Source organism: Streptomyces abyssalis (genome assembly GCF_001751365.1).
Classification (GTDB): domain Bacteria; phylum Actinomycetota; class Actinomycetes; order Streptomycetales; family Streptomycetaceae; genus Streptomyces; species Streptomyces abyssalis.
This window is the reverse complement of the sequence record NZ_LJGT01000040.1, coordinates 287040-402382: the sequence shown is the minus strand read 5'-3', so window position 1 is coordinate 402382 and position 115343 is coordinate 287040. Positions and strand designations below refer to the sequence as shown.

Here is a 115343-nt window from a genome sequence, read left to right as displayed (position 1 = left end):
CTTGTACGCCGCGTCGAGGCTGTCCTTGAGCTCCTCGAAGGGCACCTCGACTGTGAGCCGAACCCGGGTGGGGTTCAGGGTCTCCACGGCGCTCTTCACGGTCGGTCTCCTTGGGGCTGACTGCTTGGGGATATAACGCTCTGCCGGGTGCCCCGCAAACGGCTCGGAATCCGGACACGACACAGGCTCGCGCGTCTTGCATAGTACGTGGTCGGGGTGGCCGGATTCGAACCGACGACCTTCCGCTCCCAAAGCGGACGCGCTACCAAGCTGCGCCACACCCCGTCGGTGCGACACGTAGAGTACATGCACTAAGATGCACTCCGTGCCGCTCCGAGCGTCCTCCCGGCCGAGGCCGTGACGACGCCGGGTTCACGGCCTGGAATCCCGTCACCGACGTATGGGGCGGGGCACTTGCGGGCGTAGCTCAATGGTAGAGCCCTGGTCTTCCAAACCAGCTACGCGGGTTCGATTCCCGTCGCCCGCTCGGAAAGCGCGAAGGGCCGGCCCCGGTGGGGCCGGCCCTTCGGCGTGCACCGCGTCGCCGGTGCCCTGTGTGCACTTGTGAGCGCTCGGTGCGGGCGATCGGCGCGCGCAGGGCGCTGACGCCGGGCGGCTCAGAAGCTGATCTGGTTGACCATGTCCGCAAGCGAGTTCATGAACCGGTTGACGGACGGCGCTATGTCTGTCGAGGCCAGGAAGAAGCCGAAGAGCACCGCCACGATGGCGGGCCCGGCCTTGATCGACCCGCCCCGGATCATCACCACCAGGATGACTGCCAACAGCAGCACCACAGACAGTGAAATGGCCACAACTGATCACACCCTCGCGGTCGGAACGCCTCACGGCCGAGGGGCCCGTCGCCACCACTGCCCCCGCCGCGGACCATCGTGCCACCAAGTCGCGGGCGCGTGGAGCTGGGTGACGATTCATCGGCCATGGAGCTTCCCCGGTCGTTGCGGTTCTCCCCCGCGCGCACACCCCCTACACGCTCCGGGCACACTCGTGACGCATCTTCCACCGCGTGCCGGGGCGTATTACGTACGGAAATTCGGGACCCCCCACACCGATCAATGCGCTGCGCAGCGGTAATGCAACATGTGCAAGAGGGTCCATGACTCCGGGGCGCCGCCGGCGCGAATTGGCCCCGCATGGCGGGGTGTTGTGGAGTCGATCACAACGGGTTCCGGAAACGGTCCGGGCGGGAAGCAATCAAGCCCCGATGGGGCCGGGGACCGGCCGATGGCCCAGCGTCCGTATGTCCGGTCATAACGGACATGTCGCAACAGAACGGCTCGCCCGCCGGGCATCGGCGCAGGAAATCCTGGCTGGTGGGCGTATGTCGAAAACTGTTCCGGGTAGGCGTGTTGGAATCTCGCCAAGAATTTACGCCTCACAGGTTTGACCGCTAAGGTGCGACAGATGTTGCACGCTGGTTATGAGCGGGCACCGCTCCCCCCGGTCCGCCAGGAGTCCCCCTCCGCGACGAGTGACGCGTCCGCGGAGCCGCCGGCCAAGGTCAAGAAAAAGCCCGCGGACCAGCGGGACCCCTTTCTCGACAACGCGAAGTACCTCACGATCGTGCTCGTCGCGATCGGACACGTGTGGGATCCCCTGCGCGACGACAGCCGCATGGCCGGCGCGCTCTACTTCGTGCTCTACGCCTTCCACATGCCGGCGTTCATCATCGTCTCCGGCTACCTCTCGCGCAGCTTCGAGGGCAAGCCCCGGCAGATCAAGCGGCTCGTCACCGGCGTGCTGGTGCCGTACGTGGTCTTCCAGACGATCTACACCTTCTTCATGCGGTGGGCCAGCGACAACCCCGACCGGGAGTTCCACTACCAGGAGCCGGGCTTCGCGCTGTGGTTCCTCGTCGCCCTCTTCCTGTGGCGGCTGACCACGCCGCTGTGGAAGAGCCTGCGCTGGCCGCTGCCCGTCGCGCTGGCCATCGCCGTCGCCGCCGGAGTCACCCCCAGCATCAACAGCGACCTGAACCTGATGCGGGTGGCCACCTTCCTGCCGTACTTCGTGCTCGGCCTCCAACTGCGGCCCGAGCACTTCCAGATCATCAAGCGGCGCAGGTTCCGGCTGGCGGCGCTGCCCGTCTTCGCCGGTGCGCTGCTGGTCGCCTACTGGGCCGTGCCGCGGATGTCCAAGGGCTGGTTCCTGCACGACAAGGCCTCGCAGGAGCTCGGGGCGCCCGCGTGGGTGGGCGGTGTGATGACGCTCGCCACCTTCGGCTGCGGGCTCGTGCTGACCGCCGCTTTCCTCGCGCTGGTGCCGCGACGGCACATGTGGTTCACGAGCCTCGGCGCCGGCACGCTGTACGCGTATCTGATCCACGTCTACCCGATCAAGATCTCGCGTGAGTTCGAGTGGTACGACATGGAGTGGGTCGACCACCCCGTCAGCCGCGTGGTGATCACGGTGATGGCGGCGGTCATGATGACCATCCTGTGCACCTGGCCCGTACGCCGCGTCTTCCGCTTCGCCATGGAGCCGAAGATGGAGTGGTTCTTCAAGCGGGACGCGGGCGAGCAGGCACGCGCCCGCGAGAAGGGTTCCGCGGCCGCGCACCAGCCCGGTCATGCGGCTCCCGCACAGCCCGTCACACCAGCCGCTCCGGAGGGGCCGGTGCAGCCGGGCTCGAAGGAGTTCGCCCGGTCCGGTTCTGCCGCGTCCTCGTCGTACGGGACGTCCGGCACGGGATCGCGTGGCGGGAGCGGCGGCAAGCACGCCAGGTAGGCGGACGCCGCGCGGACGTACGCACCGTGCGCACAGCCGAGGGGAACGACGAGAACACCCGCAGTCAGGGCCGGGCCTCCGGGACCGGCCCTGACTGCTGCGCGCTGCCCGCCCCTGGCCCGGCCTCCGCGCCGGGAGGTGGGCGGCAGGTGTCGGCGGCGGGCGTCTCCGGCGGGCGTCTCCGGGGCTCAGCCCCAGCAGTCAGCCCCGGCAGAGCAGGAGCAGCGCACGGTCGTCGTTGACGTCCCGCGCCACCGTCTCTATCAGGTGCCAGGCGGCGCCCTGGAAGCCCGAAGCCACGTGGCGGTCGGCCTCGCCGGTGAGCCGGTCGAGGCCGTCCGCCAGATCCCGCTCGGAGGTCTCGACGAGGCCGTCGGTGAAGAGCATCAGTACGTCGCCGTGGTGCAGCGTCCCCTTCACGGGGTCGAACTGGGCGCCCTCGTAGACGCCGAGCAGAGGGCCCTCGCCCGACTTCTCCTCCCACTTGCCGGTGCCCGCGCCCCGCTGGAGGGCGGGCACGTGCCCCGCCGAGAAGAGTTCGTAGTCACCGCTGTCGAGGTCGAGGACGAGGTGCACGGAGGTGGCGAAGCCCTCGTCCCAGTCCTGCCGGAGCAGATAGCCGTTGGCGGCGGGCAGGAAGGCGTGCGGGGGCAGGGACCCCAGCAGGCCGCCGAAGGCTCCGGAGAGCAGCAGCGCCCGCGAGCCCGCGTCCATGCCCTTCCCCGAGACGTCCGTCAGCACGACCTCGAGGGTGCGCTCCCCCGTGCCGGTGCGCGCGGCGACCACGAAGTCGCCCGAGAAGGACTGCCCGCCCGCGGGCCGCAGCGCCATCTCTCGGTGCCAGCCGCGCGGAAGCCTGGGCAGCTTGCTCTGTACGCGGATGCGTTCGCGGAGGTCGAAGAGCATGGTGCCGCCGCGCCGCCACGGCACCCCGACGCGGCTGCGGAACTGGGCGATCAGCAGGCCCGACAGCCCGGCCGTGGCCACGACCAGGATGGTGCCGGGCGTGACCCGCCCGGCACCATCCTGGTAGGGGCCCAGCATCGCGGACTCGACGATGAGCGCCACGGCGGCCGACGCGTAGAGCGCGAGGAGACTGGCGGGACGCAGCAGCAGCCCGCCGGCGATGAGCGGCATCACGAGCGCTTCCGGTGCGGCCCACAGCGGCATCATCACCGTGAGTACGGTCAGAGCCGGAATCGTGAGAAGCAGCGCGCTGAAGGCGAGCCAGTCCGAGACGCCGCCCCGGAAATAGTCGACGGCGGAGCGGCGCAGCCCTGTGCGAGCCCGGTGCCACGCTCTTCGCGTGTTGTGCAACCGGGCCCTGGGGGGTGTGAGGCTCGGACGACGTACCGCCATGCAGATGGACCTTATCGAGCCTTTGACCAGTGCGTCGATTCCGTTCACGAGGTGCACGAACGACGGAACGTGCATACGCACGTGCACAGGGCTGCCGGGGCACGGAAATGTGTTCGCTCTTTCTCAAAACCCCTGCTAGAGAAGGCACATGACCACCGAGTTGCGCCCTCTGCGCCGGTCCGAATGGGACCTCTGGTACGACGGAATTCTTCGCGCTTTCGGAGCCGCCGGAGACCTCGACAGGGAGCTGTACCGGGAGTTGACCGAAATCGACCGGTCGGTCGCTGCGTGGGACGACGGTGAAATCGTCGGCTCGTCGAGCCTGATCTCCTTCCGGATGACCGTGCCCGGCGGGGCGGCCGTACCGGCGGCGGGCCTGTCGATGGTTCATGTCGCGACCACGCACCGGCGTCGCGGAATCCTCCGCTCCATGATGCGGCGGCAGTTGGACGAGACCCGGGCGGCCGGAGTGGAGCCACTCTCGGTTCTCACCGCTTCCGAGCCGCGCATCTACGGACGCTTCGGCTACGGCATGGCGACGCGGGAGCTCGACGCCGACATCGACACCCACCGGGTCACTCTGGACGTGCCGCCGGAGTCGGACCGTCTGCGGCTGCGGATCGTGAACGACCCGGAGTCCGTCCTCGACGTGTGCGAAGCCGTCTACGCCCGCCGGGTCCCCCAGCGGGCGGGGATGCTGGAGCGCCGGCCGGGCTGGGAGCGCCGGCCGCTGACCCACCCGCAGCCGGGCCGCGAGGGCACCACCGCGCCTGCCTGCCTCCTGGCGGAGGACGAGAAGGGCGAGGTGCGCGGCTATGCGCGGTACGCCCTCAAGTCCGCCGACGACGACCACGGCACCCCGGACGGCCAGGTTGTGCTGCGCGATCTGGAGGCGCTGGACACCGCCGCGTACGGGGCCCTTTGGCGCTGCCTGTTCGACATGGACCTGATGCGGGTGCTGCGCGTGCGCGGCCGCCCCGTCGACGACGCCTGGCTGCACATGGTGGGGGACAGCATCGGGCTGTGCCGGCCGCGTTGGGGGGACGCGCTGTTCGCGCGCCCGGTGGAGGTGGGGGCGGCCCTGGCGGCCCGTACGTACACCGTGCCCGTCGATGTGGTCCTCGATGTGGAGGACGCCTTCTGCCCCTGGAACGAGGGCCGCTGGCGGCTCTGCGGCGACAGCGCGGGCGCGACGTGCGAGCGTACGGACGATCCGGCTGAACTGGCTTTGTCCGTACGGGAGTTGGGTGCCGCCTATCTGGGCGGCACCTCGCTGCGGGCGCTCGCCTCGGCGGGCCGGGTGCGCGAGTTGCGGGAGGGCGCGCTGGGCGCGGCGTCGGTCGCCTTCGCGACGGACGCGGCGCCGTGGCTGCCGCACGGCTTCTGAGAACGGAGCCCCGGAAGGGGTCCTCCAGAAGGGCCGGAGGGGGTGGGGCGCGGCCGGGGGGATCAGGCCGGCTGGCAGGCCGGGCACCAGAAGAGGTTGCGCGCCGCCAGCCCGGCCGTGCGGACCGGCTCACCGCAGACGTGGCACGCCATCCCGGCCCGCCGGTAGACGTACACCTCGCCGCCGTGGTCGTCGACGCGCGGGGCGCGTCCCATGGCTTCCGGAGTGTGATGGGGGCGCACGGTGTCGATGCGGTTGTTGCGCACGCCTTCGTGCATCAACTCGACGAGGTCGGCCCATATCGCGTCCCACTCCGTACGGCTCAGACCGCGCCCCGGACGGTACGGGTCGATGCCGTGCCGGAAGAGCACCTCGGCGCGGTAGACGTTGCCGACGCCCGCGACGATCTTCTGGTCCATCAGCAGCGCCGCAACGGTCGTGCGGCTGCGGGAGACGCGTGACCAGGCGTCCTCCGGGTCGGCGTCGGGGCGCAACGGGTCGGGGCCGAGCCTGTCCTCGACCGCCAGCTTCTCAGCCTCCGTGATCAGCTCGCAGCGGGTCGGGCCGCGCAGATCGGCGTGCACGCCTCCGCCGTCGCCACCTTCGCCTTCGCCTTCGCCTTCGACCCTCAGCCGTACCTGTCCGACAGGGGCGGGCGCCGGACCCGTGCCGAAGGTGAACTTGCCGTACAGGCCGAGGTGTACGTGCACCCAGCCCGCCCCGTCGAAGCCGAGGAAGAGATGCTTGCCGTGGGCCTCGGCCTCCGAGAGGACCTGCCCGTCGACCAGGGCGGCTCCGTCCGAGAACTTCCCCTGCGGGCTGGAGGCCCGCACCTTGCGTCCGCCGAAGCGCTCCCGGAAGTCCCGGGCGAGCCGGTGGATGGTGTGCCCTTCGGGCATGCGGTCAGGACTCCGGGTGGTGTGCCGGCACGGGCGGCAGCTGCCCCGTGATCTCGTACGTGGAGAGCATGTCGATGCGGCGCTCGTGCCGTTCCCCCTGTGAGAAGGGCGTGTTGAGGAACGTCTCCACGAACTTCAGCGCCTCGTCCGTCGTGTGCATCCGCGCGCCGATGCTGACGACGTTGGCGTTGTTGTGCTCGCGAGCCAGCGACGCCGTCTCCTCGCTCCAGGCCAGCGCGCAGCGCACGCCCCTGACCTTGTTCGCGGCCATCTGCTCGCCGTTGCCGGAGCCGCCGACGACGATGCCCAGGGCCTCGCTGTCCTGCGCGGTGTGCTCGGCGGCGCGCAGGCAGAAGGGCGGGTAGTCGTCGGCGGCGTCGTAGATGTGAGGGCCGCAGTCGACGGGCTCGTGCCCGGCCGACCGCAGCCACTCGACGAGGCGGTTCTTGAGTTCGTAGCCGGCATGATCGGAGCCGAGGTACACGCGCATGGCGCCGAGTCTATGACGCACGGGCGGCTCGCCCGGCACCGGGCGTGACCTCGGACGACGGCTTGCCGTCAGCCGCGTCGGCCCGCCAGCTTCCAGGCGCCGGGCAGCGCGATCATCGCCAGCCCCGCCTTGAGCAGGTCCCCGATGAGGAAGGGCACCAGACCGGCCGCGACCGCCTCGGACGGCGACATGCCGGCGGCGACGGCGAGGTAGGGCACGCCCACCGCGTACGTCAGGGCCATGCCCACGGCCATCGTCCCGGCGGTGCGCAGCGGCCCCCGGTCACCGCCGCGCCGTGCCAGGGCGCCGACGACGGTGGCGGCGAGCAGCATCCCGAGCACATAGCCGAACGAGGGCATGGCGACGCCCGAGTCCGCGTCGGCGAACCACGGCATCCCGGCCGCGCCCGCGAGCGTGTAGAGCGCCATGGCCAGGAAGCCGCGGCGTGCCCCGAGCCCCGCGCCGACGAGGAGCGCCGCGCAGGTCTGCCCGGTGACGGGGACCGGCGACCCCGGTACGGGGACGGAGAGTTGGGCCGCCAGGCCGGTCAGCGCGGCCCCGCCGAGCACCAGGACCGCGTCGCGTATGTGCGCGCGGGGCCCGGCGACGGAGGCGGAGGCCGGTGTGAGCACATCGGCGAGAACGGTGCCGGGGCGGGGGTCGGCGGTGGGTGTGAGGGCGCTCATCGGGCGGCTCCGGGTCCTTGTCGGTACGGATATCGGTAAGGGTCTGTTCGGAGTGCGAACCGTTCGACGCTAGCCGAATCCGCGCCGGAGCGATGTGAGCAGGCAGACAGGGCCCGGCGCCCCGCGAGGCCGCGGCAGGAGTGCCCAGGACGTGCGCCCGCCCGTGCCGACCTGGGCCGCCGCACGGTCCGTTGGAGCCCTCCGGTGCTGTTCTCGGCCCGCTTGATCGGCCCTGCGGCCCCGCTGCCAGACTGGTTTGCCGATACATCGACCATCCGCAGTCTTTTCTCAGGAACGGCCTTTCATGACGCGCACCGAGCTGCCCGACGCGCCACCTCCCAGCCCTGGAGGATCCAGAACCGACCGGGGGCAGTCCGCTCTGTCCCACGGCCTCAAGCAGCGCCATCTGTCCATGATCGCCCTCGGCGGGGTGATCGGGGCCGGGCTCTTCGTGGGCTCCGGCGCGGGGATCGCCGCCGCCGGTCCGTCGATCGTCCTCGCCTACGCGGCGTCAGGTCTGCTCGTCATGCTCGTGATGCGCATGCTCGGCGAGATGTCGGCGGCGAACCCGGCGTCAGGGTCCTTCTCCGTGCACGCGGAGCGCGCGCTGGGACCGTGGGCCGGATTCACGGCGGGCTGGATCTACTGGGTGCTGCTGTGCGTCGCGATCGCCACCGAGGCGACCGCGGCCGCGGACATCGTCACGCAGTGGATGCCGGGCACCGAACCGTGGATGTGGGTCGCCCTGTTCATGGCGCTGTTCTGCCTGACGAACCTCGTCGCCGTACGCAACTTCGGTGAGACCGAGTTCTGGTTCGCGGCGCTGAAGGTCTTCGCGATCACGGCCTTCCTGCTGCTGGGCGCGATCGCCGTCGCCGGTCTTCTGCCGGGCGTCGACGCTCCCGGCACGGCCAACCTCACCGGCGAGGGCGGCTTCCTGCCCGCCGGTACGAACGGCCTCGTCGTCGGCCTGCTCGCCTCCGTCTTCGCCTACGGCGGCCTGGAGACGGTGACCATCGCCGCCGCCGAGTCCGAGGACCCGGTCAAGGGCGTCGCCAAGGCGGTGCGCACCGCGGTGTGGCGGATCGCCGTCTTCTACGTGGGCTCGATGCTGGTGATCGTCACGCTGATCCCGTGGGACGACAAGTCGGTGGTCGCAGGTCCGTACGCAGCCGTGCTCGACCACCTCGGCATCCCGGCCGCGGCCCAGGTCATGAACATCGTGGTGCTGGTCGCGCTGCTCTCCGCGATGAACGCCAACATCTACGGCGCCTCCCGCATGGCCTTCTCCCTCATCGCGCGCGGACAGGGCCCGGGATTCCTCGGGAAGGTCAGCGCGAGCGGAGTGCCGCGGCGGGCCGTCGTCGCCTCGTCCGTCTTCGGCTTCGTCGCGGTGCTGCTGAACTTCTGGTGGCCGGACACGGTCTTCCAGTGGCTGCTGAACACGGTCGGCGCCGCGACGCTCGTGGTGTGGGGATTCATCGCTGTCTCCCAACTGGTCGGCAGGCGCCGCCTGGAGCGCGAGGCACCGGAGAAGCTCGTGGTGAAGATGTGGGGCTTCCCCGTGCTGACGGTGATCGCGCTGCTCGGCATCCTCACCGTGCTCGTACTGATGCTGCGCGAGGGCGACACCCGTACGCAGCTGGCCTTCACCGGCTGCCTGACCGTCGTGCTGATCGCCACGGGCCTGGCCCGGCAGAAGTCCCGGCCGCACGGCGGCGACAGCGCGGACGACGCAGCCGGCGCGGGCCCCGGGGACGGCTCCGCCGGCGCGAAGGCGGGTGGCGGCGCGAGCTGACCGCCTGGCGCCGGCCGGGGGAACCGGCGCAAGAGGCTTCACGGAGCGGTCCCGCACTGCGGGGCCGCTCCGTCTCTCTGCCGCTGTTGCTGGTAGCGTCCTCTTGCAACTAAATTGCAATAAGTCCCGAGGAGAGAACGCCCATGGCCTTGTATTCGCTGCCTGAGCTGCCGTACGACTACTCCTCACTGGAGCCGGTCATCAGCGGCGAGATCATCGAGCTGCACCACGACAAGCACCATGCCGGTTACGTGAAGGGCGCCAACGACACGTTGGAGCAGCTCGCCGAAGCCCGCGAACAGGACCAGTGGGGCGCGGTGAACGGCCTGGAGAAGAACCTGGCGTTCCATCTCTCGGGGCACATCCTGCACAGCATCTACTGGCAGAACATGACCGGTGACGGCGGCGGCGAGCCCCTGGAGAAGGACGGCACGGGCGAGCTCGCGGACGCGATCGCCGAGTCCTTCGGCTCCTTCGCCAGGTTCAAGTCCCACCTGTCCAAGGCGGCGGCCACCACTCAGGGCTCCGGCTGGGGTGTTCTGGCGTACGAGCCGGTGACCGGGCGCCTCATCGTGGAACAGGTCTACGACCACCAGGGCAACGTCGGCCAGGGCAGCGTGCCCATCCTGGTCTTCGACGCCTGGGAGCACGCCTTCTACCTGCAGTACCGCAACCAGAAGGTCGACTTCGTCGAGGCCATGTGGCGCGTGGTGAACTGGCAGGACGTCAGCAGGCGCTACACGGCCGCGAAGCAGAAGGGCAACACCCTGCTCACGCCGCTGTAGAGCACCCGAGGGCCCTGGCGCCCCGGCACGAAGACCTCCTGCCCTCGTGATCGTCTTCTCACCTTTCACCGGGCAGGTGGAGAGAAAGGGAGGGCCCCCGTACGGACGTGACGTACGGGGGCCCTCCTGACTGCGGGGCCTGCGCCCCGCGCCCGCGGGCGGGTGGCGTCAGTCGTCGAAGACGGGGCCGACGTCCCGGGTGCGCTTGATCTCGAAGAAGCCGGGCGTGGACGCCACCATCAGCGTGCCGTCCCACAGCTTCGCCGCCGCGTCGCCCTTGGGTGCCGGGGTGACCACGGGCCCGAAGAACGCTATCGGTGATCCGTCGGCGCCGGGCACGGCGATCACGGGGGTGCCGACGTCCTGGCCGACGAGGTCGATGCCCTCCTTGTGCGAGGCGCGCAGCACCTCGTCGTACTCCGTGGAGTCCGCGGCGTCCGCCAGGCCGGCGGGCAGACCGGCCTCTTCGAGGGCCTCCTCCAGCAGCTGCCGCGACATCTCCTGGCCCTGGTTGTGCCGGCGGGTGCCGAGAGCGGTGTAGAGAGGGCCGAGCGCCTCGCTTCCGTGCTTCTGTTCCGCCGCGATGCACACACGCACAGGGCCCCAGGCGGAGGCGAGCAGCTCCCGGTACCCCTCGGGCAGCTCGTCCAGCTTGTTCTCGTTGAGGACGGCGAGGCTCATCACGTGCCAGCGCACCTCGACGGGCCGGACCTTCTCCACCTCCAGCATCCAGCGGGAGGTCAGCCACGCCCACGGGCAGGCGGGGTCGAACCAGAAGTCGGCGACGGTCTTCTCTGGCATTGCACGTTCTCCTCGGCTCTCCTGGACAGGGGCTCTGCTGGACGGGCAAACGGTGGTCCGGCTGCTGCGGCAACGCACGAACCCGCGCCGCAATTCCCGCGTGTGCGGTACGTGTGCCGCGTGAAATGCTGAGGCGTCGTCGCCGGAGCCGGTTTCCGGGGGAGCAGGAGAAGCCGAGAAGCCCGGGAAATCCGAGAAGAACCGAAAAAGAACCCAGAAGAGGAGCCGCGCCGTGCCCGGAGAGAACCTGACCCAGCAGGAGGCACAGCGACGGGCCGGGCTGCTGACCGTGGACGGCTACGAGGTGGCGCTGGATCTGCGCTCGGCCACCTCTCCCCCGCCGGCGAAGGGGCCCCGGACCTTCCGTTCGACGACGACGATCCGCTTCCGCTGCTCGGAGCCCGGCGCTTCCAGCTTCGCCGACCTCGTGGCCCCCAGGGTGCATTCGGTGACCCTCAACGGGCGCTCGCTGAACGCCGACACCGTCTTCGACGGCTCCCGCATCGCCCTGGACGGGCTGGAGGCGCAGAACGAGCTCGTCGTCGACGCGGCCTGCGCCTACAGCCGTACGGGCGAGGGCCTGCACCACTTCCTCGACCCGGAGGACGGCGAGGTCTACCTCTACACGCAGTACGAACCGGCCGACGCCCGCAGGGTTTTCGCCAACTTCGAGCAGCCCGACCTCAAGGCCCGCTTCACCTTCACCGTCACCGCGCCCGCCCGCTGGACGGTGCTGAGCAACGGCGAGCGGCGCGGTGAGCCGGAGCGCCTCGGCGAAGGCGGGGCGGCCTGCTGGCGGTTCGCGCCGACCGAGCCCATCTCGACGTACATCACGGCGGTGGTCGCGGGCCCGTACCACTACGTCACCGACACCTACCGGCGCACGTTCGAAGGAGAGGGCGGCGAGCTGGAGATCCCCCTCGGCGCGCTGTGCCGCAAGGGGCTGGCCAAGCACTTCGACGCCGACGACGTCTTCACCGTCACCAAGCAGGGCCTGGACTTCTTCCACGACCACTTCGGCTTCCCCTACCCCTTCGGCAAGTACGACCAGGCCTTCGTTCCCGAGTACAACCTCGGCGCGATGGAGAACCCGGGGCTGGTCACCTTCCGCGAGGAGTTCGTCTTCCGGGGGAAGGTCACCGAGGCGTCGTACGAGCACAGGGCGAACGTCATCCTGCACGAGATGGCGCACATGTGGTTCGGCGATCTGGTCACCATGCGCTGGTGGGACGACCTGTGGCTGAAGGAGTCCTTCGCGGACTACATGGGCGCGCTGGCGCTGGTGGAGGCGACGCGGTTCAAGGACGGCTGGATCACGTTCGCCAACCGCCGCAAGTCCTGGGCCTACCGGGCCGACCAGCTCCCCTCCACGCATCCCGTCACGGCGGACATCCGGGACCTGGAGGACGCCAAGCTCAACTTCGACGGGATCACCTACGCCAAGGGCGCGTCGGTGCTCAAGCAGCTCGTCGCGTACGTGGGCCGGGAGACCTTCCTGGAAGGGGCGCGGCGCTACTTCCAGCGGCACGCGTGGGGCAACACCACGCTGGCCGACCTGCTCGCGGTCCTGGCGGAGACCTCGGGCCGCGACATGGACGAGTGGGCGCGGGCGTGGCTTCAGACCGCCGGAGTCAACTCGCTGTCGCCGCGGGTCACTTGCGATGCCGACGGGCGGATCACCGAGCTCGCCGTGGTCCAGGAGGCACCGGAGGAACATCCCGTCCTGCGGCCGCACCGCGTCGCCGTCGGGCTCTACCGGCACGAGGGCCTGGAGCGCGGGCTCGTCCGCTACGCGCGGGCGGAGGCGGACGTGCGGGGCGCCCGTACGGTCGTCGGAGAGCTGGCCGGTGCGGAGCGGCCGGATCTGGTGCTCGTGAACGACGACGACCTCACGTACTGCAAGATCCGCTTCGACCGGGACTCGCTGGCGTCGCTGCGTACGCACCTCGGCGAGCTCGCGCCGCCGGGACCGGCGACCGGGCGGGGCACGGTGCCGGAGGCGGACGGGGGCCACAACCCGTCGCTGTCCAGGGCACTTTGCTGGTCCGCGATGTGGAATCTGACGCGTGACGCTCTGATGCCCGCGCGGGACTTCATCTCGCTGGTGCTCTCCTTCGCGGGCACCGAGTCGGACGTCGGCGTGCTGCAGACGCTGCACGCCTGGAGCCGCTCCGCCGTGGTCCACTACTCCGCGCCGGAACGGCGTGCGGAGTTGCGGCGTGCCCTGGCGGAGGGCGCGCTCAGCGGGCTGCGGCTGGCGGAGCCCGGCAGCGGTCACCAGCTGGCGTGGGCGCGCTTCTTCGCCGCGGTCGCCACCGACGAGAAGGATCTGCGCCTGCTGCGGGGGCTGCTCGGCGCTCCGGGCCCGGACGGCTCGAAGGGCGACGGCGCCGCCCGTATCGACGGGCTGGTCGTCGACCAGGAGCTGCGCTGGACGTTCCTGGAGACCCTCGCCGCGCGCGGCGAGGCCGACGCGGACCTGCTCGACGCCGAACTCGCCCGCGACGACACGGCGTCCGGAAAGCGGCACCATGTGCGCTGTCTCGCGGCACGCCCCTCGGCGGAGGTCAAGGCACAGGCGTGGGATGCCGTGATGACCTCCGACCGGCTCTCCAACGCCCTTGTCGAGGCCACGATCGCCGGGTTCGCCCAGCCCGGGCAGCAGGAGCTGACGGCGCCGTACACGCAGCCTTACTTCGACGCCCTGGAGGAGATCTGGCGTACGCGCTCGATCGAGATCGCCATGGCCGTCGTAAGGGGTCTCTACCCCGATCTGCAGGGGGATCAGGTCACGCTGGACGCGACGGACGCGTGGCTCGCCGCACACGAGGACGCGGCTCCCGCGCTTCGCCGGCTCGTGCTGGAGGCACGCGACGACCTGGCACGGGCACTGCTGGCGCAGCGCTGCGACGCGGCGGACGGACGGACGGGCGCGCAGGGCGGCCCGGCGCTGGCACGGGGCTGACACGAAGCTGACCATCGTGCTCGCGCGGACACCGACTGACTTGTCGCGGCCCGCAGTTGCCCTGTCGGGCCTGCACCACGGACTCCTGCTGCCAGGGAGGTCTGCCGTAGGATCCGGCGGGTGAGCGAACAGCAGCCCGAACCGGTGTCGAAGCGCCTTGCGCAACGGGCGTCGGATGACGATCGTGAGCAGGTCGTGGAGCGGCTGAGGGACGCCGCGAGCGAGGGGCGCATCGACCTCGCCGAGTTCGAGGAGCGGATGACCCTCGCCTATCAGGCGCGGACCTACGGCGAGCTGGAGCCGATCACGGCCGATCTGCCCGAGATCGCATCGCCTGCTCCGCAGCAGGAGCTGGTGCTGCGGGCACACGGGTCGACCGTGCGCCGCGAGGGCCGCTGGCCGGTGCCGAGGCGGATCGACGTCGAGGCCAAGCACGGCGCGGTGCGGCTGGACATGACCGAGGCGGTCGTCCTCGCCGGTGAGGTCGCCGTCGAAGTCGACCTGCAGCACTCCTCGGTGCGGGTGCTCGTCCCGGAGGGCACCGAGGTGGTGGACGACGGGCTCGTCCTCAAGTGGGGGTCGGTCAAGTACGGAAGCGACGACCGGGAAGGTGCTCCGCAGCGGGCCCGGTTCCGGGTCCGGCTCTCGGGTGAGGGCAGCCATTCGTCCGTCGCCGTCACCACGCCGAACGTCTTCGACGCACTGGTGAGGCGGCTGAAGCTCCGGTGGCGCCGGTTCGCCCGCCCCTGAGCCACGTCTCCCGGCTCCAGGGCCCGTCCGACAGGCCTAAGCCACGACCGTGAACGGCAACGACGAGCTGTCGTCGTGCCGTTGATACCAGTGACGGTAGGCGTCACTCGCCCACGCCACCTCGCGGTATGCCGCTTCGAGGTCGGCCAGGAGCGCGGCCGGTTCGATCACGGGCGCCGTGTCGGGAACCGCACCCGCGGTCGTCTCGCGGGTCGCCAGCAGCAGCCGCACCGCCAGCGGATCGCCGAGCAGCGGACGTACGACCCTGCCGGGGCGCGCGGGCGCGGTGGGCTGGCATGGCGCGACCACCTCGCCGGCTGCCACGAGGTCGGCGGCTGCCAGATTGTCGCCGTGCACCACTCGCGGGCTGATGCCCGCCTCGGTGAAGACCCTGCGCAGCCCGGTCCATTCACCGTCCGCCGTCGGGTCCACCATCCATCTCTCGTGTGCGAGTTCCGCGAGGCTCAGCACCGGGCGGGACGCGGCCGGGTGCGTCGCGGAGAGGGCGACGAACTGCGGCTCGCGCTCGACGAGTACGTGCAGCTCCACGCCGTCCGGTATCCGCAGCGGCGAGCCCTCGACCTCGTGCACGAAGACGGCGTCGAGCTGGTTCGACGCGATCATGCGCAGCAGGGTGTGGGCCGAGGCGTCCATGTGGAAGGTGGTGTCCGCCTCGGGGAACCGCGCGCGCAGTCTGCGCAACCAGCCCGGCACCGCCGGAGAGCCGGTGCTTCCGATGCGCAGATACTCGCCGCCGGCGCGGCTCGCGGCGGCTTGCGCCTCGCTCACCAGCGCGGTCATCTCGGCCACGAGGGGCCGTGCCCGGCACAGGACGAACTTGCCCAGCGGGGTGGGGATGCTGCCCGTACGCTCCCGGGAGAAGAGCTGACCGCCGACGGCCTGCTCGATCCGGCGGAGCTGCGTGGTCAATGAGGGCTGAGTCATGCCGAGTTGACGGGCGGCCTTGTGCACACTGCCCGTGTCGGCGATCGCGCAGAGCGCGCGAAGATGCCTCACTTCCAGCTCCACACGGCGGAGCATAGCCAAGCGGGCGTTCGTCACACCAGACGCCGAAGGGTCCCGGAACGCCCTGCGTATCGGGTGATGCGACGGGCCTATCACTACTTGCCATCATCCCGCGCGGCCCGGTCTCCAACAGACTCTTCGTCGGCAGGAGTTCTTCCGGAAGCACGGGGCCGCACCCCACCTTGCAGCGGTCACGGCGCTACGGACCACAAGGAGACCCCCCATGAGACACCGCACCACGGCAATCTCAGCGGCACTCGGCCTCGGACTGGCCTTGGGTCTGGGTGCGATGCCCGCCTCGGCTGCCACGCCGGACGACAGTGGCAGCACCTCGAAGAGCAGCGCAACCCGCGCCGGATACATCGGCGAATCGGACAAGGCAACCGAGGCGTTCTTCAAGGCCGTCGTGAAGGACGCGCTCAAGAAGCAGGCCGCCAAGCCCGGCACTCAGGCCGTCACCGTCAACTACGACGCGAGCGGCGCCCCCACCTTCGCAAGCGAGATAGCGAACAGCACGGCCGTCTGGAACGCGGCCGTCAACAACGTGACGCTCGCTGAGGGCGGCAACGCCAGCTTCGACTACCGCGAGGGCAACGACCCGCGTGGTTCGTACGCCTCGACCGACGGTCACGGCAACGGCTACATCTTCCTGGACTACGCCCAGAACCAGGAGTACGACTCCAACCGCGTCGCCTCCCACGAGACCGGGCACGTGCTCGGCCTGCCGGACCACTACGAGGGACCGTGCAGCGAGCTGATGTCCGGTGGCGGCCCCGGCCCCTCCTGCACCAACGACAAGCCGGACGCCAACGAAGCCGCACAGGTCGAGTCCCTGTGGGCGAACGGCGTGGCGAGTGCCGCATTCGACCAGGCGGCATTCGGCAAGTAGCCGAGCAGCACAACAGCCCAGCAGCAGTGCCGGCCCGCGGGCCGGAAAGAACAGAAGATCCAACAGAAGAATCAGCCCAGCACCACGCCGGAACAGCGCGTAGCAACACAACGCACCACGCCTGAACAGCGCAGTTGTACGCACCACGCCTGAGAGATGCACCGCCCGCATCCCCCCACACGGAGGCCCCCGGCGCAGACCGGGGGCCTTCGGGCGCCTCCGGGGCAGCCGGGCCGGAGTGACGGATCTGCCGTCCGCGCGGGGGGCCGCCGGATGTCCGCCAACCCGGCCCGGTCACGCCCCGGCCGTTCCAGTGCCCCTCCCGGCAGACTCTGTCCGGTGACGGCACCAGGTACGGGGCGCGCAGCCTCACCGCGCGCCCCGCACACCTGCCTCAGCCCGCAGCAGCCGCGTCCGCCTGCTGCGCGCGCAGCGCACGCTCCACGCCCGCCCGCGACTCGGTCACCAGGCGCCGCAGCGCCGCCCCGGGCCGGGCCTTCTCCAGCCACGCGTCCGTGGCGTCGAGGATCTCCTGCGAGACCTGGAGCGTCGGGTAGAGACCGACCGCGATCTGCTGTGCCATCTCGTGACTGCGCTGCTCCCAGATGTCCTTGACCACCTCGAAGTACTTCTCGGCGTACGGCGCGAGCAGTTCCCTCTGGTCGGTCTGCAGGAACCCGCCGATGACCGCTTCCTGCACCGCGTTGGGAAGCCCCGTCTCCTCCGCGGCACCGCTGCCGACCACCGAGGCCCACGCCTCGGCCTTGGCCTCGGCCGTGGGCCGTGCGGCCCGTGCCATCGCCGCGTACCGCTCGCCGGCCGAGGTGGCGTCGCGCTCCAGCTCGGCCGCGATCTCCTTCTCCCCTGCCCGTCCGGTGGCGGCGAGCCGCTGGAGCAGCGCCCAGCGCAGCTCCGTGTCGACGGCGAGGCCCTCCACCGACGTGCTTCCGTCCAACAGGCCTTCCAGCAGCGTCAGTTGGCCGTCCGTACGGGCGGCGGACGCGAAGGCGCGGGCCCACGCGAGCTGGTGGTCGCTGCCGGGGGCTGCCGCGCGGAGCTGCTCCAGGGCCGCCTCCGACCACTGCAGCAGGCCGGTCTCCCGCCACCGCGGATCGGCGTACAGGTCGAGGGCGAGCTTGACCTGCCGCTGCAGCGACTGGACGAGGCCGATGTCCGACTCCTCGGTGATGCCGGAGAGTACGAGGGCGAGATAACCGCGGGCGGGCAGTTCGCCGTCGCGGGTCATGTCCCACGCGGAGGCCCAGCACAGTGCGCGGGGCAGGGAGTCCGTGAAGTCCCCGATGTGCTGCTTGACCGTCTCCAGCGAGTGTGCGTCGAGCCGGACCTTCGCGTACGAGAGGTCCCCGTCGTTGAGGAGGACGACGTCGGGACGCTTCTGGCCCACCCAGTTGTCCACCTCGGTGAGGTCGCCGGTCACGTCCGTCTCGATGCGCCGGGAGGCCCGCAGCCGCCCGTCCTCCAGGTCGTATCCGCCGATGCTGATGCGGTGCGGGCGCAGCGTCGGCTCACCGGTGGCTCCCGGGGGCAGCGCCGGCGCCTCCTGCCGTACGGCGAAGGAGGTGATGGTGCCCGAGGCGTCGGTCTCGATCTCGGGCCGCAGCACGTTGATGCCGGCGGTCTCGAGCCACGCCTTCGACCACTCCGACAGGTCGGACCGCCACGTGGTCTCCTCCAGGGCGCCGAGCAGGTCGCTCAGCCGGGTGTTGCCCCACTCGTGCCGCTTGAAGTAGCGCTGCACGCCGCTGAAGAAGGCCTCCTCGCCGACGTAGGCGACGAGCTGCTTCAGCACGGACGCGCCCTTGGCGTAGGTGATGCCGTCGAAGTTGACCAGGACGTCGTCCAGGTCGCGGATCTCCGCCATGATCGGGTGGGTGGAGGGGAGTTGGTCCTGCCTGTACGCCCAGGTCTTCATCTGGTTGGCGAACGTCGTCCAGGAGTGCGGCCAGCGGGAGCCGGGAGCCGCCGCCATGCACGCCACGGAGGTGTAGGTGGCGAACGACTCGTTCAGCCAGAGGTCGTTCCACCACTCCATCGTCACGAGGTCGCCGAACCACATGTGGGCCAGCTCGTGGAGGATCGTCTCCGCTCGTGCCTCGTACGCGGCGTCCGTCACCTTTGAGCGGAAGACGTACTGGTCGCGGATGGTGACCGCGCCCGCGTTCTCCATGGCGCCCGCGTTGAACTCGGGCACGAACAGCTGGTCGTACTTGGCGAAGGGGTAGGGGTAGTCGAACTTCTCCTGGAACCAGTCGAATCCCTGCCGCGTCACCTCGAAGATCGCCTCGGCGTCGAGGTGTTCGGCCAGCGAAGGGCGGCAGTAGATGCCCAGGCCGACGGTGCGTCCGCCGCCCTCCCAGGTGCTGTGCACCGAGTGGTACGGGCCGACGATGAGCGCCGTGATGTAGGAGGAGATGCGGGGAGTCGGCTCGAAACGCCACAGTCCGCCCTCCGGCTCCGGCGTCGGCGAGTTCGAGATCACCGTCCAGCCTTCGGGAGCACGCACGGTGAACTGGAAGGTGGCCTTCAGATCCGGCTGTTCGAAGCTGGCGAAGACGCGCCGCGCGTCGGGCACCTCGAACTGGGTGTAGAGATAGGCCTGCTGATCCACCGGGTCGACGAACCGGTGCAGGCCCTCACCGGTGTTGGTGTACGAGCAGTCGGCCACGACGACCAGCTCGTTGGGGCCCTGGGCGAGGCCGGGCAGCGCGATGCGGGAGTCCGCGAAGGCCTCTCCGGGGTCGAGGGACCGTCCGTTCAGGGTGATCTCGTGCACCTCGGGGGCCACCAGGTCGATGAAGCTGGAGGCGGGCTCGGCAGCCTCGAAGCGGACGAGCGTACGGGAGCGGAAGGTCCCCCCGTCCTGCGCGCCGCTCAGATCCAGCTCGATCTCGTAGGAGTCCACGCGGAGGAGCTGCGCGCGCTCGCGGGCCTCCTCGCGTGTCAGATTCGTGCCAGGCACCTGGTGCTCTCCCATGCTCTCGCGGTCTCACGATGTCGTAGTTCGGCCATCCTTCCACGTGGTGACCGCACGCGGTTCCCACCCGCGCACCCGGTCGGCCGGAGCGGTCCGGCGAGGCGGCAGGTGAACGGCGGGTGAGCGGCAGAACGACGGCCGGGCGGAGCCGGGCGACGAGGAAGAGGATCAGGTTCCGGTCAGTGATCCATGAGTGTGGATGGGCGTGCGGCGTTCTGCCGTCGTTCAGACGCAGGTCACTCCCGATGCCAAACATCCCTGGTGAGCAGGTCGTTCCGGCCGTTCGACACGAGCGGCCCGGCGCGGCACCCGTTCCGCTTCGCGTCCCTCACCCGGAGAGGCAGCCCGCATGGACCGCAGCAGCCGGAAGCAGACACGTCTGCCCGACCGCCGCACCCTACTCGCACTCGGCGCCGGAGCGGCCACCGCTCTGGGGGCCGGATCGGTGTTCGGCGCAGCCAACGCCGGTCAGCCGCCGCCGAAGGCGGCGCCCTCACCCGCAGCCATGGCACGTTCACGCGCCGCCCGTGCACGCTCGCAGGCGCCCGTCACCCGTGACGAGCCGGTGGAGCCGTCGCCCGAGGGCACCACACTCGTCGGCGTGGCCTCGCCGCGGGGAGACGCCGACGGCTACCGCCGGCTCGAAGACGGCCCGGGCTGGAAACGGCTCGTGCGTACGGATCTCGCGGAGGCGCGCTCCGGACGTGCGGAGAAGCGACGGCCCCTGACCGCGTTCGTCCAGTTCACGGATCTGCACATGGTCGACGTGCAGCACCCGTTGCGCTACGAGTTCCTGCGGCCGGGGGCGGAGACCGGCGCAGCGTGGCGGCCGCAGGAGGCGCTCTCCGTCCCGGCCGCCGTCTCCCTGATCGAACGCGTCAACTCGCTGCGAGGCGGCCCGGCGACCGGCGAGCCCCTGTCGTTCGTGGTGACCACCGGCGACAACACCGACAACAACTGCCGGTCCGAACTCGACTGGTTCCTGACGGCGATGACCGGCGGGCGCCTCACCCCCAACACCGGCGACGTCGACCGGTACGAGGGCGTGCACGACAGCGGGCTGAAGCTCTACTGGCATCCCGACGACGATCTCCGCGACAACGACAAGGCGTTGGGCTTCCCCCGCATCCCCGGCTATCTGCGGGCGGCGATACGCCAGGTCAACAGCCCCGGCCTGGCGCTTCCCTGGTACTCCACGTCCGGCAACCACGACGCCCTCCCGGGCGGCTGTTACGCCGGCAGCTCCTTCTTCGCGGACTTCGCCGTCGGAGGAAGGAAGCTGATGGAGCTGGAGTCCGAGGCGGAGGCCGCCAGGCTGTGGAAGGCGCTGGACAGCGGCGACGACCCGAAGGGTGAGCTGTACCAGGAGGTGCTGCGCTCCCGGACGGACTCCCGGAAGATGCGGCGCGTCACCGCGGACCTGGAGCGGGCGCCGTTCACCAGGAAGGACTGGGTTCGTGCGCACATGCGCCGCCGGTACAAGGGCGCGGGTCCCGTCGGGCACGGCTACACCGAAGCCAATCTCGCCGAGGACCGCCTCTACTACACCTTCCGGGTCGCGGAGGGCGTTACGGGCATCAGCCTGGACACGACGCGGCTTGACGGGGGCTACAAGGGCAGCGTGAGCGACGCCCAACTCGACTGGCTGGAACGCCGGTTGAGGGAGGAGCGCGACAAGGGCACGTATGTGCTGATCTTCAGCCACCACACCAGCACGACCATCCCGGACGGCGGCGACAGGCTCCTGTCCCTGCTGCACCGCAATCCGCACGTCCTGGCCTGGATCAACGGCCACAGTCACAAGAACCGCATCAGACCGCGCCGTACGTTCTGGGAGATATCCACGGCCTCCCACGTCGACTTCCCTCAACTGGCACGGACGCTGGAACTGGCCGACAACGGGGACGGCACGCTCTCGCTGTTCACCACCCTGATCGAGTCCTCGGCACCGGCGCGCACCGACTTCGACGATCTCTCACAGACCGGACTGGCCTCCCTCTACCGCGAACTGGCCCTCAACGCGCCCGGTGCCCGCACCGGGCTGGAGGGCGACCCCGACGACCGCAACGTGGAGCTGCTGCTGCGCAAGCCGTGACGGGGGACGGGAAGGGGTGCGCGGAGCCTGGGGGTGCCGGGCCACGGCACGAGGGCTCACGTCTTTCCTTTCCAGGTCCGGCACGGCGCCCCGCCGCCGTCCCTGTGGCGGCACTGCTGGACAGCGGCGGGAGAACGTCGTTGTTGCTTCCGCGCCGGGTGGAGCAGAGTGGCCCGCATGGCGAGTACGGAGAGGGCCGGAGCGGCGGGAGCACCGGCACCCGGGGGAAGCGGCGGTCGGCACCCCTGGCGCGGTCGCGGCCTGGGACAGCGCTGGGGAAGGGGCATGGGCAGCGGCCGCGCCCCGGGTGCCGGTCAGGGCGGCCCCGCGCTGATGGTGGTCGCGGGAGCGGCCTGTACGTCGTCCTCCGGGATGTTCATCAAGCTCTCCGAGGTGAACGCGGGCACCGCCGCCTTCATGCGGTGCGCGCTCGCCCTCGTGGTGCTGGCACCCATGGCCTTCGTCGAGTACCGCCGGAGGGGGCCGCGCCCGCTGCGTCTGGTGGCGCTCGATCTCGCGGCGGGTGCGCTGCTCGGGCTCGACTACGTGTGCTGGGTACAGAGCATCCACGACCTGGGGGCGTCCATCGCCACGCTGCTGCTCAACGTCCAGCTGATCGTCTTCCCGCTGCTGGCGCGCTTCCTCACCGGTGTACGGCTCGCGCGGCGTTTCTGGCTGACCGCGCCGGTGCTGCTGACCGGGATCGCCCTGGCCGGGGGCGCGATCGGGGATGCGGAGCCGGGCAGCGACCCGGCGTCCGGTGTGCTGTTCGGCACCATCGCGGGCGTCGCCTTCGCGGGTTACCTCTTTCTGATCAGGCTCGGCGGCGCGGGCGGCAGGGGCGCCGGCGCCCAACAGCCGTCGGCTGCCTGCCCGGAGGAGACCGGCCCCGGCACCGTCCCGGCCGCGGCCCCGCACACCGTGCTCCCCGTCTGCACCGCCACCTTCGCGGCGGGCGTCGCCGCCGGCGGGCTGGGTTCCCTGTGGACGGGCGTCGACCTCGACCCGGGCTGGCCCGCCTGGGGCTGGCTGATACCCATGGCGTTCCTCGGGCAGGTGCTGGCCTGGCTGCTCATCAACCCCGCGCTGGCGCGCCTCGCCCCCGACAAGGGCGCCACGCTGCTGCTTCTGCAGCCAGTGCTCGCACTCCTCTTCGGCGTGGGTTTCCTCGCAGAACGCCCGACTCCCACCCAGTACGCGGGCTGCGTCCTGGTCGTCCTCGCCGTATGGCGCACCACCCGTACGGATCACTAGTGTTGGCGCATGTCCGTGCGCTCCACCGTCGTCGCCCTGGTGGTCGCCGCCGCGGCGGCGTTCTCCGTGAGTGCCTCCGCGGCAGCCGACGGGGGCCACGACGCCGCGCAGGACGCGATGGACGCTCAGGTCGAACAGGCGGGCGTGCCGGGCGCTCTGGGCCAGGCGCAGGACGGCGGTGGCGTCTGGCACGGCACGTCCGGCGTCGCGGACCGGACGACGCGGCGCCCGCCGATGCCGCAGGACAGATTCCGCATCGGCAGCCTGACCAAGCCCTTCATAGCCGCGGTGATGCTCCAGCTGGAGGCGGAAGGCACGGTGGATCTCGACGCGCCCGTCGAGCGCTGGCTTCCGGGGGCGGTGCGGGGCGGCGGGCAGGACGGCCGCCTCATCACCCTCCGCCAACTCCTCGGCCACACCAGCGGCTTGTACGACTTCACCGCTGATCCCGGCATGCAGCGCGACCACTTCGGCCCGCGCTTCGCCGACCACCGCTACGACTCGCACGACCCGGAGTCCCTCGTACGTACGGCGATGGCGCACTCCCGCTCCTTCCGGCCGGGCAGCGGCTGGGGCTACTCGAACACCAACTACGTACTCGCCGGAATGGTCATATCGAAGGCCACGGGCCACTCCTACGCGCAGGAGATCGAAAGCAGGATCATCCGGCCGCTGAAGCTGCGCGACACCTCACTGCCGGGCACCTCCGCCGGCATCCCGGCTCCGCACGGCCGCGCGTATTCCACGCTCTCCGAGAAGGGCGCGCAGGCGCGCGTCCACGACGTCACCGCTCTCGACCCCTCAGTCGCGGGCGCGTCCGGCGAGATGATCTCCTCCACCGGCGATCTGATCCGCTTCATGCGGGCACTGCTCCGCGGCGACGTACTGCCGCCGCGGCAGCTCGCGGAGATGAAGTCCACGGTCCCCGCCGACGGGCAGGACCGCTACGGTCTCGGCCTCACCCGGCACCGGCTCTCCTGCGGGACCACCGTGTGGGGCCACGAGGGCACCATCCAGGGTTCGCGCTCCACCGCCGTCACCACGGCCGACGGCTCGCACACCGCCGCGTTCAACCTCAACGGCGACTGGTCGGGCGGGACTTCCGATCTTGTCGAGGCGGAGTACTGCGGCTGACCGTCCACGCGGCGCACTCCGTGAGGCCGGGCGAAGTCACTAGCGCGCCGTCACGATCAAGTATTCGGCGGGCTCCCGTTCGACTGCGGTCATCAGTGCCGTACGTACGATCGCTGCCTGCTGTTCCAGCGATTCGCGGAGCTTGGCAGGCGTGAGATGGACGACGGTGACGCCGAGCCCTTCCAGCGCCTCCCGCTTGCGGGCGTACTCCGACCACTGCGCGTCCTGGTCGATGTGCGGACGGGGCGTGCGGGTGTCCAGTTCCAGGGCCACGGCCTGATCGGGCCAGTAGGCGTCGACGCCGCCCAGGTGGGGACCGCCGGGGAGGCGGAGGTCGACGTTCCAGCAGGGGTCGGGGAGCCGGTGCCGGAAGACCATCTCGTAGAGCATTCCCTCCGCCAACGCGCGGCTCTCCGCCACCAGTTCGTCGACGGCATCCCTGACGTGCGGCCTCCCGAGGAGCCTCGCCCTCAGCAACTCCCCCACCACGGTGCCCGCTTCGCAGTGTCCGCCGCGCAGTGACTCCACGAGCAGCCGCCGCACCACACCGGCGTCGGTGAGTTGCGCGACGGTGTCGGCGAGGGCCCGTGCCGCCGGGGCGACGGGCAGGCCGGTGACCTCTTCGGGGTCGGGCAGGCTCTGACCGCGGACGATGTGGACGCACCCCGTGGAGCGCAGCCGCTTCGTCCGCGGTACGAGTACGTCGATCCGGTCGAGGGCGCGCAGGGAGGGTGCGCCCGTGAAGCCGTGCAGGGTGAGCGCAGCGAGGCCGGTGATCATCGCCTCCGGGGGGTGCGGAGGCGGGCAGTGCCGTACGGCGGGCGCGCCGACCAGCATCGCGGGCGGCAGGACCGCGGGGGCGGGCGCGGCCGTGGTTGCGGGTGCGGCCTGTGCCGCGGTCGTGGAGCGGCCGGCACGGGTGGCGGGCCCCTGCTGGGCGGGGATCGGGGGGCACTCGCCGCCCGCGTAGAGCAGTGCGGCGTGCAGCCGCTCGTCGCTGGTCGGCGGGCCGGAGTGCAGCAGGTAGACACCGGGGAGCAGCAACTGCCAGGGGCCGCCCGGGCCGCAGCGCTCGTTGGCGGCGCCCAGGGAGACACCGTGCTCGCGCAGCGCGGTCGCGGTCAGCACACGGCGCTGTGCCGCTTCGGTGAGGTGGCTGAGGGGGCGAGGGGAAAGCGGGGTGTTGTGCGTCATGTCCGCCCGATTCCCTGCCTCGTACCGCCTTCCAACCTCTGTTACGAGCTCGTCGACAAAGCCGGACAACTCTGCCCTAAAGTACGCACGTTCGACTGCCGATCAGGCTCGCGCGCGGGTACGTGTTCAGCGCATGCGGGAACAGTGCCCGTACGGCGCGGGCCGGTTGCGGCATGGAGAGTTCTCCGGCCGAGGGAGACGACCGGAGAAGGGGAAAGGAAGGAGAGGGGGAGCCCCGGAGAAGGGGAACGGCTCCGACCTGTGGCTCCGGCCCGGCGCGCGGCTCCGGCCCGGGCCTGTGGCTCAGTGCTGCTGCTTGCCGTTGCCCGACCTGCCGCCCAGCATCACGAGGGCGGAGATCAGGAGGAAGATGGCGATCGGCGCCGCGACGAACAGCCCGAGGGTCTCGACGACGCTGATCCCGGGGCCGGGGTCGTCGCCGTCGTCGGGGGCGACCGCGAAGGCCGGGCTCGACGCCAGCAGCGTCAGCGCCGAGGCGGCGGTGACCGTGCCGGCTCGCAGAACGTTCTTCTTGACCTTCGAATTGACCTTGTCGCTCACACCGTCAACATAGCGGACCGCTCATGGCGCCGCTCTTCCGGGTCTCCCCGGACGGCCGCCCGCCCCGCCTGAGCGGGGCGCGGGGCTCGGCGACAGGTCCTGTGCGGGGCGCCGGGTCCGGGATCAGATCTCGGTGCTGTCGGCACCGAAGCCGTTGCCGGTGGGCTCACTGGTGAGCGGCAGCTCCGCGAGGGGCGGCTCGCTGGTGAGCGGGGCGACGTCGGCGAGGGGCGGTTCGGAGGTGAGCGGCGCCTCGAAGCAGCCGCATGAGCACGAGCCGTCAAGTCCGGAGTCGGGGTCGGACACACCGGACAGGTCTACCGGCTCGTGCCCCTGTTTGGAGAGCACCTGCTGTTTTGAGAGCACCTGTCGGGGGAGCGGGGTCAGTACGGCGAGAAGTTCAGCGGACGCGGCCACGGCGGGCCTCCGTTCGTTGACGTCGGATGGTCAGGAGTTTGGCCCTACCCAGTCGAGCCGCACGCAGACGTTTTCGGGGGCGGAACGTGTCCGAGGTCACGTTTCCTTCTGCAGGCGATTTGCCTGTCCGCCGCGGCGAGCGGCGAACGGACGGTGGGTTTCCGGGCCATCTCGCACGAAATTTTACAGCCCACTCACCCAAGGTCACCACCGGGCGCCCCGATTGCGGTACTTCGCCCGTTCCCCGCCACGCCTGACGGCCGCAAAGACCCGCCCTTCGTCACCGTGTGTACGCGGTCATGAGGGCACCGTGCCCGCCGAGTTGCGACTCACCGTCACGACCGGCAGCGGAGCGTGCCGAGGGCTTCGCGGGCCGGACGGAGGCGGGACGGCGTCAGGGCGCCGTCAGGTCACCGCCACGGCCCCGCCGGGAACCGTTGCCGCACCGGCCCGCGTCCAGCGACGGTGGAATCCCCGGCCGTGAACTGCCGCCGCTCCACCCCGCGTTGACACGCTCGACGCGACGGTGATGGGCTCGCCCTTCGAAGTGTGTCCCGCGGACCGGGTGTTCAGCTCTGGTGAACAATGTGACCGATGTGAGCGATCTGAACGGTGAGGCCGGCAAGGGCCCTTCGACGGTGACTTCGTGAAGCGGCACGGACGCGGAACCCGGTGGCGGCACGGCCGTGGAACCGGGGGCCGCCGGCCGGCCGGGCGGCTACCGGCACGGGGAGGACTGGAGGACGTCGTGGGCGCAGCGGCCCAGGGGGACAGAGCACGGCGGCGGGCGGGAGCGACCGCGCTCACCGCGGCCGTCATCGGCGGGCTTCTCGGCGGCATGCCGACGGCACGGGCCGCCCCCGCACCGGACCCCGGCGGTCACTCCGCGGGAGCCCCGGACCGTGCAGCGGACGGCGAGGCGGCCAAGGCCCGCGGCTCCTCCGTACCGAAGGTGTGGCCGCGTCCGCAGTCGCTGGACCGGCGGGGCTCGTTCGTGCCGGTGGGCCGTGAAGTGACTCTCGTCGCGGACGAGGACACGGACGAAGCGGCCCTCGACGCGCTGAGAGCCGCGCTGCGCGACGCGGGCGCCCGCGACATCGGCGAGGTGCGTCCCGGGCAGCCCCTGCCCGGCGGAGACGACCTGGTCGTACGTGCGGACGCCGCCTCGGCACCCGGAGCACTCCGTGCGCTGAAGGCTCCGCCGCGCGGCGACCTGCCCCGGAGCGGCTACCGGCTCGCCGTCGGCCGGACCGGCTCGCGGCCCACCGTCGCCCTCGAAGGGGCGGACGCCGACGGCCTGTTCCACGCCGCGCAGACGCTGCGCCAGCTCGTCACCGAGGGGGACGGCGACCGTGGCTTCGCCGGCGTGACCGTACGGGACTGGCCGACCGCTCCCGTGCGCGGCATCACCGAAGGCTTCTACGGCAGCTCCTGGACACAGCAGGAGCGCCTGGAGCAGCTGGACTTCCTCGGCCGCACGAAGCAGAACCGCTATCTGTACGCCTCCACCGACGACCCGTACCGGCAGTCCTCCCGCTGGCGCGACCCCTACCCGGCAGCGCAACGCGAAGAGTTCCGCGCGCTGGCCGAACGGGCCCGCCGCAACCATGTGAAGCTCGGCTGGGCCGTCGCGCCCGGTCAGGGGATGTGTTTCTCCTCCCCCGCGGACCGCCGTGCGCTGCTGCGGAAGCTGGACGCGATGCGGGCGCTGGGTTTCGAGGCGTTCCAGCTCCGCTTCGAGGACGTCAGCTACAGCGAATGGCACTGCGACGAGGACGCACAGAAGTACGGGTCCGGCCCGAAGGCCGCGGCGCGTGCCCATGCCGAACTGGCCGGTGACGTCGCCCGTCATCTCGCCGCGCGTCACCCGGACTCCGAGCCGCTGTCCGTCATGCCGACCGAGTTCTACCAGGAGGGCGACACCGACTACCGCACCGAACTGGCGCAGAACCTCACCACGGGCGTGGAGATCGCCTGGACGGGCGTCGGCGTGGTGCCGCGCACCATCACCGGGAGCGAACTGACCGCCGCACGCTCGGCGTTCCACCAGCACCCTCTGGTGACGATGGACAACTACCCGGTCAACGACTACGCGCAGGACCGGATCTTCCTCGGCCCCTACCGCGGACGGGAACCCGCCGTCGCGGCCCGCTCCGCGGCCGTGCTGGCCAACGCCATGAAGCAGCCGACCGCTTCGCGCATCCCGCTCTTCACCGCCGCCGACTACGCCTGGAACCCCAAGAGTTACCGCCCCGAGGAGTCCTGGCAGGCGGCCGTCGACGCGGTCGCCGGCAGCTCGGCGCGGGCCCGCGAGGCCGTGCACGCGCTCGCAGGCAACGACGCCTCCTCGCTCCTCGGCGGAGAGGAGTCGGCCTATCTGCGGCCGGTACTGAAGGACTTCTGGGACGCCTACGACGCCGCCGACCCGGAGGAAGAGGCGTCCGTGAAGCGGCTGCGGCGCGCCGCGGACCGGCTGGGCGACGCCTTCCGCACGATGAGTACCGCGCCCGAGCACGTCCCCGAAGGTCTCGCACGCGAAGTACGCCCGTGGCTTGAGGAGTTGGCCCGTCACGGCGAAGCGGGCGAGCAGGCCGTGAAGATGCTCACGGCACAGGGACGCGGCGACGGCGGCGGCGCCTGGGACGCACGGCTGGCACTGGAGCGGCTGCACGAGGAGAGCGAGGAGCGCGGCGGGCCGTCCGCGACCGTCGGGAAGGGCGTGCTGGCGGACTTCGTGAAGCGGGCCCTGAAGACCTCCGACAGCTGGACGGGCACCGGCTCCAAGGGCTCGGGACGCCACCGGGCCACCGCGCAGGGCGGTCCCGCGGCACGCCCCGACTCCCCGGCCGAAGCGGCCGTCGACGGCGACCCGGACACCGCCTACCGTGCCGAAGCCGCCCCGGCCGCCGGGTACTTCGCACCGCGCGCAGCCGTGCCCGGCGCCTCGCTGCCGGGCGGCCTCGGCCTGTACGGCGATCCCTCCGGCGACCCGCACGCCCCCGGGGACGGCGCCTCGGGCAGCCCCGGCGAGGGCCCTGACGGCACCGCACCGGGCACTCCCGCCCTCACCGTCCAGCTGCCCGAGCGGCGGCCGCTGGAGGCGGTCACCGTGCAGACCGGCCCGGGCTCCGGCACCCGCGCACGCGTCGAGGCCCACGTCGCGGGTGAGGGCTGGCAGCGTCTCGGGCCGCTCTCCGAAAGCGGCTGGACGCAGCACGAGGGCCGCGGGCTGCGGGCCGACGCGCTCCGACTCGCCTGGTCACCCGGCTCCGACGAACCGGTCGTGCACGAGATCACGCCCTGGTACGCGGACCGGCCCGACGCCTCCCTCTCCCTGTCGAGGGACGACATCTACGCCCCCGTCGGCGGCGGCAAGGGAGAGGTCACCGCCGAACTCGAGGGCCACCGCCCGTCCGACGTACGGGGCAGGGTCACCGCCGAAGCGCCCGGCGGCTTCACCGTGCGCACCCCCGAGCGGACCGTCGTACCGCGCGGCGGGTCGGCGCGGGTTCCCGTCGAGGTCGAGGCCGACGCGTCGGTGAAGCCAGGCACCTACCGCATCCCGCTGTCCTTCGGGGACGAGAAGCGGACACTGACCGTGCGCGCCTTCCCCCGTACCGGCGGGCCGGACCTGGCGCGGGAGGCTGAGGCGTCCTCGTCCGGCGACGAGACGGGTGAGTTCCCGGCGTCGGCCGTCAACGACGGCCGCGGGGACACCCGTTGGTCCTCCCCGGCCGGGGACGGCGAATGGGTGCAGCTGAAGCTTCAACGCCCGGCCCGGCTGGGCGAGTTGGTGCTGCATTGGCAGGACGCGTACGCGAAGCGCTACCGCGTGCAGGTCTCCCCCGACGGCAAACGCTGGCGCGACGCCGCGAGGGTGCGGGACGGAAGGGGCGGCCGGGAGACGGTGCGCATGGACGCGCCCGGGGACACCCGCTACGTACGGGTGCAGGGTGACGAGCGTGCCACGCGCTTCGGGTACTCGCTGTGGTCGCTGGAGGCCTACGCCGTGCGCGAGGAGACGGCGCGGGGCCGCTGAGGGAGACGCGGCTGCCGGGGCGCGACGGCGCACCCACGGCCGCGCCCCCGGCATGCCCGGTGTTTCCGGCCGTGAGAACAACGAAGCCCGGTCTCAGGCAGTCGCTCTGCCTTCGATCCGGGCGAGGGCGTCGTCCGCGCCGTATGGCTGTAGGTACGGCATCCAGCGCGGGTCTCGGTGCCCCGTGCCGATGATCCGCCAGGCGAGGCCCGACGGCGGCGCGGGTTGATGGCGCAGCCGCCAGCCGATCTCGGCGACGTGACGGTCGGCTTTCACATGGTTGCAGCGGCGGCAGGCGGCCACCACGTTCTCCCAGGTGTGCTGTCCGCCGCGGCTGCGCGGAATGACGTGGTCGACGCTGGTTGCGATACCACCGCAGTACGCGCACCGGCCGCCGTCGCGGGCGAACAGCGCCCGGCGGGTCAGCGGAACAGTGCCCCGAAAGGGCACCCGCACAAAGCGCTTCAGCCGGACGACGCTGGGGGCGGGTATCACGCGGGTCGCGCTGTGCATCAGGGCGCCGGACTCCTCAAGGCTGACGGCCTTGTCGTTGAGCACGAGGATGAGGGCGCGTCGCAGCGGTACGACACCGAGCGGCTCGTACGACGCGTTGAGGACCAGGACATGCGGCACGGTGCCTCCTTGTACGTCTGCGGCGCGTGGCTCGCGCCGGGACGATCTGTACTCAGTGTGTCCCGCGCCCTGGTCATTCCGCCACCACGACCGCGTAACGCCCTGAGCGTGTTTTCAACCACACCCTCTGCCTCCCCCTTGAACTTCTGCCCCGCTTCCGAGCAGTCAAGACGTCACGAACCGTGACGCGAAGCGGCCCACGGAACGGCCGGAAACCGCCCGTTCGAGCCGCTCCCGCCGCTTGTGAAGGCCGTGCGCCGTTAGTGTGGTTGCCGCGTTCGAGGCCCGCACCGGCGGGCTCACGGCGCTGGGTTGACCCTGGTTCTCCCGCTCGGAAGGTTCTGCTGTGTTCAGGCTGATCGGCGCTGCTTCTCCGTCCACGCCCGCGGGCCCGTACGGTGCGGGAGCCGGAGCGGCGGACGGCGCGGGGCAGGACCCCGCGGCCTCTCTCGAGGACGCGCACGAGTCCGCCGCCGACGCGGCCGGGTGGATCGGGCAGAACTGGTCGGAGTGGGTCTCCGCCGGGCTGCGCATCCTGCTCATCGCGGTCATCGCCGTCCTGCTGCGGTGGATCATCCGGCGCTCGATCAGCAAGCTGATCAAGCGTGTGAACCGCAGGGCGGAGGCCGCCGACAGCGCCAACGCGCTGCGGGGTCTGCTGGTCAGCGGCGAGCGTCGGCGGCAGCGTTCCGAGGCGATCGGATCCGTGCTGCGCAACATCGCTTCCTTCGTCATCATCGGCACCGCGCTGCTGATGGTCCTCTCCGACCTCGGCATCAACCTGGCGCCGCTGCTGGCCAGCGCCGGTGTCGCCGGTGTCGCGCTGGGCTTCGGCGCGCGGGACGTCGTCACGGACCTGCTGGCCGGCATCTTCATGCTCCTGGAGGACCAGTACGGGGTCGGGGACCGCGTCGACGTCGGCGAGGTCTCCGGCACGGTCCTGGAGATCGGTCTGCGGGTGACACAGCTGCGCGGCGACAGCGGCGAGATCTGGTACATCCGCAACGGCGAGATCAAGCGGGTCGGCAACCTCAGCCAGGGCTGGGCGACCGCTGCCGTGGACGTCCTGGTGTCCCCGCACGAGGACCTCGACGAGGTGCGGGCCGCGATCGTCGCCGCCGGCGAGGAGCTCGGCGGGACGCAGCCCTGGGACGAGCTGCTGTGGGAGCCCGTCGAGGTGCTGGGCCTGGACTCGGTGACGCTCGAAGAGATGGTCGTGCGGGTCTCGGCGAAGACCATGCCGGGCAAGTCGCTGAGCGTGGAGCGCGAGCTGCGCTGGCGGATCAAGCAGGAGCTGGACAGCAGGGGCATTGTGAGCACGCCCCAGGAGCCGCTCGCCCTCGGCGCGGCGGGCGCAGCGGGTGCAGCCGGTACGGCCGCCCGTGCCGGGGACGCACGTAACCGGGCGAACAGCTCGGAAGTGCCCCTGCAGAAGGCTCCCAAGTAGCGCGGGCGCCATCGGCCCGGCGCTGGTCCATTGACGCAGCCGAGGCCGGGGCTCTACCGTCCGACGACTGGAAGGCTTCCTAACAGTGGTGGCCGAGCGTCGGAGGCAGAGGGCAGATGACCGGTACGGCACCGGGGACGCCGCGTGTGCTGCGCGCGATGAACGATCGCGCCGCCCTCGACCTGCTGCTCGCCAGGGGCCCTCTCTCCCGTGGCCGCATCGGCGAGCTGACGGGCCTGTCCAAGCCGACGGCCTCACAGCTGCTGGCCCGTCTGGAGGCGGCAGGCCTGGTCGTCGCCACGGGCCGGAGCGCAGGCCGTCCGGGGCCCAATGCCCAGCTGTACGCCGTGAACGGCGCGGCGGCACACGTCGCCGGGGTGGACGTCACCACGGCCCGCATCCACGCCGCCGTCGCCGACATCACCGGCAGCGTCGCGGGCACCTTCGAACTGCCCACTCCCGCCCGGCCGCCTGGCGGCCGGAAGCCGGGTACGCCGGAGCTCGTCGCACGGGCCGTCGAGGGAGCGGCCGAGGCGGCCGGCATCCGCCCCTCGGAGCTGCACCGCGCGGTCATCGGCACCCCCGGCGCGTTCGATCCCAGCACGGGCCGCCTCCGTTACGCCTCGCATCTGCCGGGCTGGCACTCCCCCACGCTGCTGGAGGAGATGGCCGCCGCGCTCCCGATGCCCCTCGCGTACGACAACGACGTGAACCTCGTCGCCGTCGCCGAGCAGCGGCTGGGGGCCGCGGGGGGTCACGACGACTTCGTCCTGCTGTGGAACGAGGAGGGCATCGGTGCGGCGCTCGTGATCGGCGGTCGGCTGCACCGCGGCCGTACGGGCGGCGCCGGCGAGGTCGGCTTCCTTCCCGTGCCCGGCACGCGCCTCGTCCGCGACCCCGCTCAGCTGGGCAGCGGAGGCTTCCAGGAGCTTGCCGGTGCCGGTGCCGTACTGCGCTGGGCGCACGAGCTGGGCCTGCCGTACGACCAGGACGCCTCGCCGCACAGGATTGCCACGGATCTGGTGGGCCGCGCCGCCGGTGCCGGTGCCGGTGCCGGTGGCGGGGAGGGGGCGCGGGAGGAACCGGCCGACGAGGGCGGTGCGGGCGACGAGGACGATCCGTACACCGGACTGCTGCGGCGGCTGGCCACCGGGACCGCCGTCGGGCTGGCGTCCATGGTGGCCGTTCTCGACCCGCAGCTGATCGTGCTGTCCGGGGGCGTGCTCACGGCGGGCGGCGAGCGGCTGCGGCGGCTCGTACAGACGGAACTGAGTGAACTGGCCGTGCCGAGGCCCGAGTTGAGGCTGGGTTCGGTCACGGCCGACCCGGTGCTGCACGGGGCTCTGCAGAGCGCGCTGGCCATGACCCGTGACGAAGTCTTCGACACCTCACGCTGAAGCGGAAGGAACTGCACGTACGCCATGAGAATCGCAGTAGTGGGCGGCGGCTCCACCTACACGCCCGAGCTCATCGACGGCTTCGCGCGGTTGCGCGACACGCTCCCCGTCAGCGAGCTGGTGCTGATCGACCCGGCGGCGGAACGGCTGGAGCCGGTCGCCGGGCTCGCACGCCGCATCCTGGCCAAGCAGGGTCACGGCGCGACCGTCACCGCCACGCAGGATCTCGACGCCGGGGTCGCGGGTGCCGACGCGGTGCTGCTGCAACTGCGGGTCGGGGGCCAGGCGGCACGGCAGCAGGACGAGACGTGGCCTCTGGAGTGCGGATGCGTCGGGCAGGAGACGACGGGCGCGGGCGGGCTCGCCAAGGCGCTGCGGACCGTTCCCGTCGTGCTCGGCATCGCCGACCGGGTGCGCCGCACCAACCCCGACGCCTGGATCATCGACTTCACCAACCCCGTGGGCATCGTGACCCGCGCGCTGCTCCAGGCCGGGCACAAGGCGGTCGGGCTGTGCAACATGGCGGTCAACCTCCAGCGCAAGTTCGCGAAGCTGCTGGACGTGGCGCCCGGTGAGATCCACCTCGACCACTACGGGCTCAACCACCTCACGTGGGAACTGGGCGTACGGCTGGGCGGCCCGGGCGGCGCGGACGTACTACCGCGCCTCCTCGACGAGCACGCCGACGGCTTCGCGCTGGAACTGCGGATGCCGCGCCGGGTGCTGGAGGCGCTCGGTGTCTTCCCGTCGTACTACCTGCGCTACTACTACGCGCACGACGAGGCCGTTCAGGAGCTGCGCACGAAGCCCTCACGGGCGGAGGAAGTCGCGGCCATGGAGCGGGAGTTGCTGAGGATGTACCGGGACCCCGCGCTGGCGGAGAAGCCCGCGCTGCTGGGCAGCCGCGGCGGCGCCTTCTACTCGGAGGCGGCGGTGGCGCTGGCCGCCTCCCTGCTGGGAACCGCGAGCCTGCCGGGAACCGCGAGCCTGCCGGGGACCGCGGGCGAGGACGGCGGCGGGCGCCCGAGCGTGCAGGTCGTCAACGTACGGAACGACGGCACCCTGCCCTTCCTCCCCGACGACGCGGTGGTCGAGGTCCCGGCCGAGATCGGCCGCGACGGCGCCGTGCCGCTGCCCGCGCCGGCCGTCGGCCCCGTCCAGGCCGGCCTGATCACACACGTCACCGCGTACGAGGAACTGGCGCTCGACGCCGCCCTGAACGGCGGCCGCGACCGGGTCTTCAAGGCACTCCTGGCGCATCCGCTGATCGGCCAGTACGACCGCGCCGAGGCGCTGACCGACCGGCTCCTCGCCCACAACCGGGAGCATCTGGCGTGGGCCTGACGACCTCGGGATGCCTGGCTCTCGACGCGGGCAACACGAAGACCGACGTCGCGGTGGTCGACGTCGGCGGAGCGGTGCTGGGCAGAGCCCGCGGCGGCGGTTTCCAGCCGCAGGCGGTGGGCGTGAACGCCGCGGTGAACGCGCTCGCGGAACCGGTCGGCAGAGCCCTCGCGCAGGCCGGAGCGGAGGCCCGACAGCCGGTCGCGCACGTCTCGGCGTGCCTCGCCAACGCCGATCTGCCGCGTGAGGAGCGGGAGTTGACCGCCGCGGTCGGCGCACGCGGCTGGGGCCGCACCACGTACGTCGCGAACGACACCTTCGCCATCCTGCGCGCCGGGCTGCCGGACGACGGCCCCGTGGGTCACGGCGTGGCCGTCGTCTGCGGCGCCGGCGTCAACTGCGCGGGCCAGGACGGCGAGGGCCGCACCCACCGGTTTCCCGCGCTGGGCCGGCTCTCCGGCGATTTCGGCGGTGGCGGCGGCCTGGCGGCGGAGGCCGTCTGGCACGCCGCGCGGGCGGAGGACGGCCGCGGCGAGGACACGCAGCTCGCAAGGGAACTGCCCTGGCACTACGGACTGACCTCGATGTACGCGCTGATCGAGGCCCTGCACCTGGGAGATCTGCCGCGTACGCGCATGCACGAGATCACGCCGGTCCTCTTCGAGGTTGCCTCGGCCGGCGACGCGGTCGCCCAAGTCCTGGTTCGCCGGCAGGCCGAGGAACTCGTGACGATGGCCACGGTCAGCATGCGCAGCCTCGGTCTGCTGGAGACCGAGACGCCGGTGTTCCTCGGGGGCAGTGTCGTCGCGGCCCGCCATCCGCTGCTGCACGACCACCTCACGGAGCAACTCGCCGTACGCGCCCCCAAGGCCACACCCCAGGTGGTCACGGCACCGCCGGTCCTGGGCTCGGCGCTCCTCGGACTCGACGCCGTCGGCGCACCGTCGCAGGCGCACGCCCGCCTTCGGGCCCACTTCGCCTGAACGCACCCGTTGCGCCTGAACGCGCCCTGCCCCGCCTCCACTTGACGTGCCGGGTGGAGGCGGGGCAGGGCGGGGCTCGCTACGTGAGGTGGAGGGTGATCGTCGTCCAGGCGCCGACGTGGACCTGGTCGCCGCTCTTGAGGGGGACCGGGACGAAGGGCTGGATCGGGTCCTCGGCTCCGTTGATGGTGGTGCCGTTCGTGGAGTCCTGATCGACCACCGACCAGCTGCCGTCCGGCTGCTGCACCAGCACGGCGTGCTGATGCGAGACCCCCGGGTCCTCCGGAGTACGGGCCAGGTCGATGTCGGGCGCCTCGCCGGTGGAGTGGCGACGGCGGCCGATGGTGATCTGGTTGCCGTTCAGGGGGAGTTGCTGCTCGGGCGAGTAGGCGGGCAGGTTGAGATTCGAGGCCTCGGGCCCGCTTCGGTCCATCATCGCGGCGAAGTACTCGCGGTCGGGCGCGATGACGGCCACCCACGAGCCGGAAGGCACCTGCTGCTGCCCCGGCTGCCCCGTGTGTCCCTGCTCCGGTCCGCCGGGACCGCCCGGTCCGGGCGGCGGCGGGTACTGGTGCTGGGGCGCCTGGGGCTGCTGCGGCGGCCCGGGCGGCTGACCGGGGCCGGGACCCTGGTCCTGGAAGAGCGACGGGACCGGCGGCTGCTGCTGGTCGTTGTGCGGCGCGACGGGCGGGGACAGCGCCCAGTCGCCACTCGGGGGTGACGGCTGCTGCGGCCCTCCGGGCGCCGGCGGCGCCATGGGCGCACCGATGCCCTGGCCCTGTCCCTGACTCTGTCCAGGGCCCTGCCCCGGGCCGGGCGCCCCGCCGGGCCCCTGCCCGGGGTAGCCACCGGGGCCCTGCGGAGGCTGCTGCGGAGTGAGCGGCTCGGCGGGACGGTCCACCTGGGAGGGGATGTCGGAGTAGCCGTACTGCTGGTCCTGACCGGAGGACGGAGCGCTGGGGAAGGGCGGCGGCGGAGGCGGACCGGGCTGTCCCGGCTGACTCTGCGGACCCGGCTGCCCCGGCTGCTGACCCGGCTGGCCCTGAAAACCGGGCGGCGGCGGAGGCGGACCGGGCTGTCCCGGCTGGCCCTGAAAGCCGGGCGGCGGCGGAGGCGGGCCCGGCTGTGCGGGCTGACTCTGCGGACCGGGGCCGCCCGGGCCTCCCGGCTGGGGAAAGCCACTGGGCTGCGGCGACTGGTCCGCGGGTACGGACGCCATCGGCGAGTGCGTGAGGAAGTTGTAGCGGCAGCCGTCGCAGAACGGCGCCTGCCCGTCACGGGGCCTGCCGCACTGGGGGCAGGATTCGCCCTGAGGCTGCTGCGGCGGAGAACCCTGACCGCCGGGAGCACCACCGGGACCACCGGGACCACCCGGAGCGCCACCGGGACCCCCAGGACCGCCGCTGCCCGGCCCGGGATATCCATAACCCTGAGGCGGAGGCCCCGGAGGCACAGGCCCGCCAGGTCCGCCCTGTCCGCCCGGCCCACCCGGTACGGAAGGCGGCCCGGGGTAGCCGTACCCGCCTCCGGGAACCGGCGGCGAGGGCGACGGCGGCACCGCGCCGGCCGGTGCGGCGGATGCGTCGGCCATGCGGTGACCGCATACCTCGCACCAGTCGTCGGCAGCCGACTGGTGTCCGTTCGGGCAAGTCGGCATGGTGAGTGCCTCCCCCTCGTACTCCTGGACTTCCGTACCTGCGGTACGGCCCTCGCGTGTGTTACCTCTTCACACGGACCGTCTTCGTGGACCGCGTCTCCAGTGTCATCTCGTCGGCGTCGGCAACCTTCGCCTTCAGCCGAACAGTACCGTTCGCAGCGTCGATGACGTCGACCACCTTCGAAAGCAGCTTCGAAGTATCCGCGTTTCCGGAGGCGTCGGCCAGCCGTACCGCCCGCCCGAGTTGTGCTGTTGCACCCTCTTCGTCACCGGCTTTCCTCGCCCGCAGACCGTCCTGTACGGCCGCGGCGAGCTCGGCCTGGCCCGTGTAGTGCGCGACCTGTGCGTCGATGGTGGTGGTGGCCGCCACGTCGTCCGTCCACACCGCCCGTATCAGGCCCTGTGCGAGCGTCCGCGGGAGTCCGCCGTCCTGCGCGGGAAGCATCAGCGCGGCGCGGGCCGCCAGCATCTCCTGGCCCACCTCGGCCGCCGGCACCTCGACGCACACGTGATAGTCGCGGGACTCCTGGCCCCAGGAGCCGGTCGGATAGTCGCCGGAGTGCGGACCCGCGTCGGTGCGGCGGGCCGTCAGGTCCTCGACGGCGGGCGCGACCTGTTTGATGAACTTGATCTTCGAGCCCTGCGGCGTCCACAGGCGCAGTGCCACGTCCGCGACTTCTTTGCGCATGGCTGCGGCCATCATGTCCTCGAAGTCCGCGGCGAGATCTTCCGGTTCCGCGACGATGTCGGCGGAGCCGAGGAGCGCGGAGGCGATCCCGGTGACCTCCTCGACCTCCCAGTCGGTGCCCACGCCGCGCGCGTCACAGGTGAAGCGGCCGGCGCACGCGTCGAGGGCGGCCTTCAGGCTCTCCGGATCCTCGTGCTCGTTGCGTCCGTCGGTCAGCAGTACGCCGTGCCGTATGGGGCCGTCGTGCGTCGAGAGCAGCTTGTCCGCCAGCCGCAGCCACGAGCCGATGGCCGTGCCGCCCTCCGCGCGGAGCCCGCGCAGGGCGTCCCGTGCCCCGGCGCGGGTCTCCGGGGCTGAGACGGCCAGGGCGCCGCAGCCCGGATAGACCTCAGCGGCCTGGTGCGTACCGGCGACGACGGCGAAGGAGACCCCGTCGGGGAGGGTGTCGACCGCGGCTGCGGTGGCGTCGCGCGCGTTGCGCATCTTCGAAGCCGGGTGGTCCATCGAGCCGGAGCAGTCGATCATGATCACGACTGCGCAGTCCGTACGTACGGCACCGGCCGGCCCGGGCGGTTCCCCCGCCCCCGCCGTGCCTCCGGCTGCTCCGGCACCGGAGGTGACGGTGATGATCGCGTCGACCGCCTGCCCGCCCTCCGGCAGGCATTCGTTCTGGTACACGTCGACGGAGAACCGCGGCTGCGCATAGGGCTCGGCGAAATCGGTCATGTTCCGCTCCTGCTCCGTGGCGAAAGGGAGTCGTCGTGAGACGGGACGGGAGCGGAGGCGGCGCCGGTTCCGGCAGGCGACGGGCCGCCGGCCTCCGTCCGTACGGAACTCAGACCGCCGGTCCCGCTTCCGCTCCGGCTCCTGCTCCTTCACCCGGCGCCGGGAACGGAATGACGGCGACCGTGGCGTTGTCGTGTCCGCCGCCGTCGAGCGCGAAGCCGACGAGACGCTGCGCCGCCTGCAGCGGCCGGTGCCGTCCGTCGGCCGGCATGGCCGCGGCCATCTGCTCGGCGGACTCCGCGTAGTTCCAGAGCCCGTCCGTGCACACGATCACGACGCCCGTTCCTTCCGGCTTGTACGAGGCGGTGTGCGGCTCGATCTCGTACGCGTCCGCGCCGAGCCACCCCGTGATGGCGTGTGCGCGGGCGTCCGCGTACGCCTCGTCCTCGGTCATCAGACCTGCCGCGACCATCTGCGCCGCCCACGAGTCGTCCTCGGTCAACCGGGCGGGCGGCGCGCCTTGTTCGTCGGGCACCCAGTAGGCGCGGCTGTCCCCGATCCAGCCGACGGTCAGGATGCCCTCCGAGGTGATCGCACCGACGATGGTGCAGGCCGGGGCGTTCTTCGAGGGCTCGTTGGGGCCTTCGGCGGCGAGGGCCGTCACGGCGTCGGACGCGGCGATGAGCGCGTCGTGCATCGCCTGCTGCGCGGGTGTGCCCTGCGGCAGCGAGCCGCACACCGCCGCGCCCGCGGCGCGGGCCGCGGCGGCGGACGCGTCGTCGGGCCGGGTGGCCGACGAGACGCCGTCGCAGACGACGGCGATGGTCGCCGGGGCGCCCGAGGGCGTCACCGCCTCGTGGAGCGCGAAGAAGTCCTCGTTGCGGTGATGGCGCAGCCCGCGGTCGCTGGCGGCCGCCACCGAGGCCAACGCGCTCTCCATGTGGTCGCGTTCACGCGGCTGCTTGTGTCCGCAGTGGTCGCAGTAACCGTCTCCGTCCACGGCTCCGGTGCCGCAGGCGACACAGCGCGACCCGTGCGGCGGCAGGCCCTCCGGCGGCGAATCGTCCAGAGTGACGCGGGGATCGGCGGCACGGGGGTCCGGGCCCGGCGGGGCCTCCGGCACGGGCGGGGCTTCCGGGACCGGCGGCGTCTCCGGCACCGGGGGCGGCGCGGACGGGTACGCGGACTGCGGCAGTGGCGGCGGCGGACCGGGCGGGGGCACCGGCGGACCGGAAGGTCCCGAAGAGCCGGAAGCTCCGGAAGCCCCGGAAGGCGGCGGCCCCGGGGGAACGCCCGGAGCCCCGGGCGGCGGCTGCTCGTGCGGCCACGCCGGTGCAGGCTCAGGCGACGCCGGCGCAGGCGGCGGAGGTACGGGCGGCGGCGGAGGTACGGGCGGCGGCGGACCGGGAGGCGGACCCGGAGGCCCGGACGGGGCCCCCGGGGCAGGCACCCCCGCGGCGGGGCCCTCTGCCGGTGCGAGCGTGAAGTCCGGCTCGCCCGTGGGCGTTCCCTGTGCGGGCGGTGGCGGTACGGCCGTTCCCGGTGCGGGCTGTGCGGCTCCCGGCGCCGCCCCGCTGCCCGGCGCGGCCGGCCAGACGTCACCCTGGGCGGCGCCCGGCCCGGCACCCGTTCCGGCGCCCTGCCCGGCCGCCGGGTAGCGCACGGCAGCCGTCAGATCGGCGCCGCAGACGCCGCAGAAACGGTCCCCCGCCGCCGGCGGCTCGGCGCAGCTCGGACACGCAGACAGTCGATCAAGCATGGTCACACCCACGTCCTGGGCCGAACGGGCAGGCCCGTTCCGCCGGTTCGATCCTCTCGGTGCCGGACCGCACGAGCGGGACGAGACCCGCCTCGTGTCCGCGGCACACGTGCCGGGGCCGGGACGGCGTACCGCTTCCCGGGTTTCCCTTCCGCGTCCCCGTCCCGTACTCCGGTCACGAGTCCGCCACTCCCTCGGCCCGCGCGGGCCCGCTGCTGCCGCCAGCCTGCCGCGCCGTGAGGACGTCCTGCGCCGCGTGCTGATAGCGCAGCACGGCGTCCTCCGCCGCCCGCAGGTCGCAGGGCGCACTCCACAGCATGCGCCGCGCCGCGTCGTAACGCTCGATCAGCATCCGGTCCTCCCCCATGCCCTGCTGTGCGACCTTCGCCTTGTACGCGTCCAGACGCCCGCGAAGTTCTGCCCGCACAGCCAACGGCGCGGTCACGGCGGCGAGTTGGGCGCGCGCCCGGTCCAGTTCGTCCTCGGCGCGCTGCTCCAGGCTCTCCAGCAGGGGCGAGAGCCGGTGCCACTGGGAGCGGCGCCGGTACTCGGCGGCGGCCGACAGCTCCTCGTGCAGCGCCGTCGCGGGCCCGCTCACCGCGGGGACCTCGGAAGCCGCGATCTTGGCCAGCACCTCACCGCGTGCCTCCCGGGCCTCCGCGAGCGTACGGTCCGCCCGTGACAGCACGTCGCGCAGCTGCATCAGCCGCTGTTCCGAGTCCTGACGGACGCCCAGCACCGCGTCGATCTCGCGCCGGATGTCCTCAAGTTCGCGCGCCGCACGGTCGTAGCGTGACGTGTCGGGCCTGCCGCCGCCGGGCGCGCTGCTGCCGCCCGCGGACGTCCAGAAGGCGAGGGGGTCGGAGACCACCTCGGCGCGCAGGGCGGTGAGTTCCTCGGTCGTACGGTCCAGGTCGTCGGCGGAGGGATGTTCCCCGGGGCGTACGCCCACGGAGTGCGCGAGGGAGCGCACGCGCCGCAGTTCCGCGGCGAGCATGTCTATGCGGGCGGGCAGCGCCGACCAGACGGAGTCGGCCGCCGCGACGACGTCGAGAGCCTGCGCATACCAGTTGTTCATCCATTCGACGAGGTCGCCGAGCGTCACCTCCTCCGACAGGCGTGCGCCACCGCCTGCCCCGCCGTCTGCGGACCCCCCGTCGCCGAGAGCGCTGCCGGGGATCGTGCGTGGACCGCGCAGCAGCCGCGTCAGTTCGGCGAGGTCCTCACGGCTCGGCCAGCGCCGGCGCTCACGTACCTCCTGAGCCTTCGCGAGGGCACCGCTGTAGTGCTCGAAGACGTTCCACAGCCGCGTGATGGCCGCTTCGGCCTGCGTCCACCGGTGTGCGGTGGTGCCGGTGAGCCGCGCGCCTTCGAGGAGGCGCCGGCCGGCGTGGTCCTGGAGCGCGAGCAACGACGACTCGACCGCCTCGTGTTCGGCTGTGAGCCGTTCCAGCGCGCGGTCGGCCTCCTCCCGGCTCATCACCGGTCCGGTGGGTCCCGCGGGGCCCATCGATCACCTCGCTGCTTGTGTCGTGTCTGCTGGTCGGTTCGGGCTGGTCGGGCGGTTCACGCCGTTCAATCGGTCAGGCGGTCAGGCGGTCAGGTGGTTCAGTCGTCGGTTCCTGCGGTCGGTGAGGCTGCCGGTACGGATCCTGCCGGTGGGGACCCGGCGCGTGTGGAGGGAGCACGGGTCAGCCCCCGCCCCGTACTCGCGTACGGGCGGCGGGAGTTCCCTCCGTCGTCCGTACCCATCCTCGCCGCACGGCAGCGGTACCGGTGACGGCCGGGGCACGAGCGCGGACGCCGGAGCCCGCACCGGCCCCGTATGCGGCTGCTTCACGGCTTTCCCGTCCTCCCCCTGGTCGTTGCGGCGCCCACCCGCCTACGTTGTGCGATGTGTCTGTCGCAACGGGTTGGGGACCCACCGCCAGAGTATGACCACGGGGAACACCAACCACACCGTTTCCGCAGGGATCTTGTTCGGATCGGGACCTGCGGAGCCCGCCGAGGCGGCCGGCGCGCCGGCCGAACCCGTCACGGCTCCCGGGGAAACACGCGCCGGACGCGGCGGCGGTTCCCCGTAACAGCGCTTTCCGGCTGCTCACGCGAGCAGCCAGAGTCCCTTCGCCCCGGTGGCCACTCCGCCCGCGAGCGCGAGCCCCAGAGTGATGCGGCGCGCCCCCCTCTCGGGCGTACGGGCGGCGAGCAGGTGCCCCAGCACGATGCCCGCGCACATGGTTCCCGCGACCAGGAGCCAGGCGGGACGGGTCAGTTGGGGCATCCCCTTGGCGCAGGCGGACATGAGGTTGACCGCCAACCCGTAGAACTGCGCGTTGGGTACGAACTCCCTCGCCGTCCAGCCCGCGTTGGCGGCGTAGACGGACAGCGCCGGACCGCCCGCGCCGGCTGCGGAGTTCATGAACCCGCTGGCCGCGCCCGCGACGACGGCGCCGCCCCTGCCGCGCATGGCCCTGAGCCGGGCACCGCAGATCACGAGCAGCACCGCGGCGGTGATCAGCGTCCCGCATCCCGTCAGCAGCACCGGCTCCGGAAGGCGCAGCGCGAGCCACGCGCCGAGCGGCACCGTCAGGGCTGCGGCCGCGACCAGCGGGACCATGGTGCGCAGCCGTACGCGCCGCCAGCTGCTCGCCAGCCCCGCGATCCCGATGACGACGCCCGCGCAGTTGACGAGCGCGACGCCCTCCACGGGACCCATCAGCAGCACCAGACCGGGAGAGGCGAGCAGTCCGAACCCGATGCCGGCCAGCCGCTGCACGGACGACCCCAGCAGCACGATGCCGCCGAGCAGGGCGAGGAAGGGCCAACCGCTGAGCATCGTCCGAAAGTAGACGTACGCGCGGGCGCACAGGAGGGGTGACTCCGCGATTCCCTTCCGGAGTGCGGAAGTTCACATCCGAAGAAGACTCATTTTCTGTGGCCTCAGTCCCCGTCGAGTTCCCAGGTGTGCGGCCCGTCCGGATCGTCGAGCCAGGCCCACTGCACGCCGTCCCTGACGGTCACCCCGTAGCGCTCACGGGGTGGACGGCCTGCGCCGCGCCACAGCTCGTACACCTCGTGCGGCTCGGCCGAACCCCCGGCGAGGCCGGAGAGGAAGTGGAAGGAGTCCTGCCGCTGCGCGTGGCGCGGAACCCCGCGCGAGGCCGCCGCCTGCTGCGCCACGGCCCCCGCCGCACGCCCCCCGCGGAGCGGTACGAAGAAGGCGGGCGTCGGAAGGAACCGGCCCTCGCCGTCCCGTGGCCCGTCCACGCGCAGCGCCACCAGGCCGGTGCCCACCGGCGCGAGAACCAGCGCACCGGGCACGCACTGCGTGAGCCAGGCGGCCGGCACGGCGGACAGCGCGCACGTCGCGATGACGCGGTCATAGGGCGCGTACGCCGGGACGCCCAGCGCACCGTCCCCCGTCACCACCCTCGGCCGGTACCCCGCGGCGGCCAGGTGCTCGCGGGCGGCGTCGGTGATGCCGGGGTCGAGGTCGACGCTGGTCACCCGCGTCCCGCCCAGGCGGTGCGCGAGCAGGGCGGCGTTGTAGCCGGAGCCGGTGCCGATCTCCAGCACGCGCATGCCGTCCCGTACGTCCAGGGCCTCCAGCATCCGCGCCATGAGGGAGGGCTGGCTGCTGGAGGAGATCAGTTCGCCGTCGCGCACTCGCGTGGCCAGCGGTACGTCCTCGTACACCCCGTCGAGCCAGCGGCGCCGGCGCTCAGGGTCGGGATCCTCCCGCCACAGCCGCTCCTGACCGCCGCCGGAAGCGGGGACGTAGTAGTACGGCACGAAGAGTTCACGCGGTACCTCGGCGAAGGCGGCCTGCCACGCGGGATCGGTGAGCGAACCGGCGGCGACGATCTGCCGCACAAGATCCGAAACAGCTGGCATGCCTCCACTGTGCTGCCAGGTGGCGCCGCCCGCGAGGCCTGAAGGTGACCTTCCGCCGATAGCCTCCCGCCATGACCGACAAAGCGATCACAGCCGAGGGGCTGCGCAAGCGCTACGGGGAGACCCAGGCCGTCGACGGCGTCTCCCTGGAGGTGGAGCGGGGCGAGTTCTTCGGCATCCTCGGTCCCAACGGGGCGGGCAAGACCACCACGCTGGAGATCATCGAAGGGCTCAGGGAGCCGGACACGGGCACCGCCCGTCTGCTGGGTGAGGCGTCCTGGCCGCGGAATCCGGCCCTGCTGCACCGGATAGGCGTGCAGCTGCAGGCGTCGGCGTTCTTCGAGCGGCTCAGCGCCCGCGAACAGATACACACCTTCGCGTCCCTGTACGGCGTCCCCGGTGCACGCGCGGACCAGATGCTCGAGACCGTCGGTCTGACCGACAAGCGCGGCACACGCGAGAACAAGCTCTCGGGCGGTCAGGCGCAGCGGCTCTCGATAGCCTGCGCGCTCGTGCACGACCCCGAGCTGGTCTTCCTGGACGAGCCCACGACGGGTCTTGACCCTCAGGCCAGGCGGAACCTGTGGGATCTGCTCCGCACGATCAACTCCGAGGGCCGCACCGTCGTACTGACGACGCACTACATGGACGAGGCGGAGACGCTCTGCGACCGCGTGGCCGTCATGGACCACGGACGGATACTGCGCGTCGGCGCCCCGGCGCAGCTGGTCGAGGAGCTGGGGGTGCGGTCGCTGGAGGACGTCTTCCTCCAGCTCACGGGGAGGGAATACCGCGAATGAAGAGCTTCGTCAGCCTGTCCAGGGCCATGGCGCTCGGGCTCCTGCGGGACCGGGCCGCCGTCTTCTTCATGCTGGTCTTCCCCCTGATGTTCCTCGCGCTCTTCGGCGCCCTCTTCGCCAACGACTCCACGGCACAGGCGAAGATCGTCCAGGTCGGCGACGTCAGGATTCTCGACGACATCCCCGACGCGGAACGCGCGCAGCTGCGCGACGTGCTGAGCATCGAGAAGACGGACGGCTCGGCCGCCGCGAAGGCCGCAGCGCTGAAGAAGGTGCGGGAGGGCGATACCGACGCCGCCGTCTTCCAGGACGGCGAGGGCGAGATCGCTCTGCGCTACTCCGCCGCCGACTCGGTCCGCTCGGGCAACGTGCGCGGCCTCGTCGACTCCGTGGTCCAGCAGGCCAATCAGAAGGCGACGGGAGAGCCTCCCGCCTACCGGCTGACCGCGGAACGCGTCGAGGACAGGTCGGTCAAGCCCATACAGTTCCTCACTCCGGGGCTGCTGAGCTGGGCCGTCGCCATGGGCGGGGTCTTCGGCTCGGCGTTCAACCTCGTTAGCTGGCGGAAGAAGCGGATCCTGCGGCGGCTGTGGCTGGCCCCGGTGGGCCCGGGTTCGGTGATCGGCGCGCGCGTCGGCGTGAACCTGGCACTCGCGTTCGCGCAGACCGCCATCTTCATCGGCCTGGCCACCCTCCCCTACTACGGGCTGCAGCTGTCGGGGAACTGGTGGCTCTGCCTCCCGCTGGTCGCCTGCGGCACGCTGGCCTTCATGTCGATCGGGCTGCTCATAGGCTCGTGGGCGAAGACGGAGGAGGCGGCGAACGGGCTCGCGCAGATCATCGTCCTGCCCATGGCGTTCCTGTCCGGGTCGTTCTTCCCTCTGGAGATCGCACCGCCCTGGGTGCGTACCGTCTCCGACTACCTGCCTCTCACCCACCTCGCGGAGGCGATGCAGGCCGTACTGAGCAGGGGCGAGAGCTGGGGCGCGGCGCTGCCGGTGATGGGCGGGCTGCTGGGCTTCGCAGCGGTGGTCACGCTGATCGCCTCCCGGCTCTTCCGCTGGGACGACGCGTAGTCCGGCTCCGCCGGGGGTGCGCGGCCCGGGCAGCGCGCCCCCGGCTCCGGTCCGGGCCGGGCCGGGCCCGGCCGGCGAGGTCCTCGCTCCCGGCCTGAGCACCCGCGCCGCCCTGCTGCCGGGGCCGGACGCAGGCCCTCCGGCCCGGGCGCCGGAGACCGGGGATGTGAGCGATGGCCGGTCCGTGTCGCGGCGGCCCGCGCTCGCCCGGACAGCGCCGACCGCCGGTCGTCCCGTTCACCGGCCGGGACGGCACCCGGACCGCCCGCCGCGTGGGGCTCGCCGCGTGGGACTGGTCCCACCGGGGCCTGCGGACGCGGCGGTCTCCCGGCATGCGGCGTGCCACCGGAGCGTGCCTCCCCCGGTCGCTCGTACGACGCCTGATGACGTCGCGGACGCATCTGCGACCATGGGAGGCGTGATGGAGATTCCGCGCGGCAGCTTGCAGACGCAGACCTTCTACGAGCAGGTCGGGGGCGAGGAGACCTTCCGGCGCCTGGTGCACCGCTTCTACCAGGGTGTCGCCGAAGATCCAGTGCTGCGCCCCATGTACCCGGAGGAGGATCTCGGCCCCGCCGAGGAAAGGCTGACGCTCTTCCTCATCCAGTACTGGGGCGGCCCCCGCACCTACAGCGACCAACGCGGGCACCCCCGACTGCGCATGCGTCACGTGCCGTTCAAGGTCGACCGTGCCGCGCACGACGCCTGGCTGAAGCACATGCGGGACGCCGTCGACAGCCTCGGCCTCGCGCCCGAGCACGAACGGCAGCTGTGGCACTACCTCGTGTACGCGGCCGGTTCCATGGTCAACTCACCGGACTGAGCGCCCGGTTCACCGAGCACGTGAACAACCGCCGCCTGCGGCACCGCCGAGAGCTGCAGAGGCGCAGAGCCGGAGACGCAGAGCCGGAGAACCGTGCGGACCGCCGGGATCACACCGGGGTGACGCTCAGCCCCGGCCCCTTCTCGGAGCCGCTCCGAACCACCACCGAACCGGCCTGCGTGCGAAGCCGCAACCAGGAACCGGACCGGAGCAGCTTCAGCGGGGCCTCACCCACGAGGAATCCCAAGGCATGTGCGGCGTGCGCCGCGCGCAGCGGCAGCTGCGTCCTGCCCAGCGGCCGGGACCAGATCTCCTCGGCGAGCGCGTCCAGCTTCTCGCGGCTGCGCTCCTGCCGGCCCAGCTGCTCGGCGCGCTGGCGGAATTCACCGATGGCCGCGGCTGCGACCGTCCGCACGGCGTCCGCGGGGACCTCGCCGAACGCCTCCCAGCCGCCGCGCGGGGGCAGCATGCCGGCCCACGGCGGACCCGTCACGGCGCCGGGCACCGTGAAGGCTTCGGCCGACTCGTCGATGCCTTCGAGGAGTTCGCCGGCCGAGACGGTGACGTCGACCTCGGCGGGCTCCAGCAGCCGTGCCGTCCGTACGGCCAGGACGTCGAAGCGCGCGGGCTTGGCGAATACGCCCACGGCACCGGTGCCGGCGCCCGCCTGGATGCGGACGGCGGCGGCCTTCTCCCAGCGCAGCAGCCGACGCAAAAAGGCGTCGAGCCCCGCGGCCTCTCCCGGGTCAGCGAATACGAGGCGCTGCCGCGCTGTCATCGAAGTAGTCCTCCAGGAACGCCCGTTCGCCGGGGGTGAGCCGCCGCGGGTGCTCCTTCTCCAGGTCGTAGGGGACGATGACGGTCTCCGCCCGTACGTAGACCGTCGCCGCGTCCTTGATCTCGTACGCGAGCGTGGCCGACGCCGCGTTGAGCTTCGTCACCCAGATGTCGACCGTGACCGGCTCGTACCGGTGGAAGAGCGGCCGCAGGTAGTCGATCTCGTGCCGTGCCACCACGCAGCCGGCCTTGAACGGCGCCGGGTCCGTGGGGGACGCGTCCGCGGCCTCCCCCGCCAGCCGGAACATGAAGTCGATCCGCGCCTCCTCCAGATAACGGAGGTGGACGACGTTGTTGACGTGCCCGTAGGCGTCCATGTCCGACCAGCGCAGGGGGCACCGGTATGTATGACGCACGTGAACCGATCAGCCTGCCTCAGCCGCGGGTGAGCTTCTTGTACGTGGCGCGGTGCGGGCGCGCGGCGTCCGGGCCCAGCCGCTCGATCTTGTTCTTCTCGTACGCCTCGAAGTTCCCCTCGAACCAGAACCACTTGGACTCGCCCTCGTAGGCGAGGATGTGCGTGGCTACGCGGTCCAGGAACCAGCGGTCGTGGGAGACGACCACGGCGCAGCCCGGGAAGTCCAGCAGCGCGTTCTCCAGCGAGGAGAGCGTCTCCACGTCGAGGTCGTTGGTCGGCTCGTCGAGCAGGAGCAGGTTGCCGCCCTGCTTGAGCGTCAGCGCCAGGTTCAGCCGGTTGCGCTCACCGCCGGAGAGGACGCCCGCCGGCTTCTGCTGGTCCGGGCCCTTGAAGCCGAACGCCGACACGTAGGCGCGGGAGGGCATTTCGACCTGGCCGACGTTGATGTAGTCCAGTTCGTCGGAGACGACGGCCCACAGCGTCTTCTTGCCGTCGATGTTCGCCCGGCTCTGGTCGACGTAGGAGATCTTGACGGAGTCACCCACCTTGATGACGCCGGAGTCCGGCTCCTCCAGGCCCTGGATCATCTTGAACAGCGTCGTCTTGCCTGCGCCGTTCGGTCCGATCACGCCGACGATGCCGTTGCGCGGAAGCGTGAAGGAGAGGTCGTCGATGAGGAGCTTCTCGCCGAAGCCCTTGCTGAGGTGCTCGACCTCCACGACGACGTTGCCCAGGCGCGGGCCCGGCGGGATCTGGATCTCCTCGAAGTCCAGCTTCCGGGTCTTCTCGGCCTCGGCGGCCATCTCCTCGTAGCGGGTCAGCCTCGCACGGGACTTGGCCTGCCGTCCCTTCGCGTTGGAACGGACCCACTCCAGCTCGTCCTTGAGCCGCTTGGCGCGCTTGGCGTCCTTCTGGCCCTCGACCTTCAGGCGGGACTGCTTCTTCTCCAGGTAGGTGGAGTAGTTGCCCTCGTAGCCGATGGCACGGCCGCGGTCCAGCTCCATGATCCAGCCGGCGACGTTGTCGAGGAAGTACCTGTCGTGGGTGATGGCGACGACTGTGCCGGGGTACTGCGCGAGGTGCTGCTCCAGCCACTGGACGGACTCGGCGTCCAGGTGGTTGGTGGGCTCGTCGAGGAGGAGCAGATCGGGCTGTTCGAGCAGCAGCTTGCACAGCGCGACGCGGCGCTTCTCACCGCCGGAGAGGTTGGTGACGGGCCATTCGCCGGGCGGGCAGCCCAGGGCGTCCATGGCCTGCTCCAGCTGCGATTCCAGGTCCCAGGCGTTCGAGTGGTCGAGCTGCTCCTGGAGCTTGCCCATCTCCTCCATGAGCTCGTCGGTGTACTCGGTCGCCATCTGCTCGGCGATGGCGTTGAACCGGTCGAGCTTGGCCTTGGTCTCCGCGACCCCGGCCTCGACGTTCTCCAGGACGGTCTTCGACTCGTCCAGTGGCGGCTCCTGGAGCAGGATGCCGACGGTGTTGCCGGGTGTGAGCTGCGCGTCTCCGTTGGAGGGGTGGTCGAGCCCGGCCATGATGCGCAGCACCGTCGACTTGCCCGCGCCGTTCGGCCCCACGACACCGATCTTCGCGCCGGGCAGGAAGCTCAGGGTGACGTCGTCGAGGATCACCTTGTCTCCGTGCGCCTTGCGCGCCTTGCGAAGGGTGTAGATGTACTCAGCCAAGAGGAACCGTCCGGCAGTCAGTAGGTTTCGGGGCGCGGCCTCGCCGCATGGGCAGACGACACCCATCTTGCCGCACACTCGCCCGGACCCCGAAACGGGGCGGACGAGGGCGCATCGACGCATGCGAACCCCCCTGCCTCCCACGGAAGGCAGGGGGAGGGCGAAGCGCCGTCTCACACTCCGTGAACGCCGGTGTCGTCCGGATTCTTCCTGCGCACCGCGAGCACGGCCATCGCGCCGAGCACCACCAGGCCGACCGCTGTGCCGGCGATCACCGGGGTGCTGCCCGTACCGGTCTCCGCCAGGTCACCGCCCTCGCCCGTCTCCGCGCCCGCCTGAGCGCCGCCCACCGTGGCCGTACGGAGCTGCGGAGCGCCTTCGGCGTCCTCGTCCGCGGCCACGGCGGGTACCGCGCTCCTGGTGGCGCAGTCCAGCACACCCGTGAAGTGCTTCCGCAGACCGCGCGGGCCCGAGAGCGGAATGCGGTACGCCTGGTCCTCCCGCACCGGCACCGTGTACGTCCTGCTGCCCGTCGCCGGCACGGTGTGCGCCTTGCCGCCGAGACGGAAGCGGAGCGGGCGGTTGCCTGCGTTGGTGACGGTGAAGCTCACACCCTCCCGGGCGCAGTTCTTCTCCGCCTTCACAGCGGGTATCGCCCCGTTACGCGCCCAGCTGAGCGTCGCCGTCGCGGAGACGGCCGACTGGCTGGAACCGGCGAGTATCTGTGCCTGACTCGCGGCGTGGCCGCCCACACCCGTGAAGGCACGCCCCACCGGGACCTTCGTGGCCGCCTGCACGGTCAGCGAGCCCTCACCGGCGCGCCGCTCCTCCTCCGGCACGTCGAAGTAGAGCCGCGCGCCGTCCCGTACCGAGGTCACCGGCTTGCCGTCGCCGCCGACGATCCGCGCACCCGGCGCCGCGGGAACGGGCGAGTGCGAGACGGTGACGCGGGGTGCCCCGGTACGCACCGTGAAGGGGCCGAGCCGGCCGCCGTCCTTCCGGGAGAGCGCCTCGGGCCCGAGGGACAGCGACGCGTCCGGCTCCGCCATGCGCCGCGCGGAGCGCTGCAGATGGTCGGCGAGCTTCTCGGCGGCGGGGTCGGCCGCGCTCACGCGGACACCGCCGCCCCGCCCGGATCCGCGGCCGTCCGTGAAGCGCCATATCGCCACCTGCGTGCCTGCCGCGGCCGTCCGCGGCGAGAGCTTCCCCGACCGCGCCGATTTCGCGAGCCCCTGCAGGTCGTCCACCTGCGGGTAGGAGTGCCGCAGTATCCAGAGGATCTTGCCGGCGTCCGGGTTGTCGTGCAGCGAGGTGCGGCCCCAGTCGGTCTCGCCGTAACGCGCGTGCTGCTGGATCGGGTTGTCCACGTCGAGGCCGTACGTCTGCAGCCTGCCGCCTCCGTCGACGGCCATCTCGAAGAGCCCGGCGCCGGTGGTCAGCTTCTCGCCGCCCTCATGGACCACGGCCTGCCCGTAGGTCTTGAGGCCTTCCAGCGTGGCCAGGGCGCCGCCCTGCCGTGACTCCTCGTCAACTCTCGCCGCGGCGGCGGCAGGTGTGGCCGTGGCGGCGACTCCCGCGGCGAGCAGAACGGTGGCGGACAGCGCGGCAACGACACGTCGCACCGCAAGTGCGGCCACGTGCCCGCCCATGACGGTCACGGCCCCGCGGACAAGCTTCATGAAATTCCCCTCCGGGCGGCACAGGCACGACAGTTGAGCGGTCACCGGGATGACCGGACGGTCGCGTCGTGCTGTCCCGCCGCCACGCGCTGAACCCCCGTCAGCCACGCCGGGGATCGTAAGGAGCGGGATGCGCCTCGATCCCCGCCGATCCAGCCCTGCAAGCGTTCCGACTCACAATCGTTATCGGCGAATCCGGCGGACCGGGACGATCAAGGCCCGGCCGACTGACCTGGAATCTTGCCCTCCGCTCCCCCGCCCGCGCCCTTCCCGGCACCGGCGCCCGCACCCGCCGGCTCCGCTCCGGGGAGAGCCTCGGCAGCGCCGTCGCCACTGCGTCCGCCCACCAGACCCCGCCGCGCGGGCGACACCCGGACGAAGGCCGAGGTGCCGCGCGAGAGATCGTGCCCGACGGCCGAAGCCGAGAGCTCCGCGGAGACGTAGTGCTGCCCGTCGCGGCCGGACTCCTGGACGCGGAACTGGCCGGTGACGATGACCGGTTCACCGACCATCACCGAAGAGGCCACGTTCTCGGCGAGCCCCCGCCGGGCCCACACCGTGTAGAAACTCGTGCCGGCGTCCGACCAGGCCCGCTCCTGCTGGTCGTAGCGCCGCACCGTGCTGGCGAGCCGGAACCGCGCCAGCGGCACCCCGGACGCCGTCGTTCTGAACTCGACCCGCGTCGCGACGTTCCCCACGACCGTCACATGCGTCTCGTTCATCGCTCCCCCTCAGGTCCGGCAGCCGCACGCTGCGTGCCGCGTGAACTCAGCTTCCACCGAATCGCGGAACACCGCGCTGAGCTGGGGATTTCTGGGGACAACCAAGTGGCTGTGGACAACTCGGCCACCCGGACGAGGGGTTCGAGCAGTGCGCGCTACGACGCCGGAGCGTCCCCCGCCGCGATCACGTACTGCTCACGCACCTCCCGGTAGCGCAGCAGCTCAGCGGCGACCGGCTCCAGTACGTGCACCTGCCCGCACCCCGAGACGAGCCGCCTCAGCCGCCGCTCCTCCCGGCGCCCGTGCTCGGCGGCGGGCCCGCGGGCGGCGAATCTGCAGCCCCACGCCAGCAGCGAACCGCCCAGGACACCCCCGATGAGGAGTGCCACTCCGACCCACTCCGCGACGAGGTTCACCCCGAGCGCCGCCCCCAGCACACACCCGGCGCCGGCCAACTGGAGGACCAGCAGCACCAGTTGCCCGGCCAGCGCGAGGTTCCACCAGAACGGGCGGCGCGGCGGTGCCGCGCGCCCGGCCACCGCTCCCCGGCTCCCCTCCGCGCGGCTCCTTCCATCCGTCTCCGCACCGGTCTCCGAGCCGTCCCGCAGCACCTCGTCCAGCGCCTCCGGCAGCCCGGCGGCCCCACGCCAGGCGGCGTCCCTCACCGACCTGCGCCACGCCTCCGGCAGCCCCGCGGCCGCCTGGTCCACCACGGTGCGCACCGCGTGCGCAACCGCCGGCCGCGCCACACGCGGGCGGTCGCCTGACGGGTCGGACTCCGCGGGCATCGCCGCGACCCCGGCGCCGTCCTCCTCGAACCCGCCGGGCCCACCGCCGTCCCCGTACGTCCCACTGGACGCGTCGACGGTGACGTCACCGGGCCCGGCGTCGGGCCCGGCGCCTGGCCGGCCTGCGCTCCCGGCCTCCGCGCCCACCGCCGCGTCCTTGCGCGAGCGCCGTTCGTCGTGCCAGTGCTGCAGCTGCGCCCACGGCGTACCGCAGGCCCGCTCCGCGTGCCGCAGCCAGGCTCGCTCGGCGGCCTGTCCCGCGGCCACGGCGCCCGCTGCGCGCGCCAGCCGGGCGGCGAAGTCCTCCCGCACGTCCTCGGTGAGTCCCGTCGGGGCGTTCTCGGCCTCCGCCGGCCCCGTCGTCGCGTACGCGGGCCGCAGCCGCTCCACCAGCACGTCCAGATCGGCGTTCAGCCGCAGCGAAGCGGCCCGCTGTTCGGCCACGAACCCGGCGAGCTCCGTGCGCAGTTCGTCGATCCCCTCCCCCACGAGCGCGGAGGTCGCCAGTACGCGCGCGCCCGGTTCCCCGTGCTCGCCCAGCGCCATCCCGTCCTCGTCCAGGAGCCGCCGCAGGTCGTTGAGCACGGCCCCCGTCGCGTCACCCGGCAGCCGGTCGGTCTGGTTGAGGACGACGAAGGTCACCTCGGCGTATCCGGCCAGCGGACGCAGGTAACGCTCGTGCAGCACCGCGTCGGCGTACTTCTCGGGGTCGACCACCCATACGACCGCGTCGACCAGCCGCAGCAGCCGTTCGACCTGCTCACGGTGGCCGTCCGCCGCCGAGTCGTGGTCGGGAAGGTCGATGAGGACGAGCCCTTCCAGCTCGCTGCGTGCCCCCTCGTCGATCCGCCCTCTCCAGTCGGACTCCGGGCGCATCAGACGCCGCGTGGACGCAGGGATGCCGAGCCGGTCGAGGAGTCCGTCGGCCGGGCCACCGCCCGGCACCTCCCACGAGCAGGCGATGGGTGTGGCGGTCGTCGGCCTGCGCATGCCCGCCTGCGAAAGCCGCGTTCCGGCGAGGGCGTTGAAGAGCGAGGACTTGCCACTTCCCGTGGCGCCGGCGATCGCCACCGTCGTGTACCGCCGGGAGAGGCGCTCACGCGCGTCGGCAGCGTCCAGCACGCGGTCGGCCTCCGCGAGCAGCGGCCTCGGGAGTCGTGTTCTCGACAGGTCGACAAGTCTGCGCAGTGCGACCACGCGGCGTCCCAGCACGTTCCCCTCGCCGAACGCCTCGTTCTCGTACGGCTCCGGGGCGTGCGCGTCGCTCATCGGCCAGCCGGTCATGGGCTGGTCCGGCAACTTCCGTCCCAGGGACGGGCCTTGGGCTCGTGTGCCCACGCCGGCGCCGGCACCCGAGCCGGTTCCGGCGTGACGTGCGGCGCCGGTCCGTAGGTCCGTCAGTTCGCCGTCCGGCACATGCGGCTGCGGGTCCGCTCCCCACAGCTCCGAGGCCCTCGACCGTCCCTGACGCTCACCGGACGCCGCCGCTCCGCGGGCGCGGCGGGCGATCAGTCCGTCGTCCCATGCGCTCTCCTCGCCGGCCTCACCGGTCTCACCGGGGTCCAGGGCGTCATCGGCGCCGGCGCTCGTGCCGGTGCCGTCGCCGAGCTCGCCTGCGCCGGACGGGCCCGGCTCACCGCCGCGATCCGTGCCGCGGGCAGCCGGAGGGGCCTGTTCCTCATCGCACGTGCCGTCGGTCCGGACATCCGCTGTGGACACTGCGGTCACCTCTCCATCTGCGACTGCGACTGCGACTGCGACTGCGACAACTTCCTTGCTCCGGGCCCCGACAGGGCCTCCGCCTCCGCCTTGCGGAGCACCGACAGCGCAGCGATCAGATCGACCTGCGGGTCCGGTGCGGTCTCCAGCGCGTCCAGCGGCGCCAGGCGCCGGTCGCGCTCCCCGTACAGCGCCCGTTCCACGTACGTCGCCAGCAGCCGGATGCCGCACTCACGCAGCCGCCGCGCGCTCGGCTCACCGAAGGCGTTGGCGAGGGCGCGGTACGCGCCCGCGGCGTGCCCCCCGCCCACAAGGGCGGCAGCCAGCATCGCGGCGGCCTCCTCGGCGTCACGTCCGAACCCGTGGTCGACGGCGCGCGCCTCCTCGTCGGTCAGCTCCTCCAGGCAACGCCGCCAGCGCCGTACCAGCAGGTTCATCCGGCCGCGTCCGTCTGCGGCGTCCCGGCCGGCCCGACTGCCCTGCCCCGCCTGCCCGGTGGCGATGTCCGCGATCTCCGCGCCGGGCGACGCGGGGTCGCGCCGCCACATCTCGGCCACGCGTTCGTCGGCGGCGGCGACCGAGGAGGCGAGCAGCGTGGTCAGCCCGGCCTCGAAGGCGTCCAGCACTTCCTCACCACGGCTGTCGACGGGGAATCCGCGCCAGAGCGCGTCGGCGTCGCCGGCGAGGAGCTCGCCGACCGCGATGTGCCGGCGCACTCGCACCCTCGCCTCCTCGTACGCCTCTTCGATGTGCCCCGTCAGCCGCAGTGCCGCGGCGTGCTGCGCCGCCGATGCGTTGGCGAGCGACGCGACCCGGGAGCGCAGCGAGGCGAGCGCCCCCGCGGCGGTTCGGCGGCCGGCCACGGCACGCGCCGCCGGGTCGAGCGCGCGCTGCGTCAGCCAGTTGCGCAGCCCGGCCACGGCGGTCGCCGGCAGGAGTCCCGATCCGCCCGCGGATTCCGGCAGTTCGGGAACGGTGAAGCGCGGGACGTCGGCAAGGCCCTCGCGGATGAGCAGCGATCCGTACTGGCGGGCCACGTCGGAGGCGATCTGGTGCGGCACGCGGTCCAGAACGGTGACGAGTGTCACGTCGTACTCCCTCGCCGTGCGCAGCAGATGCCAGGGCACGGCGTCCGCGTAACGTGCGGCGGTCGTCACCAGGACCCAGATGTCGGCGGCGCACAGCAGTTCGGCCGCCAGGTCGCGGTTGGAGGCGACCAGGGAGTCGATGTCCGGGGCGTCCAGCAGGGCGAGTCCCGGCGGGAGCGCGGTGTCGGTCTCGATGCGCAGCCGGCGCTCCCCGTGCTCCTCTTCCTGCCCGTCCCCGTCCCCGAGCAGCTCATCGGCCGCGCACCCCTGCACACCGTCGTCGGGCTCGCCCGTGTGCACGTCCTGACGCGGCATCCACACGCGGCTGAGGCGGGGCAGTACGCGCTGTCCGGCGAACCAGCGCTCGTCCTCGGGATGGCACACGAGTACGGGTGTACGCGTCGTCGGGCGCAGAACTCCGGCTTCGCTGACCCTGCGCCCCACAAGCGAGTTGACGAGTGTCGACTTGCCCGCGCCCGTGGAGCCGCCGACGACCGCGAGCAGCGGCGCCTTGGGCGCGCGCAGGCGTGGCATGAGGTAGTCGTCGAGCTGAGCGAGGAGTTCGTCCCGTGAACGCCGGGCACGTTCGGCACTCGGAAGAGGCAACGGAAACCGTGCGGCGGCGACGCCATCGCGGAGCGCCGAGAGTGCGTCGAGCAGTTCAGGCCGTACGTTCAAGATCGCCACATGCGCAGAATGCCCAAATTTCTGTGCTTTTTGAAGCGTATCCACGGCTCTGCGGGACGAAAACAATCGGTTTCGGGCGTGAATAGAGCCATTCGCACCATGTGACCCACAGGTCGAGCCCGTCCCGGCCGGCGCAGCCATAACGACTGAGCAACACCCGTACGACTCACGGCGAAAACCGCTGCACGAATCGCACCGGCCTGCGATTATCGGGAGCGCTTCACTGAACCTCCACATGGTGTCGCGGACGTGAAGCACGCAGCGCCAGCCACGGGGACCCCTATCCTTGACCGCGCCAGGGTCACCCGGAGGCACGCCCACTCCTCCGCGACCGAGACCGGCCCCCGTAGCTCAGTGGATAGAGCAGGCGCCTTCTAAGCGCTTGGCCGCAGGTTCGAGTCCTGCCGGGGGCGCATTCGAACGTCGTTCTCTACGCCCGTAGAGGACGACGTTTTCGCAGTTCACGCACGGCGGCGGAGTCCCGCGGACGGATCGGTGACAGGGCCCGGGATCTGCCGGAGTCGGGGCGTCCGGTTACCGCCGGGTGAATCCCTTCGCGGTGTCAACTCACCCCGGGCGGGCGCCGTTCGGCAGTGGGACCCCGTCCCGTCACGCTGATGTCAGCGCGGCCATCCGTTCTGCCATCCGCCGGTCCCGTCCGTGCCGTCGGTGCCGTGGACTCCGTACCTTTCGCCGAAGGCGCGGCGGCGCTCCTCGACCATGCGGCGGATCTCGGGCTCAAGGGCCTCGGAGAGCGGTAACGGGGATGACGAGGCCGCCGGCGCGGAGCTCGTGGGCGGCGGCTGCGTCCGGGCGGGCGGAGGCGTCCTGGACGGCGGGGCGGAGGTGGGTGTCGGTGAGGGGGTGGCGCTCGTCGAAGGGGCCGGGATGATCCTGTTCTCCGGAAGGCTCGCCCCCTCCTGCGGTGCCGGCGTGCCTTCGCGGTTCTGACCCTCACCGCCGTCCATGAGACCGACGGACACCGCCGCGGCCGCGAAAAGGATCACCGCCGACGGGATGACGGTCCGCCGCACCTGCTCACCGCCGGGCAGCATCCAGGTGGGCCAAGGCGTGGGCCTGCGGGGGGTGTTCGCGAGCCGGTACAGCTCCCGGCCACAGCTCACGCAGCGGTCGGACTCGGCTGATCCCATTCCGCAGCGGGGGCAGGTCGTGGGCATTGGCAAGCTCCTGTCCTTCGAGCGGTCCGGTGATCCACCGAGGCCGGCGGCGCACAGACAGACGGTATCGCCGCGACCACTCAGTGTTCCGGCGAATTCCGGACTCTTGGCACCTCCCGACAGTCCCTGCCGGGGGGGCAGGGCGCCTGGGCGGACACCGGCCTGCCGCCACCCGTGCAGCTCAGCCGGACGAGCGCCGCCGGGGCTGCCGTGCGCTCATGTAGGCATGAGGTCCTCTGTTTGTCACCGGCCCCCGGCACCGTACGTACGGCGCGGAGCAGGACGGGATGGGTACGCATGAGCGAGAGCACGAAGGCGGCTCTGGCCGCGAGCGTCGCCGCCGGCTACCTCCTGGGCAGGCGCCGCAAAGCGAAGCTCGCGATGGCGGTCGCCGCATACCTCGTGAGCAAGAGGCTGCAGGCAAAGCCGCAGGAGCTCCTCGCCGCGGGCGCGGGGAAGCTCGGTGAATCGCCTCAGCTCGCGAAGCTCGTCGAGCAGGTGCGCGGGGAGGTGCTGAGCGTCGGGCGGGAAGCCCTCAAGGCCGCCGCGGACAGGCGGCTCGGAAACTTCGCCGACGCGCTGGCCGACCGGACGAAATCGCTGACCGAGGTCCTCGACGAGGTGCAGCAGCCCGACGCGGAGCCGGGGGCGGAGGAGGGCGGGGAGGAAGCAGGCCAGGAGGAGGCGGGGCGCGGCGGTTCGCGTACGGCGGAGAAGCGCGCCCGGCCCCGCAGACCGCGTCGCGAGTCGCGGCGTGAGTCGGACGGATCGTCCGCGGCCGCGAAGAAGACGGCGAAGAAGGCGCCTCCGAAGAAGACAGCCAAGAAGAGCGCCGGCCGGAAGAAGCCGCCTGCCGAGTCGTCCCGTCGGAGGTAGAGCCATGCCGGACACGAAGGTGAAGGGCAGCAGCACGGAGGGCTCCGGAGGCTCGGGGCTCGACCGTGTGCGCGAGGAGCTCTCCAACTACCTGCTCGCGAAGGCCAACAACGTCGTCAGCTCCGCCGGGAAGAAGACCGGCGAGCTCGCGGAGAAGGCCGTGTCGGGGGCGGGTGACGGCGGTGCGCTGGCGAAGCCCGTCGCGAAGGTGCTGGGGGGAGAGTCCCCGGTGAAGGCAGCCGGGGAGCAGGCCGTGAAGGGCGTCAAGGACAAGGTCGCCGAGAAGACGAAGGAACTCTTCGGTGGAGGCGGCAAGGCGGGTGAGAAGAAGGTCACCAACATCGTCGAGACGATGGATGTGGGCCTGCCGCTCCGCCGGGTGTACGACCACTGGACGGAGTTCGAGGAGTTCAGCAGCTTCATGAAGGGCGTGGTCGAGGCGTCGCGTTCGGACGACGACGAAGTCGTCTCCGACTGGACGCTCAAGGTCGGGCCGTCCAAACGCAGTTGGCAGGCCACTGTGCTCGAGCAGGTGCCCGACAAGCGCGTCGTCTGGGAGACCAAGGGCGAGACGAAGACGCACGGCGCCGTGTCGTTCCACGAACTGGCCCCGGACCTCACGCGGGTCGTGGTCGTCGTCGAATACACCCCCGGCGGATTCCTCGAGAAGACGGGCAATCTGTGGCGTGCCCAGGGCCGCAGGCTCCGTCTCGACCTCAAGCACTTCCAGCGGTACGTGACGCTCGGCGTCCAGGAGGTCCCGGAGGGCTGGCGCGGCGAGATCCGCGAGGGCGAAGTCGTACGCAGCCACGAGGACGCGCTCGCCGACGAGGAGGACGAGGACGAGCGGTACATGGAAGAGGACGACGGGGACGCGGACGGGGACGGCGGGCGCCGCCGCGAACGCGAGGACGGCGACGAGGAGTTCGACGACGAGGGCGAGGACGAGGAAGGCGAAGAGGGAGAGGGCTACGACGAGCAGGACGAGGACGAGGCCCGGTAGCACGGGAAACGGTGCCACGGGCGGCCCCGGCAACCCCTGAGCCCAGGACGGGGCAGAGAAGCCGCCGTTCCCGCACATGCCTCTGGCCCTCCGCGCCCCGCAGGGAGGCGAAGAGGGCCGGAGGCCGGAAGGCCGTCTTTCCACGCGGCGGCTCGGCGGCGTGAACCCTGAGGTCCCTCAGCGAGTGGGGGGAGGACCGGTCCCCGGGAGGAGCCGGGGAAGGGCGTTCCGAACCGAACCGCCTGACCGTGGTCAGGAGTTGACGGCCACGTCCGCACCGGGGTCGGTGGTGTCGGTGATCTCGTAGACGGCGCTGAACTCGGAGCTCGTGGCGCTGGTCGGGCAGCCGAAGCCGCCTTCGACCTTCACGGGCACCTGGGTGGCGTCGAAAGTGAGCGTCGAGGGTGATCCGTTGGCCCAGTCGCCGGTGGCGGTGGCCGCCTCGTCGGGCGCGGCGGTCACGGTGCATTCGGCGAGGCCGCTGGTCTTCAGGACGAATCCGCCCGTGGGCATGGTGAGTCCGGCGGTGCTCGGGTCGCCGTGCTGCATGGACACCGTCCACTCGCCGCTGGTCGTCACCGACGCCTCGACGCCCGGGAGGCTGGTGGTGCAGGAGTCGTACGTCGGCGCCCCGACGGCGGACTCCACGGGGCCCGCGTCGTTGTGGTTGCCGGGCTCGGCCGGGATCTTGCCGGCGGCTTCGGAGACGGTGCAGGTCACGGTCACCGATCCGGCGGTGAAGGTGGCGTCGCCGGCGAGCTTCGCGGCGTAGTCGTGACCGGCGGGGGTGACGGTCGTCGGTCCGGCCGCCGCCGGTCCTGCGGCGGGCTGCGCGTGTGCGGAACCCGCCAGCAGGAGTGCGGCGGCGGCAGTGGCCGCGGTGACGGCGGCCCGTAAGGACGGTGAGTGCAGGGATCGCGTGCTCATCATGAGGCTCCTTCGCTGCATACATGGGGGTCGTGCAGGGGATGCGATGGCACTCGTGCGCTCAGTCCCGCCCTTGCGGCCCCTTGGTGCCGCGGGGAGAGGGGAAGGGTTCGTCGTCGACCCCGAAGGCCGCCGCGAGGGACGACTCGGAGGAGTCGGGCTTGCCGGTGGTGACGGAGCCGCGGGAGGCGTCCGGGGTACCGGTCACGTCGGCCGCGGCACCGGACGACGCGCCCGCCGTCGCGGCTGTCGCGGCCGTACGGGAGGGCTCTGGTGCCTCGGAGCGGAAGGCGGCCGGCTGTGCCGGGGGCGCCCCTTCCGATGCCGTGCCGTCTCCGTCCCCGCCACCGGGTCCGTCCGGAGGCGGTGCGGGCACCGGGCGCCACGCGAACATCAACGCGCCCCCGACGACGCCCAGAAGGGTGCCGATCATGAACCCGCCCAGGTTCGACAGCACCAGCGCCGCCGCCGCGAGCATCACCGTGATGATGCCCGCGAGCGCTCGGAACTGGGGTGTGAACCAGCCGCTGAGTCCCAGTACGACGATGATCGCCGCCAGGACGACCGACGGGATGCCGGCCGTCCCCTGATGCAGCATCACCTTCATCGGTGCCAGTGGCAGCACACCGATCTCCACACCCGCGATGACGGTGAGCAGCCCGCCCCAGAACGGCCGGCCACGGCGCCATCCGCGCCACCGGCGCCAGATCAGAAGCATTCCTTGGTGCCCTTGTTCACCTTCATGCTCAGGTTGCTGAGCCTGAACTTGCCGGCGTTGGTGGCCCACGCGGTCTGCTTGAGCTTCGTGATGTGCACGTCGTCGGCCTGCTGTCCGAACAGGTCCTGCAGGCCCTGGCCGCCCTTGGGGCCCTTGTCGAGAGTGGAGGCGTCGCGTCCGATCTCGATCTTGTTGAAGGATGCGTTGCCGGAGAGCTGTGTGGCGTCGACGAAGAGGTCGGTCGCCTGCACCGGCTTCTTGCCCGTACCGGCGGTGAGGTTCAGCGAGATGCTGCCGATCACCGGCAGGTCCGTGACGACCGACTGGCACAGGTTGTTCATCTCCGCCGTCTTGATGGCGGTGACGGCGACGGGGATCAGCTTGCCCCTCGCGTTGCGGTCCACGCTGCCGTACTGCGCGAAGCCGTCACCGTCCAGGCTGGACGCGGAGACCTTGAACTGCTGTCCCGATACGGCGAACGACGCGGCGAGCGCCCCGTTCGCCAGTGCTATCGCCAGCGCTGCGGTGGCGGCGACGCCCGGCACGCACAGTACGGCGAATCTCCGCCAACTCGTGCGTCCCGTCAGCTTTCTGCCGTGCGCATCCTTCATGGTGTGTCCCCTTGTGAAAAAGAATGGCGTGGTGACCGTTGCGTGGGGGATGTGAAGCACATGCGTGGTGCGAGGGGGGATCGCACAGAAGGAGACCCTGCTGTGCGGAAGAGTTACTGGCGAGTCAGGTTATGGACACCGGCCCTGTACGGCAAGGTTTCGCGCAGACAACTTTCCGCCGAACGCCCGGCCTTGGATCCGCGCCGCCGCCTCACGGCCCGGTGTCCGGCGCGCGCCGCCACAGCCCGGCACCCCTGAGCAGGGCCGTACGAGCTGGGGTTACCCGAAGTAGCCGCGCGGATCGCGGCGCCCGTGGCCCCGCAGGCGGGTGCGGGAGCACCCCCAGGTGTGGCCACAGGGGCGCGGGCGGCCGCGAACGGTGGCCGAAATCAGGCCCCGCGCGGGCGACTTGGGCCCGGACGGAGGGCCGGCGAAGCCGCGAGGGAGTTCCGAGAGCCGCGAACAGGGCCGTGCACGGGGGCGTGAGCGGCGGCCGGTGAGCCGGGGGCTTCTTGCCGCCGGTTCCGTGGGCGACGTACGATGAATGCGCTTTCAACCCAGCGGCCTCCACGGCCTGAGCAAGGCAGGAGAGCATGGTCGCGTGAATGCTCCCACCGTGTACGACGTCGCCGGACAAGCAGGCGTCTCGATCGCGACGGTTTCGCGAGTTTACCGGGCCCCGGATTCGGTGCGTGCCGGTACGCGGGAGAAGGTCCTGGAGGCCGCCCGCGAACTCGGCTACGTGCCGAGCGGCAACGCACGGGGCCTGGCCAGCCGCAACACCCGCGTGCTGGGCCTGTGCTTCCCCGACTACGCCGACCCGGACGCCGAGGACCCGGACTCCGACTACGGCGACGACGCCGAACTGATGCTGTACTCCGACGAGATAATCCGCGGCATGGAGCGCGCGGCCCGCCGCCACGGCTACGCCCTGCTGATCGCCGCGTCCCTCGCCGAGGGCCCCAAGAGTCTCGTCGCCGACGTCGCGGGGCGCGTGGACGGTTTCGCGGTACTGGCCCGCACCGTCCCCACCGAGGAGCTGGAAGTCATCTCCCGGCGGCTGCCTGTCGTGATGCTCGCGGGCCCGCGCGAGGACGCCCCGCTGGATCATCTCGACCACGTGGAAGTCGCGAACTTCGACGGCGAACTCGCCCTGACCAGGCACCTCATCGCCGATCACGGCCTGACCCGGCTCGCCTTCGCCGGTACCGCGGAGGACTCCCCCGACGGCGAGGCCCGCTTCCGCGGCTTCCAGGCGGCGCATCTCGAGGCGGGCCTGCCGGTCCCCGAGCGCCCCGGCGTACGGACCGGGCTGACGCAGGGCGAGGGCGAGGAGGCCGTCGCGCAGCTGCTCGACCGCGGAGGCGAGCTGCCCGAGGCGGTGGCCTTCGCCAACGACCAGATGGCGGTCGGCGCGCTCTCGGAGCTCCGCAGGCGCGGGGTGCGCGTCCCGGAGGACCTCGCGGTGGTGGGCTTCGACGGGATTCCGCTCGGACGGCTGGTGGCGCCGGCGCTGACGACCGTACGGCAGCCGATGCGGCGGATCGGCGAGGAAGCGGTGGAACTGCTGGTGGCGCGGCTGGAGGACCGTACGAGGGAGCCGGTCTCGCAGGTGCTTCCGGTCTCGGTGGTGCGGCGGTCGAGCTGCGGGTGCCCGCCCCGCGACGGCGCCGCGGCCGTGAGCGGGCCCTTCGGCGGGAGCCTCGGGCCGGGCGGCGGTCCCGCGGGGCCGGCGGGTCCCGGCGACACCGTGGGCGGGCCTTCCGTTACACAGTCGTAATACACGCGACTCTTGCACGCCCGGGCAGTCGCTCACAGAGTATGTATGCGCTTACACCCCAGTCCGGTCTCCCGTCCCCTGAGAACCGGCAGGTGAACGCGTCACCGCAACGCTCCGCATACGAGGAGGAGACCCTCCATGCAGCCCATACCACGCATCGCCGCCGCCACCGCGGCAACGACCGCCCTCGCGCTGCTGCTCTCCGCCTGCGGCAGCGGCGGCGGCGAGCAGACCTCGGCCAAGGACAAGCAGACCCTCACCGTCTGGGGCATGGGTGAGGAGGGCAAGCACCTGGCCAAGCTCGGTAAGGAATTCAACAAGAAGCACCCCAACATAACCGTCAAGGTCACACCGGTCGGCTGGGACGTCGTGCACCAGAAGCTGGTCTCCGCCGTCGCCGCCGGTGAGCTGCCCGACATGGCCCAGATGGGCAGCACGATGCTCGGTGAATTCATCGAGCTCGACGCGCTGGACACGGTGGACCAGAAGACCTTCAAGAAGGACGACTACTTCCCCGCGGCCTGGAACGGCGGCGTGAAGGACGGCGAGGCCTACGGAGTCCCCTGGTACGTCGACACCCGCGCCCTCTACTACCGCACCGACCTGGCGGAGAAGGCAGGGGTGGACAAGCCACCGGCCACCTGGAAGGACCAGATGGACCTCGCCGAGGCCTACAAGGACAAGGCGAAGACCAAGTGGGGCACGTACAACCAGCCCGCCAACATCGGCACCTGGCAGACCTGGGTTCCCTTCCTCTTCTCGGCCGGCGGTGAGCTGCTCGACAGTTCCGGCAAGCCCGCGCTCGACTCCCCGGAGTCCGTCAAGGCGCTCGAGGAGTACGCGGCCTACTTCGACCAGGGTCTGTCCAGGAAGAGCTCGCCGCCCGACTACGACGTGGTCAAGGACTTCGGCTCCGGTGACGCCCCGATGTTCATCTCCGGCCCCTGGATCGTGAACAACATCAAGGACCAGCAGCCGCAGCTGAAGGGCAAGTACGCCACCGCCCCGCTGCCCGCCGGCGAGTCGAGCACCTCCTGGGTGGGCGGCGCCAGCCTCGTCACCTTCAAGGACAGCGAGCACAAGGCCGCCGCGAAGGAGTTCACGAAGTACCTCACCAGCACCGAGCAGCAGGCCCACTGGTACGAGATCGCCAAGTCCCTGCCGGCCAAGGAGGCCGCCTGGGACGAGCCCGCGCTGAAGAACGCGCCCGAGCAGCTGGACGCCTTCGAGAAGCAGCTCAAGACCGCCAAGACGGTCCCGCCCCTCGCCAAGTGGGAGGAGTTCTCCGCCAAGATCGACGAAGGTGTGGCGCGCGTCTCCCAGAAGGGCGAGTCCCCGAAGAAGGCCGCTGCCTGGATGCAGAAGGCGACCGAGGGCCTGGTGGGCTGACCGGATGGCGACCACGACCCCATCCCGGCGGGGGGTCCCGGACCGCACCTCGAAGGTGCGGTCCGGGGCCGGGGCCGGATCCTCGCCGGGCCGGAAACGGGGGCCGAAGCTCCGGCGGGACCGGCTCAGCGTGCAGAACGGCCCCGGGTGGCTGTTCTCCACTCCCTTCCTGGTGCTGTTCCTGACGTTCATGGCGGTGCCGATCGTCGCGACGTTCGTGATGAGCTTCACCGACTTCGGACTCCGGAACGTCGCCGATCCCTTCTCCACCGAGTTCATCGGCCTGGAGAACTACACGAAACTCGTGGACGACGAGCGGTTCCTGACGTCCCTGTTCAACACGTCCTACTTCGTGATCGTGGGAGTGCCGCTCACCGTCGGCGCCGGGCTGTTCGCCGCGGTGCTGCTCAACCGGGGGGTCGGCCGGCTGCGGACCTTCTTCCGCGTCGGCTTCTACGCGCCCGTCGTCACCAGCATCGTCGCGGTGGCCGTCGTGTGGCGCTTCGTGCTGGACCCGGCGGACGGGCTCATCTCGAACCTGGCCTCCGAAGTGGGTCTGAGCTCACCCGACTTCCTCGGCTCGAAGGCCCTGGCGATGCCGTCCCTGATCGTGATGGCCGCCTGGCGCAACCTCGGCACGGCGATGGTCCTCTTCCTCGCGGGTCTCCAGGGCATCCCCGCAGAGGTCCGGGAGGCGGCACGGCTGGACGGCGCCGGGGTGTGGCAGGAGTTCCGCAGGATCACGGTGCCGCTGCTGCGTCCGACGATGCTCTACGTCAGCGTCATGACGACCATCGGCTTCCTCAACGTCTTCGAAGAGCCGTTCGTGATGACCGAGGGCGGACCTGACAACGCGACGCTGACCGTATCGCTGGACATGTACCACGAGGGCTTCAGGTTCTTCCACATGGGCTATGCGAGCGCGATGGCGTACGTGCTGTTCACGGTCATTCTCGCGGTCACCCTGCTCCAGCTCCGTCTGCTGAAGGACAAGACGAAATGACCGCGCCCGCCCACGCGACCGAGACCGCGCCCCGCCTGCACAAGGGCGAGGCCACCCGACGCAGGCTCCTCCTGGGCGTCCTGTGGACCGGGATGATCGTGATGATCGCGCCGTTCCTGTGGATGGCGCTGTCCGCGTTCAAGTCGGAGAAGGACCTGGGCGCCAGCCCGACGGTGTGGATCCCGGACGAGTGGACGCTGATCCACTTCGAGAAGCTGGTCAAGCTGCTCGACATCGGCAGCCACTTCTTCAACTCCACCCTGGTCGCGGTCCTCGTCACGGTCTGCAACCTGGTCTTCTGCTCGATGCTCGGCTACGCGCTGGCGAAGCTGAACTTCGCAGGCAAGCGGCCGGTGTTCGCGCTGGTGATGTGCGCGCTGATGGTGCCGGGGAACCTGATGCTGATGCCGATGTTCGTGATGGTCAGCAAGATGGGCCTGATCGACTCCTATGCGGCGCTCGTCCTGCCGTTCGCGGCCGGGGCGTTCGGCGTCTTCCTCATGCGCCAGTTCATGACCGCCATTCCGGACGAGCTGCTGGAGGCGGCCCGCATCGACGGCGCCGGCGAGTGGTTCATCTTCTGGCGGATCGCGATGCCGCTGGTCAAGCCGGCCCTGGCGACGCTCGCCATCTTCACGTTCCTGCAGTCCTGGAACAACTTCCTCTGGCCGCTGGTGGCCACCAACGACCCGGAGAAGTACACGCTTCCGGTTGCGCTGGCCACCTTCGCCATCGACCCGACGAAGACCAACGGCTCCAACGGGGTGCTGATGGCGGGCGCGTTCCTGGTCGTGCTGCCCGTCCTGCTCGTCTTCATCCTGCTGCAGCGCTACTTCACGCAGGGCATAGCCACCGCGGGCCTCAAGTAGGCCCGCGGAAACCGCAGTTCCGCACGACCGACCGCAGGACCCGTACGACCCGCAGGACCCGTACGACCGATCGCAGGCCGCACGGCCGAAGAGTCCGTGTATGCGCATCCATCGAGAGGTGACCCCCACATGACCGAGAAGAACGCCGCTCGACTCGACTGGGAGCAGCGCATCGGCCTTCCCAGCGACCTCCCCCTGGCTTCGCCGGGTGGTGCCCCCAGTCTGACCGGCACCGCGCGCCTGCCCGCGCCGAAGGGGCTGCGCTCCGAGGACGGCACCGGCCACGTGCTTCTCGACTGGCAGCCTGTGGAGGGCGCGCTCGGTTACCTCGTGCACCGCGCCGACACCGTGGACGGCCCGTACGAACCGCTGGACCACCGCGGCGGCGACGTGCTGGCGGTGCCTGCACCGCCGTACGCCGACTCGCTCGTCGAGGCCGGCCGGGGCTACTGGTACAAGGTCGCCTCCTGGACGGACTCCGGCCCCGGCGCGCTCACCGGCGAGCCGGTGCGCGGCTGCCCCAGGGCACCCGGCACACAGCCGCCGGCCGTCACCGTCACGGTCGACGCCGCCGCGACGCCGGTCCCGCTTCCGCCCGTGTGGAACCGGATGATCGGCGCGGAGCACCTGTCGATGCTGGTGTGGGACGAACCCGGACCGGGCGGCGCGGACGTCGCTAAGGAGTACGCAGAGGCGCTCGGCATCGTCCGCGACGAGCTGGGCGTGCGCACCGTACGGGCACACGGCACGTTCCTGCCCGAGTGCGTGAGCGTCCGCGAGGACGGCTCCTTCGACTTCTCCGGCATCGACGAGGTCTACGACCGCTTCCTGGCCACCGGCCTCAAGCCCGTCGTCGAACTCTCCTTCATGCCCGCCGAGCTGGCGCTCGATCCCGAATACACCATCTTCGAGTACAAGGGCATCGCGTCCGTGCCGCGCAGCTGGGACCGGTGGGGCGAGCTGTGCCGTGCCCTGACGGTGCACCTGCGGGAGCGCTACGGCGCGGACGAGGTCGCCGGCTGGGAGTTCGAGGTCTGGAACGAGGCCAACCTGGAGGTCTTCTGGAACGGCACGCAGGCCCAGTACCACCTGCTGTACGAGACGGCCGCGCGCGCCGTGAAGAGCGTCGACCCGCGCATCCGGGTCGGCGGCCCCGGCTCGGCGGCGGCGAAGTGGGTGGGGCCGCTGCTGGAGCACTGCCGTGAGCGGGACGTGCCCGTCGACTTCGTCTCGACGCACACCTACGGCAACGCGCCGCTGGACTTCCGTCCCGAGACGCGCTCGTACGCGGACGCCACGGGCAGGCCCGAGCCGGAGATCCTGTGGACGGAGTGGGGCGTGACGCCCACGCACTTCCACCGCGTCAGCGACTCCGTCTTCTCGGCCCCGTTCGTGCTCCGCGGCATGAAGAGCGCGCTGGCCTCGACCGACGCGCTTGCCTACTGGGTCGCCACCGACCACTTCGAGGAGCTGGGCAGGCCCCCGAAGCTCTTCCACGGCGGCTTCGGGCTGCTGACGGTGGGCAATCTGCGCAAGCCGCGCTTCTGGGCGCTGCGGATGCTCTCGCAGCTGGAGGGCGGCCGTATCCCCGCGGCGGTCACCGGCGACGGCGCCGAGGCGCTGGTGGAGTCCCTCGCGACGCGGACGGACGACGCCGCCGGCGTCGACGTCCTGTGCTGGAACGGCACGCTGGACCAGACGAAGATCGACGGCGCCCCCTCACTGGGCCGCAACGCGGTCGTCGAGGTCAACGGACTGACGCCGGGCGCGAGCTACTCGGTGACGGTGCGGCGCGTGGACGAGAAGCACTCCAACATCAAGGCCGTCTGGGACGCCATGGACGGCGGACACAGCGACTGGCCGAACGAGCGGCAGTGGAGCGAACTCCGGGCCGCCGACGAGCTGTTCGAGGAGGACGGCGGCACCGTCACCGCCGACTCCGGCGGTTCGCTCTCGGTCACCCTCGACCTGCCGATGCCCGGCATCCGCGCCCTCCGCCTCACCAGGGGCTGAGCCACCGGCCCGGCCGCGTCCAGCCCGTCTCCCTGCCGCGTCCCGCGGCCCACCCCGACGACTGCACGTCCACCGAAAGACGAAGGAGTCGCACGACATGAAACGACGCACCATCCTCACGGCCGGAGCGGGTGCGACGGCCGCGCTCACCCTCGGCGCCACGGCCGGCCCCGCCTCGGCGCGCAGCCGCACCGCCCCCGCTGGTTCGGGTGCCCTGCTGCACCGCTGGTTCCGTGACACGTACGCCTCGATCGAGGCGATGCACACGGACTTCGGCCTCGCGGCCGACAAGGTCGACGTCAGCGGAGCCAAGCCGGAGCGCAGCGTCCAGACCTCCCCCACCAATATCGGCTGCGGGATCTGGTCGACGGTGGCCGCCGCCGGGCTCGGCGTCATCAGCCGCCCGCTCATGCGCAAGCGGCTCGCGGGCACCGTATCGGCGGTGGAGAAGCTGGAGCGGGCGAAGGGTTTCTGGCTCAACTGGTACGACGCGGACACGGGCAAGGTGCTCACCAAGTGGCCGGAGACCGGCGACGAGGTGCGGCCGTTCCTCTCGTCCGTCGACAACGCCTGGCTGGTCACGGGCCTGCGGATCGCGGCACAGGCCGACCCGTCGCTGGCGCCCCGCGTCAGGGCTCTCCTCAAGGACGCCGACTGGAACTTCTACTACACGCCGTACGACGAGGAAGATCCCGCGCAGAACCCCGGCCAGATCCACGGCGGTTACTGGACGGAGGACGACACCTTCACGCCGCACTGGTACGGAGCCCTCAACACCGAGCCCCGCATGGCCAGTTACCTCGGCATCGCGGACGGCAGCCTGCCCGGCGAGCACTACTGGCGCACGTTCCGCACGATGGTTCCTGAGAACGAGCAGGAGCAGAAGCCCGAGGGCGAGTACGTGACGGTCGACGGCGTACGCCTCTTCCGCGGCCACTACACCTACCGCGGCCGGAAACTGATCCCCAGCTGGGGCGGCTCGATGTTCGAGGCGCTGATGGTGCCGCTGTTCGTGCCCGAGGGCGAGTGGGCGCCCAAGGCGTGGGGCGTGACGCACAAGCGCTACATACGCAGCCAGATCGAACACGGCCTGGAGGAGGAGAAGCTGGGGTACTGGGGCTTCTCCCCGGCGAACATCCCCGCGGGCGGCTACAGCGAGTACGGCGTCGACGCGATCGGCATGACGGTGGACGGCTACTTCTCCAAGGGCGTCGTCACACCCCACGCCTCCTTCCTGGCGATGCAGTTCGAACCGAAGGACTCCGTCGCCAACCTGCTGAAGATCGCCCGCGACTTCGGGGCCTACCACGACGGGCTTGGCTTCCGTGACTCCGTCGACGTACGCGAGGGCACGGTCAGCGACTTCATGCTCGCGCTGGACCAGGGCATGATCACCGCCGGTCTCGCGCAGGTGCTCAGCCCCGGCCTGCTCCAGGGGGCCTTCCGCTCGGGCGGCTTCAGGAGGAGGGTGCGCCCGCTGCTGGCCAAGGAGGACTTCGGCATAGCCTGATCAGACCCGCACCCGCGGCCGCCCCCCATATCGCCGGGGCAGCGTCGGTGGCACATCCCCGGCGCTGTCCCGGCCCGCACCACCCCGGAGGTCTCCGTGACGCCGCCCGCACAGCCCGCTGAGAGGCAAGTGCGCCCCAACATCGTGCTGTTCATGACGGACGACCACGCGGTGCCCGCCATCGGCGCGTACGGCAGCGAGATCAACCGGACGCCCGCGGTCGACCAACTGGCCGCGGAGGGAATGCGGTTCGACAACACCTTCTGCACCAACGCGATCTGCTCACCGGCCCGCGCGACCCTGCTGACCGGCACATACAGTCACGTCAACGGCATGACCTCGCTGGAGGGGCCGGACCACACCTTCGACGCGACGCAGCCGGGCTTCCCCGAGATGCTGCGCGAGGCCGGCTATCAGACGGCGATCATCGGCAAGTGGCACCTGGGCCACGGCGGGCGGAGCGACCCACGCGGCTTCGACCACTGGGAGATCCTTCCCGGGCACGGCGTATACAACGATCCGTCCTTCCTCACCGCCGACGGCGAACGCACGTACAAGGGTTACGTCACCGACGTCATCACCGACCTCGCCCTGAACTGGCTGGACCGCCGCGACAAGGACCGCCCCTTCGCCCTGCTCGTCCAGCACAAGGCGCCGCACCGGCACTTCGAGCCCGCCGAGCGCCACCGGAACCTGTACGCGGACGAGGACGTCCCCGCTCCTCCGACCCTGCACGACGATCTGAGCGGCCGCGCCCCAGCCGCGCACGAGGCCCGGCTGGGGATGGCCGACCTGGTGCCGGAGGACCTCAAGGAGCCGGTGCCGGAGGGGCTTTCGGAACGGGAGGAGCGCGAGTGGCGGTATCAGCGGTACATCAAGGAGTATCTGCGGGTCGTCGCGGCGCTGGACGAGAACGTCGGCCGCGTCCTGCACTTCCTCGGCGTCTCCGGTCTCGCGGAGGACACCGCCGTCGCCTACACCTCGGACCACGGCTTCTTCCTCGGTGAACACGGCTGGTTCGACAAGCGGTTCATGTACGAGCCGTCGATGCGCATTCCGCTGGTGGTCCGCTGGCCGGGCGTCGTCGCACCGGGCTCCGTCAACGAAGACCTCGTGGCGAATGTGGACTTCGCCCCGACGCTGCTGGACCTCGCCGGCGTCACACCGCCGGAGCGCATGCAGGGCCGCAGCCTCCTGCCGCTGCTGCGCGGCGAGACGCCCGGCGACTGGCGCACGGGGGTCTACTACCGCTACTACATGCACCTCGACCACGACCACAACGTGCAGGCGTGCTACGGCATCCGCACCCGCACCCACAAGCTGATCCACTACCCGGGGCACGGCTCCGGCGCCCCGGGTGCGAGCGCGGAGCGGCGAGAGCCGGAGTGGGAGCTCTTCGACCTCGCAGAAGATCCGGACGAGCTGCACAACCGGTACGGCGACCCCGAATACGCCGCCGTCGCCGAGGAGTTGACCGTGCAGCTCGCGGACCTCCAGAAGAGCTACGGGGACACACCCGAGGGTGCGCTGCCATGACTCCGGGCGCGGCTCCGGAACCACGGCGGGCGTGCTGCGCGCCGGACCGCCCGGCCGACGGGCCCCGGCGTCCCGGCGGGGCGGCCGGCCCCGGAGACCGGACCGCCCCGGCACCGCCCACCCCCCGCGGCGGCTGGCGCGAACTGCCCGGCGGTGCCTTCCTGATGGGCTGCGACGACCCCCCGTACCCGGCGGACGGCGAGGGCCCGGCGCGCGAGGTGACGGTCGCACCGCTGCGGCTGGCGGCGACCGCCGTCACCGCCGCCGAGTTCGCGGACTTCGCCGCGGCGACCGGCCACCGCACCGACGCGGAGAGCTTCGGCTGGTCGTTCGTCTTCGGGGGCTTCCTGCCGGACGGCTTCCCGCCCACACGCGCGGCGGCCGCGGCACCCTGGTGGCGTCAGGTGTACGGGGCGGACTGGCGGCACCCGGAGGGCCCGCAGTCGGACCTGGACGGCCGCGAGGACCATCCCGTGGTGCACGTGTCGCACAACGACGCGCTGGCGTACTGCACTTGGGCCGGTACGCGGCTGCCCACCGAGGCCGAATGGGAGTACGGGGCGCGCGGCGGGCTGAGCGGCGCGCCGTATCCGTGGGGCGAGGAGCGGGACCCGTCGGGCACGTACCGGATGAACGTCTGGCGCGGCTCCTTTCCCGACCGCAACACCGCCGACGACGGCTACGCCGGCACGTGCCCCGTGGACGCGTTCCCGCCGAACGGATACGGCCTGTTCAACATGACGGGCAACGTCTGGGAGTGGACAGCCGGCGCCCTCGGCCCCGGCCCGGGTTCCGGCTCCGAACCGGGTTCCGGCTCCGAACCGGGTTCCGGCCCAGGCCCCGGCTCCGGCTCCCGCGTCCTGCGCGGCGGCTCGCACCTGTGCCACGAGTCGTACTGCCTGCGCTACCGCACCTCGGCGCGCATGGCGAACACCCCCGACTCCTCGTCCGGCAACACCGGTTTCCGGGTCGCTCTGTGACGCCGCGGAGGGCCGTGAACTGCTTCGCACCGACCTCTTGTACGCGCTTCCTGTAAGCGCATACAGTCTCGCCTCACCAGCCCGGTCCCGGACCGCGAACCGCAGACCCGCAGACCCGCAGACCGCACGGCCGTCGGCCCTGACCTCACGGAGCCCAGTCATGACGTCACACCCGGCAGACATGCGCCGCCGCGCCGTACTCGGCGGCGCCGGGGCGATCGCCGTCGCCGCGGCGGGAAGCACCGGACCGCTTTCCGGACCCGCGTACGCGGCCGGCCCGGCAGCCCCTGCCGGCGCTGCGCGGAGGCAGGCGGGCCCCTCCGTCTCGTACGACCGCAAACGGCTGCTGATCGACGGTGAGCCGGTGCTCGTACTGGCGGGCGAGATCCACTACTTCCGCCTCAAGCGCTCCGACTGGCAGTCCCGCCTGGACATGGCCAAGGAGGCCGGGCTCAACACCGTCGCGACGTACATCCCCTGGATGTGGCACGAGACCCCGGACGGCTCCATCGACGTCACCGGTAAGACCCGCGAGGAACGCGACCTGGGCGCCTTCCTGGACCTGTGCGTCGACAACGGGTTCCATGTCATCGCCCGCCCGGGCCCCTTCACGATGGCCGAACTCAAAGGCGAGGGCATCCCGCACCGCGTGCGCGAGGAGCACCCCGAGATCGTGCCGAAGGGCTGGGACGGCAGCAAGGACACCGCACAGACGGTCGACTATCTCGCGCCCGCCTACCTCAAGGAGGTGCGGCGCTGGTACGACGCCGTCATCCCGGTGATCGCGAAGCGCAAGCACCGCAAGGGCAGGCACGGCGTCATCGCCTGCCAGCTCGACAACGAGATCGGCATGCTGCCGTGGGTCAGCAACCATCCCGCGCTCACGGACGGCACCCTCAAGGCGTTCAACTCCTGGCTGGACGAGACCTACGGCGAGGATCTCGGCGAGCGCTACCCCTTCGCCGGCAAGCCCGCGGACGAGCGCGACGCCGCCATCCGCGCCCCCAAGGACTCGTACGCGCCGGCCCTCATGCACGACCTGGGTGCGTTCACGCGGGGCCGCTTCGCCCGCTACACGGGCGCGCTCCGCAAGTACGCGGAGGGCAACGGACTCAAGGGGATTCCGTTCCTCATCAACATCCACGGCACCTCGGACGGCGGCGCGAAGAAGTTCCCCATCGGCATCAGCCAGCTCATGGAGACGTGGTCGGGCGAGAGCGGGATCTTCGCCGGCTCGGACTTCTACCTCGGCGGCCTCACCGTCAAGAACGTCACGGACCTCTACCTCATCAACGCCTTCACGGAGTCGGTCCAGGACGCCCACCAGCCGCTGAGCGCCCTGGAGTTCGACGCCGGGCACGCCGACTACGGCGACAACCTGGACAACCAGGAGGACGCCGAGAGCGGTGACCTGAAGACACGCCTCTGCCTGGCACAGGGCGTGAAGATGATCAACTACTACCTCTTCGCAGGCGGCTTCAACCCGAAGCTGGACGAACCCGCCGGCGACGGCAACGACCGGATCGGCATCACCGGCGAACGCCACGGCTTCTCGGCCCCGGTCGACCCCGAGGGCCGGCGGAACCTCAGCTACGAGCCGCTGAAGGAGACGGTTCACGCCGTCGGCGGCCTCGCCGGCGCGCTGGCCGGCATGGTGCCCGAGTACGACGACGTGGCCCTCGGGTTCGTCCCGGACCACTATCTGACGGAGTACCACCCGCCCGAGCGCGCGAGCGTCGACGCGATCCTCGCGGACATCGAGGAGATCCGCGGCTTCGGCCCGCGCGGCGCCCTCTCCCGCGCGATGCTGCTGAACGGCTTCCGCTACAACGCCGTCGATCTGCAGTCCGGGCGTCTCGACCCGGACCGTACGCCCGTACTGGCGCTGGCGACCGGCAAGAACCTCGCGACCAAGGTGCAGCGCGAACTCGTCCGGTATCTGGAAGCGGGCGGAAAGCTGCTGCTGTCCGGCCGGGTCCCGGAGGAGGACATGGCGGGCAAGGCCAGCACGGAGCTGCGCGACGCGCTGGGTCTGCGGGTCGGCAGGACCCTCACCGACGCGGACCGTTTCTGGCTCTCCGCGACCTCGCACGGCTGGGCGGCGCCCCGTGCCGAAATCCGCGTGCCGAAGGCGCAGTTGTGCACCCCGGGCAGGGGCTCGACGGTGCTGCGCGAGGTGTCCACCGGGAAGGGCTGCGGCTTCGACGTCCCCGTCGGGAGAGGCCGGGCGGTCGTCATCACCACCGACTACCGCTGCGACCTGGACTTCTGGCGGCGGGCGCTGAAGGCGCTCGGCGCCGCCCCGGCCATCACCCACACCGCGACCGACCCGGGGCTCTTCCTGCTGACCACCCGTACCGCCGGCGGCGACGGCCGCCTCCTGCACGCCCTCAACGTCACATCCGGGCTGGACCAGGAGTTCACCGTCTCCGAGCGGGGCCGGGCGCTCTTCGGCGGTGAGAAGCTGCACATCCCCGGCCGCAGCGGCGCGATCCTGCCGCTCGGCCTGAGGGCGGGCGGTGGACGCATCGCCTACGCCACCGCCGAGATCACCGGCATCGAGAAGGGCAGTGTGAGCTTCCGCGCGGTGGGCGGCACTGATTCCGTCGTCGCGGTCGAAGGCGGAGCCAGGTGCCAGGGCGCGAAGTCCTCGCGTGAGGGCGGCCGTACGGTTCTGCGCGTCCGGCGGCCGGAGTTCACCGTCACCCTGACGTAGGGGCGCGGGGATGCGAGGGACGCAGGGGAACGCGGGGGAACCCGGAGGTGCGGCCATGCCGTCCGGGTGACCCCCGTCCCGCCCAGCGGCGTGGCAGCCTCCCGCACCGTCGCGCCTTCTTCAGGGTGTTCCAGCATGGGCACCGCGGCTGAGGACGAGGCGGTACGGAGCGAGCCGGAGTCACGGCCGTCGGCGGCGGGCCGGCGGCTCACTTTCGGGAAGAGGCTGCTGGGGTACCTCGGCACCACCGATCACAAGGTGATCGGGAACATGTATCTCGCCACGTCGTTCGCGTTTTTCCTCGCCGCCGGTCTGATGGCGATGATGATGCGGGCCGAACTGGCCCGCCCCGGGCTGCAGATGATCTCGGCGCAGCAGTACAACGAGCTGTTCACCACGCACGGCACGATCATGATGCTGCTGTTCGCGACGCCGACGTTCACCGGATTCGCCAACGTCATCATGCCGCTGCAGATCGGCGCACCGGACGTCGCGTTCCCCCGGCTGAACGCCTTCACCTACTGGGTGTTCCTCTTCGGCGGGCTGACGGTCCTCAGCGGCTTCCTCACCCCGGAGGGCTCCGCGTCCTTCGGCTGGTTCGCGTACGCGCCGCTCAACAGCGCGGTGTTCTCCCCCGGTTCGGGCGGCGACCTGTGGACGATGGGCCTCGCCGTGGCGGGCCTGAGCACGATCCTCGGCTCCGTCAACTTCATCACCACGATCGTCTGTCTGCGCGCTCCCGGAATGACCGTCTTCCGGATGCCGTTGTTCACCTGGAACGTGCTGTTCACCTCGATCCTGGCGCTGCTCGCTTTCCCGGTGCTGACGGCGGCTCTGCTGGCGCTGGAGGCGGACCGGAAGTTCGGCGCGCACATCTTCGACGCCGCCAACGGCGGTGCGATTCTCTGGCAGCACCTGTTCTGGTTCTTCGGGCATCCCGAGGTGTACATCGTGGCGCTGCCGTTCTTCGGAGTCATCACGGAGATCATCCCCGTCTTCAGCCGGAAGCCGGTCTTCGGATACATCGGCCTGGTCGCCGCGACCTGCGCCATCACGGGCCTGTCGGCGGTCGTCTGGGCTCACCACATGTTCGCCACCGGGGCGGTGCTGCTGCCCTTCTTCGCGCTGATGTCGTTCCTCATCGCGGTGCCCACGGGCGTGAAGTTCTTCAACTGGATCGGAACGATGCGGCACGGATCGCTGTCGTTCGAGACGCCGATGCTGTGGGCCGTCGGTTTTCTCGTGACGTTCCTACTCGGCGGCATGACGGGAGTTCTGATCGCCTCGCCGCCGCTGGACTTCCATCTCACCGACAGCTATTTCATCGTCGCGCACCTGCACTACGTGCTGTTCGGCACGATCGTCTTCGCGACCTTCGGCGGCTTCTACTTCTGGTGGCCGAAGATGACGGGGAAGATGCTCGACGAGCGCCTCGGGAAGATCCATTTCTGGACGCTCTTCACGGGCTTCCAGGGCACGTTCCTCGTACAGCACTGGCTCGGCGAGGAGGGGATGCCCCGCCGCTACGCCGACTATCTGGCGGCCGACGGCTTCACCGTGCTCAACACCCTCTCGTCCGCCTCCTCCTTCCTCCTCGGTCTGTCGACGCTGCCGTTCCTCTACAACGTGTGGCGGACGTCCAGGTACGGACAGCGCGTCACGCAGGACGACCCCTGGGGCTGGGGCCGCTCCCTGGAGTGGGCGACGTCCTGCCCTCCGCCGCGGCACAACTTCGAGGCGCTGCCCCGTATCCGGTCCGAGTCGCCGGCCTTCGACCTGCACCACCCGGAGATCCGATGAAGACCGAGGCGCTCCTCTTCTCCGGCGTGGCCGCGTTCTTCGCCGTCGTCTCCGCGTGCTACGTGCCGTTCTCCCGGGACACGGCGGGGAACGCGGCGCTGCTGGTGGCCTTCCTGATGTCCGCGCTCATCGCCTTCTTCCTGTGGATCCAGTACCTGCGGCACGGCACGCGCGCGCAGGACCGCCCGGGCGCGGACGTGCACGAGGGCGCCGGTCCGGTCGCGTTCTTCCCGCCGCGCAGCTACTACCCCGTCCTCACCGCCCTCGGCACCACGGTGGCGGCGTTCGGCGTGATCTACGGGATGTGGCTCTTCCTCATCGGGATCGGGATCACCGCACCCGGCGTCGCCGGATTCGTCTTCCAGCACAACGACCGCTGAAGGACTCGTTACGAGCAGGAGAGAGGTGGACGGCGCATGCTCCCGCAGCGCAGGAGGGTGCAGCCCGGCGTCCGGACCGGCCGGGCCGCGAAGGGCGCCTTCACGTACCTCGACGCCCGGCTGCCGGCCGCCGAGAGCGGCTCGTTCGCGCGGAAGGTGTTCCCGGACCACTGGTCGTTCCTGCTCGGCGAACTGGCGCTCTACAGCCTCGTTCTGCTCATCCTGACGGGCGTCTTCCTCACCTTCTTCTTCCATCCCGGCGAGCTGGAGATCCGCTACACCGGCTCGTACGGGCCGATGCGCGGGCAACTGGTCTCCGAGGCCTACGACTCCACCCTGCGCATCAGCTTCGACGTACGCGGCGGGCTGCTGATCCGTCAGGTGCACCACTGGGCGGCGCTGGTGTTCGTCACCGCCATCGGCGTGCACATGATGCGGGTCTTCTTCACGGGCGCCTTCCGCAAGCCGCGTGAGATCAACTGGGTCGTCGGCGTCACTCTGTTCGTGCTGGCGGTCGCCGAGGGCTTCTGCGGCTACTCGCTCCCCGACGACCTGCTCTCCGGCACCGGGCTGCGGGTCGTGCAGAGCCTGCTGCTCTCGATCCCCGTCATCGGCACGTATCTGAGCTTGTTCCTCTTCGGCGGCGAGTATCCCGGTACGGAGATCATCCCGCGGCTCTACACGGTGCACATCCTCCTCATCCCGGCGCTCATCGTCGCGCTGGTCGTGGTCCACCTGATCCTCGTCGTGTACCTGAAGCACACGCAGTGGGGCGGGCCCGGCCGGACGGAGAAGAACGTCGTGGGACAGCCGATGTTCCCGCAGTTCGCCGCCAAGTCCACCGGGCTGCAGCTGATGGTCTTCGGCCTGATCACCGTGCTCGGGGGCGTGGCGCAGATCAACCCCGTCTGGAACTACGGCCCTTACCGCACCGACCAGGTCAGCACCGGCTCGCAGCCCGACTGGTACGTGGGCTTCCTGGAGGGTTCGCTGCGTCTGATGCCGCCGTTCGAGACGACGGTGTGGGGCCACACCTTCATGTGGAACATCCTGGTGCCCACGGTGATCCTCCCCGGCCTGCTGTTCACGGGCATCTACCTCTACCCGTTCCTGGAGAGGTGGCTGACCGGCGACGAACGTGAGCACCACCTGTGCGACCGGCCGCGCGAGAGACCCGCCCGTACGGCCATGGGAGTCGCCGGCATCACCTTCTACGCCGTGCTGCTGCTGGCCGGGGGCAACGACGTGATCGCGACGCTCTTCCAGGTCTCACTCAACGGGCTCACCTGGATCTTCCGGGTGGCGCTCGTACTGGCGCCGGTCGTCGCGTTCATGGTCACGCGGCGGCTGTGCGTCGCGCTCCGCGCCCACGAGCTCGGACGTCTCCGCGAGGGCGACGAGACGGGCGAGGTACGGCAGAGCATCGAGGGCGGCATGGAGCCCGGGCACCGTCCCGTGCCGGCCGGCGAGCGCTACACGCTGCTGATGCGCGAAACGCCCCGCCCTCTGGAGCCGGCACCGGAGGCCGGCGCGGACGGGCACCGGGCCCGGCGGGTGCGGCGGCTGCGCACGGCCCTGAGCCGCTGGTACTTCTCCGACCGGGTCGGGTGAGGGCCCCGCCGTCACCCGCGCGGTCGCCCCCCGGGGCCCGCACCGTACGGCCGCTCCAGCACGTGCAGCGTGAAGTCCGGGTCGCGGCAGTCGGTCTGCAGCGTCAGGCCGGGTATCGCGCTGAGTACGGGCGCGAGGGTGCGGCCGGTGCGGTGGTGCTCGGGAGCGGGGTGGTTCCAGTGCACGGTGACGAGGGCGCCGCCCGGTTCGAGGGCTTCGGCCGTCCGGCGCAGCACCTCGCGCAGGGTCCGGTCGTCGAAGTAGTAGAGGAGCTCGGAGAGCACGATCAGCTCGAAGCGTCCCTCGGGCCACTCGTCGGGAATCGCCAGCTGCCGCACTCGTACGTTCGGCAGGTGGCGGGTGCGGGCGGCGGTGAGCTCGGCCGCGGCGGCGACCCGGTCGGTGGCCAGGAGGGTGCCGCAGCGCTCGGCGAGCGCTGCGGTGAGGAGGCCGACGGAGCAGCCCGGTTCGAAGGCGGTGCGGTAGTGGCGCCGGGGAAGCGCGGCGAGGGTGTGGTCGTACTTGCGCTGCACGTACCACTGCCCGTCGAGGCTCCACGGGTCGGCCGAGTCGCTGTAGAGCTGCTCGAAGTACGCGCTGGGAGTGTTCATCGCAGGACCACCTCGCGTGCTCAGCCGGACGCTCCCCCCCGGCAGACGCACGGCGGGTTCTCCCCAGAGCTTCGCATCACGTGATGAAAGGTGCATCTCAGACCTGGCGGGTCCCGGTGCGCGACCGCGCGCCGCGCCCGTGCGGGTCCCGTACCGGTCAGGACGCCGTCCGGGTGCGGTGCCGGTCGCTGAGGGCGCGGATGAGCTGCTGCCGGTTCATCCGGGAGCGGCCCTGGACGTCCTCGTCCGCGGCGCGCTCGTACAGGTCGCGCTTACTCAGGTCGGATAGCAGGCGGGCGCCGTCGGGGCTGCCGGAGCGCGGTCCGGACCCGGACCCGGACCGGGACGGGGCCCCGGACGTCCGGGCCGGCTCCCTCCGCGATCCCGCGCGCTCGACGCTGCGCCGCAGCGCGTCCTCCAGGTCGACCACGTTGGTGGCCTCGGGGGGTTCCTCCGCACGGGCGGTCTCCTCGCCGTCGCGCTTGGCCTCGACGAGCTGCCGCACTTTCTTCTCGTAGGTGTCCTCGAAGTCCTCGGGACGCCACCGCGTCGTCATCGCGTCGATGAGCTGCCGCGCGCTGTCCAGCTCCTTGCTGCCGGGACGCTCGCGCCCCGGCAGCCGGGGGAGGTCCCGCCGCGGATCGCGGATCTCGTCGGCCCAGTGCAGGGTGTGCAGTTCGAGTACGTCGTCCCCGGCGCGCAGCACGACCAGGTACTCCCGGCCGTGCATCACGAAGGTCGCCACGCCCGCCTTGCCCGTCTCCGCCAGCGCGGTGCGCAGCAGCCGGTAGACCCTGCCGTACTCGTCGCTCCGGGGCGCCAGGTAGTAGGTACCGCTGAAGAACGCGGGCTCCACCTCGTCGAGCTCCACGAAGCCCCTGACCTCGATGACCTGCGACCTGCCCGGCGCGATCCCGTCCAGCTCATCCTGCTCGACGACGACGTGCCGGCCGTCGCCGGCGTCGTAGCCCTTGACGATGTCGTCGTAGTCGACGCGTTTGCCGGTGCGCTCGTTGACGCGCCGGTTGCGCACCCGGTCACCCGTGCCGCGCTGCAGCTGATGGAAGTGGACGGCGTGATCCTGGACGGCCGCGAAGAGCTGCACGGGAACGGTCACCAGTCCGAAGGTGATCACTCCGCTCCATACCGGGCGGGCCAATGTCCTCGCCCTCCTCTCCTGGTCGGGCTGCCTGCGCGGGACCTCTGCGGCAGCAGACACCTGCACAGGAGGGAGGGAGGCCGGACGGCGGTCCTCGCCCTCCTCTCCTGCGCGGGACACGCTGCAGCGGCGGGTATCCGCCCCGGCGCGGTTCACGCACCTCCGGGGTTCACGCCCCCGCCGCGCCCGTGCGCCGGGGCGTCACCGCTCGTGCGCGCTCAGTGGTGGAAGGCCGTCGCCACCGACTCGGGCCGTCCCAACGGGCCGCCCTGGCCGCGCAGTTCGGGCAGCAGCGCCGAAAGGTCGTCCATGAACATGTCCGCGAGGTCCGCCGTGAAGCCGTTGCGGCACACGATCCGCAGTACGGACAGATCCTGGCGGTTCGGCGGGAAGGTGTACGCGGGCACCAGCCAGCCCCGCTCGCGCAGCCGCCGTGAGACGTCGAAGACGTCGAAGGCGGTCACGTGCGACTCCGTCGTGAAGGCGAAGACCGGGAGCTGGTCGCCATGAGTCAGCAGGCGGAAGTCCTCCGTGTCCCCGATCCGCGCCGCCAGCGACCGGGCCACTCCGCGGGCCGTCTGCTGCACGGCGCGGAAGCCGCGGCGGCCCAGCCGCAGGAAGGTGTAGTACTGCGCTGCGACCTGTGCGCCGGGGCGGGAGAAGTTCAGCGCGAAGGTCGGCATGTCGCCGCCCAGGTAGTTCACGCGGAAGACGAGCTCCTCCGGCAGCGCCTCGGACGAGCGCCACAGCGCCCATCCGACGCCGGGGTAGACCAGGCCGTACTTGTGGCCGGAGGTGTTGACCGAGGTGACGCGTGGCAGCCGGAAGTCCCACAGCAGGTCCTGGTCGAGGAACGGCGCGATCATCGCGCCGGACGCGCCGTCCACGTGCACGGGTACCTCGAGTCCCGTGCGCTCCTGGAGAGCGTCGAGCGCCTCGCACACGTCGGCGACCGGCTCGTACGACCCGTCGAAGGTGGAGCCGAGCACGGTCACGACGCCGATGGTGTTCTCGTCGCACAGCTGGGCGGCCGCCTGCGGGTCGATGTGCAAGCGCTCGCCCTCCATGGGGACCTGGCGGGCCTCGACCTCCCAGAAGTTGCAGAACTTCTCCCAGCACACCTGGACGTTGGCGCCCATCACCAGATTGGGCCGCGCAGCCGCGGGATAGCGCCCGCCCACCCGGCGGGCCCAGCGGCGCTTGAGGGCCATGCCGGCGAGCATGCACGCTTCACTCGATCCGGTCGTGGAGCAGCCGACCGCCGAGGACGGGTCCGGGGCGTTCCACAGATCGGCGAGCATCGCGACACAGCGCCGCTCCAGTTCGGCGGTGCGCGGATACTCGTCCTTGTCGATCATGTTCTTGTCCCGGCACAGGGCCATGACCTCGTCCGCCTGCGGCTCCATCCACGTCGTGACGAAAGTCGCCAGGTTCAGGCGGGAGTTGCCGTCCAGCATCAGCTCGTCGTGCACGAGCTGACGGGCCGCGTCGGGCGCCATGGGGCTGTCGGCGAGCCGGTGGCTCGGCGGCTCGGTGGTCATTCCGCTGACGGGGTCGGCCTCGCCGTAGAAGGGATTGACGGACACCGCTTCCGGGTCCGTACGCGGGCGGTCCCTGGTGCCGGTGTCGGTCCGGCCCTTGTGCAGCGACATCTGTCAGTGTCTCCCGGGCGGCGGTGGCAACCCCCTGCCGCGAACCTACGGGCACCCGGCCTCCGCCGCCTCCCGGGCTGCGCCGGTGGGGCCCGTGCCGGTCGGTCCGTGCCGATCGGACGGGCCCGTGCTCACGGCTTGACGGCCAGCCCCGCCCAGAGCCCGACCTCGGCGTCCGCGACGTCCCGCGCACCGCCGATGCACGCACCCGTCTGCCGGTCCGGGCGCCAGCGGTGCGGCACCTCGATGCCCGGGTCGACGAGTTCGAGGCCGTCGAAGAAGCGGGCGAACTCCTCCCTGCTGCGCGTCTGCGCCCGCGCCACGCAATCCGTATAGACACGCCCCGCCCTGCCCATCGCCTCGGGCGCGAACTCGCTCGTGCCGTGCGTCAGGACGAGCGCCGACCCGGACGGCAGCGCCTCGACGAACCGCCGCACGAGGCCGTACGCACCGTCCTCGTCGAGCACGAAGTGCAGAAGCGCCAGCACGCTCAGCGCGACGGGACGGCCCGCATCCAGCGTCCGCGTCAGCTCCGGCGCCAGGAGCACGGAGTCCGGCTCGGTGAAGTCGGCGTGCACATAGGCCGTACGCCCTTCGGGTGTGCTGTTCATCAATGCGCGGGCGTGCGCCAGCACGAGGGGGTCGTTGTCGACGTAGACGACGCGGGCGCGCGGGTTCTCGCCCTGCACGATCTGATGCAGGTTCGGCTCGGTCGGTATGCCCGTACCGATGTCCAGGAACTGGTCGAGGCCCAGCTCGCGGGCGAGCGTCCGGGCCGCGCGGTGCATGAAGATCCTGTTGGTGCGGGCGGCGGTGCGCGCGCCGGGCCAGGCGGCGAGCACCTGGTCGCCGGCGTACCGGTCGGCCTCGTAGTTGGTCTTGCCGCCGAGGTAGTAGTCGTAGACGCGAGCGATGTGCGGCCGGTCCATCTTCAGCTCGAGCTGCCCGCCGGGGCGGCCCGTGCTCCCGTCTGCCATGTACCGGCCTCTCGTCGGCGCCACGCGGAGTCTCCCGCGTCCGGGTGTCTCCCCAGTGCGCCGTTGTGTCACACCCCCGTCACACAGTGCGATGGGCGGGCCGACTGCTGCCGGTTCGCGTACTCCGCCGTCACCGCCGCCGGTTCGCGTAGGGCCGCTTCAGCTCGCACTCCGGATTGAGCCGCACTCCGAATCCCGGGGTGTCGGGCAGCGTGAGCCGTCCGCCGACCGGTACGGGCTCGTCCAGCAGGAGCGGGCTGAACATGGGGACGACCTCGTCCGCCCGCGGAGCCATCATCAGGAACTCGGCGAAAGGGCTGTTGTGACGGGTGATCACGAAGTGGTACGAGTACACGCTCGACCCGTGCGGCACGACCAGCTTGCCGTGCGCGTCCGCGAGCGCCGAGATCTTCACCAGCTCCGTCAGCCCGCCGCACCAGCCCACGTCGGGCTGGAGGATGTCGGCGCAGTCCATCTCCAGCAGCAGCCTGAACCCGAGCCGGCCCGCCTCGTGTTCACCCGTCGACGTGAGCATCCCCGGCGGCAGGCTGCGCCGCAGCTCGGCGTAGCCCCAGTAGTCGTCCGGGGGCAGGGCCTCCTCGATCCAGCGCACTCCGAGCCCGTCCAGCCGGTGGCCGAGGCGGGTCGCGTACGGGACGTCCATCGACATCCAGCAGTCGCAGGCGAGGAAGAAGTCGTCCCCCACCCGTTCCCGCATGGAGCGCATCACCTCGACGTTCGCCCGAAGCCCCTCCTCGCCCTCGGCGGGGCCGTGCCGCAGCGGCAGCTTGCCCCCGATGAAGCCCATGCCCTCCGCCAGGTCGGGGCGAGCGGTCGTCGCGTAGAAGACCTGCTCCTCCCGCACCGGCCCGCCGAGCAGTGCGTACACGGGCTCCTCCCGGAGCTTCCCCAGCAGGTCCCACAGCGCCAGGTCGACGCCGCTGATGGCGTTGAGCACCAGGCCCTTGCGCCCGTAGAAGAGCGTGGCCCGGAACATCTGGTCCCAGATCCGCTCCAGGTCACCGGCGGGTGCGCCCTCGACGAAGCGGGCGAGGTGGTTCTCGATGATCCAGGCGGCGGGTTCCCCTCCGGTGGTCACCGCGAATCCGACGGTCCCGTCGTCCGCCTCGGCCTCGACGACGAGGGAGCCCAGCACGTCGATGCCGAAGCTCTGACGGCTCTGCCGGTACTCCGGGTAGACGGACATCGGGGTGGCGATGTGGTCGTCGATCCAGTGCCCGGCGGGCTGGTCGTGGTAGTCGGCACCGCCCTGCGCGTCGACGGTGAAGGCGCGCAGATGACGGATTCGCGGGATGCGGGCGCTCACTGGGGGACCTCCTCGGGTGTGGTGGATACGGGCACTCCGTGCGGGTGGACCAGCACCTTGCTCGCCTGCTCCTCCCCGCGTGCCAGGGCGGTGAAGCTGCCGGCCGCGCCGGACAGGCCGACCCGCCCCTCGATGAGCACGGACAGGTCCAGCTCCGTCCCGGCCACCCAGCGCGCGGTGCCGGCGAACTCCTCCGCCGTGTAGCAGAAGCTGCCGATGAGGGAGCGCTCCTGGGTGCTCAGTGCGTACGCCGGCAGGGCCAGCCGTGGTTCGTGCATGCCCACCAGGACGATCCGGGCACCGAGGGCCGTCAGTCCGAGAGCCTGTCCCGCGGTCTCCTCCGCACCGACCGCGTCCAGCGCCAGCGTCGGCCGGCCGCCCAGCAACCCCGTGACGAGCGGCTCGAGTTCGCCGGCTCGGGGATCGACGGACAGCAGGCCGAGCTTCTCCACGAGCGCGCGCCGCCCGGCGTTCGGCTCGCTCACCACCACGCGCCGCGCGCCGAGCCGCAGGGCTCCCAGGGCGGCGGCCTGCCCGATGGGGCCGCCGCCGATGACGAGGACCAGGTCGTCGGGGCCGCATCCGCCGCGTACCGCCGCATGGTGGCCGACGGCCAGGGGTTCCACGAGGGCGCCGTACTCCGGCGGCATGCTCTCCGGCAGCGCGACGGCGTTCCCGGCGGGAAGGGTCATGGTCTCGGCGAAGGCCGAACGCAGCGCCGGATCGACGCCGATGACGCGCCGGGCCGGGCAGAGCTGCTGCGTTCCGGCACGGCAGGCGTCACAGCCGCCGCAGGCGATGACCGGGTTGACCGTCACCAACTGTCCTACGGCGAGCTCCTCCTGGCCCGCCCGCCGCCGCGCTTCCGCCGCTCCCCCGCCGAGCTGCGTGATGCGTCCGACCGTCTCGTGTCCCATCACCTGGCCGGGGAAGCGCCGGCCGTTCTCACCGGTGAAGCCGTGGAGGTCGGAGCCGCAGATGCCGGTGGCGATCACGGACATCGCCACTTCGCCCCCGGCGGCCCGCGGTTCGGGAAACTCCTCGACTTCGAGCTGCCAGTCGCCCTTCATCACGAGCGCGCGCATCAGTTGACCCTGCTTTCCTCTTCGGTCTGTACGGGAAGTTCCTGCACGGGGAATTCGCCGGGCCTGCCCGCCGCGCCCTGCGGACGGGTGCGCCGCCACGCGCCGAGTCCCGCGATGAGCACGGCGCCGAACAGGGTGAATCCGGCGATGACGTGGAGCCCGGCGGTCGGTGAGCCGGCCACGCCGTCCGCCCAGGTCTTGACGTTCGGTGCGACGAACCCGCCGATCGAACCGAGTGAGTTGACGAGTGCGATGCCGCCCGCCGCGGCGGCGCCGGTCAGGAACGCGGTCGGCTGGGTCCAGAACACCGGCTGTACGGCGATGAATCCGGCTGCCGCCACGCACAGCGCGGCCAGCGCCAGCAGCGGGGACCCGGCCGCCGCCGATCCGGAGATCCCGGCGGCGCCCGCTATCAGGCAGCACGCGGCCACCGGCAGGCGCCTGCCCGTACGGTCGCTGACGCGGCCCGCGACGACCGAGCCGGCGATGGCGCACACCCACGGGACCGCCGTCACGAGGCTGACCTCGAACCCGACGGTGCTGCCGAGCAGTTCGCCGACCTGGGTGGGCAGGAAGAACGTCACGCCGTAGACGGACACCTGGATCACGAAGTAGATGAGCGAGAGGTAGAGCACCCGGCCGCTGCGCAACGCGCGCAGCACGCTGCTCTCCTCCTTCGCCCCGTCCTCGGCCCCGACGGCCGCCGTGAGCGCGGCCTTCTCCCGGGGCGTCAGCCAGGGTGCGGACGCGGGCGAGTCGGGAAGGACGCGCAGTGCGATCACCCCGACGACGACGGTCGCCAGGCCCTGTACGAGGAAGAGCCACTGCCAGCCGTGCAGTCCGCTGATGCCGTCCATCTCCAGCAGCAGCCCGGAGAGGGGGCTGCCGAAGATGAACGCGAGCGGCGCGCCGAAGTAGAACAGCGACATCACCCTGGCCCGGTGGGCCGCGGGCACCCACAGGGTCAGGAAGTAGATCACCCCGGGGAAGAAGCCGGCTTCGGCGACGCCCAGGAGAAAGCGCAGCCCGTAGAAGACCTCGGCCGTGTGCGCGAACATCAGGGCCGCCGAGACGAGACCCCAGCTGATCATGATGCGGGCCATCCACCTGCGCGCGCCGAAGCGGCGTAGCAGCAGGTTGCTCGGCACCTCCAGGAGCACGTAGCCGAGGAAGAAGACGCCGGCGCCGAAGGCGTACGCGGCGTCGCCGAGCCGGGTGTCGGCCTGGAAGGACTCCTGGGCGAAGCCGATGTTGACGCGGTCCAGGAAGGCCAGCACGTACATCAGCAGCAGGAACGGCACGAGGCGGCGTACCGCCTTGGCCACCGCCGAGGCCACGGCCGGCTCGCGGGCCCGCTCGGTCTCCGTCATCGGTCTGCTCCCCGGCTCTTGAGAAGTTCTCCCATGTGAACTACAGTTCCTGTCTCAGAACAGTTTCATGTGACGTGACGGCGTCCGGCGCTGTCAAGGCCGAGGGAGGAGTCCATGGCTGACGCGCAGACGAGCGCGGTGAAGTCCGCGGACAGGGTGCTGGCCATCCTCGACCTCGTCGCCGACCGCGGGCCGGTCCGATTCACCGACGTCACAGCCGAGTTGGGGCTTCCGCGCTCCAGCGCACACGGCCTGCTGGCGACGCTCGCCGCCCGCGGCTACCTGGAGCTCGACGAGGAGACGCGGCGCTACGGCCTCGGGCTGAGCGCCTGGCGGCTCAGCCAGGCCTACTCCGGCCACGGCGACCTCGAACGGCACGCCCGCCCGCTGATGGAGGAGCTGGCCGCCGAGAGCGGCGAGACCGTCCAGCTGGCGCGCCTCGAAGGCATCCACAACGTCTACGTCGCCATCGCGCACTCGCCCCGCCCGATGAAGCTCGTCTCCCACGTCGGCTCCCGCCTCCACGCGCACGCGACGGGCGTGGGCAAGATGCTGCTCGCCGGCCTCTCCCCCGCCGAGGCGAGGCGCAGGCTGTCCGCCGAGGAGCTGCCGCGGCTGACCGACCGCACCGTGACGGACGTCGACGCGCTGATGGACGTACTGGAGAAGGTCCGCGAGGACGGTTACGCCGAGGACCGCGAGGAGTACGTCGAGGGCTGCCGCTGCGTGGCCGTACCGGTGCACGGCCCCGGCGGCACGGCCGTGGCCGCCATGTCCGTCTCGATGCCCGCCTTCCGCTGCGACGACGAGCAGGCCCGCGCCCATCTGAAGCTGCTGCGCGCGACAGCCGGGCGGCTCCAGCGGCTGACCGGCGGCTGACCGCGCCGCCCGGCGCGAGCATGTGGCTTGCGCCGGGGGTGCCGCGGGCTCAGGACTCCGGATACAGCCAGCGCCGCAGCACCCGGCTGAGCCAGGGCATGACGGCGTAGGTCAGCAGCGGAGCGAGGAAGAGAGGGAAGACGGCCGTACGTGCCGGAAGCGGCCACTCGACGAAGTACTCCGCGAAGACCGCGTCGTAGAGCAGGGCGAACGGATAGACGCCGAGGATCGTGGTCAGCGACATCTTCCAGCGGGCGGGCGGCTTCGCCACGAGGCGCGGGACGTCGAACCAGGTCTCCAGACCCGTCGTGGCCTGCTGGGGTCTGACGCTGCGGCCGAGCCCCTTCACCCGCTCCTCCCAGGCCGCTCTCTCGGGTGAGTCCATCCACCGCTGGAGGCTCGCGGTGTCCGCGAACCGCACGACCGCGTGGTAGCGCCTGCTCTCGCCCTCGGGCCGCAGCCAGGTGACGCTGCGCTGGCCGGGAGAGGCCGCGGCCGCCGTCTCGATGCCGTGGGCCCACCGTTCGAACTCCGCTTCCTTCCCCGGGGTGACCTCCCAGGTGAAGACCACCGTCACCGACTCCTGCCGCCGGGGTGCCGCACCCTCGTCCGTCGCTGTCACCGGTTTCCCCTGCGTCCCGTCCCGGGGCCGCAACGGCCCTGATCGATGGAGTCCTATTAGCGTAGTTTGCCCTAATATGAGCCCTTCGTAGAGATTCCATGAACTCCCGTCAGAGATCTTCCGGAGGTGTCCATGTCCGTACGCGGCCCCTCGCTCACCGAGCGGGGCCCCGGCCTGGAGGAGCGCGGCCCGGGGCCGGTGCCCGTCACACTCTCGGTCAACGGGGCCGAGCGGGAGCTGGAGATCGAGCCCCGGGTCAGCCTTCTCGACGCGCTGCGCGAGCACCTCGATCTGACGGGCCCCAAGAAGGGCTGCGACCAGGGCGCCTGCGGGGCGTGCACGGTCTGGGTGGACGGACGCCGCGTCCTGGCCTGCCTCACGCTGGCGCTCTCCTGCGAGGGCAGAGAGGTCACCACCATCGAGGGTCTTGCCGGTCCGGACGGCGAACTGCACCCCATGCAGCGGGCGTTCATCGCCCAGGATGCCTTCCAGTGCGGCTACTGCACCCCCGGCCAGATCATGTCCGCCGTGGCGCTGACAGCCGAGGGCCACACCCGTGACGACGACGAGATCAAGGAATGGATGAGCGGCAACCTCTGCCGCTGCGCCGCCTATCCCCACATCCGGGCCGCCGTCCGTGCCGTCCGCGACGGGACCTGACCAGCCCGCGAACGCGAAGCCCGCCCCGAAGATCCGGCCGGACGAACAGGCCGGAGGAAGCGGCCAGAAGAACCCGGCAGCCCGAGAACGGAGTACCTCCCGTGCGGCTCATCACCTACTCCCGCGCCGCCGACGCGGCCGGCGCGATCACAACCGTCAGCTCCGACCCCACGAGCGACTTCCTCGCGGGCGGCACCACCGAGATCGACCTGCTCCGGCAGAACGTCCTCACCCCGCGGCGCCTCGTCGACATCAACGCCCTTCCGCTGACCGGCGTCGAGCAGGCACCCGACGGCGGACTGCGCATCGGGGCCCTGGCCCGCATGAGCGAGGTGGCCGCCTCTCCCCTCGTACGGGAGAGGTTCCCCGTGATCGCCGAGGCCCTGGAGTCGGGGGCGTCGCCGCAGCTGCGCAACATGGCCTCCATGGGCGGCAACCTGATGCAGCGGGTGCGCTGCCCCTACTACCGGGACACCGCCTCCCCCTGCAACAGACGCGAACCCGGCACCGGTTGCTCGGCAGTCGAGGGCTTCAGCCGCGGTCACGCGGTGCTCGGGACGAGCGAGCACTGCATCGCCACGCACCCCTCGGACGTGGCGGTCGCCCTCGCCGCTCTCGACGCACGCGTCCACACCCACGGCTCACGGGGCGAACAGACGTACAGCATCGACGACTTCTTCCTGACACCGGGACACACCCCGCACCGTGAGCACCCGCTGGAGCACGGCGAACTGATCACCGCGATCGAGGTGCCGTCCTCGCCTGTCGCCCGGCGCTCGCTCTATCTGAAGGTCCGTGACCGCGAGAGCTACGAGTTCGCGCTGGTCTCCGCCGCCTGCGCGCTCTCCCTCGTCGACGGCACGATCGCGGACGTACGGCTGGCACTGGGCGGAGTGGCGACCAAGCCGTGGCGCGCCCACCGGGCCGAAGGCGTACTGCTGGGGGCCGAGGCCGGGCGGGAGAGCTTCACCGAGGCCGCCCGCGTGGAGCTGGCCGACGCGAGGCCCACCGCGAACAACGCCTTCAAGACCGGACTCGCGCAGCGCGTGATCGTGCGCGCCCTGGAAACCCTCACGGCGAACGGGAGAACGTCATGACCACCGCGATCGGACAGCCGCTCGAACGCGTCGACGGCCGCGCGAAGGTCACCGGCTCGGCGCGTTACTCCACGGAGATCCCCGCCACCGGCATGGCCCACGCCTGCCTTGTCGGGGCCCAGGTCGCCGCCGGCCGCGTCACCGCCGTAGACGCGTCGGACGCATGGGAGGAGCCCGGCGTCCTCGCCGTCCTCACCCACGAGAACCTGCCGAGAATCGCCGCGCAGCCTCCGCTCGTCCCGTCCCTGTTCGGCGGCCCCGCGCCCGGGGAGACCTTCTTCCCCATGCAGGACGACACCGTGCACTACGGGGGCCAGGCCGTCGCCCTCGTCGTCGCGGACACCCACGAGCGCGCGCAGCACGCGGCCGCGCTGCTGCGCGTCGAGTACGAGGAGTCCGAGCCGCTCACCACCATCGAGCAGGGCCGGGACCAGGCGTACGAGCCCGAGGCGATCTTCGGGGGCTTCCTCCCCGGGCACAGCGCGCGCGGCGACATCGAGGCCGGGCTGGAGAAGGCCGACACCGTGGTCGAGTGCACGTACACCTTCGCCGCCAACAACCACAATCCGCTGGAGACTTCGGGCACCACGGCGATGTGGGACGGCGACGAGCTGCTCCTCCACGACGCCACCCAGGGCGTCAACGCGACCCAGCTCACGGTGGCCGCGCTCCTCGGCATTCCGCTGTCGAAGATCCGCGTCCTCGGCCACTACGTGGGCGGGAGCTTCGGCTGCAAGGCCATGATCTGGCACCACCCCGCGCTCGCGGCGCTCGCCGCACGCGAGGTGGGCCGTCCCGTCAAACTCGCCCTCACACGCGCGCAGATGTTCACCTCCTGCGGCCACCGCGAGGAGCAGGAGCAGCACATCACCCTCGGCGCCACGGACGACGGCCGCCTCACCGCGCTGCGCCACCACAAGCTCTCCCCCACCTCGCACTTCGACGACTGGGCAGAGCCCTCGCTCAACTCGGCCGCGCAGATGTACGCCTGCCCCAACTACGAGGGCGCGTACCGGCTGTTCCGCGCCAACACCATGACCCCCACCTTCATGCGCGGCCCCGGCGACTCCACTGGCTTGTTCGCCCTCGAATGCGCCATGGACGAACTCGCCGAGCGGACCGGCCTCGACCCGATCGAGCTGCGGCTGCGCAACTTCGCGGACAGCGACCCCGTCTCCGGCAATCCGTGGTCCAGCAACGGCCTGAAGGAGTGCTACGAGCGCGGGGCCGCGCGCTTCGGCTGGTACGAGCGCGACCCCGAGCCCCGCTCCCGTCGCGAGGGGAACTGGCTGATCGGCACGGGCATGGCGGCGGCGGGCTATCCGGCACCGCCGCCCGGTACCCCTCAGCGAGCCAGGGCGCGCATCTACGCGGACGGCAGCGTCGTCGTGCAGGCCGCGACCCCGGAGTTCGGCACCGGGGTGGCGACGGTGATGGCGCAGGTCGCGGCGGACGCCCTGGGCGTACCCGTGGAGCGCTGCCGCTTCGAGAAGGGCGACACCGACTTCCCCGGCATCGCCGCCGCCGTCGGATCGGCGGGCGCCGGGATGATCAGTGCCGCCGTGCATACCGCCGCGACGGCGCTGCGCGACCAGCTCGTCCGGGAGGCCGTCGCGGACAGCGGCTCACCGCTGCACGGAGCGGACCCGGCGGACGTCGCCGTACGGGACGGTGTCATGACCGTGTCTTCCCCGGGGGCGCCCTCCGAGGCGTACGCGGATCTGCTGCAGCGCAACCACCGTCCGGACGCGGAGGCTTCGGGCACCTGGAACCCGCCCGGTCTCGACACCCCGTACGGAATGCTCACCTTCGGCGCGCAGTTCGCGGAGGTCGCCGTCGATCCGGAGCTGGGGATGGTACGGGTGCGGCGCATGACGGGCGCCTTCGCACCGGGCCGTGTGCTCAACACCCGTACGGTGCGGAGCCAGTTGACGGGCGGCATGCTCTGGGGACTGGGCCAGGCCCTGCTGGAGGCCAACCACATGGAACCGCGCACCGGCCGCTGGGCCGCCGGCAGCCTGGGCGACTACCTGATCGCGGTGAACGCCGACGCCCCCGACGTCGAGGTCGAACTCGTCGAGGTCGAGGACCGGGTCGTCAATCCGCTCGGGGTGAAGGGCGTCGGCGAGATCGGCCAGGTCGGCGCGAACGCCGCCATCGCCAACGCGGTTCACCACGCCACGGGCCGCCGCATCCGCAAGATGCCGATCACCATCGAGGACATCATCGGGTGACGGGACGCGGGCCCAGGCGACGGCGGAGCCGGCCGGCGGACCGGTGTCCGCCGGGGACCGGGACTGACGCCGGCGCCGCGGGGAATGCAGTTCCCGCGGCCCCCGCTCCTCCGCATTCAGATCTTCACAAAGCAGGATTTCAGAACCCCTCACGGGTTTCAGTGGTATTGACAACTGAAACCTCAACGCCCGCTCAAAACTTCTTCTCCAAAACGGTCATACGCACAGAACCACGCCCCACTCGGGCAGTTGGCGAGCCATGCGGCCATTGACCACGGCAGTTGGGGCATGGAACTCTACGAGCGTTGGGCGATGACCTGTGAAGCCGAAGCGGGGGCTTTGTCGAGATGAATACTCGTATTGTGATCGGCGACGAGAGGCGTCTTTACTCGGAAGCCATCGCGGCGACGCTCAATCTCGTCCACGATTTCGAAGTCGTGGCGAACGTGAACAACAGCCGGGAAATAGTGCCGGCCGTTCTCCGGCTCCTTCCCGCGGTGACCGTGCTGGGCACGAACACGACTGGCCGCGGCGGACGCTGCCTGGCCGACGAATTGCGGACCGCGGTCCCCCGGTGCCGTATCGCCGTGATCGGCACCGGCCCCGGCAACCCCGCGAAGCGGCAGGAAGCGGCGGCACCGGGATTACTGAGCATCGTGCCGGACAATGCGGCTCTGCCGCAGCTGGTGAATGCGATACGCGGGCTCGTGACCGCCAATGCGGGCAATACGGCGACCCAGCGCGCGGGCGGCCCTATCGACACCACTCTGATCCGCCGCACGGCGTGCAGCAGCAGGTCGCTCAGCACCAGAGAAAAAGAAGTACTCCGGCTCACGGCGGGCGGAGCCCCCGTGCGGGAAATAGCCGCGGAACTCTTCCTCTCCCCCGGCACGGTCCGGAATGTGACCTCCAGCGCGATCAAGAAGCTGGGCGGCCGTAACCGCTTCGACGCCGCCTGCATCGCCAGCAAACGAGGCTGGCTCTGACTTCCGGGCGGCCCGGCCGTGGAGCCTTCCGGCCGGGCCGCCCGGATTCCAGTCCTCCACCGCATACCGGCTGCGCCGGCACCAACCGTGACCAACCGCACCCTTGACATCACCGTGCGCACGGACATTACTTGTTCTCTGCGCCATCACAGGACAACGATGTCAACCAGGGGGAGCGGTCACGTGCGGCACAGTGAGCCACACATGTCACGACGCAGATCCGGCACCGCAGGGAGAACCTGGGCGGCCCTCCTCGTATCGGCGCTGCTGGTGATGACGGCGCAGGGCACGGCGTCGGCCGGCCCGCCCCGGCAGCCGCACGAACCCGGCGGACCGGCGGCCTCCTTCAACTCCTCCTTCGAAGCGGGCGATCCGGCACCCGACTGGGAGGACAGCGTCGAGACGACGCCCGACGGCGAGAAGAAGACCGACGGCGTCCACCGCGACTCGGCACCGGGCACACCCGGCATGAGCAGCCACACGGGCACCGGCCCGGAGGACACCCCCACTTCGAAGGACGGCGCGGGCTTCAGCGGCAAGCACTCGCTGCGTTACGCCGGCGAACACACCGCGAGCGGCCGCGGCTACTCCTACAACCGCGTCTTCGACGTCGACGTCCGTGTGAGCGCCCGCACTTCGCTCTCGTACAAGATCTTCCCCGAGCTGCCGAAGACCGACCTCGACTACCCCGCCACGCACGCGTCCCTCGATCTCGCCTTCACCGACGGCACCTATCTGAGCGACCTGGGCGCGAAGGACCAGCACGGCGCCGCGCTCACACCGCAGGGCCAGGCCGCGGCGAAGACGATGTACGCGAACCAGTGGAACGACCGGAAGTCGCGGATCGGCGCCGTGGCGGCGGGCAAGACCGTCGACAAGATCCTCGTCGCGTACGACTCCCCCAAGGGCGGCAGCGCCTTCCGCGGCTGGGTGGACGACGTCTCCCTCGCCCCGGAGCCGCGCGAGAAGCGCCCCGCGCACCTCTCCGACTACGCCGAGACCACCCGCGGCACCAACTCCAGCGGCGACTTCTCCCGCGGCAACACCTTCCCCGCCACGGCGCTCCCCGGCGGTTTCAACTTCTGGACGCCGGTGACCGACGCGGGCTCCACGGACTGGCTCTACGAGTACGCCCGCAAGAACAACGACGACAACCTCCCCACCCTGCAGGCCTTCAGCGCCAGCCACGAACCCAGCCCGTGGATGGGCGACCGGCAGACCTTCCAGGTGATGCCGTCGGCCGCCGCCGGCAAGCCCGACGCGTCCCGTAAGGCCCGCGCGCTGCCCTTCCGCCACAGCAACGAGACGGCCAGGCCGCACTATTACGGCGTCACGTCCGAGAGCGGCCTGCGGACGCAGATCACTCCGACCGACCACGCCGCGATGATGCGCTTCACCTTCCCCGGCAAGAACGCGAACCTCATCTTCGACAACGTCGACAACCGGGGCGGCCTCACGCTCGACACATCCGGGAAGACCGAGAACAACGCCACGGTCACCGGCTTCTCCGACGTCAAGAGCAAGCTGTCGGTGGGCGCCACCCGCATGTTCGTCTACGCCCGCTTCGACTCGCCCGTGACCACGGGCGGCAAGCTGGAGGGGGGCGGCGGCAAGGACGTCACCGGCTACCTCCGCTTCAAGCCGGGCTCCGACCGTACGGTCACGATGCGCATCGCCACCTCGCTGATCAGCGTCGACCAGGCGAAGGCCAACCTGGAGCGGGAGATCCCGGCGGACGCGTCCTTCCGCGAGGTACGGCAGCGCGCGCAGGGAGAGTGGGACGACCTGCTCGGGCGCATCAAGGTCGAGGGCGCGAGCCGCGACCAGCTCACCACGCTCTACTCCAGCCTCTACCGGCTCTACCTCTACCCCAACTCCGGCGCGGAGCTCGTCGGTTCACGCAAGCGGTACGCCAGCCCGTTCTCGGAGCCCACGGGTGAGGACACCCCGACGCATACCGGCTCGAAGATCGTCGACGGCGACGTGTACGTCAACAACGGCTTCTGGGACACCTATCGCACGACCTGGCCCGCCTACTCCCTCTTCACACCGAAGCGGGCGGGGAAGATGGCGGACGGCTTCGTGCAGCAGTACAAGGACGGCGGCTGGATATCGCGGTGGTCCTCGCCGGGCTACGCGGACCTGATGACGGGCACCAGCTCCGACGTCGCCTTCGCCGACGCCTACGCCAAGGGCGTGAAGTTCGACGCCGAGGCCGCCTACGACGCCGCGGTCAAGAACGCCACGGTCGCACCGCCGCGCTCCGGAGTGGGCCGCAAGGGCATGGCCACCTCCCCCTTCCTCGGGTACACCAGCACGGAGACCGGCGAAGGCATGTCCTGGGCCCTGGAGGGCTATCTCAACGACTTCGGCATCGCGCGCATGGGCGAGGCCCTGTACCGCAAGACCCACAAGGCCCGCTACAAGGCGGAGTCGGCGTACTTCCTCGGGCGCGCCCGCAACTACGTCAAGCACTTCGACGACCGGGTCGGCTTCTTCCAGGGCAAGGACGCAGACGGCAACTGGCGCCTGCCGCCAGGGGAGTTCGACCCGCGGGTGTGGGGCCACGACTACACCGAGACCAACGGCTGGAGCTTCGCCTTCACCGCGCCCCAGGACACGAAGGGCCTCGCGAACCTGTACGGGGGACGCGCGGGCCTGGCGAAGAAGCTCGACAAGTACTTCGCCACGCCCGAGACGGCGTCGAAGGAGTTCGCGGGCTCGTACGGCGACGTCATCCACGAGATGACCGAAGCACGCGACGTGCGCATGGGAATGTACGGGCACAGCAACCAGCCCTCGCACCACATCGCCTACACCTATGACGCCGCCGGCAAGCCCTGGAAGACGCAGGAGAAGGTCCGCGACGTCCTCTCCCGTCTCTATCTCGGCAGCGAGATCGGCCAGGGCTACCCGGGCGACGAGGACAACGGCGAGATGTCCGCGTGGTATCTCTTCAGCGCGCTCGGCTTCTATCCGCTGGTGATGGGATCGCCCGAATACGCCGTCGGCTCGCCGCTGTTCACGAAGGCGACCGTCCAGCTCGGCGGCGGCCGCGAACTGGTGGTGAAGGCCCCGCGCAACAGCGAGCGCAACATCTACGTGCAGGGCCTGCGCGTCAACGGCAAGGAATGGCGCTCCACTTCACTGCCGCACAAACTGATCGCCCGCGGCGGCACCCTCGAATTCGACATGGGGCCGAAGCCTTCCAAGTGGGGCACCGGTGAGAAGAACGCCCCGTCCTCGATCACGAAGGACGACAAGGTGCCCTCGCCGCCGGGCGACGTGACCGTACCGGCGAAGAAGGAAGAAGAGGCCGGGCCGCTGCTGGACGACACATCCGCCACCAGAGGCGTCTTCTCCGAGGCCGCGATGGAGGTGAAGCCGGGCTCCCGCGACAAGCCGGTGAAGTCCTACACGCTGACCTCCGCCGACCGGGCCGACGCGCCGGAGGGCTGGGTCCTGGAGGGCTCCCGCGACGGGAAGGAGTGGACGGCCGTGGACAGGCGCAAGGGCGAGACCTTCCGCTGGGACAGGCAGACCCGGGTCTTCACCGTCGACGACCCCGGCGCGTACCGGCACTACAGGCTCGTGCCCGCCGGCCGCTCCGCGGTGCTCTCGGAGATCGAGCTGCTGGGCTGACCGCCCGGGCTGCCGGCTGCCCCGCACAGCCACGGAAGGGCGTGACCAGGCATGCCGGGGCCCCAGCGGGGGACCCGGCCCGGCATGACGACGCTGGGACTGCCGCAGACCGTCCGCGCCTGCCTCTTCGACCTCGACGGCGTGATCACCAAGACGGCCGTGGTGCACGCCGCCGCCTGGAAAGAGATGTTCGACGGCTTCCTGCGCGGCCGTGGGAGCGCCCCGGAGCACGGCCGGGCTGGAGAGGACCTCCGGCCGTTCAGCCCGGACGACTACGACAAGTACGTCGACGGGCGGCCGCGGGACGACGGGGTGCGCACCTTCCTGGCCTCCCGCGGCATCGAGCTGCCCGAGGGCGCGGAGGACGATCCCCCTGGCCGGGAGAGCGTGCAGGGCCTGGGCAACCGCAAGAACGACCTCCTGCTGGAGAAGATCCACAAGGACGGCGTCGAGGCCTATTCCGGCTCGGTCCGCTATGTGCGGGCGGTGCGGCAGGCGGGCCTGCGCACGGCCGTCGTCTCCTCCAGCAAGAACTGCCGCGACATCCTGGTCTCCGTAGGCATCGAGGAGCTCTTCGAGGTACGGATCGACGGCCTGGTCGCCGAGGAGCGTGGCCTGCCCGGCAAACCGGCACCCGACACCTTCCTCGCCGCCGCCGCCGACCTCGGCGTGGACGCCGCCGCGTCCGCCGTCTTCGAGGACGCCCTGGCAGGCATGGACGCCGGACGCTCCGGCCACTTCGGCTACGTCGTGGGCGTCGACCGGGTCGGCCAGGCCGACGCCCTCCGCCGACACGGCGCCGACACGGTCGTCCAGGACCTGTCGGAGCTCACGGAGTCCAGCGGGTCCACCGGGTCCACCGGGTCCGCAGAGCCCAGCGAGCCTGAGGAGCGCACATGATCACCCAACGGGCGTACGCCTGCGAACCCTGGGCGCTGCGCGAGACCGGGCTCAACGTGGACGTGCTGCCGCAGAGCGAGTCCGTCTTCGCGCTGTCCAACGGCCACGTCGGCTGGCGGGGCAATCTCGACGAGGGCGAGCCGCACGGCCTGCCCGGCTCCTACCTCAACGGCGTCCACGAGCTGCACCCGCTGCCGTACGCGGAGGCGGGCTACGGCTATCCCGAGTCGGGCCAGACCGTCATCAACGTCACCAACGGCAAGGTCATCCGCCTGCTCGTCGACGACGAGCCCTTCGACGTGCGCTACGGGCGGCTGCGCTCCCACGAGCGCGTGCTGGATCTGCGCAGCGGGCTGCTGCGCCGTACCTGCGAGTGGACCTCACCGGCCGGCAGCACGGTGCGGGTCACGTCCACGCGGCTGGTCTCCTTCACGCAGCGCGCCATCGCCGCCGTCGCCTTCGAGGTCGAACCGCTGGACGACGAGGTGCGCGTGGTCATCCAGTCGGAACTCGTCGCCAACGAGCAGCTCCCCCACCTCAAGGGCGATCCCCGCGCCGCGGCCGCACTCGAATCGCCCCTGGAGCCCGAGGAGAACCTCGCCTCGGGGAACCGGCTGCGCCTCGTGCACTGCACGCGCCGCAGCGGTCTGCGCGTCGCCGCGGCGGCCGACCACGTCGTGAAAGGCCCCGAATCCACGCGTACTTCGAGCGAGAGCGGCGAGGACGTCAGCCGGCTCACGGTCACTTCGGTGCTGCAGCCGGGAGTGCCGCTGCGGCTGGAGAAGACGGTCTCGTACGGCTGGTCGAGCGTGCGCTCCCTTCCCGCCGTACGAGACCAGGTGGACGCCGCCCTCGCCGGGGCGTGCAGCACGGGCTGGGACGGGCTCGTCGAGCAGCAGCGCTCCTACCTGGACGACTTCTGGGCGCGCTCCGACGTCGAGGTGGACGGCGACGCGGAGATCCAGCAGGCGGTGCGCTTCGGCCTCTTCCACGTACTGCAGGCGGGTGCGCGTGCCGAACAGCGCGCCATCCCCGCGAAGGGCCTCACCGGCTCGGGATACGACGGCCATTCGTTCTGGGACACCGAGACCTTCGTGCTGGCGCTGCTGACCTACACCTCGCCGCACTCGGTCGCCGAGGCGCTGCGCTGGAGGTACGACACGCTGCCCGCCGCACGCGCCCGGGCGAAGCAACTCGGCCTGCGCGGCGCCGCGTTCCCGTGGCGGACGATCGACGGTTCGGAATGCTCGGCGTACTGGCCGGCGGGCACCGCCGCCTTCCACGTGAACGCCGACATCGCCGACGCGGTGGTGCGGTACGTGGCAGCCACGGGCGACGACGAGTTCGAGCGGGACACCGGGGTGCCGATCCTCGTGGAGACGGCCCGGCTGTGGCACTCGCTCGGCCACCACGACCACCAGGGCGCCTTCCACTTCGACGGGGTCACGGGACCGGACGAGTACAGCGCGGTGGCCGACGACAACATCTACACGAACCTGATGGCGCGCGAGAACCTCCGGGAGGCCGCCAACGCCGTCGACCGGCACCCGGATCTGGCCGCCGCCTTCGGCGTCGACGACGAGGAGACCGCCGCCTGGCGGGACGCGGCCGACGCCGTGGCCCTCCCGTACAACGAGGACCTCGGCGTGCACGAGCAGTCGGCCGACTTCACAAGCCATCAGATCTGGGACTTCGCGGCCACCCGGCCGGACCAGTATCCGCTGATGCTGCATTTCCCCTACTTCGAGCTGTACCGCAAGCAGGTCGTCAAACAGGCCGACCTGGTACTGGCGATGTGCCGGCACGGCGAGGAGTTCGACGACGAGCAGAAGGCCCGCAACTTCGAGTACTACGAGCAACTGACCGTCCGGGACTCCTCGCTCTCCGCGTGCTGGCAGGCCGTGATGGCCGCCGAGGTCGGCCATCTGCGCCTGGCCTACGACTACTTGGGCGAAGCGGCCCTGATGGACCTCGCCGACCTGGAGAACAACACCCGCGACGGCCTGCACATCGCCTCCCTCGCCGGAACCTGGACGGCGCTCGTCGCCGGCTTCGGCGGGATGAGGCACGCCGCCGACTGCGCCCTGGAGTTCGCCCCCAAACTGCCGGAACGCCTCACCCGGCTCGCCTTCACCGTCCAGGTGCTGGGCCGCCGGCTGCGGGTCGAGATGGGGGACTCCACGGCGACGTACACGCTCGTGAAGGGATCGCCGATGGAGATCTGCCACTACGGCGAGCGCTTCACCGTGCACAGCGGGGAGCCCCGCACGCGGAAGGTGCCCCGGACCCCGCCGCGCACCGAGCCGAAGCAGCCAAAGGGAAGGCGGCCGGCGAGCCGGCACTGAGCCGGCACGGGGAGCGCGTGTATTGGTGACTCCCGGTAAGTTCAAGACGTTCGACATGTCATGCACATCACCGGCAAACCCGGGAACGGCATCCGGTCTGTACACGTGAGTAGGAAACATCTGCGGGACCGCCCGTCATCGGGCACTATGCGTACGCCCGCAGTGCACGCGCGCCGTGCACGTCCGCAGTGGCACCCCTTCACGACGGACCCCGATCACCATGCAGGAGACAGGATGCGTACCGGACTCGAGAGATGGGTGGCAGCCTCCGCGCCGCTGACTCTGTTCGCACTGACCGCGTGCGGAGGACCGGAGGGCTCCGGGACGCAGTCGCCCGTTGTCGAGCAGAGCCTCTCGGCCACGAGCGACTCGTCCGGAGAGTCCTCGGGACGGGGTTCCGACGAGATCCCCTCACGCGGCTCCGGCTCTCGCGGGACGGACGCCGTCGTCGGCGAATCGGCAGGTCCGGGCGGGCAGGGCCCGGAAGGCGGTTCGGGCGCGGAGTGGCCGGCCGACGACGTCTCCGGAACCATCCCCGAGGCCGGACCGGCGGCGGGCGCGGGCCGGGGTGAGGCCGTACTGCTGACGTACGACGCGAGTGCCGCCGAGGGCTTCGCCGGAGCGATACGGACCGCGGCCGAATCGTGGAACGACCGCGTCCCCGAGGTGAGGCTGCAGCGTGCGCGCTCCGGGACCGAAGCGGACATCCGCATCGTCGCCACCAAGGGCTGGCCCGGAGCCGAACCCCAGGGGCCCAGCCTCGGCAAGGGCACCGTCAGCATCGGCCGCAGAGCCCTCGCCCAGGGGCACGACGCGATCCGCATCGTCTCCCACGAGTTCGGCCACCTGCTCGGTCTTGAGGACAGGCAGCCCGGGCCGTGCTCCAGCGTCATGTCGGGCAAGTCCGCGGGGACGGCCTGCACCAACTCGTATCCGAGCGCTGCCGAAATCCGCGAGGTGCGGGGCAACTTCGGCTCCGCCGCCGGCAGTCGCTGAAGCAGGGCCCGGCTCGTCGCTCTGTCGTCAGTCAGGGCTCCAGACCATCGTCTGCTGGTGAACCCGCCTGCCGTCGTGCCGGATACCGGGGACGAGCGGAGTGGAGCCATGCTTGACGAAGCCCATGCGCTCGAAGAACCGCACCGCGCGGGTGTTCTCCGCCAGGGTCAGCAGATGGCATCCCGGTGAGCCGTTGTCCCTGAGCCGCCGGAACCACGCGTGCATGAGGGCGTCGGAGGCGCCCGTACCGCGCGCTGCGGACGCGACGTTGATGTGAAGGTGCGCGGGCCACCGTTCGTCCGTGAAGTCCGATGCCGTCGCCTCTCCCCGTACGGCGGCACGGCCCATGTCGAGCAGGCTTCGGGCGAGGAAGGCCGCGGGCCGGGGCCGGAGGACCAGCCGGTACTTCCGGATCGCACGGGCGATGCGTTCGCTCTCCCTCGGGAACTGCGAGTGGTCGAGGCTTCCGGCCAGGTAGCCGGCCAACGCCCCGTCGACCACCGCGACGAACAGCGATTCCGGCTCCAGGTCCATGTACGCCTGCAGGTAGATCGCCGCTTCCGACTCCTCGTGCCCCCACAGGGAAGCCGTCGGCGCGCCCTCGCTCACCCTGCGGAAGAGCTCGCGCAGCTCGGCGCGGTCCCCCTCCCGGAACGTACGGACCTCCGTCACGCCGAACCCCCTCCCGGTGGCCGTTGGTGTACCTGCGCTGGTTCCTCGCGCCCAACTGGTCCCCGCACCGGTCACTGCGCTGATCACCTGTCAGCTTCTCACTCGGGCTGACGATCACGGCCGTGCCGGGGCCTGGGGTCGGGGCCGGAGTCATGTGGTGGGAGCGGGGACGGGGCCGGGGGTGGCGCGCAGGCGGAGGGAGGCGTACGGTTGGGTCCAGTTTGGGCGTACGACCAAACCGCTCGCCCAATGCGTTCGCCCAATCGTCCGGCGACCCGATCGGCCGACCCATGGCGGGCCCGTCCCGCGGAGCCCCGTACAAGCACCCAGTGGAGCGACCATGACCCCGACATCCGCGGAGCGCGGCCAGGAGACCCGGCGGCGGCTGCTCGACGCCGCGGCGCAGTTGATCGTCGAGGACGGCTGGGGGGCGGTGACCACCCGGCGCGTGGCGGACCGGGCGGAGCTGCGGCCGGGTCTGGTGCATTACCACTTCTCCACCGTGACCGATCTGCTGATCGAAGCCGCACTGGCCTCCGCGCGGCGCGAGATGACGCGCGCGGCCGAGGCGATGTCGCAGGCCGACGACGCCTCGGGGGGCGTGATCCAGGTGCTGGAGATGGTTTCGGAGTACACCGCGACCGATCCGACGACGGTGCTGTTCAGCGAGATGCTGCTGGCCTCGACGCGGCTGGAGCGGCTCCGTACGGAGCTGGCGGAACTGATGGCGGAGTGGCGCGGGGGCGTCGCGGAGTGGCTGCGGGCCGCCGGCGGCACAAGCGGCTCGCAGGACGACGCCGAGGCCACCGCTCTCCTGCTGGGCGCCGCGATCGACGGGCTGGTGCTGCACCGGCTCATCGACCCGTCCCTCGCGCGGATCTCCGTGTCCGGACCACTGGCGCGGCTGGCCCGCGTCGCACCCGCCGGCTGAGGCACCGCCCCGCCGAGCCGGGCCCGAAGAACTCAAGTCCCGTACAGAGGGAGGAAATCCGTGGCGCATACGAGCACACAGGACGCCGGTACCGGAGTCACGCTCCGGGGCGGGGCGAAGCTGCGTGGGGTGTCGAAGTCGTACGGGGACGGGGAGGCTTCCGTCGCCGCGCTCGACGGAGTGGATCTGGACCTGGGGGCGGGCGAGCTGGTGGTCGTCCTGGGGCCGAGCGGCTCGGGCAAGACGACGCTGCTGAACGTGCTCGGCGGAATCGAGCCCGCGGGCGGCGGCTCGGTGGAGGTCGCCGGGGTGGATCTGACGGGGCGGCGGCCCCGCGGGCTCGCGGGTTTCCGCCGGGATCACATCGGCTTCGTCTTCCAGTTCTTCAACCTGGTTCCGACCCTGACGGCCCGCGAGAACGTCGAGGTGATGGTCGAGTTGACGGGCCGGGGCGAGCGTCGCGACGCCGCGGGGCTGCTGGAGTCCGTCGGGCTCGGGGACCGGCTGGACCACTTCCCGGCGCAGCTCTCCGGCGGCCAGCAGCAGCGCGTCGCGATAGCGCGCGCCCTGGCCACCGACCCGGATCTGCTGCTCGCGGACGAGCCCACGGGCGCCCTGGACGTCGCCACGGGCAAGTCGGTGCTGCGGCTGCTGCAGCGGACGAACCGTGAGGGCCGCGGCGTGCTGATGGTCACGCACAACGCCGCGATCGCGCGGATGGCTCACCGGGTGGTGACCATGCGGGACGGACGTGTGGAGTCGGTCGAGCGGAACGCGGCTCCCGCCGACGTGGCCGACGTGGACTGGTGAGCATCATGAGCTCCTCTCTCACCGGGACACGGTTCCCCCGCAAGGCACTCCTGCTCACCAAGACACGGCGTGATCTGCGGCGGCGGCTCCCGCAGTTCGCGGCGATCGGGGTGACCGTGATGGTCGGCGTGCTGCTCTTCGTCGCCAGTTACGACGCCTACCGCAATCTGGGCTCCAGCTACGAACACACCTACTCCCGCATGCACTTCGCCGACCTGACGGCCTCCGGCGGCGACGCGGCGAAGGTCGCGGCGGCCGCCCGTGCCTCGGACGGCGTCGAGGAAGTGGCGACCCGCACGCAGGGGCGGTTGCCGGTACGGCTCGGCGGGGACCGGAGCAGTTCCGGGAAAGGCAGCCCCGGCGCCGAACTCCTCGGCCGGGTGGCGGGGTTGCCCGCCGGTGAGCAGGCCGCCGTCAACAAGGTCGATGTCGTCTCCGGCCACTATCCGCGGCGCGGCGACCCGCACGGCGTGCTGGTCGAACGGCACACTGCGAAGACCTTCGGCCTCTCCCCCGGCGACACTTCGAGGATCCACGACGGTTCGCGCTGGCGGACGGTGACCGTACGCGGTGTGGCGGAGTCGCCCGAGTATCTGTGGCCGGCCCTCACCCGCCAGCAAGTCCTCGGTGATCCGCACAACTTCGCGGTGCTCTTCGCCCCCGAGGCGACCGTGCGGGAGTTCACGCGCAGCGTCCCGGGCACGCCGCAGACCCTCGTACGGCTGAGCGACTCCGCGCGCGCCGACGACGACGCGACCGCCCGTGTCGGGGAAGTCCTCCGCGCCGCGGGAGCCACCGAGGTGCAGCCGCGCTCCGAGCAGCCGTCCGACGCGACGCTGAACGAGGACCTGCGGGGTTTCTCCCAACTCTCAGTGGCTTTCCCGGTGTTGTTCCTGTCGGCGGCGGCCGTGGCCGCGTACGTCCTCATCACACGGATGGTGCTGGCCGAACGCAGGATCATCGCGACCTTCCTGGCCGCCGGAGCTTCGCGCGGCACCGTGGCGCGCCACTACCTCGGTCACGGTGTGCTCGCCGGTGCGGGCGGTGCCGTGCTGGGCGTGGCCCTGGGAGCGGTGGCGACGACGGCGATGACGCACGCCTACACCGCCGAACTCGGCATCCCCTACACGCTCGTGGAACACCGCCCGGCGGTCATGGTGACGGGTCTGCTCTTCGGCGTACTGGTGGGGCTGGTGGGCGGCGCCGTCCCGGCGTGGGCGACGACGCGTACCGCTCCCGCGGAGTCCATGCGAGGCGAGGGCGGCCCACCGCGGCCGGCCACGAAGCGGCGGCAGGCCCCGGCGTGGGCGCGGCGCATTCCGCTGACGCTCCGGCTGTCGCTGCGCGAACTGGGGCGCAGCCGGCGCCGCACGCTGGCGACGATGCTGGGCGGTGTTCTCGCGCTGGTGCTGGTGCTCTCGTCGGCGGGCATGGCGACGAGCATGAAGTCGGCGACGGACACGCAGTTCGAGACGGTGCAGCGTGAGGACGCCACCGTCACCGCCGATCCGCGGGCCCCCGGCCAGCAGCGGGCGCTGCGCGGCATCGACGGGGTGAGCGCGGTGGAGCCGATGACGTCGGCGCAGGTCACCGCGAGGGCCGGCGGCGAGTCCTACAGCACGCCGCTGACGGGCTACCGGCCGCGCACCACCATGCACGGCTTCCTCACGCCCGACGGGCGGGAGCGCCGGCTGCCCGCGGACGGCTGGGTCCTCGCGGGCAAGGGGCTGGCGGAGCGGCTGCGTCTCTCTCCGGGCGACCGGTTCACGCTCCGCTCCACCGGGGGCGGGGACGGCGCCACGGAGCGGAGTGTGCGGCTGGCCGGACTCGTCGACGAGCCGATGGGGTCGGCGCTGTACGGCACGCAGGCCACCGTCGAGGCGGCGACGGGCTCCGGAACCAACGGCTACGCGCTGCGGTTCGCCTCCGGAGCGGCAGCGCCGGGGCACGACCGGGTGCGCCAGGACGTCACGGCGCTGGACGGCGTCGTCGCCTATGCCGACTCCCAGGCGGTCAAGCGGCAGATCGACCGCTACATGACGCTGTTCTGGGTGTTCGTCGGGATCATGCTGCTGCTCGGCGGAGTGCTGGCGCTGACGGTGATCTACGTGACGATGACCGTCAACATCGCCGAACGCACCGGTGAGTTGGCCACTCTGCGGGCCGCCGGAGTGCCGTTGCGCCGCATCGCGGGCCTGTTGGCGGCGGAGAACCTGACGGCGACGGCGCTGGCCGTGCCGGTCGGTCTCGCGGCCGGTTTCGCCGCGGCGCGGGAGTCCCTGAACTCCTTCTCCAGCGACATGTTCTCGATACGGCTCGAGATCGGCTGGCCAGTCGTTGTCGCGGCGGCGGCCGCCGTCCTGGGTGCGTCGCTGCTGTCCCAGATCCCCGCCGTACGGGCCGTTCAGCGCCTCGACGTCGCACGCGTCGTACGGGAGCGCGCCGACTGAGCCAGGCAGCGACCGTGGAGCCCGGGGACGGGGGTCGGGGGACGGGGGTCGGGGGACGGGGGTCGGGGGTCGGGAGTCGGGGGACGGGATCCGGGGGCAGGGTGCCGGACCCGTCCCCCGATGTGACCCTTCTCTCCGCCGGTGCCCGCAGAAGCCCTGTTGTCCGGTTCGCACCTGTCCGGGTGACCTGCGGTGATGGTGAGTCCCGGGCGGCTTAGGGGAGTTGGGGGATCACTCGTGACGGTTTTTGCCCGTCCGCGGCAGTGTGCTTACGGTCGCCACCGCTCGACACGTTCGCCACGGAACATGTGGCGAACTCCGCGATCGTTAGGAAACATTCACCATGCTGTTTTCCGGCAACGGCCGTAACCGTGGGCCTGTGAAGGCCACACGCCTCGCCGTGCTGAGCGGCGTCGTGGGCGCCGCAGTCGCCCTTCCGATGGTGACTGCGCCCGGTGCCCAGGCTGCCTCCGTCAGCACCTGGGACAAGGTCGCCGAATGCGAGTCCAGCGGCGACTGGCAGGCCAACACCGGCAACGGCCACTACGGCGGCCTGCAGTTCTCCAACTCCAGCTGGGAGGCGGCCGGCGGCACGAAGTACGCGCCGCGCGCCGACCAGGCCACCAAGGAACAACAGATCGCCACCGCCGAGAAGTTGCTCGACCGGCAGGGTCCGGGCGCCTGGGCGTGTGCCGGCGAGGGCGGCCTGACCGCCGACGGCGCACCGGCCGACGTCGACCCGAGCGGCTCCGGTGATTCCGGGGGCTCGCCGCAGCACGAGACACACGACTCAGATCAGGGCGAGACGCCGGGCGACGGCGGAGGCAAGGGCAACTACACCGTGAAGGCCGGTGACACCCTCGCCTCCATCGCCTCGTCCCACGGCGTCGACTGGAAGGAGCTCCACGAGGACAACAAGTCCGCCGTCGACGACGCCGACCTGATCCACCCGGGTCAGAAGCTGCAGGTGGGCTGAGCCAGGCACAGCAGCCCGTACTGCCAGCTTCCGGCAGCCGGCGCCGTGCCCCCGGGAGCCCCCCGGGGGCACGGCCGTGCCCCGGGCCGATGCCCTCACCCCCGTCGAGGGCATCGGTCCGTGCATCGGCGCCCTTGCGGCGCACGCTCATGGTGACATCGGGGACGGCGGGCACACATTGCCAGAACCCGGCAATGTTCAGGTGCTTTTGACGTCCTGTGAGCAACCCGCTTGCGGCCTGCTTCTTCACACGCCCTTGCCGGGCCACCCCAGAAGCCGCGCTCCCATGACCGCGGCCTCCAGCGTGAAGCGCTGAAGGGGTTCGTTCGGCGAATAGCCGGTGAGGGTGCGGATGCGTTCCAGGCGGTACGAGAGCGTACGCACGCTCAGGCCGAGCCGCCTTGCGGCCTCCGCGTTGACGTATCCGGCCGCGGAGCACACCGTCAGGGTCTCCAGGAGCGGCTCCGCCCCGCCGCGTGCCTCCGTCAGCGGCCCGAGCACGGTCCGCACGAGGTCGGCCATGGCCCCCCGGTCGCGGAGCAGCACCGGGAAGACCAGCAGCTCCGAGGCGTTGAGGCGCACGTCCTCCAAGTCCAGTCCCTCCGCGAGTTCGAGCGCTCCCAGCGCCTCTTCGTAACTGAGGACCACGCCGCCCGCACCGGGATGCTCGCGCCCGACGGCTATGTGCCGCGCGGCGAGATGGCCCGGGCCAGGGTCGCGGGCGAGGCGGACGAAGTGCTCCAGCACGTCGTCGTCGCTGCTCGCGGCGATGCACACCAGCCGTCCCTCCTTCGTGGACAGCAGCACGTCACGGGAACCGAACCGCCCCCGCAGGTCGCGCTCGATGCGCCGGACCGTGCGGTGCAGGTCGTCGTATTTCTCCTCGCCGTCCGCGACCGCGACCGTGTGCACGTCCGCGAGCCGCAGCCCGAAGCGCGGCGCACGCTCCGCGAGCCGGCCCATGTCGCTGCGTCCGTGGAGCAGATCGTCGACGAACTCCCGCCGCTCGCCCTCCTCGCGGCGCGCCGCGAACCGCTGGGCGCGCTCGTGGCCCTCCCCCAGCGCCGACACCGCGCCCTCGACCGCTCCGAGCAGCGCGTCTCCCGTACGTGCGCGCTCACCCGCCGTGGCGGCACGGGCGACGCCCGGCAGAGTGCCCCACAGTTCACGTGTCCGCCCGAGGTAGAGGCCGACCAGTTCGCGCAGTGCCCAGCCCTGCTCGGAGGCGCGCTCGCCGAGGGCGCGGAAGGAGTCCAGTTCGTCGCGGCGCGGCAGGCGGCCCGTCTCGGACACCTCGGTCAGCAACCGCGTGTAGCGGCCGAGAAAGTCCTCCGCGCGGTCCACACCCGGGCTGTGCTCTGCCACCGCTCCCCCTCCCACCTCGGCCCCCGACCGCGCATCAGCGTATGCGAGCGGGTTACGGTGTATGAGTCGAACGAGATCGACCGCGATCAACGCGGCACTGGATCGACGCAGCAAGGGTGAGCCGGGAAGCCTGGTCGGCGGCGTCTTCAAGCGATGGCGCCTCCTTCTCCCGCGCCAGGAGCCCGCACCCATGTCCGCGTACCCGTCACGCCCGACGTCCGAGGCTGCCTTGACGTCCGGGTCTCCCTCGACGTCCGAGTCCTCGTCCGGCTCCCCCTCGGCTTCCCCCGCTTCCCCGCCACAACAGACCCGGCTCTTCGGCCGTCCCCCGACGGGCGAACGCCGCCGCCTGTCCGAAGCGCTGCGCGCCGAGACCGTCGGCGGCATGATTCTGCTCGGCGCGACTGTGATCGCGCTGGTGTGGGCCAACTCACCGCTGAGTTCCTCGTACGAGTCCCTCCGGGCCTTCCACTTCGGCATCCCCGCCCTCGGGCTGGACCTCTCCGTGGAGCACTGGGCGTCGGAGGGTCTCCTCACGCTCTTCTTCTTCGTCGCCGGAGCCGAGCTGAAGCGGGAGTTCGTCTCGGGGCAGCTGCGCAAGCCCGCGGCCGCCGCCCTTCCGGTCGTCGCGGCCGTCGCGGGCACGGTCGTCCCGGCACTCGTATACGCGGCCGTCTGCCTCGCCGGGGGAGGCAGCCTGGACGGCTGGGCCGTGCCGATGGCCACCGACATCGCCTTCGCCCTCGGCGTCCTGGCGGTGATCGGTTCCCACCTGCCCTCCGGGGTCCGCGCGTTCCTGCTGACCCTCGCCGTCGTCGACGATCTCGGCGCCATCCTGGTCATCGCGGTGTTCTTCTCCGCGACCCTCGACTGGACCGCGCTTGCCGGTGCGGCGGCCGGGCTGGTCCTCTTCCGGGTGCTGCACGCGAAGCTGGGAGTGCGCGGCTGGTACGTCTACGTGCCCCTGGCCCTCGTCATCTGGGCCCTGATGTACAACAGCGGCGTCCACGCGACGATCGCCGGCGTCGCCCTAGGCATGCTGCTGCGAAGCCGTCCGCGCGAAGGAGAGCGGACGTCTCCCGGGGAACGCGTCGAGCACATCGTGCGCCCGCTCTCGGCAGGCGTCGCCGTCCCGCTCTTCGCGCTCTTCGCGGCGGGCGTCGGCGTCTCTGGTTCCGCGCTCGCCGAGATGTTCCGGCAGCCGGAGTCGCTGGGTGTCGTCCTGGGCCTCTTCCTCGGCAAGTTCGCCGGCGTCTTCGGGGGGACGTATCTCGCGGCCCGCTTCACACGGGCACGGCTCGACCCGGCGATGGCCTGGCCGGACGTGGCGGGCGTCTCGATGCTCGCGGGCATCGGCTTCACCGTCTCGTTGCTCATCACGGAGCTGGCCTTCACGGACCAGGGGACCATGGAGCATGTGAAGGCGGCGGTACTCGTCGGCTCGCTGCTCTCCGCGGCCGCGGGCTGCGTACTGGTCAAGGTCCGCGACCGGAGATACCGGGTGCTGTGGGAGGAGGAGACCCGCGACGAGGACGGGGACTCCGTTCCCGACATCGACCAGCCGGAGGACCCGGAGCGGCGCGGCAAGGAGGCGGCACGGAGGGCGGCGGAGCGGGCGCAGCACGCCGGGGACACGTGACCGGACCTCTGAACGGACGCGTGACACCGCACCGGTCTCCCTGTTTCGGACCTCACAACCGGCGAGCCCTTGGCCATGCCGCCGGAACAGGGGCCGTGTAAAGTCTCCGGCGGTGTGCCGGGAAGTCTGGTCGGCGATGAGGCAGAACTCTCAGCTGACCGGAGGCGCTTGTCGTGGTGCTCATCGCGGTTTTCGGGATCGTCCTCCTGGCAGCGCTCCTGCTCTCGGGGCTGGCGGCCCGGACGGTCCTGTCCACCTCGCTGCTCCTCCTCGTCGGCGGAGCCCTGGTAGGGGAAGGGTTCCTGGGGTTCGTCGACGTCACGCCGGAGAGCGGGATCGTCTCGGTCACCGCGGACCTCGCACTCTTCGCCGTCCTGTTCGTCGACGGCATGCACGTCTCCTTCCCGGCGCTGCGCCGTGCCTGGCGCTACCCGGCCCGCGCACTCGCGCTGGGAATGCCGCTGGCGTTCGCGTTCATGGCGCTGGTCTCCCACTACCTGGTGGGTCTGGACTGGACGACGTCCTTCCTGGTGGGAGCCGTGCTGGCTCCCACGGACCCCGTCTTCGCCTCGGCGATCGTGGGCCGGAAGGAAGTGCCCGCGCGGCTGCGGCAGTTGCTCAATGTCGAGAGCGGAATCAACGACGGTCTCGCTCTCCCCGTCGTTCTGCTTCTGATCGCCGCGGCCGGTCCGGCCGCGGGCCACGCCCGGACCTCGGGCACGGCGATCGGCACGGAGCTGGCGCTGGGACTGGTCTTCGGCGCCGGGCTGCCCCTCCTCGTGCACGCGCTGGCCCGGGTCCGCGTGCTCGGCGCGGAGCCCAAGCTGCAGCCCCTGCTGCCGCTGGCGACCGGGGTGATCCTCTACGCCCTGTGCCACCTCACCCACGCGAACCCGTACCTCGCCGCGTTCTCCGCGGGCGCCGTCCTGGCCTCGGTCTCACCGGAGGCCAAGGAGTCCTTCGGCCCGCTGGGGGACCAGCTCGCCGAACTGGCGAAGTTCGCCGCACTGCTGATCTTCGGGGCCCTTCTGACTCCGCAGCTCTTCGGTGACCTGACGGTGGGCGGTTACGTGGCCGCCGTGCTGGCCATCGTCCTGATCCGCCCGGCCTCACTGCTGCTGTCCCTCGTAGGCACAAGGCTCGACCGCCGGGAGAGATTCGCGGCCGCCTGGTTCGGCCCGAAGGGTTTCGCGTCGGTGGTGTACGGGCTTCTCGTGCTGCAATCGGGAATCCCGCAGGCCGAACAGGCCTACACGCTCGTGGCCGTGTGCATCGCCTTCTCCATCGTCGCGCACAGCAGCACGGACGTTCCCGTCGCGCGCCTCTTCCAGGTCTCGCACCTCGTCGAAGGAACCGACGTCCACGCAAGCAACCAGGACACCGGCGGAGAAGCAACAGTGCCGGGTCCCTCCACCGCCGGCTCCACCCCCAGCCCGAACCGACTCCCCGGAGCGTCATGAACGACTGGCACAGCTGGGGGCGATCGCAGTCTTCACGGCCACGTACATCCTGATCATCAGCGAGAAGATCCACCGTGTCGCGGCCGCGCTCGGCGGCGCGGCGCTGATGCTCGACGAACTGCTGAGGGGCGGCACAGCATCGGGAGAAAGCGCCACTGGAGGTTGACCCGCCGGCGGCTGAACCTCCAGCCCCCGGCCGTTCAGCCCTCGGACGGGGCAGCCGCATCCGCCCGCACATGGTGCAGCAGCACCACGCCGTTGCCGAAGGTGCGCGTGCCCGCGAGGCGGAGGGGCGTCCTGGCGGCCGGGGGTTCGAGCGGCGGGAGAAGGGGCCGGCCCCGGCCGAGCAGCACGGGGTGCACGAGGATGCGGTACTCGTCGATCAGGTCGTGCCGACGGAACGCCTCCGCCAGCATGGCGCCGCCGACGGCCATGTCGCCGCCGGGCCGGGCCTTCAGCGCCCTGATCTCCTCGGGGTCCACCTCCCGGCGCAGGGCGGCGCTCTCCTCCCCGGTCCGCTCCAGCGTGCGGGAGAAGACAAGCTTGGGCGTCTCCCGCCAGATGCCGGCGAACTCCTTCATGGAACCGGTGACCGACGGGTCCGAGTCGGCGGTGGGCCAGAAGGCGGCCATCATCTCGTAGTCGACGCGCCCCAGGAGGAAGGCGCTCATCCCCCGGAACTGGTCGTTGATGTGGGCATGCAGCTCGTCGTCCATCAGGCTCCAGTCGATCTCACCGTCCGGGCCTGCGAAGTAGCCGTCCAGCGACACCGACATGGACAGGATGACCTTCCTCATCTGCGGATCCCTCCGTGCGTCGGTCCTTGAGCGGGTGGTCCAGCCCCTGAGCGGGTGGGTGGATGCCGATCGGGTGCGTCAGTCCTTGAGCGGAAACGAATGGTGCTCGTGCGAGACGGTCCAGCGGCCGCCTTCCTTGCGGAGCCCGATCGTCAGGCGGAGACGGTTGCCCGGGTCGTCCCGCAGCTCCTTCTCGGTGCCGCAGCGTGCGAGCGCGTACGCGAAGGCGACGTCCTCGCCCGCCGTGACGTCCAGGGAGACGATCTCGAAGCAGGCGCCCTGACGCTGCCAGTCGAAGAACGGCGGCCAGGTCGCGCGGTAGCTCTCGATGCCGCGCACGCCGTCGTCGGGCGGCGGCACGTCGAACATGACGATGTCGTCGGAGTGCGCTGCCAGCACTCCGTCCATGTCGCCTTCGTGCACCGCCGCCGCCCAGCGCTCGATGAGCTCACGGATCTGCGCCTCGTCACCGGCCACGTCCCGGCTCCTTCCGCTCCGCTTCCGTTCCTCGTCACGTACAACGGTGCTGACCAGGACGGCCGCGGAAACTCATCGGCTGCCGCCGCGCTCCGCCACAACGGTGGCGTGGGCGGCCGGGCGCGGCGTGGCCGCCGGACGCCCGGGTCGCCCGCCGTGAAGCTGGCCGCTGTGAATTCAGCTCTCGTGGTGCGGCTGCCGGTGGAGCTGGTGCGGCCCAAACCGGTCGAGGCCGTCCCCGACGGGCCCGGCTGGCACCATTCCGTCAAGCTCGACGGCTGGCGCGTCGCCCTCTCCGTGACCCCCGAGGGCGTACGCATCCACTCCCGCAGCAAGCGGGACGTGAGCGCCCAGTTCCCCGAACTCACCGACGCGGCAGACCAGTTGGGCGTGGGAACCGTCATCGACGGAGAGGTGGTGGTGTGGGACGAGCAGCGGGGGCGCTTCGACTTCGAGGCCGTGCAGTCCCGCGGCCTCGCCAGACGGCCCAGGTCCGTTCCCGGGGCCGTACTCGTCGCCTTCGACGTGCTCGCCGCGCCCTGGACGGATCTGCGGTCCGAGCCGCTGCGCAGCAGATGGCCACGGCTGCGGAGCGTCGTCGAACAGGCGGGCCCGCAGATCCAGTTGGTCCTGGCCACCGACGACGCGGCTCAAGCCCGCGAGTGGATGCGGGAGATGAGAACGCAGGGCGTCGAAGGCATCGTCTCCAAACGCTGGGACTCCCCCTACCGTCCCGGCGAACCGCGGACCGCCTGGCGGAAGGTGAGGTCCGCGGACACGGTCGACGCCCTGCTCCTGGGCGTTACCGGCCCGGAGCGGCGGCCCTGGGGCGCGGTCGTCGAACTCCCCGACGGGCGCCGGGCCGTCACCACGCCGCGGCTGCCGTCGGGGACGGCGTCACAGCTGGGCCGCGCCGTCGCCGGACGCCTCGGCGAGCCGGTCACGGACGGCCAACTGGACGTGCGGTGGCAGCCGTTGACCGCCGATGCCGAACCCCTCACCGCAGAGGTCCGCGTACGCACCGGCCGCGTCCCCCTGGTGCGGTACGTGCGGCTGCGCGTGGACGTCTAGGGACCGTCCGAAGGCCCTGGGGCCCGTCCGAAGGCCCGCCTCGGGGCTGGTCACTTGGCCCGGGGTGCCACCGCGTCCGCGAGGTCCTCCAGCGCGTCCGCGAGCAGGTCGGCGGTGCGCAGCGCCACCGAGGGGGAGGGCAGGTCCGCCTCCTGCTCCCACCAGCGGGCCAGGGCGTCGTGCACGGGGCCCCAGTC

The 115343-nt window shown here is 71.3% G+C and carries 91 protein-coding genes and 3 tRNA genes (2 of these 94 cut by a window edge); 50 read left to right on the top strand and 44 right to left on the bottom strand.

All coding sequences use genetic code 11. From position 1 onward, the window contains the following. Together tig and AN215_RS16665 are read right to left on the bottom strand one after the other, a co-directional pair. Positions 1 to 99: the 5' portion of a trigger factor gene (tig, locus tag AN215_RS16670; RefSeq protein ID WP_070013766.1), read on the bottom strand. The gene continues 1341 nt to the left of window position 1, outside the view; the window shows 99 of its 1440 coding nt (coding positions 1-99); it begins with the start codon at positions 97 to 99; its stop codon lies off the left edge, out of view. Positions 100 to 208: 109 nt separating this feature from the next. After that, positions 209 to 285, bottom strand: a tRNA-Pro gene (locus AN215_RS16665). Between the two features lie 131 nt (positions 286 to 416). On the opposite strand from AN215_RS16665, the gene AN215_RS16660 reads away from it, so the two are divergent. Beyond that, a tRNA-Gly gene (locus tag AN215_RS16660) sits at positions 417 to 487 on the top strand. A gap of 130 nt (positions 488 to 617) precedes the next feature. Here AN215_RS16660 and AN215_RS16655 read toward each other — a convergent pair. Continuing rightward, on the bottom strand, positions 618 to 812 hold the full coding sequence (locus AN215_RS16655) for a hypothetical protein (RefSeq protein ID WP_055485007.1): 195 nt from the start codon (positions 810 to 812) through the stop codon (positions 618 to 620). Between the two features lie 610 nt (positions 813 to 1422). Here AN215_RS16655 and AN215_RS16650 point away from each other — a divergent pair. Further along, positions 1423 to 2745 carry an acyltransferase family protein gene (locus AN215_RS16650; protein WP_070013765.1) on the top strand — a complete coding sequence of 441 codons (1323 nt, stop codon included), beginning with the start codon at positions 1423 to 1425 and terminating at the stop codon, positions 2743 to 2745. A 201-nt stretch (positions 2746 to 2946) separates the two neighbouring features. On the opposite strand, the gene AN215_RS16645 is transcribed toward AN215_RS16650, so the two are convergent. After that, positions 2947 to 4104, bottom strand: coding sequence for a PP2C family protein-serine/threonine phosphatase (locus AN215_RS16645; RefSeq protein ID WP_070014001.1), 1158 nt, complete (start codon positions 4102 to 4104; stop codon positions 2947 to 2949). 148 nt (positions 4105 to 4252) lie between these two features. On the opposite strand from AN215_RS16645, the gene AN215_RS16640 reads away from it, so the two are divergent. Then, the gene (locus AN215_RS16640; RefSeq protein ID WP_070013764.1) at positions 4253 to 5491 is read left to right on the top strand and encodes a GNAT family N-acetyltransferase; all 1239 of its coding nucleotides are present in this window, start codon (positions 4253 to 4255) and stop codon (positions 5489 to 5491) included. A gap of 62 nt (positions 5492 to 5553) precedes the next feature. Here the strand turns inward: AN215_RS16640 and AN215_RS16635 are convergent, their stop codons facing one another. The 3 genes from AN215_RS16635 to AN215_RS16625 form a co-directional block, all read right to left on the bottom strand. Beyond that, a complete protein-coding gene (locus AN215_RS16635; protein WP_070013763.1) occupies positions 5554 to 6390 on the bottom strand; it encodes an Fpg/Nei family DNA glycosylase in 837 nt (278 codons plus the stop codon). A 4-nt stretch (positions 6391 to 6394) separates the two neighbouring features. Beyond that, positions 6395 to 6880: a ribose-5-phosphate isomerase gene (locus AN215_RS16630; protein WP_070013762.1), complete on the bottom strand. Its 486-nt coding sequence runs from the start codon at positions 6878 to 6880 to the stop codon at positions 6395 to 6397. Positions 6881 to 6948: 68 nt separating this feature from the next. Beyond that, positions 6949 to 7566, bottom strand: a complete 618-nt coding sequence (locus tag AN215_RS16625; protein WP_070013761.1) for a biotin transporter BioY — start codon at positions 7564 to 7566, stop codon at positions 6949 to 6951. Between the two features lie 304 nt (positions 7567 to 7870). Here AN215_RS16625 and AN215_RS16620 point away from each other — a divergent pair, with 304 nt between their 5' ends. Together AN215_RS16620 and AN215_RS16615 are read left to right on the top strand one after the other, a co-directional pair. Beyond that, positions 7871 to 9364 (top strand): amino acid permease, encoded by a 1494-nt coding sequence (locus AN215_RS16620; protein ID WP_070013760.1) that lies wholly within the window; start codon positions 7871 to 7873, stop codon positions 9362 to 9364. A 143-nt stretch (positions 9365 to 9507) separates the two neighbouring features. After that, positions 9508 to 10149 carry a superoxide dismutase gene (locus AN215_RS16615; RefSeq protein ID WP_070013759.1) on the top strand — a complete coding sequence of 214 codons (642 nt, stop codon included), beginning with the start codon at positions 9508 to 9510 and terminating at the stop codon, positions 10147 to 10149. Positions 10150 to 10317: 168 nt separating this feature from the next. On the opposite strand, the gene AN215_RS16610 is transcribed toward AN215_RS16615, so the two are convergent. Further along, positions 10318 to 10950, bottom strand: coding sequence for a mycothiol-dependent nitroreductase Rv2466c family protein (locus AN215_RS16610; protein ID WP_070013758.1), 633 nt, complete (start codon positions 10948 to 10950; stop codon positions 10318 to 10320). A gap of 232 nt (positions 10951 to 11182) precedes the next feature. Here AN215_RS16610 and pepN (AN215_RS16605) point away from each other — a divergent pair, with 232 nt between their 5' ends. Beyond that, positions 11183 to 13915 (top strand): aminopeptidase N, encoded by a 2733-nt coding sequence (gene pepN, locus AN215_RS16605; RefSeq protein WP_070013757.1) that lies wholly within the window; start codon positions 11183 to 11185, stop codon positions 13913 to 13915. A 120-nt stretch (positions 13916 to 14035) separates the two neighbouring features. After that, on the top strand, positions 14036 to 14665 hold the full coding sequence (locus AN215_RS16600) for a DUF1707 SHOCT-like domain-containing protein (RefSeq protein ID WP_070013756.1): 630 nt from the start codon (positions 14036 to 14038) through the stop codon (positions 14663 to 14665). 36 nt (positions 14666 to 14701) lie between these two features. Here the strand turns inward: AN215_RS16600 and AN215_RS16595 are convergent, their stop codons facing one another. Next, a complete protein-coding gene (locus tag AN215_RS16595) occupies positions 14702 to 15706 on the bottom strand; it encodes a LysR family transcriptional regulator (protein ID WP_070013755.1) in 1005 nt (334 codons plus the stop codon). Positions 15707 to 15914: 208 nt separating this feature from the next. Here AN215_RS16595 and snpA point away from each other — a divergent pair, with 208 nt between their 5' ends. Then, positions 15915 to 16580, top strand: a complete 666-nt coding sequence (snpA, locus tag AN215_RS16590) for a snapalysin (RefSeq protein WP_070013754.1) — start codon at positions 15915 to 15917, stop codon at positions 16578 to 16580. Positions 16581 to 16974: 394 nt separating this feature from the next. Here the strand turns inward: snpA and pepN (AN215_RS16585) are convergent, their stop codons facing one another. Then, positions 16975 to 19560 carry an aminopeptidase N gene (gene pepN / locus AN215_RS16585; RefSeq protein ID WP_070014000.1) on the bottom strand — a complete coding sequence of 862 codons (2586 nt, stop codon included), beginning with the start codon at positions 19558 to 19560 and terminating at the stop codon, positions 16975 to 16977. 364 nt (positions 19561 to 19924) lie between these two features. On the opposite strand from pepN (AN215_RS16585), the gene AN215_RS16580 reads away from it, so the two are divergent. From AN215_RS16580 to AN215_RS16570, 3 genes are all read left to right on the top strand, one after another. Beyond that, positions 19925 to 21670, top strand: a complete 1746-nt coding sequence (locus tag AN215_RS16580) for a TIGR03767 family metallophosphoesterase (RefSeq protein ID WP_070013753.1) — start codon at positions 19925 to 19927, stop codon at positions 21668 to 21670. A gap of 285 nt (positions 21671 to 21955) precedes the next feature. Beyond that, positions 21956 to 22924, top strand: coding sequence for a DMT family transporter (locus tag AN215_RS16575; protein WP_070013752.1), 969 nt, complete (start codon positions 21956 to 21958; stop codon positions 22922 to 22924). 9 nt (positions 22925 to 22933) lie between these two features. After that, positions 22934 to 24058 carry a serine hydrolase domain-containing protein gene (locus AN215_RS16570; RefSeq protein ID WP_171904207.1) on the top strand — a complete coding sequence of 375 codons (1125 nt, stop codon included), beginning with the start codon at positions 22934 to 22936 and terminating at the stop codon, positions 24056 to 24058. Between the two features lie 39 nt (positions 24059 to 24097). Here AN215_RS16570 and AN215_RS16565 read toward each other — a convergent pair whose 3' ends face one another. The 3 genes from AN215_RS16565 to AN215_RS16555 form a co-directional block, all read right to left on the bottom strand. Next, a complete protein-coding gene (locus tag AN215_RS16565) occupies positions 24098 to 25252 on the bottom strand; it encodes a hypothetical protein (protein ID WP_070013751.1) in 1155 nt (384 codons plus the stop codon). 303 nt (positions 25253 to 25555) lie between these two features. Beyond that, positions 25556 to 25813, bottom strand: coding sequence for a hypothetical protein (locus tag AN215_RS16560; protein WP_070013750.1), 258 nt, complete (start codon positions 25811 to 25813; stop codon positions 25556 to 25558). 123 nt (positions 25814 to 25936) lie between these two features. Continuing rightward, entirely contained in the window at positions 25937 to 26230 is a 294-nt protein-coding gene (locus tag AN215_RS16555) for a hypothetical protein (protein ID WP_070013749.1), read from the bottom strand. Positions 26231 to 27068: 838 nt separating this feature from the next. Here AN215_RS16555 and AN215_RS16550 point away from each other — a divergent pair. Beyond that, positions 27069 to 30269: a glycoside hydrolase family 84 protein gene (locus tag AN215_RS16550; RefSeq protein WP_070013998.1), complete on the top strand. Its 3201-nt coding sequence runs from the start codon at positions 27069 to 27071 to the stop codon at positions 30267 to 30269. 93 nt (positions 30270 to 30362) lie between these two features. Here the strand turns inward: AN215_RS16550 and AN215_RS16545 are convergent, their stop codons facing one another. Beyond that, the gene (locus tag AN215_RS16545) at positions 30363 to 30902 is read right to left on the bottom strand and encodes an HNH endonuclease (RefSeq protein WP_070013748.1); all 540 of its coding nucleotides are present in this window, start codon (positions 30900 to 30902) and stop codon (positions 30363 to 30365) included. A gap of 355 nt (positions 30903 to 31257) precedes the next feature. Here AN215_RS16545 and AN215_RS16540 point away from each other — a divergent pair, with 355 nt between their 5' ends. The 4 genes from AN215_RS16540 (at position 31258) to AN215_RS16525 (ending at position 36073) form a co-directional block, all read left to right on the top strand. Further along, positions 31258 to 32349, top strand: coding sequence for a mechanosensitive ion channel family protein (locus AN215_RS16540; RefSeq protein WP_420856238.1), 1092 nt, complete (start codon positions 31258 to 31260; stop codon positions 32347 to 32349). Positions 32350 to 32465: 116 nt separating this feature from the next. Continuing rightward, on the top strand, positions 32466 to 33746 hold the full coding sequence (locus AN215_RS16535; protein ID WP_070013747.1) for an ROK family transcriptional regulator: 1281 nt from the start codon (positions 32466 to 32468) through the stop codon (positions 33744 to 33746). Between the two features lie 24 nt (positions 33747 to 33770). Continuing rightward, on the top strand, positions 33771 to 35090 hold the full coding sequence (locus AN215_RS16530; RefSeq protein ID WP_070013746.1) for a 6-phospho-beta-glucosidase: 1320 nt from the start codon (positions 33771 to 33773) through the stop codon (positions 35088 to 35090). Further along, positions 35081 to 36073, top strand: a complete 993-nt coding sequence (locus tag AN215_RS16525; protein WP_070013745.1) for an N-acetylglucosamine kinase — start codon at positions 35081 to 35083, stop codon at positions 36071 to 36073. Before AN215_RS16530 ends, AN215_RS16525 begins: the two co-directional genes overlap by 10 nt. A gap of 79 nt (positions 36074 to 36152) precedes the next feature. On the opposite strand, the gene AN215_RS16520 is transcribed toward AN215_RS16525, so the two are convergent. From AN215_RS16520 to AN215_RS16495, 6 genes are all read right to left on the bottom strand, one after another. Next, a complete protein-coding gene (locus tag AN215_RS16520; protein WP_070013743.1) occupies positions 36153 to 37730 on the bottom strand; it encodes an FHA domain-containing protein in 1578 nt (525 codons plus the stop codon). A gap of 61 nt (positions 37731 to 37791) precedes the next feature. Then, complete coding sequence (locus tag AN215_RS16515) at positions 37792 to 39144, bottom strand: vWA domain-containing protein (protein ID WP_070013742.1); 1353 nt, start codon at positions 39142 to 39144, stop codon at positions 37792 to 37794. A 109-nt stretch (positions 39145 to 39253) separates the two neighbouring features. Then, positions 39254 to 40267 carry a PP2C family protein-serine/threonine phosphatase gene (locus AN215_RS30770; RefSeq protein WP_338057929.1) on the bottom strand — a complete coding sequence of 338 codons (1014 nt, stop codon included), beginning with the start codon at positions 40265 to 40267 and terminating at the stop codon, positions 39254 to 39256. Positions 40268 to 41078: 811 nt separating this feature from the next. Then, positions 41079 to 42413 carry a hypothetical protein gene (locus AN215_RS16505; RefSeq protein ID WP_079123116.1) on the bottom strand — a complete coding sequence of 445 codons (1335 nt, stop codon included), beginning with the start codon at positions 42411 to 42413 and terminating at the stop codon, positions 41079 to 41081. 591 nt (positions 42414 to 43004) lie between these two features. Beyond that, the gene (locus AN215_RS16500) at positions 43005 to 43739 is read right to left on the bottom strand and encodes a sulfite exporter TauE/SafE family protein (RefSeq protein ID WP_070013740.1); all 735 of its coding nucleotides are present in this window, start codon (positions 43737 to 43739) and stop codon (positions 43005 to 43007) included. 104 nt (positions 43740 to 43843) lie between these two features. Beyond that, the gene (locus AN215_RS16495; protein WP_070013739.1) at positions 43844 to 44797 is read right to left on the bottom strand and encodes a methyltransferase domain-containing protein; all 954 of its coding nucleotides are present in this window, start codon (positions 44795 to 44797) and stop codon (positions 43844 to 43846) included. Positions 44798 to 44868: 71 nt separating this feature from the next. Between AN215_RS16495 and AN215_RS16490 the strand changes: the two genes are divergently transcribed. The 3 genes from AN215_RS16490 (at position 44869) to AN215_RS16480 (ending at position 47496) form a co-directional block, all read left to right on the top strand. Next, positions 44869 to 45597, top strand: a complete 729-nt coding sequence (locus tag AN215_RS16490) for an ABC transporter ATP-binding protein (protein WP_070013738.1) — start codon at positions 44869 to 44871, stop codon at positions 45595 to 45597. After that, the gene (locus AN215_RS16485; protein ID WP_070013737.1) at positions 45594 to 46673 is read left to right on the top strand and encodes an ABC transporter permease; all 1080 of its coding nucleotides are present in this window, start codon (positions 45594 to 45596) and stop codon (positions 46671 to 46673) included. Before AN215_RS16490 ends, AN215_RS16485 begins: the two co-directional genes overlap by 4 nt. Positions 46674 to 47082: 409 nt before the next feature. Beyond that, positions 47083 to 47496 (top strand): globin, encoded by a 414-nt coding sequence (locus tag AN215_RS16480; RefSeq protein ID WP_070013736.1) that lies wholly within the window; start codon positions 47083 to 47085, stop codon positions 47494 to 47496. 109 nt (positions 47497 to 47605) lie between these two features. Here the strand turns inward: AN215_RS16480 and AN215_RS16475 are convergent, their stop codons facing one another. From AN215_RS16475 to AN215_RS16445, 7 genes are all read right to left on the bottom strand, one after another. Further along, on the bottom strand, positions 47606 to 48274 hold the full coding sequence (locus AN215_RS16475; RefSeq protein WP_070013735.1) for a DUF8010 domain-containing protein: 669 nt from the start codon (positions 48272 to 48274) through the stop codon (positions 47606 to 47608). Next, positions 48243 to 48689 (bottom strand): acyl-CoA thioesterase, encoded by a 447-nt coding sequence (locus AN215_RS16470; RefSeq protein WP_338057928.1) that lies wholly within the window; start codon positions 48687 to 48689, stop codon positions 48243 to 48245. The genes AN215_RS16475 and AN215_RS16470 overlap by 32 nt, the downstream gene beginning before the upstream one ends. Positions 48690 to 48708: 19 nt before the next feature. Next, positions 48709 to 50373 carry an energy-dependent translational throttle protein EttA gene (gene ettA, locus AN215_RS16465; RefSeq protein WP_070013733.1) on the bottom strand — a complete coding sequence of 555 codons (1665 nt, stop codon included), beginning with the start codon at positions 50371 to 50373 and terminating at the stop codon, positions 48709 to 48711. Positions 50374 to 50546: 173 nt separating this feature from the next. Beyond that, positions 50547 to 52052: a thioester domain-containing protein gene (locus AN215_RS16460; RefSeq protein WP_245694530.1), complete on the bottom strand. Its 1506-nt coding sequence runs from the start codon at positions 52050 to 52052 to the stop codon at positions 50547 to 50549. 212 nt (positions 52053 to 52264) lie between these two features. After that, positions 52265 to 52774, bottom strand: coding sequence for a single-stranded DNA-binding protein (locus AN215_RS16455; RefSeq protein ID WP_070013732.1), 510 nt, complete (start codon positions 52772 to 52774; stop codon positions 52265 to 52267). A 155-nt stretch (positions 52775 to 52929) separates the two neighbouring features. After that, positions 52930 to 55281: a GTPase gene (locus AN215_RS16450; RefSeq protein WP_245694528.1), complete on the bottom strand. Its 2352-nt coding sequence runs from the start codon at positions 55279 to 55281 to the stop codon at positions 52930 to 52932. Positions 55282 to 55286: 5 nt separating this feature from the next. Beyond that, positions 55287 to 57056: a dynamin family protein gene (locus tag AN215_RS16445; RefSeq protein WP_070013731.1), complete on the bottom strand. Its 1770-nt coding sequence runs from the start codon at positions 57054 to 57056 to the stop codon at positions 55287 to 55289. A gap of 340 nt (positions 57057 to 57396) precedes the next feature. Between AN215_RS16445 and AN215_RS16440 the strand changes: the two genes are divergently transcribed. After that, positions 57397 to 57469: transfer RNA gene (locus tag AN215_RS16440), tRNA-Arg, on the top strand. Positions 57470 to 57676: 207 nt separating this feature from the next. Here AN215_RS16440 and AN215_RS16435 read toward each other — a convergent pair. Beyond that, the gene (locus AN215_RS16435; protein ID WP_139140752.1) at positions 57677 to 58234 is read right to left on the bottom strand and encodes a hypothetical protein; all 558 of its coding nucleotides are present in this window, start codon (positions 58232 to 58234) and stop codon (positions 57677 to 57679) included. Positions 58235 to 58531: 297 nt separating this feature from the next. On the opposite strand from AN215_RS16435, the gene AN215_RS16430 reads away from it, so the two are divergent. Both AN215_RS16430 and AN215_RS16425 read left to right on the top strand, forming a co-directional pair. Next, complete coding sequence (locus AN215_RS16430; protein ID WP_070013729.1) at positions 58532 to 59110, top strand: hypothetical protein; 579 nt, start codon at positions 58532 to 58534, stop codon at positions 59108 to 59110. 4 nt (positions 59111 to 59114) lie between these two features. Continuing rightward, positions 59115 to 60113, top strand: a complete 999-nt coding sequence (locus AN215_RS16425; RefSeq protein ID WP_070013728.1) for an SRPBCC family protein — start codon at positions 59115 to 59117, stop codon at positions 60111 to 60113. Positions 60114 to 60365: 252 nt separating this feature from the next. On the opposite strand, the gene AN215_RS16420 is transcribed toward AN215_RS16425, so the two are convergent. From AN215_RS16420 to AN215_RS16410, 3 genes are all read right to left on the bottom strand, one after another. After that, complete coding sequence (locus tag AN215_RS16420; RefSeq protein WP_079123242.1) at positions 60366 to 61040, bottom strand: hypothetical protein; 675 nt, start codon at positions 61038 to 61040, stop codon at positions 60366 to 60368. A gap of 61 nt (positions 61041 to 61101) precedes the next feature. Continuing rightward, entirely contained in the window at positions 61102 to 61758 is a 657-nt protein-coding gene (locus AN215_RS30085; RefSeq protein ID WP_070013726.1) for a DUF6114 domain-containing protein, read from the bottom strand. Beyond that, positions 61749 to 62369 (bottom strand): DUF6230 family protein, encoded by a 621-nt coding sequence (locus AN215_RS16410; RefSeq protein ID WP_070013725.1) that lies wholly within the window; start codon positions 62367 to 62369, stop codon positions 61749 to 61751. Before AN215_RS16410 ends, AN215_RS30085 begins: the two co-directional genes overlap by 10 nt. Before the next feature lie 601 nt (positions 62370 to 62970). Here AN215_RS16410 and AN215_RS16405 point away from each other — a divergent pair. The 12 genes from AN215_RS16405 (at position 62971) to qcrB (ending at position 79956) form a co-directional block, all read left to right on the top strand. Continuing rightward, the gene (locus tag AN215_RS16405) at positions 62971 to 64149 is read left to right on the top strand and encodes a LacI family DNA-binding transcriptional regulator (protein ID WP_245694526.1); all 1179 of its coding nucleotides are present in this window, start codon (positions 62971 to 62973) and stop codon (positions 64147 to 64149) included. Between the two features lie 138 nt (positions 64150 to 64287). Beyond that, positions 64288 to 65538 (top strand): sugar ABC transporter substrate-binding protein, encoded by a 1251-nt coding sequence (locus AN215_RS16400; protein ID WP_070013724.1) that lies wholly within the window; start codon positions 64288 to 64290, stop codon positions 65536 to 65538. A 4-nt stretch (positions 65539 to 65542) separates the two neighbouring features. Then, entirely contained in the window at positions 65543 to 66541 is a 999-nt protein-coding gene (locus AN215_RS16395) for a carbohydrate ABC transporter permease (RefSeq protein WP_070013723.1), read from the top strand. A 92-nt stretch (positions 66542 to 66633) separates the two neighbouring features. Then, positions 66634 to 67410 (top strand): carbohydrate ABC transporter permease, encoded by a 777-nt coding sequence (locus tag AN215_RS16390; protein ID WP_420856237.1) that lies wholly within the window; start codon positions 66634 to 66636, stop codon positions 67408 to 67410. 129 nt (positions 67411 to 67539) lie between these two features. Continuing rightward, positions 67540 to 69423, top strand: a complete 1884-nt coding sequence (locus AN215_RS16385; RefSeq protein WP_079123112.1) for a GH39 family glycosyl hydrolase — start codon at positions 67540 to 67542, stop codon at positions 69421 to 69423. Positions 69424 to 69520: 97 nt separating this feature from the next. Then, positions 69521 to 70933: a glucoamylase family protein gene (locus AN215_RS16380; RefSeq protein ID WP_070013720.1), complete on the top strand. Its 1413-nt coding sequence runs from the start codon at positions 69521 to 69523 to the stop codon at positions 70931 to 70933. Positions 70934 to 71029: 96 nt separating this feature from the next. After that, positions 71030 to 72469 (top strand): sulfatase family protein, encoded by a 1440-nt coding sequence (locus AN215_RS16375; protein ID WP_338057927.1) that lies wholly within the window; start codon positions 71030 to 71032, stop codon positions 72467 to 72469. Further along, positions 72466 to 73449 carry a formylglycine-generating enzyme family protein gene (locus AN215_RS16370; RefSeq protein ID WP_070013719.1) on the top strand — a complete coding sequence of 328 codons (984 nt, stop codon included), beginning with the start codon at positions 72466 to 72468 and terminating at the stop codon, positions 73447 to 73449. The genes AN215_RS16375 and AN215_RS16370 overlap by 4 nt, the downstream gene beginning before the upstream one ends. A gap of 160 nt (positions 73450 to 73609) precedes the next feature. Then, the gene (locus AN215_RS16365) at positions 73610 to 76165 is read left to right on the top strand and encodes a beta-galactosidase (protein ID WP_070013718.1); all 2556 of its coding nucleotides are present in this window, start codon (positions 73610 to 73612) and stop codon (positions 76163 to 76165) included. A gap of 135 nt (positions 76166 to 76300) precedes the next feature. Further along, positions 76301 to 77965, top strand: a complete 1665-nt coding sequence (gene ctaD / locus AN215_RS16360; RefSeq protein ID WP_079123111.1) for an aa3-type cytochrome oxidase subunit I — start codon at positions 76301 to 76303, stop codon at positions 77963 to 77965. Beyond that, positions 77962 to 78345 (top strand): aa3-type cytochrome oxidase subunit IV, encoded by a 384-nt coding sequence (ctaF, locus tag AN215_RS16355; RefSeq protein WP_070013717.1) that lies wholly within the window; start codon positions 77962 to 77964, stop codon positions 78343 to 78345. Before ctaD ends, ctaF begins: the two co-directional genes overlap by 4 nt. Before the next feature lie 36 nt (positions 78346 to 78381). Then, positions 78382 to 79956 carry a cytochrome bc1 complex cytochrome b subunit gene (gene qcrB, locus AN215_RS16350; protein WP_070013716.1) on the top strand — a complete coding sequence of 525 codons (1575 nt, stop codon included), beginning with the start codon at positions 78382 to 78384 and terminating at the stop codon, positions 79954 to 79956. 11 nt (positions 79957 to 79967) lie between these two features. Here the strand turns inward: qcrB and AN215_RS16345 are convergent, their stop codons facing one another. From AN215_RS16345 to AN215_RS16315, 7 genes are all read right to left on the bottom strand, one after another. Next, entirely contained in the window at positions 79968 to 80567 is a 600-nt protein-coding gene (locus AN215_RS16345) for an SAM-dependent methyltransferase (RefSeq protein ID WP_070013715.1), read from the bottom strand. A 157-nt stretch (positions 80568 to 80724) separates the two neighbouring features. Further along, entirely contained in the window at positions 80725 to 81786 is a 1062-nt protein-coding gene (gene ku, locus AN215_RS16340; RefSeq protein ID WP_338057926.1) for a non-homologous end joining protein Ku, read from the bottom strand. A gap of 158 nt (positions 81787 to 81944) precedes the next feature. Next, positions 81945 to 83378, bottom strand: coding sequence for a glutamate decarboxylase (gene gad / locus AN215_RS16335; protein WP_070013713.1), 1434 nt, complete (start codon positions 83376 to 83378; stop codon positions 81945 to 81947). Positions 83379 to 83509: 131 nt separating this feature from the next. Then, positions 83510 to 84355: an SAM-dependent methyltransferase gene (locus AN215_RS16330; RefSeq protein WP_070013712.1), complete on the bottom strand. Its 846-nt coding sequence runs from the start codon at positions 84353 to 84355 to the stop codon at positions 83510 to 83512. A 130-nt stretch (positions 84356 to 84485) separates the two neighbouring features. After that, positions 84486 to 85682, bottom strand: a complete 1197-nt coding sequence (rhmD, locus tag AN215_RS16325) for an L-rhamnonate dehydratase (RefSeq protein WP_216093870.1) — start codon at positions 85680 to 85682, stop codon at positions 84486 to 84488. Further along, entirely contained in the window at positions 85679 to 86767 is a 1089-nt protein-coding gene (locus AN215_RS16320) for a zinc-dependent alcohol dehydrogenase (protein ID WP_070013711.1), read from the bottom strand. The genes rhmD and AN215_RS16320 overlap by 4 nt, the downstream gene beginning before the upstream one ends. Further along, positions 86767 to 88137, bottom strand: coding sequence for an MFS transporter (locus tag AN215_RS16315; protein ID WP_070013710.1), 1371 nt, complete (start codon positions 88135 to 88137; stop codon positions 86767 to 86769). Before AN215_RS16315 ends, AN215_RS16320 begins: the two co-directional genes overlap by 1 nt. A 114-nt stretch (positions 88138 to 88251) precedes the next feature. Here AN215_RS16315 and AN215_RS16310 point away from each other — a divergent pair, with 114 nt between their 5' ends. Further along, complete coding sequence (locus AN215_RS16310; RefSeq protein WP_070013709.1) at positions 88252 to 89016, top strand: IclR family transcriptional regulator; 765 nt, start codon at positions 88252 to 88254, stop codon at positions 89014 to 89016. A 49-nt stretch (positions 89017 to 89065) separates the two neighbouring features. Here the strand turns inward: AN215_RS16310 and AN215_RS16305 are convergent, their stop codons facing one another. Further along, positions 89066 to 89638 carry an antibiotic biosynthesis monooxygenase gene (locus tag AN215_RS16305; RefSeq protein WP_070013708.1) on the bottom strand — a complete coding sequence of 191 codons (573 nt, stop codon included), beginning with the start codon at positions 89636 to 89638 and terminating at the stop codon, positions 89066 to 89068. Between the two features lie 132 nt (positions 89639 to 89770). Here AN215_RS16305 and AN215_RS16300 point away from each other — a divergent pair, with 132 nt between their 5' ends. The 8 genes from AN215_RS16300 (at position 89771) to AN215_RS29610 (ending at position 102498) form a co-directional block, all read left to right on the top strand. Beyond that, the gene (locus AN215_RS16300) at positions 89771 to 90298 is read left to right on the top strand and encodes a (2Fe-2S)-binding protein (protein ID WP_070013707.1); all 528 of its coding nucleotides are present in this window, start codon (positions 89771 to 89773) and stop codon (positions 90296 to 90298) included. A gap of 101 nt (positions 90299 to 90399) precedes the next feature. Continuing rightward, positions 90400 to 91395, top strand: a complete 996-nt coding sequence (locus AN215_RS16295) for an FAD binding domain-containing protein (protein ID WP_070013706.1) — start codon at positions 90400 to 90402, stop codon at positions 91393 to 91395. Then, entirely contained in the window at positions 91392 to 93629 is a 2238-nt protein-coding gene (locus AN215_RS16290; RefSeq protein WP_070013705.1) for a xanthine dehydrogenase family protein molybdopterin-binding subunit, read from the top strand. The genes AN215_RS16295 and AN215_RS16290 overlap by 4 nt, the downstream gene beginning before the upstream one ends. A 362-nt stretch (positions 93630 to 93991) precedes the next feature. Next, positions 93992 to 94615 (top strand): helix-turn-helix transcriptional regulator, encoded by a 624-nt coding sequence (locus AN215_RS16285; RefSeq protein WP_245694524.1) that lies wholly within the window; start codon positions 93992 to 93994, stop codon positions 94613 to 94615. A gap of 204 nt (positions 94616 to 94819) precedes the next feature. Further along, positions 94820 to 98257 (top strand): GH92 family glycosyl hydrolase, encoded by a 3438-nt coding sequence (locus AN215_RS16280; protein WP_070013703.1) that lies wholly within the window; start codon positions 94820 to 94822, stop codon positions 98255 to 98257. An 84-nt stretch (positions 98258 to 98341) separates the two neighbouring features. Continuing rightward, complete coding sequence (locus AN215_RS16275; protein ID WP_070013702.1) at positions 98342 to 99157, top strand: HAD family hydrolase; 816 nt, start codon at positions 98342 to 98344, stop codon at positions 99155 to 99157. Then, the gene (locus AN215_RS16270) at positions 99154 to 101502 is read left to right on the top strand and encodes a glycoside hydrolase family 65 protein (RefSeq protein ID WP_070013701.1); all 2349 of its coding nucleotides are present in this window, start codon (positions 99154 to 99156) and stop codon (positions 101500 to 101502) included. Before AN215_RS16275 ends, AN215_RS16270 begins: the two co-directional genes overlap by 4 nt. 234 nt (positions 101503 to 101736) lie before the next feature. Continuing rightward, entirely contained in the window at positions 101737 to 102498 is a 762-nt protein-coding gene (locus AN215_RS29610) for a snapalysin family zinc-dependent metalloprotease (RefSeq protein ID WP_070013700.1), read from the top strand. 27 nt (positions 102499 to 102525) lie between these two features. Here the strand turns inward: AN215_RS29610 and AN215_RS16260 are convergent, their stop codons facing one another. After that, on the bottom strand, positions 102526 to 103170 hold the full coding sequence (locus AN215_RS16260; protein ID WP_070013699.1) for a GNAT family N-acetyltransferase: 645 nt from the start codon (positions 103168 to 103170) through the stop codon (positions 102526 to 102528). Positions 103171 to 103510: 340 nt separating this feature from the next. On the opposite strand from AN215_RS16260, the gene AN215_RS16255 reads away from it, so the two are divergent. The 4 genes from AN215_RS16255 to AN215_RS16240 all read left to right on the top strand — a co-directional run bounded on the left by AN215_RS16255 (position 103511) and on the right by AN215_RS16240 (position 108337). Continuing rightward, positions 103511 to 104101 (top strand): TetR/AcrR family transcriptional regulator, encoded by a 591-nt coding sequence (locus AN215_RS16255; protein WP_070013698.1) that lies wholly within the window; start codon positions 103511 to 103513, stop codon positions 104099 to 104101. A gap of 60 nt (positions 104102 to 104161) precedes the next feature. Then, the gene (locus AN215_RS16250; RefSeq protein WP_070013697.1) at positions 104162 to 104911 is read left to right on the top strand and encodes an ABC transporter ATP-binding protein; all 750 of its coding nucleotides are present in this window, start codon (positions 104162 to 104164) and stop codon (positions 104909 to 104911) included. Between the two features lie 5 nt (positions 104912 to 104916). After that, a complete protein-coding gene (locus AN215_RS16245; protein WP_070013990.1) occupies positions 104917 to 107361 on the top strand; it encodes an ABC transporter permease in 2445 nt (814 codons plus the stop codon). 343 nt (positions 107362 to 107704) lie between these two features. Further along, entirely contained in the window at positions 107705 to 108337 is a 633-nt protein-coding gene (locus AN215_RS16240; protein ID WP_070013696.1) for a LysM peptidoglycan-binding domain-containing protein, read from the top strand. Positions 108338 to 108583: 246 nt separating this feature from the next. Here AN215_RS16240 and AN215_RS16235 read toward each other — a convergent pair whose 3' ends face one another. Continuing rightward, on the bottom strand, positions 108584 to 109702 hold the full coding sequence (locus AN215_RS16235) for a PucR family transcriptional regulator (RefSeq protein WP_245694522.1): 1119 nt from the start codon (positions 109700 to 109702) through the stop codon (positions 108584 to 108586). A gap of 61 nt (positions 109703 to 109763) precedes the next feature. Between AN215_RS16235 and nhaA the strand changes: the two genes are divergently transcribed. Beyond that, positions 109764 to 111341: a Na+/H+ antiporter NhaA gene (nhaA, locus tag AN215_RS16230; protein ID WP_245694521.1), complete on the top strand. Its 1578-nt coding sequence runs from the start codon at positions 109764 to 109766 to the stop codon at positions 111339 to 111341. A 173-nt stretch (positions 111342 to 111514) separates the two neighbouring features. After that, the gene (locus AN215_RS16225; RefSeq protein ID WP_079123108.1) at positions 111515 to 112801 is read left to right on the top strand and encodes a cation:proton antiporter; all 1287 of its coding nucleotides are present in this window, start codon (positions 111515 to 111517) and stop codon (positions 112799 to 112801) included. A 200-nt stretch (positions 112802 to 113001) separates the two neighbouring features. Here AN215_RS16225 and AN215_RS16220 read toward each other — a convergent pair whose 3' ends face one another. Both AN215_RS16220 and AN215_RS29605 read right to left on the bottom strand, forming a co-directional pair. Next, the gene (locus AN215_RS16220; RefSeq protein WP_070013694.1) at positions 113002 to 113598 is read right to left on the bottom strand and encodes a dihydrofolate reductase family protein; all 597 of its coding nucleotides are present in this window, start codon (positions 113596 to 113598) and stop codon (positions 113002 to 113004) included. Between the two features lie 78 nt (positions 113599 to 113676). Further along, positions 113677 to 114075 (bottom strand): YybH family protein, encoded by a 399-nt coding sequence (locus AN215_RS29605; RefSeq protein ID WP_070013693.1) that lies wholly within the window; start codon positions 114073 to 114075, stop codon positions 113677 to 113679. 171 nt (positions 114076 to 114246) lie between these two features. Between AN215_RS29605 and AN215_RS28705 the strand changes: the two genes are divergently transcribed. Then, positions 114247 to 115146: an ATP-dependent DNA ligase gene (locus AN215_RS28705; protein WP_070013988.1), complete on the top strand. Its 900-nt coding sequence runs from the start codon at positions 114247 to 114249 to the stop codon at positions 115144 to 115146. 50 nt (positions 115147 to 115196) lie between these two features. Here AN215_RS28705 and AN215_RS16205 read toward each other — a convergent pair whose 3' ends face one another. Further along, a protein-coding gene (locus AN215_RS16205) for an FUSC family protein (RefSeq protein WP_070013692.1) crosses the window boundary here: on the bottom strand, positions 115197 to 115343 show its end. Its footprint extends 2079 nt past the window's final position; only the last 147 of its 2226 coding nucleotides appear in the window; the start codon falls outside the window, past its right edge; its stop codon occupies positions 115197 to 115199.

Coding starts and splice junctions, on each gene's coding strand:
- AN215_RS16650 (WP_070013765.1), top strand. CDS start 1,423: ATGTTGCACGCTGGTTATGAGCGGGCACCGCTCCCCCCGGTCCGCCAG.
- AN215_RS16645 (WP_070014001.1), bottom strand. CDS start 4,104: ATGGCGGTACGTCGTCCGAGCCTCACACCCCCCAGGGCCCGGTTGCAC.
- AN215_RS16640 (WP_070013764.1), top strand. CDS start 4,253: ATGACCACCGAGTTGCGCCCTCTGCGCCGGTCCGAATGGGACCTCTGG.
- AN215_RS16635 (WP_070013763.1), bottom strand. CDS start 6,390: ATGCCCGAAGGGCACACCATCCACCGGCTCGCCCGGGACTTCCGGGAG.
- AN215_RS16630 (WP_070013762.1), bottom strand. CDS start 6,880: ATGCGCGTGTACCTCGGCTCCGATCATGCCGGCTACGAACTCAAGAAC.
- AN215_RS16625 (WP_070013761.1), bottom strand. CDS start 7,566: ATGAGCGCCCTCACACCCACCGCCGACCCCCGCCCCGGCACCGTTCTC.
- AN215_RS16620 (WP_070013760.1), top strand. CDS start 7,871: ATGACGCGCACCGAGCTGCCCGACGCGCCACCTCCCAGCCCTGGAGGA.
- AN215_RS16615 (WP_070013759.1), top strand. CDS start 9,508: ATGGCCTTGTATTCGCTGCCTGAGCTGCCGTACGACTACTCCTCACTG.
- AN215_RS16610 (WP_070013758.1), bottom strand. CDS start 10,950: ATGCCAGAGAAGACCGTCGCCGACTTCTGGTTCGACCCCGCCTGCCCG.
- AN215_RS16595 (WP_070013755.1), bottom strand. CDS start 15,706: ATGCTCCGCCGTGTGGAGCTGGAAGTGAGGCATCTTCGCGCGCTCTGC.
- snpA (WP_070013754.1), top strand. CDS start 15,915: ATGAGACACCGCACCACGGCAATCTCAGCGGCACTCGGCCTCGGACTG.
- AN215_RS16580 (WP_070013753.1), top strand. CDS start 19,925: ATGGACCGCAGCAGCCGGAAGCAGACACGTCTGCCCGACCGCCGCACC.
- AN215_RS16575 (WP_070013752.1), top strand. CDS start 21,956: ATGGGCAGCGGCCGCGCCCCGGGTGCCGGTCAGGGCGGCCCCGCGCTG.
- AN215_RS16570 (WP_171904207.1), top strand. CDS start 22,934: ATGTCCGTGCGCTCCACCGTCGTCGCCCTGGTGGTCGCCGCCGCGGCG.
- AN215_RS16565 (WP_070013751.1), bottom strand. CDS start 25,252: ATGACGCACAACACCCCGCTTTCCCCTCGCCCCCTCAGCCACCTCACC.
- AN215_RS16550 (WP_070013998.1), top strand. CDS start 27,069: ATGCCGACGGCACGGGCCGCCCCCGCACCGGACCCCGGCGGTCACTCC.
- AN215_RS16535 (WP_070013747.1), top strand. CDS start 32,466: ATGACCGGTACGGCACCGGGGACGCCGCGTGTGCTGCGCGCGATGAAC.
- AN215_RS16530 (WP_070013746.1), top strand. CDS start 33,771: ATGAGAATCGCAGTAGTGGGCGGCGGCTCCACCTACACGCCCGAGCTC.
- AN215_RS16520 (WP_070013743.1), bottom strand. CDS start 37,730: ATGCCGACTTGCCCGAACGGACACCAGTCGGCTGCCGACGACTGGTGC.
- AN215_RS16515 (WP_070013742.1), bottom strand. CDS start 39,144: ATGACCGATTTCGCCGAGCCCTATGCGCAGCCGCGGTTCTCCGTCGAC.
- AN215_RS16505 (WP_079123116.1), bottom strand. CDS start 42,413: ATGGGCCCCGCGGGACCCACCGGACCGGTGATGAGCCGGGAGGAGGCC.
- AN215_RS16500 (WP_070013740.1), bottom strand. CDS start 43,739: ATGCTCAGCGGTTGGCCCTTCCTCGCCCTGCTCGGCGGCATCGTGCTG.
- AN215_RS16495 (WP_070013739.1), bottom strand. CDS start 44,797: ATGCCAGCTGTTTCGGATCTTGTGCGGCAGATCGTCGCCGCCGGTTCG.
- AN215_RS16490 (WP_070013738.1), top strand. CDS start 44,869: ATGACCGACAAAGCGATCACAGCCGAGGGGCTGCGCAAGCGCTACGGG.
- AN215_RS16485 (WP_070013737.1), top strand. CDS start 45,594: ATGAAGAGCTTCGTCAGCCTGTCCAGGGCCATGGCGCTCGGGCTCCTG.
- AN215_RS16480 (WP_070013736.1), top strand. CDS start 47,083: ATGGGAGGCGTGATGGAGATTCCGCGCGGCAGCTTGCAGACGCAGACC.
- AN215_RS16475 (WP_070013735.1), bottom strand. CDS start 48,274: ATGACAGCGCGGCAGCGCCTCGTATTCGCTGACCCGGGAGAGGCCGCG.
- AN215_RS16460 (WP_245694530.1), bottom strand. CDS start 52,052: ATGAAGCTTGTCCGCGGGGCCGTGACCGTCATGGGCGGGCACGTGGCC.
- AN215_RS16455 (WP_070013732.1), bottom strand. CDS start 52,774: ATGAACGAGACGCATGTGACGGTCGTGGGGAACGTCGCGACGCGGGTC.
- AN215_RS16435 (WP_139140752.1), bottom strand. CDS start 58,234: ATGCCCACGACCTGCCCCCGCTGCGGAATGGGATCAGCCGAGTCCGAC.
- AN215_RS16430 (WP_070013729.1), top strand. CDS start 58,532: ATGAGCGAGAGCACGAAGGCGGCTCTGGCCGCGAGCGTCGCCGCCGGC.
- AN215_RS16425 (WP_070013728.1), top strand. CDS start 59,115: ATGCCGGACACGAAGGTGAAGGGCAGCAGCACGGAGGGCTCCGGAGGC.
- AN215_RS16420 (WP_079123242.1), bottom strand. CDS start 61,040: ATGAGCACGCGATCCCTGCACTCACCGTCCTTACGGGCCGCCGTCACC.
- AN215_RS30085 (WP_070013726.1), bottom strand. CDS start 61,758: ATGCTTCTGATCTGGCGCCGGTGGCGCGGATGGCGCCGTGGCCGGCCG.
- AN215_RS16410 (WP_070013725.1), bottom strand. CDS start 62,369: ATGAAGGATGCGCACGGCAGAAAGCTGACGGGACGCACGAGTTGGCGG.
- AN215_RS16400 (WP_070013724.1), top strand. CDS start 64,288: ATGCAGCCCATACCACGCATCGCCGCCGCCACCGCGGCAACGACCGCC.
- AN215_RS16395 (WP_070013723.1), top strand. CDS start 65,543: ATGGCGACCACGACCCCATCCCGGCGGGGGGTCCCGGACCGCACCTCG.
- AN215_RS16390 (WP_420856237.1), top strand. CDS start 66,634: ATGATCGTGATGATCGCGCCGTTCCTGTGGATGGCGCTGTCCGCGTTC.
- AN215_RS16385 (WP_079123112.1), top strand. CDS start 67,540: ATGACCGAGAAGAACGCCGCTCGACTCGACTGGGAGCAGCGCATCGGC.
- AN215_RS16380 (WP_070013720.1), top strand. CDS start 69,521: ATGAAACGACGCACCATCCTCACGGCCGGAGCGGGTGCGACGGCCGCG.
- AN215_RS16370 (WP_070013719.1), top strand. CDS start 72,466: ATGACTCCGGGCGCGGCTCCGGAACCACGGCGGGCGTGCTGCGCGCCG.
- AN215_RS16365 (WP_070013718.1), top strand. CDS start 73,610: ATGACGTCACACCCGGCAGACATGCGCCGCCGCGCCGTACTCGGCGGC.
- ctaD (WP_079123111.1), top strand. CDS start 76,301: ATGGGCACCGCGGCTGAGGACGAGGCGGTACGGAGCGAGCCGGAGTCA.
- ctaF (WP_070013717.1), top strand. CDS start 77,962: ATGAAGACCGAGGCGCTCCTCTTCTCCGGCGTGGCCGCGTTCTTCGCC.
- qcrB (WP_070013716.1), top strand. CDS start 78,382: ATGCTCCCGCAGCGCAGGAGGGTGCAGCCCGGCGTCCGGACCGGCCGG.
- AN215_RS16345 (WP_070013715.1), bottom strand. CDS start 80,567: ATGAACACTCCCAGCGCGTACTTCGAGCAGCTCTACAGCGACTCGGCC.
- gad (WP_070013713.1), bottom strand. CDS start 83,378: ATGTCGCTGCACAAGGGCCGGACCGACACCGGCACCAGGGACCGCCCG.
- AN215_RS16330 (WP_070013712.1), bottom strand. CDS start 84,355: ATGGCAGACGGGAGCACGGGCCGCCCCGGCGGGCAGCTCGAGCTGAAG.
- AN215_RS16320 (WP_070013711.1), bottom strand. CDS start 86,767: ATGCGCGCGCTCGTGATGAAGGGCGACTGGCAGCTCGAAGTCGAGGAG.
- AN215_RS16315 (WP_070013710.1), bottom strand. CDS start 88,137: ATGACGGAGACCGAGCGGGCCCGCGAGCCGGCCGTGGCCTCGGCGGTG.
- AN215_RS16310 (WP_070013709.1), top strand. CDS start 88,252: ATGGCTGACGCGCAGACGAGCGCGGTGAAGTCCGCGGACAGGGTGCTG.
- AN215_RS16300 (WP_070013707.1), top strand. CDS start 89,771: ATGTCCGTACGCGGCCCCTCGCTCACCGAGCGGGGCCCCGGCCTGGAG.
- AN215_RS16290 (WP_070013705.1), top strand. CDS start 91,392: ATGACCACCGCGATCGGACAGCCGCTCGAACGCGTCGACGGCCGCGCG.
- AN215_RS16280 (WP_070013703.1), top strand. CDS start 94,820: ATGTCACGACGCAGATCCGGCACCGCAGGGAGAACCTGGGCGGCCCTC.
- AN215_RS16275 (WP_070013702.1), top strand. CDS start 98,342: ATGACGACGCTGGGACTGCCGCAGACCGTCCGCGCCTGCCTCTTCGAC.
- AN215_RS16270 (WP_070013701.1), top strand. CDS start 99,154: ATGATCACCCAACGGGCGTACGCCTGCGAACCCTGGGCGCTGCGCGAG.
- AN215_RS29610 (WP_070013700.1), top strand. CDS start 101,737: ATGCGTACCGGACTCGAGAGATGGGTGGCAGCCTCCGCGCCGCTGACT.
- AN215_RS16255 (WP_070013698.1), top strand. CDS start 103,511: ATGACCCCGACATCCGCGGAGCGCGGCCAGGAGACCCGGCGGCGGCTG.
- AN215_RS16245 (WP_070013990.1), top strand. CDS start 104,917: ATGAGCTCCTCTCTCACCGGGACACGGTTCCCCCGCAAGGCACTCCTG.
- AN215_RS16240 (WP_070013696.1), top strand. CDS start 107,705: ATGCTGTTTTCCGGCAACGGCCGTAACCGTGGGCCTGTGAAGGCCACA.
- nhaA (WP_245694521.1), top strand. CDS start 109,764: ATGAGTCGAACGAGATCGACCGCGATCAACGCGGCACTGGATCGACGC.
- AN215_RS16220 (WP_070013694.1), bottom strand. CDS start 113,598: ATGAGGAAGGTCATCCTGTCCATGTCGGTGTCGCTGGACGGCTACTTC.